The sequence below is a fragment of the Streptomyces sp. NPDC037389 genome, from assembly GCF_040636475.1.
GTDB lineage: Bacteria > Actinomycetota > Actinomycetes > Streptomycetales > Streptomycetaceae > Streptomyces > Streptomyces hesseae.
Map to the genome: position 1 here is coordinate 1 of NZ_JBEZUS010000014.1, position 114,976 is coordinate 114,976.

The following is a 114,976-nucleotide window of genomic DNA, read 5'->3' on the forward strand; positions in this document are numbered from 1 at the left end:
GCCCGGACACCCCCGGGCGCGGGCCGGCGCGCCGCTGCCGCGGTACGGGCCGGGTGCGTCCCGCCACGGGCGAACCGGCCGGATCCACCCGGCGGACGGCTGATCACATCGGCTGCAAAAGACCTCCCCCGCGGCCCCGTCCGGCGCCACCATCGAGACTTCCGGACCGCGGTCCCCGGATCCGCCGCGGGCGATCGGCCGGTCCCGCACCGGGGTGCGGGCCCCGGCCGGAGGGAGGGCGTCGGCGACATGAGGCTCACCAGGACGCGTACGGTCGCGGTGGCGCTCGCCGCCGTGGGGCTGGCCGTCTCGTGCGGCCGCGGCGGCGGCACCGCCGCGACGGGAGGCGGCTCCGGCGGGAGTCCCATCGGCGTCGACCTGCCGCGCTCCGATTCCGACTTCTGGAACTCCTACGCCGCCTACATCAAGTCAGCGGGCGCGGGCGCGAATCTGCTGCCCGTCAGCAACTCCCAGAACGACGTCACCCGGCTGGTCGCCAATGTGCGGGTGTTCCGCGACACCGGCGCGAAGGCCGTCGTCATGGCACCCCAGGACACCGGCGCCGTCGCCGCCGCCCTCAAGGACCTCGCCGCGCGGAAGATCCCCGTCGTCAGCGTCGACACCCGGCCCGACAAGGAGCCGGTCTACATGGTCGTACGCGCCGACAACCGCGCCTACGGCACCGCCGCCTGCCACTTCCTCGGCGAACGGCTGGGCGGCAGGGGGAAGGTCGCCGAACTCCAGGGATCCCTGGACTCCGTCAACGGGCGCGACCGCTCCGAGGCCTTCGCCACCTGCATGAGGAAGAACCACCCCGGCATCAGGGTCTTCGAGCTGCCCACCGACTGGAAGGGCGACGTGGCCTCCGCCAAACTCCAGGGCCTGCTCGCCCAGCACCCCGACCTCAACGGCGTCTACATGCAGGCCGGCGGCGTCTTCCTCCAGCCCACCCTGGCACTCCTCCAGCAGAAGGGCCTGCTGAGACCCGCTGGAAAGCCCGGCCACATCACCATCGTCTCCAACGACGGCATCCCCCAGGAACTGGACGCCATCCGCGAGAAGCGGATCGACGCCACCGTCTCCCAGCCCGCCGACCTGTACGCCCGATACGCCCTGTACTACGCCCGCGCCGCCCTCGCCGGGAAGACCTTCGCCCCCGGCCCCACCGACCACCGCTCGACCATCGTCGCCCTGCCCAACGGCCTGGAGGACCAGCTCCCCGCCCCCCTGGTGACCACGGACAACGTCGACGACAAAACGCTGTGGGGCAACAGCGTCGGCCGATGAGCCCGGGCAACAGCGACACCGCGGCGGACGGGGCACCGGTGGCCGAGGCGATCGGCGTCTCCAAGCGCTACGGGGCCACCGTCGCGCTGCGCGACGTGCACCTCACCGTGCTGCCGGGGGAGTCCCACGCCCTGGTCGGCCGCAACGGCGCGGGCAAGTCCACGCTCGTCTCGCTCCTCACGGGCCTCGCGAAACCCGACGCGGGCACCCTGAGACTCGACGGCCGGGCCGCTCCCGCCTTCGGCGACACCGGTGCCTGGCGCTCCCGCGTGGCCTGCGTCCACCAGCACTCCACCATCCTTCCCGAACTCACCGTCGCCGAGAACCTCTTCCTCAACCGCCAGAGCACCTCGGCCCTGCGCCCCATCCGCTGGAAATACCTGCGCCGACGGGCGGCGGAACTCCTCGGAACATACGGCGTGGACCTCGACCCGGCGTCCCGGGCCGGTGAACTCACCGTCGTCCAGCGGCAGTTCGTGGAGATCGCCCGCGCACTGTCCTTCGGTACCCGGTTCGTCGTCCTGGACGAGCCGACCGCAGCGCTCGACGCCCCGGGCGCGGACCGCCTCTTCACCCGGCTGCGGGACCTGCGAGGGCAGGGCGTGGCGTTCCTGTACATCTCGCACCACCTGCGGGAGGTCCACGACCTGTGCGACCGCGTCACCGTCCTGCGGGACGCCCGCCACGTGCTGACCGCCCCGGTGGCCGGGCTGGGCCGGGACACCCTGGTAGCGGCCATGACCGGGGCACCGGAGGGACGGGCGCCCGCGAGACACGCACCTGCACCGGCCCGGCGAAACGCCCCGGTGCTGTTGTCCGTCGAGGGCCTGACCCTGCCCGGCGCCTGCCACGGGGTGTCCCTCACCGTGCGCGCCGGGGAGGCCGTGGGCCTCGCCGGATCCGCCGTCAGCGGCAACGTCCGGGTCGGGGAGGCCGTCGCGGGCCTCCACCGCTTCCGCGCCGGACGCGTCGAGGTGGCGGGACGGGCCCTGCCCGGCGGCGACGTACCGGGTGCGCTGGCGGCCGGTGTCGGCCTGGTGCCCGAGGACCGGCACCGCCAGGGCCTGGTGCCCGGCCGGGGCGTGGACGAGAACGTCACCCTCACGGCCGGAGCCCGGCTCGGGCCCTTCGGAACGATCCGCCCCGCCCGGGTCCGGGCCCTCGCGGGCCGCCTCATCGAGGACCTCGCCATCGGCACGCCCGCGCCGACCACACCCGTCTCCGCCCTGTCCGGCGGCAATCAGCAGAAGGTCGTCGTCGCCCGGGCGCTCGCCACCGGCCCCCACGTCCTGGTGGCCATCCGGCCGGCCAACGGCGTCGACGTCACCGCGAAGGAGTTCCTGCACGGCAGGATCCGGCGGGCCGTGGCCGACGGCGCCGCCGCCCTGATCGTCTCCGACGAACCGGACGACCTGCGGGCCTGCGACCGGGTCCTGGTCATGCGCGAGGGCCGGATCACCGCCGCCTTCGCCACCGGCTGGAGCGACGAGCAGCTCGTCGCCGCGATGGAGGGCATCAACGGCAGTAAGGAAGGGGAGGAGACGTGACGTCCGACGTCCAGCCGGGGGCGGGGAAGACCGCCCCGACCGGCGCGATACGGCCCCCGGGCCGCCGCACGACCGGCTCCGGGCGGCTGCGGCGGCTGTCCCTGGTGCCGGTACTGCTGATCGCCGGGCTGGCCGGCTTCATCGCCTCGCCCGCCTTCCTGACCTACGACAACCTCATCGGCGTCGCCCAGCAGTCGACCGAACTCGGGCTGCTGGTCCTGGCCCAGGCACTCGTCCTGATCGCCGGGCGCATGGACCTCTCCCTGGAGTCCACCATCGGCGCCGCCCCGGTCGTGGCCCTGTGGCTGGTCCTGCCCGCCGACGGCGGCCGCTTCAGCGGGCTCGGCCTGCTGCCCGGAGCGTTCGCCGTGCCCCTGTGCCTGCTCGCGGGCGCGCTCATCGGCGCGCTGAACGCCGCCCTGATCCTGGGGCTGCGGCTCAACGGCTTCATCGTCACCCTCGGCGCGCTCACCATGCTGCGCGGCCTCCAGATCGCCCTGTCCCGAGGCCGGTCCATCGTCGACCTGCCCGCCTCCTTCACCTACCTCGGCCGCACCGCGTGGCTCGATGTCCCCGCCGCCGTCTGGATCACCGGCCTGCTCTACCTCGCCGGCGGCTGCGCCCTCGGCCGGCTCCGGCACGGCCGGGCCCTGTACGCCATCGGCGGCAACGCCGAGGCCGCGCGCACCGCCGGCATCCGCGTGGACCGCGTCACCGGCGTCGTCCTCGTCCTGGCCGGCCTGCTCGCCGCCTTCGCCGGCGTCCTCTGCACCGGCCACTACGGCTCGGTGTCCGCGAACCAGGGCAGCGGCTGGATCTTTCAGGTCTTCGCCGCCACCGTCATCGGCGGAGTGAGCCTCGACGGCGGCAAGGGCACCCTGTCCGGCGCCCTGACCGGCGTGCTCACCCTTCAGCTCGTCGGCAATGTCATGACCCTCGCGGGCGTCCCCCCGTTGTGGAACCAGTTCCTCAACGGTGTCATCATCATCGTCGCCCTGATCGTCTCCCGCTTCGCCTCGGGCGAGCGCCAGCGGTGAGCACGCGCCGGAGCGTGCGACGGCGTGCCGCCGGTCCGGTGGTGCCATTGACCAACCCCCCGGGGCCCCCTACGTTCGGCATGAGTGCCCGGTCGACGAGGACCGTGCCCGTCGCGCTTCCAGGGGGACACAGTGCACTGGTACGTGGACGTGCTCAAGCGATACGCGACGTTCAGCGGGCGGGCGCGCCGCCCGGAGTTCTGGATGTTCACCCTGATCAACTTCATCATCGGCATCGTGCTGTCCATCGTCGACTCCGCGCTCGGCACGAGCCCCGTCCTCGGGCTCCTCTACAGCCTCGCCGTGCTCCTGCCCGCCCTCGCCGTCAGCGTCCGCAGGCTGCACGACACCGACCGCACCGGCTGGTGGCTGCTGCTCAGCCTGATCCCGTTCGTCGGAACCATCGTCCTGCTGGTGTTCCTGGCCAGTGACAGCAAGCCGCACGACAACGCCTACGGGCCGTACGCCCCCGCCTCCGCCTACTGACCGCCCCCGCCGGGCCCGGCGGTCGCCGGACGAGTGCGGGGCATGCCCCGCACTCGCGGACAATGTCGTTCATGAACGACACCGCCACGGCCACCGCCCTCGAACGCGTCTCCGCACACCGGCACAGGTTCAACGCCCGGTTCGAGACATACTTCGACTCGCTGGCGGACGACCTCGGCACACCGGCGCTGAGCCGCTTCACCCCCCGCTGCCTGGAACTCCTGCGCGACCTCTCCCTGCGCGGCGGGAAACGCCTGCGCGTCGCCCTCCTGTACGAGGCCGCCCGGCTCGTCACCACCGACGACGTGCCCGGCCTCGACGAGGCCGCCCTCAGCGTCGAACTGCTCCAGACCCATGGGCTGATCCACGACGACATCATCGACGACGCCCCCGTCCGCCGCGGCGGCCCGTCGACGTACTACGCCTACCGCGAGGAGTTCCCGCAGCACGAACAGACCGCGCTGGGCCTCGCCGTCCTGGCCGGCGACCTCGCCGCCTTCCTGTCCCTGCGCGTCCTCATGGACGCCGGCATCCCCGCTGAGCCGCGCCTGGCCATGCTGCGGGTGCAGTCGGACGCGGCTGCGGACACGGTCACCGGCCAGATCATCGACCTGGAACGGGACTTCGAGGCACTCCCCAGCGAGGAACTCCTCCACACCGTCACCGACTACAAGACCACCCGCTACTCCATCCTCGCGCCCCTGCGACTGGGCCTCCTGGCCGCGGGCGAGGACCCCGCCCACCACGACGGACGGCTGCGCCGCTACGCCACGCTGGTGGGCATCTACGAGCAGATGCGCGACGACTACCTCGACCTGTTCGGCGACGAGCGCGTCGTCGGCAAGCCCTCGGGCTCCGACCTCCGCTCCGGCCGCCGCAGCTACGCCCTCCGCGCCGTCCTGGCCGCCGCCGTCGACGACGAACGAGCCGTCGTCGAATCCGCGCTGGGCGACCCCCACGGCACGGCCGCGACCGTCGACCGCGTCCGCGAGATCGCCCGGCACCGGGGCGTCGAGGAGAAGCTCCGCGCGGACATGCGCCGCTACGCCGAGGAAGCCTCCGCCGAGGCCGCCTCATGGAGCGCCCACTGGCGCGAGGAGGCCGTGACCTTCTTCGCGCGCCTCCCGCTGTGGAGCGTGGAACGCACACTCTGAACGCGTTACCGGCTCTCCGCCTCGTTCCGCCGCCGCGCCGCCGTCCGGCGGGACCGGTACAGCTCGGCCGCGACCGGCACGAGCGACACTCCGACGATCACGGCGATGGCCGGGAGGAGATAGCGGTCGACGTTCGGGATGGACGAACCGAGCGCGTAGCCGCCCAGCGTCAGCCCCGTCGTCCACACCAGGCCGCCGGCCACCTGCCACACGGCGAAGGTGCGCGCGGGCACCCGCAGGGCGCCCGCCATGGGGTTGAGCACCGTGCGCACCACGGGCACGAAACGGGCCAGCACGATGGCCTTCGCGTACCCGTAGCGCTGGAGGAGGTCCTCCGCCCGCGCCGCCCCCTCACGCAGGCGCGCCGAGCGGCTGCGGGCGAGCAGGGCGCCGCCCGCCTTCCGGCCCAGCAGATAGCCGCACTGCGACCCGGCGAGCGCGCCCACGGCGGCCGAGATCAGCAGCGGCACCAGCGACAGCCGCACGCCCGTGCCCGAGGCTCCCGTGCACAGCAGGCCCGCCGTGAACAGCAGGGAGTCACCGGGCAGGAAGAACCCGATCAGCAGTCCCGTCTCGGCGAACAGCACGATGCCGACCCCGAGCACTCCGAAGGCGGTGAGGAGCGACTGGGCGTCGAGGACGTTGACGGCCAGCGGTGAGGCCGTCACGAGCGAGGAGGGGGACAACGGCACGGGCCCTTTCAGGAGGACGTACGGGCACGGCCGACCGCGGCGCCCCGGCAGATGTCAAGCATGCCGACAAACGCGGTGACTGTCTACCGGGGTGTAGACGATTCCGCCCGCGTCGGTGTGCTCGTTCCCGCGGTCGCGCCTCCGCACCCCCGCGCCCCGCGCCCCCCGCGCCCCGGCCCGGGTCAGACGGGTGTGGCCTCGATGAGCTGGTACCTGATCGGGCGGGGGAGCGGAGTGATGGCGCGGAGGGCGAAACCGGCCGCGCCGCACAGCGCGGAGAAGTCGTCCGCGGTGCGCTCGCGTCCGCCGACGTTCACCATCATGTTGAGGTCGGTGAGATACGGCAGGGGGGAGCCGTCCCCGGGCACGGTGGCCGGCAGGACCGGCTCGACCAGCAGCAGGGCGCCGTCGTCGGGGATGACCGCGCGGATGTGGCGCAGGATGGTCGCGCACCGCTCGTCGTCCCAGTCGTGGATGACGCTCTTGAGCAGGTAGAGGTCGCCGCCCGCCGGGACCGAGGCGAAGAAGTCGCCGGCCTCCAGGGTGACGCGGTCGGTGAGACCGTCGCGGGCGAAGCGGTCGGCGGCCTGCGCGAGGCCCTCTGCGCTGTCGTGGACGACGCCGCGCGGCCCGGGGTGGGCGCGCAGGACGGCGGCGAGGAGGGTCCCGTCACCGCCGCCCACGTCCACGACGGTGCCGAACCGGCCGAAGTCGTAGTGGTGGGGGATGGCGTCGGCGGCCGTCCGGGTGGCCTGGCTCATCGCGGCGTTGAACTCGGCCGAGAGCTCCGGGTGCTTCTTGAGGTGCCCGAAGAAGTCCGTGCCGAAGACGGTGTCGAAGGAGGGCTGTTCCGTCCGTACGCTCTCCTCCAGGAGGTCCCAGCCGCGCAGCAGCGTGGGTTCGGTGAACATCCGGGCCACGGAGAGAAGGGAGCCGGGGGTGCCGGACCGCAGCAGGTCGCCCGCCGGTGTCGTCGTGAAGATGCCCGGCGTCCTCTCGGCGAGCAGCCCCAGGGCCGCCAGCGCGCGCAGCAGCCGGTACATGGCCCGGGGCCGGGTGCCGAGGGCCCCGGCGAGGGAGTCGGCCGTGCGTTCGCCGGCGCCGATGAGGTCGAAGACCCCCAGCCGGGTCGCCGCGCCCATGGTCTGGGCCGCCATCCGGCCGAAGGCCAGCCGCAGCACGATGCCCTGGTGGTCCTCGTCGGCCGCCATGCGCTGTCCGTGGTCGTCCGGCTCGCTCATGCCGCCGCCCCTTCCGTCGTGGTGTGCCCGCCACCCGCCGACTGCTCAGGCATGGCTAAGTCGGTGCTCGTGCCGTGACAATGCCCCTGACCTGGAAGGAGGTTGAGGGTCAGGTGCCTGTGGAGGCGCCGCTCCGGTGGTGCTGGTGCGCGGGGGCGGGCTCGCCGCGGCGGGTGGCGCCGGGAGCGCGGCGGGCGGGGTGGTCGGCGTGACCGGCCGAGGTGAGCTGCCAGGGCACGCTGGTGACCATGACGCCGGGGGTGAACAACAGCCGGCTCTTGAGCCAGAGCGCGGACTGGTTGTGCAGCAGGTGCTCCCACCAGTGCCCCACGACGTACTCGGGGATGAACACCCCGACCACGTCGCGCGGGCTCTCGCGCCGCACGGAGCGGACGTACTCGACGACGGGCCGGGTGATCTCGCGGTACGGGGAGGCGATCACCTTCAGCGGTACGTCGGTGTCGAGCTCCTCCCACTGCCGTTCGAGGGACTTCGTCTCGTCCCGGTCCACCGCGACGGTCAGGGCCTCCAGATGGTCCGGTTTGGAGGCGCGGGCGTAGGCGAGGGCGCGCAGGGTCGGCTTGTGGAGGGTGGAGATCAGGACGATGCCCAGCACCCGGGAAGGGTGGACGAGTTCGGCGCGCGGATCGGCGACGGCGAGCTCGGCGGCGACGGCGTCGTAGTGGCGGCGGATTCCCCGCATCATCACCCACAGCACGATCGCGGCGACGACGGCCAGCCAGGCGCCCTGGGTGAACTTGGTGGCCAGCACGATGACGAGGACGAGCCCGGTGACGACGGCACCGGACGCGTTGATGACCCGGGCCACCTGCCCGCGCCGGCGCCTCACGGGGTCGGTCTCCGTGCGCAGTTCACGGTTCCAGTGCCGGACCATACCGGTCTGGGAGAGGGTGAAGGACGTGAAGACGCCCAGGATGTAGAGGTGGATCAGGCTGGTGACGTCCGCGCGGTAGAACCACAGCAGCAGCCCCGCGGCCAGGGCCAGCGCGATGATGCCGTTGGAGAACGCGAGCCGGTCGCCCCGGTTGTGCAACTGGCGTGGCAGATAACGGTGCTGGGCCAGGATCGATGCCAGCAGCGGGAAGCCGTTGAAGGCGGTGTTCGCGGCCAGGATCAGCACCAGCGCGGTGGCGGCCTGCACGACGTAGAAACCGGCGCTGTTCTCCCCGCCGAACACGGCCGCGGCGAGCTGGGCGATCACGGTGCGCTGTGTGTACGAGCCGCAGCCGCCGGGCAGGCCGGTGAGCCGGCAGGAGTCGTCGGTGATGTGCACCTTGGTGATCAGCGCGAGGGCGGTCACCCCCACGAACATGGCCACCGCGATGATGCCCATGACGCTCATCGTGGTGGCCGCGTTCCTCGACTTGGGCTTGCGGAAGGCCGGTACGCCGTTGGAGATCGCCTCCACGCCGGTCAGGGCCGTACAGCCGCTGGAGAAGGCGCGCAGACACAGCATGACCAGGGCGAAGCCCGCCAGCCCCGCGTCCCGGGGGTCGGCGGTGACTCCGAACCCGGCGCTCTCGGACACCGGAGGACGGCCCACCGTGTAGCGGAACAGCCCGGTGACCACCATGATCAGCACGGCGGTGATGAAGAGGTACGTGGGCGCGGCGAAGGCCTGCCCGGACTCGCGCATCCCCCGCAGGTTCACCCCGGTGAGCAGCGCGACGAACCCGACCGCCATCAGCACCCGGTACTCCGCCAGCTCCGGCACCGCCGAGATGGTGTTGTCGACCCCGGACGCGACGGACACCGCGACCGTCATCACATAGTCGACCAGCAGCGACGCGGCGACCACCAGACCGGCCGCGTCACCGAGGTTCGTCGAGACCACCTCGTAGGAGCCGCCACCGCTCGGATAGGCGTACACCACCTGGCGGTAGGAGAGCACCACCACCGCCATCAGCGCCACCACCGCGGCCGCGATCCACGGCGTGAAGTGCAGATACGCCATGCCGCCGAGGGTGAGGACGAGGAGGATCTCCTGGGTGGCGTAGGCCACGGAGGACAGCGGGTCGGAGGCGAAGATGGGCAGGGCGAGCCGCTTGGGCAGCAGTGTCTCGTGCAGTTCCTCGCTGCGCATGGCCCGGCCGAGCGCCAGCCGCTTGAGGAGCCCCGTCATCTTGACCATGGCGAGAGCCTAAGTCTGTATGACGTTTATATGGCGATAAGGGGCGCTGTGCGGCGTGGCCCATCCTCCGGTGGGGCGGGCGCGGGACCTAGCGGCGGCTGTAGGCCAGGAGCAGCACGACGGCGACCAGCGTCACTATCAGCGTGCTCGCGGAGGGCCATGAACCCGGGTCGGCGCCCTCGATCCTGTCGCCGTCGGGGGCCCCGCCCCCGTGCGCTTCCCTGCGGTGCTGGTCGCGCTCCAGTTCGGCCTGGTGCTTCGTGGAGACCTCGTCCCAGGTGATACCGCATTTATCGCACCGGTACTTGTATACGGACACAGTGCCTCCCCCTTTCCGACGCGCTGCCGCGTCATCGCCGGGAATCCGTGGGGTTCCCGAACCCTAGTGCGGGCTCAGTGGAGCCTGGAAGTCCATCGGGTGGTCTTCGCCCGATCGAGGGAGAACCCGTAACGGGACGGTGGGGGAGGAGAGTCTGAAGCGTCCACGGAGGCTCGCGCGTCGCGCGCGGACGCCGGAATGGCGACAGCGCTGTCGAGGGGCGGCCCGGAGCCGCCCGCCCCGCGGCCCAGGGCCGATTGTCAGTGGTCGGCCCTAGCGTTTCTCCCAGCTGACAGCCGGTCACCGTGACCGGCGGGGAGAGGGGCCGAGCCATGTCCGGAACCAGGACGACCACCTACCTGGAGCTGTCCCAGGCGGGTGGCGGGGCGCACAAGTTCTACGAGGTGACGGTCGACGCGACGAGCGTGACGGTCCGCTACGGACGCATCGGCGCCGCGGGCCAGATCCAGATCTCCACCTTCCCCAGCGCCGAGCGGGCCCGGGCCGCCGCGGCGAAGAAGGTCGGCGAGAAGGTCCGCAAGGGCTACGCCCCCGCCGTGCCCGGCGGCCGCGCCGCCCGCGCGGTGACCCGACGCCAGGTCGCCTCCGCGCCCTCCACCGCCCGGGCCGTGGCGCCGGTGCTGTGGCGGTTCCGCACGGGCGCCCCGGCGTTCGGCATCCACATCGACGAGGACCGCTGCTGGGTCGGCAACCAGAACGGCGACGTCTACACCCTCGGCCACGACGGCGAGGTCCTCGCCCGCTACCGGCTCCCCGACGGCGTCAAGTGCCTCGTCGCGGACGACTTCTGGATCTACGCCGGCTGCGACGACGGCACCGTCTACGACCTCTCGGCCAAGCTGCCCTTCGCCGCCTACCAGATCGCCTCCGACGTCGACATCTTCTGGCTCGACATCCACGAGGGCATCCTCAACGTCGCCGACCGCGACGGCGGGCTGACGGTCATCGACCACGAGGACGAGCACCAGTGGTCGCGCAGGAGCACCGGCTCCCACGCCTGGATGGTCCGCCGCGACGCGCGTGCCGTCTACCACGGCCACAGCGCCGGCGTCACGGCCTACGCCCAGGACGGCGGCGGCGAGCTGTGGCACACCCGCACCACGGGCGCGGTGCTCTTCGGCTGGCAGGAGGACCACGCCGTCTACGCGGGCACCAACCGCACCGTCGTCCAGCGCCTGGCCAAGTCCGACGGCGCCATAGAGGCCACGTACGCCTGCGACTCGGCCGTCTACTCCTGCGCGACCGCCCCGGGCGGCCGCTACGTCTTCGCGGGCGACTCGTCCTCCTCCGTCTACTGCTTCGCCGCGGACGGCACACGACTGTGGAAGCTCGGCACGGGCAGCGGCTCGGCCCTGTCCATGCAGTACCTCGACGAGAAGCTGTACATGGTCACCACCGACGGCTCCTTGGTGTGCGTCGACGCGAGCGAGGCTGCCATCGCGGCCGCCCAGTCCGGTACCGTGCCTACGCCGCTCGACATCAAGTCGGCCGCCGCCCTGCCGACGTACGCGCCCGCCACCACGGTCCGGACCGTGTCGGCGGTGCCCGTCGGCGGCATCGTCGTCGAATGCGTCCAGCAGGGCGGACGGCTGCGCGTCCACGTGGTCTCCGATGGCTACGACCCCACGTGGAACGTCCAGTTCCCGCGAGCCGTACGCTTGCCGGGCGCTCGCTACGTCGTCGAGGCGCTGTCGCCCGCGTCCGGCGGGTTCTACCGGGTCCGGGGCGAGATCAAGCGCATTCTGTGACGGCTTCCGCGACGGCTTCCGTGACGGCCCGATCGCGCCGCCGGAGATGAACCGGGATCCCCGGCCCGGCTCCGCTATCGTGCTCGGCGCGAGCGGAGCGCGCGCCTCCGCCGTGTGTGCACCGCACCGCACCGGGCTCCGGCCGAGGACACCGTATGACGAAGATGCTGCACCGGGCCGCCGAGCGGCTCTTCCCGGACGGCACCAACCGGTACGGCGCCCTGCCCGCCCTCCTCGTCCTGCTGACGGTCGTCAGCGGAATAGTCGACGCCGTGAGCTTCCTCGGACTGGGCCATGTCTTCGTCGCCAATATGACGGGAAACGTCGTCTTCCTCGGCTTCGCCCTGGCCGGTGCCACCGATCTGTCGGCCCGCCACTCCCTGCTGGCCGTCGGCTCCTTCATCGCGGGGGCATGGGTGACCGGGCGTGTGGCCGGCCGGATCGCCTCCCACGGACGGCTGTTCGTCTCCGTCACCGCCGCCCACACCACCCTCGTCGCGGCGGCGCTCGCCGTGGTCCTCACGACCGGTCACCGCGGTGGCGGCGTACAGGCAGCGCTCATCGCACTCCTCGCCTGTGGCATGGGGATGCAGAACGCTGTCGTCCGCAGGATCGCCGTGCCCGACCTGAAGACCACCGTGCTCACCTTCACGATCACCGGCCTCGCCGACGACCCGTTCGGCGCGCCCACGGTACGCCGTCTCGCCTCCCTCGCCGCGATGTTCACGGGAGCCCTGTGCGGCGCCGCCCTGCACCTCGGCCCCGGGCCCGCCGCCGCGCTGGGGGCGGCGGTGGCGGCGCTGGCCGCGGTCACGGTGGCCGCGCTGACCTGACGACCGACCGCTGTGGGCGCCCCGGCGCCCGGGTGCCCGAACGGGCCGCGCATCATGGGTGCGTGCACCCGAGAACAGCAGGTCGTAGCGTATGGACGTGGTCGGCGGTCGCCGCCTCGTGGGCGGGGCTGGTCGTGGAGATATCGCTCGTGGCGACCGTCCTGTTCCTGTGGGGCATCACGCATCTCGCCCCCGACGCCGGCAGCCCCGCGCTCCCCGTTCTCTTCCTGCCGCTCTGGCTGGGCATCCTGGCGGTCCTCTCCGCGATCCTCGCCCCGCTGCTCGTCATGCCCGCCGCCGCCCTGGCGCACCGGGTGGGCACCCGGGGGAGGGGCGGCGACGCCTGGTGGTGGACGCCCGCCGGAGCCGCCGTGGTGGCGGGCGCGGCCGTGGGCGCGACGGCTGTGGCGGCGTGGGCGGGCGCCGGGGCCGTCGGCGCGCCCGAGACCTACGTGTGGTGGTGGCTGGCCGTTACGGCGCTCGTCGTTCCGGCGGCACTGCTGGCCCGCCTCTCCGCGTGCCGTACGGCGCAGGGCCGCCCGGGCGGGCTGGTGCGCCCCGTGCTCGCCAGGGGCTGCGGCGGCGTCGTGGGCTTCTTCGCCCTCGCGGTGGCCGTGATGCTGCTGGTGGACACGGTCGTCAACTGACCCCGGCCGACGGCAAACGATCTTCCGTTTACCCCACCCGGGCGTGCGGGGCCGGTACCCCCGTGGTGCAGGATGAATGATCGCGCCGGGCCGTCTCCGGACCCGGCGCGACCGTGATTTCGGGACAGGCAGGTACAACTTGATGAATCGTTACTCCGGATCTCCATCTCCGGCAGTGGCGTGGGACGCCGTCGCTCCGCTCTCCGGAGCCGAGGGAGGACGTCGATGAACCGGACGCTGACTTTGCACGACGCCATCGTCGCGGGAATCTGGGTGGCCGTCGGCCTCGCCGCGGCCCTCGTCCTGCGGGTGGTCCTGCGCTGGCTCGCCGAGCGGGCCCTGCGGACCAAGTGGGAGGGCGACGACATCATCGTCGACATCCTGCGCACGATCGCCCCGTGGTCCGCGGTGGCGGGCGGCCTGGCCGCGGCGGCCGCGGCCCTTCCGCTGAACCGTCCGGTCGGACACATCGTCAACGAGACCCTGACGACGTCCATCGTCGTGGCCGCGACCCTCACCGCCGCCCGCGTGGTCGGCGGCCTGGTGCGGTCCGTGGCGCAGTCCAGGTCCGGCGTGGCCGGATCGGCCACCATATTCGTCAACATCACGCGGATCGTGGTGATGGCGATGGGCTTCCTCGTCGTCCTCCAGACCCTCGGCATATCCATAGCCCCGCTGCTCACCGCCCTCGGCGTGGGCGGTCTCGCGATCGCCCTCGCGCTGAAGGACACCCTGGCGAACCTGTTCGCGGGCGTGCACATCCTCGTCTCCAAGACCGTCCAGCCCGGTGACTACATCCGGCTCAGCAGCGGTGAGGAGGGCTATGTCGTCGACGTCAACTGGCGCAACACGGTGGTGGAGCAGCTCAACAACAACCGGGTCATCATCCCGAACGCCAAGCTCGCCGGCACCAACATGACCAACTTCACCCGCCCCGAGCAGAAGCTGTCCGTCACCGTCCAGGTGGGCGTCGGCTACGAGAGCGACCTCGAGCACGTCGAGAAGATCACCATCGAGGTCGCCGAGCACGTGATGAAGGAGGTGCCCGGCGCCGTCCCCGACCATGAGCCGGCCGTCCGCTTCCACACCTTCGGCGACTCCCGGATCGGCTTCACGGTGATCCTCGGCGTCGGCGAATTCAGCGACAAGTACCGCATCAAACATGAGTTCATCAAGCGCCTCCACAGGCGCTACCGTGCCGAGGGCATCCGCGTCCCCGCTCCGGAGCGCACCGTCTCCCTGCGCCAGGGCGCGGAGGCCGTGATCCCCCACCCCCGCGCGTCCCTCGACACCGTGGACCTCCCGGGCCCCACGGCCTGAACGATCACATCCCCCGCCCCCCTGAGAGGATGATCCTTTCGTAGTGGGAGAACTGGAGGAAAGACGTGCGCGCCGTGCGGTGGGGGACACGAAACGGCGGCCGGGCCCAGGCCCTTGCCGCCGCGTTGATGCTGGGGGCCACGGCCGGTTGCGGCGGCGGGACGGACGCGCGCGACGCGGACCGTCCCGCCGCCGCGGGAACCGCGAAGCCCGCGGGGAGCGAAGCCCCCGCCGCTCCGGACACGGTCCTCGACGCCCAGGCCCTGCGGCGCGCGCTGCCCGACCTCCAGAGCATGCCGACGGGCTGGCGTGCCGGGCTGGTGCCGCTCACCGTCCGGGACGTACCGGAGGCGGAGCGATGCCGGACGGACGGCGAACAGCAGGAGAACTGCACGCTCCACAGGAGCCGGGGCATGGCGCAGTACCGGCCCCAGGGCGATGCCGGCGTCGTCGACATCGCCCTGACCGCCTACTCCGACCGCCGGACGTCGGAGACCGCCTACCGGAACCTGACCACCTCCCGGTCGCACCAGGGCAGCGCGCTCTCCATGCCCCGCGTCGGCGACGAGAGCGCGGCCTTCGCCCACCCGAGAGCCCCCTACGCCGGGCCGAGCATCACGCTGACGGTACGTGTGGGCACGGCCGTCGCCGGCCTCACCTACCAGGAAGCGGACAGGAACCGGGACAGTTCGCAGGCCCTCCTGTCGGTGGCCCGCATGCAGGCCGAGCGCCTCCTCCGGACCGAGCAGGGCCGGACACCCAACGCTGTCGCCGAGTGACGACGCGGGCCGTCCCCGGTCTCATCGGCGAGCGGCGTCGAGCCATTCCTTGTCGTTCCAGAGGACCGGCATCGCCCCGACGGGATCGAAGCGAATGCCGGGGTCATTGCTGTGCACCAGGCAGACCACCCGGCGCCGGAGCACGGACGCGCGGCGGGCCTGACCGGCGATCAGATCCAGAACGGCGTGGGCGACGTCGGGACAAGCGGCGGCGAACCGGTCGTAGTCGGTGAGGACGAGCACCAGCCCGGCGCCCTCCGGTGAGCCGTCGTACGGGCCGAGGCAGGCCACGTCACCGAGACAGTCGTCGAGTGCGTCGAGGTTGTGGCCGTAGTAGTCGGGAAAGCCCAGAGCGTCCGCGGTGCCGCAGTGCATGTCCTTCTCGGTGGACCAGTCGCCCGCCGTCAGTCGTACGATCCGGTAGCCGTCCCGTTCGAGCCCCGCCGTGGCCTCGTCGAGCAGTCGCCGACGCCAGAACAGCGTGACGAACGTGTTCGCCATGAACGCGATCCCGCCGGGCGGACCGGCCGGCGCCGTGGCCGCGGCGGGCTCCTGCGGTCCGTCGCCCGGCGCGGGCGGTGCCGCGCGCCGGTACTCGTCCAGCAGCCGGAAGAACTCCTCGACCGGTGTCGAGCCGGCGGGGGTCTCGCGCTCGACGGCGGCCGCCCAGCCGAGAGCGCCGACGCCGATGCGCCCGTCGAGCCACTGACTGAACTTCCCGCCGTGCCAGAAGTCGAAGGGCTCGTCGACGGCGTGCACGCCGAGAGCGACCCGGTACCCGACGAGCATCGACTGGAGTGTCCGGAGGGACCCACCGGGCAGCCACATACCGGGCCGCAGACGGACCTGTTCCAGGAAGTCGTGGACGTCGGTGCACTCCTGCCACTGCTTGGCGGCGCTCGGTGAGTCGTTCTCGATCGGCATGGGCCGAGCCTATGCCGAGGCCGGAAACGGTCACCGGAACCACCCGGCAGGTTGCCGGGCCCCGGCCACGCTGAGAACGTCCGTAGATGCAGCATTTCGAGTGAAGGTGGCGCACGTGCCCTTTGGATCGGATGCCTTGTGGCTACGAGTGTGTGCGTCCGTCCGCCTTCACCGCCTTCACCGCTCTCACCGCGCGGAAGAGAGGACTCCACCGTGCCCGTACCCGCCACGATCGACCACCGTGCCCGGTCCTACAGCCTTGCTCACGCCTACTGGCTCGCCCGGGCGTCCGATCTGTCCTACAAGGACGAGGCCACGATCGAGGGACTGGCCCGGCAATGGGGCTTCGATCAAGTGCGGCACCACAAGACGCGGTTCACTCCTCCGTTCCCGCTGGAGGACACCCAGGCGTTCACCATGGCCAGCGATCAGATGATCATCACGGCGTTCCGGGGTACGGAGCCGGCCCAGATCCGCGACTGGCTCTCGGACGCCGGCACTCCGCCCTGGCCGGGGCCCGCGAAGACCGGGTACGTCCACTACGGGTTCGCCCAGGCGCTGGATTCCGTCTTCCCGTCGGTGAAGAAGACGCTGGAGGAGCTCCGGAGCAACGGGCAGACCCTGTGGTTCACCGGGCACAGCCTGGGCGGTGCTCTGGCGATGCTCGCCGGAGCGCGGCTGTATCTGGAGGACCCCCGTCTGCTGGCGGACGGTGTCGTCACCTTCGGTCAGCCCCGGACCTGTGACCGTCTCCTGGCGGCGGCCTGCAACAAGGGCTTCAAACAGCGCCTGTACCGCTTCGTGAACAACAACGACATCGTGCCGCAGCTGCCACCGGAACCGGCTTTCACCCATGTCGACACCCTGCGGTACATCGACTCCGGAGGAAAGATCCATGAGTCGATGTCGTTGCTCGGAGGCCTCACCGACCGGGCCAAGGGCCTGACGGCCGACGCGTTCGCACCCGCGAGCGACGGGATCCGGGACCACCTCATGCGCAATTACCTCGCCGCGCTGGAGAAGAACCTCTCCTGACGGCTCGTCCCCCACCGCAGTCCGTCGCGCAGGGGCATTGTCAGTGGTCGATGCGACGATCTCTCAAGAGGCGTGCGGCGGCTGCCGCGGCCCGTGTGGATCGAGGACGAGGAGCGAGTCGTGCGCATCGTGGTGAGCGAGTTCATCAGCCTGGACGGCGTCGTGCAGGCACCGGGCGGGCCCGAGGAGGACACCGACGGCGGGTTCGCCCACGGCGGCTGGTCGCATCCGTTCTTCGACCCGGAGACGGTGGGCGGCGCCTTCGCGGACGCCCTGACGAAGGCGGAGGCGCTGCTGTTCGGCCGCCGTACGTGGCAGACGATGGCGGCCGCCTGGCCGGAGCGCGCGGGCGACCCGTTCGCCGACCGGATGAACGCCATCCCCAAGCACGTCGTCAGCCACACCCTGCGCGACGACCAGCTCGCCTGGCACAACACCACCCGTATCCCCGGCGACCAGGTGCTCACCCGCATCCGCGAACTCCGCGCGGCCGAAGGTGGCGACCTGCTCGTCATGGGCAGCCCCACCCTCGTCCGGACCCTCCTCCGGGAGAACCTGGTCGACGAACTCCGGCTCATGATCATGCCGGTGCTCCTCGGCGGCGGAAAGACGATCTTCCCTGGCGACGGAGCGCTGCGCGCGCTGGAGCTGGTCTCCACGGTCACCAGCGGCACGGGCGTGCACGTGTGCACCTACCGGCCGGCGGCCGAGAAGTAGAGCCCCCCTCACCGTCCCCGTCGCGGCGTCGCGCGCCTTGCCCGTCCCCGGGCCTGCTGATCATGCTCCAGTGAACGTCACGCACAATGGAGTGGCAGGGGGGCTGTGGCACGAGCGCAATGCCGTGCCGTTCACGGGGACATGGGGACACGGGGAAGTCGGCATGCGGAATTCGCAGGGTGATGCCGCGCTGGTCGCGGCCGTGGCGGTCGTCGGCCTGGTGGTGGTACGGCAGTTGCGCACGCGTCCAGTGCGGCGTGTCGGTTCACTGGTCGCCCCGGTGGTCTTCGGCGTACTGGGCGTCGCGGGCATCGCCTTCGGTGTCGCCTCGGTCGTCAAGGACCATCCCCTGACCGCGCTGCCCGTGGCCCTCCTCGTGGTGAGCCTGGCCGTCGCGGCGGGCTCCGGCGCGATCAGGGCGCGGACCGTGCGGGTCTGGCGCGACCCCGAGGGCGCGGTGCTGCGCAAGGGAACGGCGGCCACCACCGGGCTGTGGCTGGCATCAGTGGGCGCGCACTTCGGGCTGGGCCTGTGGATCGACCACGCCGCCGGGGCCGGGCTGCTGGGGACCGCGTCGCTGTACGCGTATCTGGCGATCGGCCTGGGCACCCAGAACCTCCTGGTGCGCGGGCGCGCCGCCACGCTGTGACCGGTCGTCCCACGCGACCGGAACCGGACGATCCCAGCGTGACCTGGGTGGCCTGTATCGGGTCGTGATGCTTCACAGGCGGACAATTTGTTGCCAGCATCGAAGAAGCGGTTGAGTGTCGTCGCAACGGGGGCGCGACCTGATGAGCTTGATGAGACCTTTGCTGTCCGCTGATCCACGGGTGGTCGGATCGTACCGGCTGGTGGCGCGCCTGGGCAGCGGGGGAATGGGGCAGGTCTTCCTCGGGCGTTCCCGCGGCGGCCGGACGGTCGCGGTGAAGCTGGTACGGCCGGAGCTCGCCGAGGACCCGGTGTTCCGCAGGCGGTTCGCCCAGGAGGTCGACGCCGCCAGCCGTGTCAACGGCTTCTACACCGCGCAAGTGGTGGAGGCGGACACCGACGCCGACCCGCCGTGGCTGGTCACGTCGTACATCCCGGGACCGTCCTTACGGTACGCGGTCGGTCGCTGCGGTCCGCTGCCCGCCGCCACGGTCGCCGTGCTCGGCGCCGGTCTGGCCGAGGGGCTGGGCGCCATCCACGGCTGCGGTGTGGTGCACCGCGACCTCAAGCCCGCGAACGTGATCCTCGCCGACGACGGCCCCCGCGTCATCGACTTCGGGATCGCCCGCGCGCTGGACGCCACCTCGCGCGTCACCCAGACCGGAGTGATCGGCACGCCGTCCTTCATGTCCCCCGAGCAACTCCAGGGCCGCGAGGCCACGATGGCCAGCGACGTGTTCTGCCTCTCCGCCGTGCTGGCCTATGCCGCCACCGGGCACGGCCCGTTCGGTGACGGCCCGACCGCGTCCGTCGTCTACCGTGTCGTCCACGACGAACCCGATCTGATCGGCGTTCCCCCCGAGCTCGCCCCACTGGTCGCGGCGGGACTGGCCAAGGCCCCGGGCAAACGGCCCGGCGTCCGGGAGATCCTGGACCACTGCGCCGCGCACGCCGGTACCACCACGATATGGCTCCCGCCCGCGGTCACCGACCTGATCACCGAACAGGCCGCGCGGACCAGGGCCCTGACCACGGAGGTGGTGGCTCCTCCACCACCGGTGCCCGTCGAACCAGGGCCCCGCAACGCCGCTTCACCCGCCCCGCCCGACGCCGGAGAACGACCGTCGCGAAAGGCCAGAACGGTCAGGGCCCGCTTCGGCGTCGTCTCCGGCTACGACACGCTCTTCATGCCCACGGTCCCCGCCGGCTGGCAGAACGGCCTACGGAATGTGACGGTGGTCCGCCGGCGCAAGAGGGCGGGCGAGGCGGTCGCTCTCGACGACCCCCTGCTCGAGGTGGTCGCGGACCGCGTCGAGTACCTGATCACCTCACCGGTTCGTGGAGTCCTGCGGGCCATGTACCACCGCCCGGGGGAGTCCTTGCGCACCGGTGCCACGATCGCGGTATTCAGGGCCCGCACGGCGCCCTACCCGGCCGTCGCCACGCGGCAGCCGCCGGGGAAGGACGGAAGCGTTGCCGTGGCCTCCGGCTCCCCTCCCCGAGGGCGCACCGTCCGGAGACGCCGTTCCGTGCGCAACGCACTCGTCGGATCCCTGGTCCTCGCCTTCGCGCTCGTCGTCATGGCCCTGTACGTCGCGCGTTCGTGAGGAACGAAAGACCCTTCCCTGCCCACGCGGCGACGACGCCCGCCCCGGTTCGCGGGAGCGGGCGCCGTACACAGGGATCCAGCACGGACCCAGCGGAGTGGAGTCATACGAACGGCGTGATCCGCTCCTCTGCCCCCAGCAGAGCCTTGCCGTAGGTCTCCATGGCCACCGCAGGCGTCGCGACCGCGTGCCGACCGGCGACGTTGGCGTGACACCAGATCCGCTGGAGGGGGTTGACCTCGGCGAAGGAACCGCCGCGCCGTGCACATTGAGAGTGCGTCCGCGTCTCACCGAGCGGCGGCAGCCGACCCGATGTCGACCACCCGCGCCCACGCGGGAGGCACGTCCGGTACGTACCCGGGATCGTCCTCGTCCCACGACCGGTCCGGCCACTGCCGGGGGAAGAGCCCCACCACCGTCCGGCACGGCGGCCGCGTGTCCGGCCAGGCCGTCTGCCCGTCGGTCAGGATCACGACGACATCCGGCCGGGGCCGGGCCCGGAGCGCCGTGGCGAAGCCCGTGCGCAGATCCGTACCCCCACCGCCGATCAGGGGGATGCCCTCGGCACGGCACAGCGGATGCACGGCCCGGGCCGCCGCGTCGCACGACACCACGGTGATCAGGTCACGGCGGCCCCCGACCGCCCGGGAGATCGCCGCGACCTCCAGCAGCGCGCTGCCCAGTTCCGCGTCGCTGACCGACGCGGAGGTGTCGACGACCACGGAGACCCTGGGCGGCCTGTGCCGGAGGCTGGGCAACAGCGCACCAGGCACCCCGGCCGACCGCCGCGACGGCCGGCCGTACGTGTAGTCCTCACCGGCACCGGCGCCGGATACCGCCGAACGGACCGCCGCACCCAGCAACTCCCGCCACGGCTGCGGCGGGTGGAACGCCTCGTCCGCCCACCGTCGCCAGCCCTTCGGAGCGTCCCCGGGCCGGCCCGTGATGCCCTGCGCCACCCGGAACCGGACCGCGTCCCGCTCCTGCTCACTGAGCCCGTGCGCGCCCTCCGGCCCCAGTTCCCACTCCCGTTCCAGCCCGTCGGCACCACTGCCGCAGTCCAGCCACACCAGGCCCTGGGTCCGCGGCCCGAGCCGGAACAGACGCAAGTAGTCCTCCATGAGCTCCCCTTCGGGCAGCCCCAGGGACCTCGGATCGACGGCGCCCTCGGGCCGGGCCAGCCCGTCACCGTACACATCGTCGTTGATCTCGCAGTCCGCGGCGATGTTCATCCGCAGCCGTTCGCCCGGGCCGACGAGCCCGCGCTCCCGCGCGACCCGGTCGCTGCGCCCGTGATGGTCGCGCAGCAGGTGCGACACCTCGTGCACCCATACGCCGGCCAGTTCTTCCACCGGCGTCCGGGCCACGAACACCGGCGAGACGTAGCACCGCCAGTGCCGGTCGACGGCCATCGTCGGCACCCGCCGCGACTCCACGGTGTGCAGGGCGAACAGCGCCGTCGCCAGATACGGCCGGACGCGGGCGGCGTGCAGCCGGGCGGCGAAGAGCTTGCCGAAGTCCAGCGCCCCCGGCGCGTCCGGTGCGATCGGCGTTACCGGTGTCACCGGCATCAACGGCCTCATCGGCCGGCCTTCGCAGCGACCCGGGCCGCCGCTCGGTCCGCTCGCCGGGAGAGCGACACCGCGCCGGCGAGCCGCTCGATCGACGCCGGAACGTCCCAGTCCGGCCGGCGCAGCGAGGCGAGGGTGGTCGCCGGGACGACCACCAGATCCGGGGCTCCGCTCTCCACCGCCCGTACCAGCAGCGTCCACGCCGCGTCCCAGCGGGACTTGTCCGGGTGCCTGCGGACCGCCTCCACCACCCCGTCCAGCACGGCCTGGCGCAGATCCCCGCGCTCGGGCAGAACGGCGGCGGCCGGGTCCGCGAGCAGCGCCTCGGGGTCCGGAAGGTCCATCCGGTCCAGGCTCGCCAGCAACTCCAGCCCCGGGCCGTCCCCCACCGTGCCCCTGACCAGCAGGGACAGCACGTCCCGGGAGGAGCCCGCCGCGGTCGCGAAGGCGATCAGACACAGGGTCATCTCCCAGCTGCGGGGCGACGGCCAGGGACCGCCCCGGCGGGCCTCGCCGCCGGGCAGCCGGTGGACGAGCGTGGGGCGGGCGGCGAGGAGCCCGCAGACCGCACGGCGGGCGAAGTCGACGGCCTCCGGCAGTCGCTCGGGGTCCAGCCGCGGCAGGGTCGCCCGGGGCCACGTCCCGCCGAGGCCGCGCACCACGACCTCGTGGTCGTGGGTCCACTGAAGGTGTACGAACCGGTTGGCCAGTGGCGGGCTCAACTCCCAGCCGTCGGCCGCTGAGGAACGAGGGTTGGCGGCGGCCACGATCCGTACCCCGGGCGGCAGCCGCAGGGAACCGATCCGCCGCTCGAGCACGAGACGGAGGAGGGCGGCCTGCACGGCAGGCGGCGCGGTGGACAGCTCGTCCAGGAACAGCAGCCCCCGGCCGGCGCGTACCAGCCGCACCGCCCAGTCCGGCGGGGCCATGGGGACGCCGTGCTCGGCGGGATCGTCCCCGACGATGGGCAGCCCGGAGAAGTCGGACGGCTCGTGCACACTCGCGATCACCGTGGTCAGCGGCAGGTCCAGGGCCTCGGCGAGCTGTGTCAGGGCGGCGGTCTTGCCGATCCCCGGCTCGCCCCACAGGAGTACCGGCAGGTCGGCGGCGACGGCCAGGGTCAGGGCCTCCAGCTGGATGTCGGGGCGCGGCTCGGTGGTCGCGTCGCGCAGCAGCGCCAGCAGCTCGCCGGCGACGTGGAGTTGGGAGGTGTGGATGGGGGAAGGGGGGTATCCGGGCATGGGTGATCACCTATGGGTCTATGAAGTCATGGAGTCGTGGCGGGTCCGCTGCGAGCGGAGCCGGCGGGGGAACCGTCCCCGGCTCAGCGGGACGTCGCGTGGCGCGGGTGAGAGCGATGGTCGCGAGGGCGGTGCGGGCCCGGGCGGACGCGCCCGGGTCCGGGATCGACGAGGTCCGCCCTGAACAGCCCACGGACGACCCGCCGCGCCGCGGCAGCCTCCAGCTCGTCCCGCAACGCACCGCCGCGCAGCAGCGCGTCGGGGCCGAGCAGGTCTTCGACGACGGCCAGGGCCCCGGCGGTGTCGCCGTGGTCCAGCCGTTCGCGGACGCCGGTGAGGCAGTCCGGGTGACGGTGTGCGTCGTCGATGGCCTGGAGGCAGGGGAGGGGCGTGCCGGTCAGCGCGACGAGCAGTTCCTCCCGGCGGATCTCGGCCGGGTCGTGGTCCAGCGGGGCGAGCACCCCGTCGACCAGGCCGATCCGGTGCCGGGCTCCCCGGCAGTCCACGAAGCGCGGGTGCCCTGCCCGTTCCCGTTCCCGTTCCGGAGCCTTCGACGCCCCGGACGGCGGACGATCCGGTGCCAGCGCGGCAGCGACCAGCGGATGCAACCGGTCGGCCTCGATCGCACCGGCGTGGAGCAGTTCGAGGTCGGGCAGCTCCCACGTGGCCGCGTCGGGCAGGAGCGGTGGCGCGGAGTCACCGCCGCCCATGGGCGGCGCGATCCGCACCGTGGGCGCCGAGGAACCGTCCGAGCCCCCGTCCGTCACCAGCTCCAGGACCGGCCGACGCCCGGACCCGGACCCCAACCGCACGGAGAACGTACGGCTGGGCCGCCCTTCGCCACGCAGCAGAATCGCCGCTTCGGCAGCCCACCGGTCCAGGGCACAGCGCTGTCCGGACGGCACCAATGCCCATACGTCCGGGTCGAACCCGGTGGAGCCGTGGCCGGGCGTACGATCGGCCCCGGCCCGGACCCGCAGTTCACCGGCCCTGCGCGCGTCCCACAGGTGACGGTGAAGGTCGAGACGGAACCGACGGTCAGGACGGGGATGCGGATGGCGGCGGGCGACGGCATCCGTATGGGACCGGGACCCGTCCCACAGCGCGAGGCTGACACGCTGTCCGGCGTCCGCCCAGGCAGGCGGCGTCCGGACGACCAGGTACACCGGGCCGGCGCCGTTACATCCCGCAGTGGTGCCGTACCTGGCCAGCGCGATGGTCAGACCGGGGCGCAGCAGCCCGTCGGGAGCGATCCTCGGCAGGTGCCAGCGCAGTAGGTCCGGGGCCAGGTGCCGGAGATCGGCCCGGACCCGGGCCGCGAGTTCCTGGCCGTGAGCGCGTGCCACGGAACGCGGATCGATATCGACATCGACGTTCGCGGCGGCGCACGCGCCTGCCCAGTCCCCGGCACGACGCCGGACGGTGGCAGTTTCGATCATGGAGGGCGGCACGGCGAACTCGCGCACGCGCAGCCAGAGGGAAAGACGGGAATCCCCGTTCGCGATCCGAGTGAGCATCAGCACTCACCTTGCGCGGACGGGACCCCCATTTCGGAAGAGAAGTGAGTGTTCATCGCCGAGGAGCGTAGCGCGCCTCGCCCCGGACTGCCAGGCGCTTTTCTCCCGGCCTCGCGGACGACGGAATGTCGTCAACCCGCCCTGTGGCGCATGTCACCGGCGTCGGCGCTACGGATCCAGGCTGTGCGATGTCTCATGGTGGGTCAGGTACGTACGCGTGGGAGGGCGGCGATCGGCATGCGGGGTGGGCGTTGAACGAGGGGCGGGAATTCGCGGAGTGCCGGCCGCTGTTGTTCACGATCGCCTACGAGATCCTCGGCAGCGCGGCGGACGCCGAGGACGTCGTACAGGACAGCTATCTCCGGTGGCACGGTGTGGACCAGGAGCATGTCGAGCACCCGCGCGCGTATCTGGCGCGTACGGTCACCAGGCAGGCGCTGAACCATCTGCGCACGACACGGCGCCGGCGGGAGGACTACGTGGGGCCCTGGCTCCCCGAACCGGTCCGCACCGAACCGGACGTGAGCGAGGACGCCGTGCTCGCGGAGTCCGTGTCCATGGCGATGCTGCTGGTGCTGGAGACCCTGAGCCCGGACGAGCGCGCGGTGTTCGTACTCCGCGAGGTGTTCGGCTACTCGCACCGTGAGGTGGCCGACATGGTCGGCAGGACCGAGGCCGCGGCACGTCAGATCGCGCACCGCGCACGCGAGCACGTGCGGTCGAGGCGCAAGCGCTTCCACCACGACGACCGCGCGGCGAGGGAGGTCGTCGGCCGCTTCCTGAGCGCGGCCGGCACGGGCGACGTCGCGGCCCTGATGAGCCTGATGGCGCCGGGCGTCGTCCACGTCTCCGACGGCGGGGGCCGGGTCAGCGCCGCCCGCCGTCCGGTGATGGGACGCGAGAAAGTCGCACGGTTCGTCGCCGGGGTCGCCAGGACGAGCGCGGCCGGGGCCCGGGCCGAGTTCGCGAGTTGCAACGCCCTGCCCGCGTTGCTGCTCAGCCTGGACGACCGGCTCGATCACGTACTGATCTTCGAGATCGAGGACGACCTGATCCAGGGGATGTACGCCGTGCGCAACCCCGACAAACTGGGTGCGGCCGGCGTCCCGCGCCTGCTGGACCGGGGGAGGGGCGGCGAAGCGGCTCGGAAACCGTGACGGAGACCTTCACCGCCCGCCCCGGACGTCACCGGGTGGTGGCCAGTCGCTCACGCCACCAGTCCACCGTCGCCTTCACCTGTTCGGCGACAGGCGTGGCGCGCACGGCGAACGCGGCTTCGTAAGCGCTCGAATCGACGACGAACGGTCGGTCGAACTGATAGCGGATCTCCTTGAGTTCGCGGATCAGCGGCGAGAACACCGACGCGAGACCCAGCACCGCCGGTGACAGCCCGCGCACCGCGACCGGACCCGTGCCCGCCTGATCGGCAAGGCGGCCGACCATCTCCCGGACGGACAGCGCGGGCTCCGTCGGGACGTGCCACGCCCGCCCCCAGGCCCGTTCCTCACCGGCGACCTCGACCAGGGCCGCGGCCACGTCGGGGAGATAGCTCCAGCTGTGCGGGGCGTCCGGATCCCCGAGCGTGGAGACCGCCTTGCCGCGCAACAGCCGTGGCATGACCCGCGCGGCCAGATGCCCGCCATCGGTCGCACCGGGCCCGAAGAAATCCGAGGCCCGCACCTCGACCGCCTTGATACGACCCTGCTCGTGCAGTTTCCGCGCCTGCTCCCAGACGCCGGCACGCACCCGCCCCTTGGGCCCGGTGGCCGCGAGCGGCAGTTCTTCGGTCATGGTGCCGTCCACGGGCCCGTAGCCGTAGAGGTTGCCCAGCATGACCAGGACGGCCCCGGTGTCCTCGGCCGCCGCGCTGAGCGACGAGGCCAGCGGCGGCCAATCACTCGCCCAACGATGGTAGGGCGGCGCGGCACAGCTGTAGATCGCGGCCGCGCCCCGCACGGCCGCACTCAGCCGCTCGCTGTCCGCCGCGTCCAGCGCGACGTGCTCGATACCGGGCTCCCGGCTCCGGCCCGACCTGGTGACGACCCGCACCGAATGGCCCTGCTCGGCCAGCAACCGAGCGGTGGCGGCCCCGGCGGGCCCGAATCCTATGACGACATGAACGCTCACCTGCGCACATTAGCGTGAGTGAGTGCCACGGCCCTGTGACGGACCGTTTTGGCCCACCTCGTACTGGAGCAGACGCGGCGAGACCTCGAAGCCGTGCCGGGAGTACGCCGGGACCGCCCGGTCGCCGGAGTGCACCGTCACCCGCTCCAGGCCCAGCTCACGTGCCCATGCCAGGACCGCCTCGATCAGCTCCCCACCCAGGCCGCGGTCGCGCTCGCCCGGCACCACGTACACACACTGCACGTCCCCCGAAACCCGCGTGAACGCGCCTGGATGCGGCACGCGCCCGGTGATCGCCAACCACGCCATGCCGATGACCGCTTCGCCGCGGACCACCACCACGCATCGGTGCGTGGACTCGTTCTCCCGTGCCCATGCCACGAACCGGGGCACGAACTCGTCGAGCGCGGCGTCGGGAGTTCCGTGCAACTCCCGTACCCAATGCTAGCGAAGCGCGGCGACTGCGGACAACTCCTCAGGCCGGCAGGGGCGGATGGTGGTGTCGTTCATGGCCTCATCCTGGCGCAAGGTGTGCGCAAGGCGTACGCGAGGAACCGGCCTACGGGACAAGAAATCGAACATTCATAATGAAAAGGGTAGTCTCCTTCCGTTTTCTTATGACTGACAAAGGACAGCAAAAGCTGTGAAGACGATCCGGAAGAGCACCATGGCGGTGGCCAGCGCCGCTCTGGTCATGGCCCTGACCGCGTGCGGCGGCAACGACGACACCAAGGCGTCGGACGGCAAGAGCAGCGCCTCCGGCCGCTCCGGCGACGCGGTGGTCGGCAAGAGGACGGACGCCCCCGCCGTGCTGAAGGCCGCGCTCGCGAAGATGGCGCAGCAGAACTCGTACCGGACCGTCGAGACGGCCAGGACCGGCACCGAGCCGGAGTCCCGTGTCGAGATGAGGTTCCGGAACGAACCCGAGGCGACCGAGGTCAAGACGCTCGGGCAGAAGAACACCCCGTCCGGCGGCACCCACATGATTTCCGTGGACGGTGTGTCGTACATGGCCACGAGCGATGTGCCGGGCAAGTCATGGTTCACCATGGACGACCTCGACTCCGGGCCGAAGTCGTCGGCGTCGCCCCAGGAGAAGCCCGGGGAGAAGTCCGGGGAGAAGAAGGAGCCTCCGAAGGAGAACCCCGGGCGACGCGTCCAGGGCTCGATGAAGAAATGGGTCAGCGCGCTGTTGGCCGCCTCCAAGGACCTCCGGCACGTCGGCGCCGAAACGGTGGGCGGCCGTGCCACGGACCACTACCGAGGAACGCTCGTCCTCGCCGACCTGGAGCACTACGAGGGGCCGGTCATGCCGAAGGAGTACCGGGACCTGTATCTGTTGCAGACCAGGAAGTCCGGCATGGAGAAGGCGGAGATCGACGTCTGGGTCGACAAGGACGGGTTCATCGCCAAGGAGGAGGAGAAGGGCAGGACCCCCCAGGGCGACGAGCGGATCACCGAGGAGTTCTCGGACTACGGCGCTGACCCCAGGATCCAGGCGCCCGACCGCAAGGACGTCGCCACGTGGTCGGAGTACGTGGCGTCAGCCGGTAAGAACCGGACGCGCGGCTGAGACGGGCCCGTTGCCGCACCGTCGCGTACGTCTTCGCCACCCATGACTGCACGGGGCCGGCCCGGAACGTTCCGGCGGGGTGGTCCGTCAGCTCGTCAGGGGGCCACAGCGTCCGGATCTGGGCCGCGTCGTGCCGTTGCCGGTCACGGCCTGGCCGTGGTGGTGTGTCACAGGATGCGTACCCCCTTCCGCGCCTGCGGGAGGGCCGGGACGAGATGACAAGGAGCGTGCACACCGTGGACCAGGAGAACGTGAGCGCCACCCTGACGGTCGCCGTGCCCGCCGCGAGGGTGTTCGCGGTGCTGGCGGACCCGGCGGCCCATTCCGCGATCGATGGCACCGGCTGGATCCAGGAAGCTGTCGACCGGGCGCCACTGACCGAGGTGGGGCAGGTTTTCCGGATGGACATGTACCACCCCAACCATCCGAACGGTGACTATCAGGTGGCCAACAAGGTCTCGGTGCTCGCCCCGTCGCCCTCCCCGGCTCGCGGAGTCAGGGGAAGGCCCGGCGGAGCCGGTGTACGCCTTCCTTCAGCTGGGCGGTGCCAGGGGTGTTGACGTAGCTCAGCCGCAGGTGGGGAGCGGGTGGCCCGGCGGCGAAGTAGGGGGCGCCGGAGGTGACCGCCACGCCGTGGCGCAGTGCGCTCGCGGTGATGGCGGACTCGTCGGTCCCGTCGGGCAGTCGGAGCCACAGGTGGTATCCACCGTGGGGTGACCGGCGCGGCACGAGGGCGGGCAGTGCGCTGCTGAGCGCGGTGAGCAGGGTGGTCCGGCGGTCCCGTAGAGCATTCGCGAGGGCCCGCAGGTGGGCGGCCCAGGCGGGGGAGCCGACCAGTTCGAGGGCGGTCTCCTGCAAGGGGCGTGCGACGAAGAAGCTGTCGACGACCTGGACCGCGCGCAGCCGCTCCAGCACCGGGCCGCGAGCGGACAGGGCTCCGATCCGCAGGCTGGGAGAGGTCGCCTTGGTGAGCGAGCGCACGTGGACGACGACGCCGTCCGGATCGTCGGCGGCCAGGGGGAGTGGCAGGGGCGGGGAGTCCGCGTGTGCCAGGCGGCGGGCGAAGTCGTCCTCGATGACGAAGGCGCCCGCCGCCCGGGCGATGTCGAGCACGGCCGCGCGCCGCCGCGGGGCAAGGACGCGGCCGGTGGGGTTCTGGAAGAGCGGCTGGCAGACGAACACCCGGGCCCGGGTGGCCTCGAACGCCTCGGCCAGCAGATCGGTGCGCACACCGTCGGCGTCGACCGGTACCGGGACGGGCCGCAACCCGGCGGCGCGGGCGACGGAGAGCATGCCGGGATAGGTGGGGGACTCGACGAGGACGGGGGAGCCGGGGGCGGCCAGGGCCCGTAGGGCCGTGGTGAGCGCGCTCTGGCCCCCGGCGGTGACCAGGACGTCCGAGGCGTCGAGCGAGCCACCCGGACCGCCGATGTCACGCGCGAACCAGTCCCGTAGCTCGGCCAGGCCCTCCACCGGAGGGCGGGACCAGGTGCCGGGCCTGCGGCCGGCGCGGGCCAGGGCGGCGGCCAGGGCCCGCTCCGGCTGGAGCTCCGTGTGCAGGTAGCCGCCGTTGAGGTCGATCACCTCGGGCGGTGGGGTGGTGAGGGCGGCCAGGACACTCGCGGCACCCGGCCCGTGGCCGCCCGGGGCGACGGCGGTGTGCGGGGGATCCGCGCTCAGGGCCACCTCCTGCCAGGAGACGTCGCCGACGGCCCCCGTGGCACGACGGGCGGTGGCCTTGAACACACCGGCACCGGGCCGGGAGACGACGAGCCCCTCGGCGGCGAGGGTGGCGATCGCCCGGGAGACCGTCACCGGACTGACCTGATACCGCGTCACCAGGACTCGGCTGGAGGGAAGTTTCTCCCCTTCCGAGTAGCGGCTCAGCTCATTCCTTAAAGCACCGGCCAGTTGAGCGACACTGCTACCGTTATTCATGACGGCACAAGATAGCGCTACCCGGCCTTCGGCGATAGCGGTCCGCAGCGGTACTCTCCTGGCCACCCTCGGCGTGGTGCTCTTCTCCTTCAGCTTTCCGGCCACCGTGTGGGCCCTGGACGGTTTCGGTCCATGGACGGCGACCGGTGTGCGGGGGCTGCTGGCGGGCCTGCTCGCCGCAGCCTGCTTGTTCACGGCCAGGGCGCCCGTGCCCGCGCGGCAGCACTGGCCGGGCCTGCTCACGGTGGCCGGTGGCTGCGTCATCGGCTTCCCGCTGCTGACCACGCTCGCCCTGCGGACGTCCACCACCGCGCACTCGGCCGTCGTCATCGGCGTACTGCCGGTGGCCACCGCCACCATCTCGGCCGCGCTGACCGGCCGGCGTCCCTCACGTGCGTTCTGGACGGCGGCAGGCCTCGGTGCCCTCGCCGTGGTCGCCTTCACCCTCCAGCAAAGCCACGGCCTGCCGACCCTGGGCGACGCCTACCTCTTCGGCGCCCTGCTCGTGTGCGCCGCCGGATACGCCCAGGGCGGCCGGCTCGCCTCCCATATGCCCGGGTGGCAGGTCATCGCGTGGGGCCTCGTGGCCGCCCTTCCGGTATCCACCCTGGTCACCAGCCTGTCCCTGTCCTGGGAACCGGTGCACCCGACCGCCAGGGCGGCCGTCGGCATGGCTTACCTCGCCGCGGTATCCCAGTTCGGCGGGTTCGTCGTGTGGTACCGGGGCATGGCCGCCGTCGGGGTGCCCAGGGCGAGCCAGCTCCAACTCGCCCAGCCCCTCATCACGCTCGTGTGGGCGGTCCTCCTGATGGGAGAACAGCTCTCTCCCCTCGCCCCCGTCACCGCTGTGATCGTCCTCGGTTGTATCGCGGCCACCCAGCGCGCCCGAAGCTGACTCCACGGCGTCGGAGGTCGGTCGACCCGGAAAGTCACGGGGCCGGTGTCCCCGTACCGGGAGGCGAAGGTGACCTGGACGGAGCCGGTGCCCTGGTATCCGACGGTGAGGGTGAACGGCCGGTCGGGGCTCGCCCCGCCGGTCACCGCCCCGCTGTCGCCCACCCAGGCGGGGATCCAGACCAGCCCGTCCGGCCCCGGGTACGGGAGTACCTCACCGTCCGCCGGCCCCCGCCCCAGCTCTCGGGCGATGGCCGGCCCGCCGTCGGCGATACCGGTGGCCAGGACCACGGCCGTTGCGGACAGGCGGATACCGGCGCGCTTGAGGCGCGGCTTCGTCATTGCCCTTTTCCCCGCGCTGCGATTTCACTGTCCCTTTGCCATCGAGGCCTCCCGAGCCGACAGTCCGCGCCTCTTCGGTCATGGCCCCACGAGGCCGGTTTTCCGGCCCCAGGTCGGCATTTGACGGCGGAGTGTGCGCCTCTTCCGTCCGATTTCCACCAGTCGTTCACATGATGTAGGTTTTACCTTGCCTTTACTCATGGGGCGGGCCCTTCGGGGTCCTTTGCTTTGGGAGAACTGGAGAACCAGTGAACTGGTATGTGGACGTACTCAAGAAATACGCCGTGTTCAACGGGCGTGCGCGGCGCCAGGAATACTGGATGTTCACCCTGGTGAGCAGCGTCATCAGCATCGTGCTGACCATCCTCGACAACGTGCTCGGAACGGGCTCCGTCCTGGGAACCCTGTACATCGTGGCCGTGTTGGTCCCCAGCCTCGCTGTCACCGTCCGGCGGCTCCACGACACCGACCGTTCGGGGTGGTGGGTACTGATCGGTCTCGTACCGCTCGCGGGCCTGATCGTCCTGCTGGTGTTCACATGCCTCGACTCCACGCCGCGCCACAACGCCCACGGCCCCAGCCCCAAGCACGTTCCGGCGTACTGAGCCTCCGGGGGCCGGCTCGACCCCCTCACCGCTTCGGGCGCCGCGCGCCAGTAACCGCGCGACGGCCGCCGAGTGGGCGTACCGCCTGCTCCCGCTTCCCGGGAGCAGGCGCGCGTCGTTCGGCGAGGAGAAGGAGCCCGGCCCGGTCAGTGACCGGCGGCTTTGACGAGGGCGACGACGGTGCCGATCGCCGCGTCCGCCACCCCGGCCAGCAACGCGACAGCCGTGTTGGCGCCCATGCGGAGCCCCCCGTACCAGCCCCACGCGAACAGCACCCACACACTCACCCCCGCAGCGGTGAGGAGCGCCGTCCGCAGCTCCATCGCCCCCAGGGCGGACAGCGCGATGAGGGTCAGCGGTCCGACAGCCGACAGCAGCAGCGGGCTGGACACGAACAACGTTTCCCGGAGTTGCCGCCCGCCGTCTCCGTCTCCGCCTCCGTGCCCGTGCACGACCCGATGCGCTTGCCCGTCCGCGACGATGGAGGCCAGCCACAGCCCCACCGCCGTGACCCCGGCCGCCACGGCGGCGCCCCTCGGTCCGGCATGCCCGGAATTCGCCAGGCCGACCACCACCGCGATCATGGTGATCGTCGCGTAGAGACGTTCCTTCAGCCTGGACGCGACCAGGACGGCGCGATCCGGAGCCTGCCCGGGCCACGCGGATTCCGGGGCGGATTCCGGTGCCGAGTCGTCCATGGCGCCCACCGTAGGGCGGGGCGTCGACGCCGGACGCCCGCCGTTCCGGGACGTCCCCCGCCCAGCCCAGCGTTGACGCGGCTCACCCGCCACTCGGTGCGAGGACCTCGCCCGCGGCCGCCGGAGAGGCCAGCCGGGCCAGAACCGCGGCCTCCTGGCTGCCTTCCTCCGCGCTGAACACATGCATCTCCAGGCCCGACTCGCCGGGCGCGGCCGGAACGTGCAGCGTCTCGTAGTCCAGGGTGAGCAGGCCCGCCGCCGGATGCCGTAGCCGCTTGCGCCCCCGTGCGCACATGACGACCTCGCCGGTGGACCAGATCCTCCGGAACTCGGCGCTGAGGGAGGACAACTCGGTGATGAGCGCGGTCAGTTCCACGTCGTCGGGGTAGCGCCCGGCGGAGACCCGCAGCTGTCCCACTGCCTCCACCGCCCTGTCCTCCCACTCGGGGAAGAGGGCCCGGGAGGCGGGGTCGAGGAAGAGGTACAGGGCCTCGTTGGGGGCGCGGCGGCCCGGTTCCGCCAGCCCGCCCATGAGGACGGAGCCCAGGTCGTTCCAGGCCACCACGTCGAGGCGATGGTTCGTCACGAAGGCCGGGAGGCTTCCCGCGGCCTCCAGGAGCCGTCGCAGCAGGGGGCTCACACGGACTTTCGGCGCGGGGCCGTGCCCGGAGCCGGCCAGCGTGGCGAGGTGCTTGCGTTCCGCCACGTCGAGGCCGAGCGCCCTGGCGAGCGCGTCGAGCACCTCGGGGGAGGGCTGGGTGGCGCGGCCCTGTTCGAGGCGTACGTAGTAGTCCACGCTGATCCCGGCGAGCTGGGCCAGCTCCTCGCGTCGCAGTCCGCGCACCCGGCGGCGGCCGCCCCCGGTGAGCCCGACGTCCTCGGGTGCGACCCGCCCGCGGCGTGCGCGCAGGAAGTCGCCGAGAGCGTGCCGGGTGTCGCCTGTTCCGTCAATTCCGTCGCGGTGCATGGACCAAGTATGGGCGGCGGCGTGGGTGGTCCTCGCGATACCAGGATCGGCGTTCCGCAGGCTGAAGGGGGTACTGGTCGGCCGGCGGCGCCCGGGAGAACGTTGGCGTCATGCACGAAGCAACGCCTCAGCGGCAGAAGCAGCGACAGCAGCCGAAGAAGGTCCTCGTCGTCAGCGCCCACCCGGAGCCCCGGTCGCTCAACGCCACCCTGACGACCGTCGCGGTCGAGCACCTGCGCGCGGCGGGGCACGAGGTGCGGGTGTCGGACCTGTACGCGATGAAGTGGAAGGCCGGCCTGGACGCCGACGACTACCTCGACCACGTCCCGGACCAGCGGCTGAAGGTACTGGAGGCCGCCGGACAGGCCACACTGGCGGGGCGGCTCTCGCCGGACATCGCGGCGGAGCAGGAGAAGCTGCTGTGGTCGGACGCCGTGATCCTTCAGTTCCCGATGTGGTGGTTCTCGGTCCCGGCGATCCTCAAGGGCTGGATGGACCGCGTGTTCACCAATGAGTTCTGCGACGGCTCCACCGTGCCACCGCCCTACAGCGAGGGCGCCCTGGGCGGCCGCCGGGCCCTCGTGTCGGTGACACTCGGCGCCCGGGAGTCGTCGTTCTCCGACCGGGGCATCCACGGCCCGCTGTCGGACGTCCTCTTCCCCCTCCAGCACGGCCTGTTCTGGTTCACCGGCATATCACCGCTCCAGCCGTTCGCGGTGTACGGGTGCAACGAACTGCCGGACGAGCGCTACGAGGAGGCGAAGCAGGCGTACACGCGGCGGCTCGACGCCCTCTTCACGGACGACCCGGTGCCGTTCCGCACGCTCACGGGCGGCGACTACGGCCGCGACCTGCGCCTCCTGCCCGGGGTGGAGGAACCGGGGAGCGGCGGGCTCCAGCTCCATGTACGTCCGGCGGTGGGCTGAGCGACTGCCCTACGAAGGCGCGCGCACTCGCGGTCTCGGCCGCCCCCCGTGCTCTCCAGGCAACCGCCCGGAGAGCACGGGGCGAACCTGCTCGCCGTCAGTGGGTGTAAAGCCACCAGTAGTAGCGATAGTGGTCGCCCTCCTCGCCCTCACCCTGTCTGACCTGCGGAAACAGGCTGTAGCGAGGCTTCGATTTCCCCTGTGGGGAGTACCTGGGGAGTTTCCGCAGAATCGCTCTGACTCGCGTGTTCCTGCACCTGCACCACCACGCTGACAGTGAAGGTCAGCAGTGAGCCGAGAGCGGCCATTCCTCGGGCTCCAGACTGCGGCATGAAATGCACGTAAGTCCGCAGTGTAAGAGCTGGATCGCTGTGTCCGAGCCAGGCCGCGAGTCGGACGATTGTCTCGCCCGCGTGCAGCACCACAGACGCGAAAGTGTGACGAAGCACATGGAACCCATATTTGCGTGGCATGGCATGCGCCACCCGTACCAGGGGGCGTTTCCCCGGGCGGGGGGTGACCGTCACCTTTGGTGGGGGGATCACCCCGGCCTTCACGAGGGCGGGCTTCCAGTGCTTCTCATTGAACGTGGTGCGGTCAACGGCGAGGCCCGTGACAGTGGTCACCAGAAGCCGTACCGTCACCAGGGGGCGTTCATCCCAGGGCAAAGATGGCCGCTCCGGATCCACCCATGGCAGAGTCACTTCGACTGTCCCGAACTCGGCCACGTGCGCGTCGACGGCCGCAGCAAGCTCAGGCGCACAGGGGGATTGCCGGGTCTTGTTGCGCTTCGGCGGAGCGAACGCGAGCTTTCCACCGAGCTTGACTATCTGCCGTGTCACATTGATGACATCACCGTCGATGTCGTCCGGTGAGAAGCCGAGTGCCTCGCCCTGCCGGAGTCCGGAGCCGGAGCCCAGGGCAACGAGGACGCGGTACCGTCCGGTGAGCGCCGCGCGGACACGCGCCACCGTCTCCGGTGCCCACGCCTCTGCTATGACCGGTGACTTTTTCGGAGGTCGCAGGTCCTCGTCTCGGAAGGGGTTGGCAGGTATGCGCTTGGCCTTGTAGGCGGCCTGCATGATGCTGCTGAAGTGAGCCCATGTCGTATGCAGGGTGCCGACGTCGATGTCCTGCTCAGCCTTCGCCTGCCACGCAAGGATTTCCTCGGGGCCGATCTGGTTCAGCAGCAGGTCCCCGACGTGCGGAAGGATGTGCTTGAAGACCCGGGGGTGCATCGACTCCTTGGTGGTCGGCGCCCGGCGAAAGGTCGGCCACCACTTCTCCTCGACGTACCATCGCAAGGTCACGGCGCCTCTACGCGGATCGTAGAACTCCCCGCGCCGCGTATCGGTCTGCGCCTGGGCGAGCCAGTCTTTCGCGTCTTGGAGCGTCTCGAACGATCGGTCAGCCACGCTCGGGATGCCGGCGACTCGATAGCGCGCCCCTTTACCATAGCGGGCGGTACGCCGTCGCTTCCCTGTGGCGGGGTCCTTTTTCTTGGTAAGCCAGCGATCCTCAATGTATCCGGGCATAGGCACCTGCTTCTGAATCGCGCAAGCTGACTGCGTTGGCCGACCTGCGACGAACGCGATGGAGGGAAACAAGGCCAGCCGTCAACGCAGGTGACAACCCTGCGGACTTGCTGTGAACCTCGTGTATGCAACAACCTACGTTCATCAACACGCGGGACGCAAGGAAGGCTTGAAAAGGTCACGAATGCGTGACGGTATGCGGCGTGTGCAACGTCTTGAAGAGCGCCGCTTGTTGTTCCCTGCATACCCTGACGGAGTCGCGACATTGGACTTCGAGCACAGGTGGCATCAGTCAATGGCCGGTATTTCGAGGGCAGTTCTTACAACGGATGAGGCGGCCACGTATCTGGGGGTAGCGCCGTCGACACTGCGCACCTGGAGGCATCGACGTGTCGGGCCCCCAAGCTTCCGGATGGGGGCAAAAGTGGTTTACCGGCTGGCCGCCTTGGACGCGTACCTCGTGGAGTGCGAGATGGCCGACTCCCGGTCCAATCCGGATCTCGATCCGCGCAACGCGGCCATTCGCCCGCGCCGTGGCCGCTCCGGCTTGCGTCTAGCTGAAGCGGCCTGACGCTAAGATGTGAATCTTCACGAAATTCAGGAGCTTCCATGACTATGAGCGACGGCGTGAGCTGCACGGTAGCCCAGGGACCGAATGGGAATCTCGTGGATATCTACTGCCCGAGCGGGCCCGTGCAAGGCGCCCCGGTCCTTCTCGCCTGGCATGGCTTGGGGCCGGATGAGCGGTACGTACTCCAAGAGGTAGCCACGGAAGCCGCTCGGCAGGGAATGGTGGTCCTCGCGTCGGACTGGCGCTCGGACGCGTCTGACGGTGGCCGTGCGCACCTTCTCGATTCGATCTGCTTCGCCCGTGAGAACGCGGCCTCTCTCGGCGGTGACGTAAATCGTTTTGTGCTTGCAGGATGGTCTGCGGGAGCCGGCGCCGCCGTGAGCGTCGCGCTGCGTCCTGACCTTGTCGACGGGTGGAGGCCAAGTGCCGTGGTGGGTATCGCGGGCCACTATGGCTTGCCCGCGCGTACCTCGGGTGCGGCCCCTATGAGTGATCTGGAAGTCACTGAAGCCGCCCCTGTTCCGGTTCACTTGATCCACGGGACAGGTGACGAAATCCTGGATGCTCGGCATTCGGCCGAGTTCGCCGCTGCTCTGCGGTCTCATGGGTGGCTGGTCGGGCTGGAGCAGGCGGAAACGGATCACGCCGGCATTATCGGGATGGCTTATGACGAGAGCCTGGGCCGGTGTATTCCGGCCCAGGCTCCGCATGCCGTTCGGGGTGGTCAACTCACGGCCCGGATCCTCGTGCTCGCTGCCGGGGGCTCGCCTTCCGTGCCCTAGTGGCGCTTAGCGCCGGCGGTCAGGCCGTGGCCTGCGCCGGGGGCGTTTTGAAGTGGGACGCGATGCGAAGTAGAAGGTGCTGGTCCTCGTCCGTGGTCTGAACAGCCAAGCGGGAGTCCGCGTATTCGGCCCGTGTTTCTGCCACCCGCTTCTGCTTGTGACTGGCCAGGGCCTGGCTGATCTGCTCGGCCGCGACAGCGGCGGCGAGGTCAGGATCCTTCATCCCCTGCTGAAGGCACCGTGCTTCGGCGGCTTCCCGCACGTCCGGGGTCAGGTACGGACGGAGTTCGATCATGCCGTCCCGGATCTCCGTCACCCGCCGGTACAGGGGGAAGCTGATGGGCTTCAGCCGCACGAGGGCGCGGAGGTGTGGTTGTGGAGGGAGCGCCGCGATGGAGGGGGCGGCGCTGTAGAGCGCTTCCCACAAGGGGCCGAGCCGTCGGTACGTGTAGTGGTCGGCGGCCCAGCCGTACACGCCTCTCCCGCGGTCGACCAGCGTGGGGAGGAAGTAGCCGGTGAGGCTGAGGAAGGCCCCTACGTCGCCGCACAGCCACGCCCAGCTCATCCACGTGTCGCCTGTGACGCCGAGAAGGTTCCCGGTGCGAATGACGCTCTGCCCCACCGTGATGGCCGCCCCCAGCATGATGATGAGGAGGCTGGTGGTGACCCACGGGTTGGTGGCCCGTCGTGACTGTTGCCAGCACATCGCGGCCACGTACACCTGGGCGATGGTGTAGGCGCAGATGTAGATGCCCAGGTACGCCTGGTAGGCCAGGGTGCGCACCTGGAAGTGGGCGAAGTCGTCGGGCGGGATCTGGGAGAAGGTGGCGAAGAGGCCCACGATCGCGCTCGCGCCGGCGACGGCGATCAGCTTCGCGCGCTGACGGGCCTTGGCCTGCGGCAGTGCCCAGTGGGCAACGACGCTCGTCTGGAAGACGATGACCAGCATGACGCAGCTCTGCGACAGCGGAACCGCGATGCCGGGCACCCCGAATGCGCTGTCAATGCGGGCCCACACCGGGGGGAAGGAGATGACATAGCTGATGGCTGAGGACAGGAACACCAGGGCCAGCAGCAGCAATGCCGGGTCTTTGCGGCTTCTCCTGAGATCACGCAGAAGGAAGAGGAACCCCAGGGCCCCGATCACGAGACAGATAGGGTGCAGTGCACTCACGAACTAACGACTTTCTTGCGGAGAAGCGTTCTTGCCACTCGGTCCGCTTCCGGGTCATCGGAAGGGCGGGCATGGTTTCTGGTGGACCGGATGTGAGCGTGCAGGTACGAGCCTGTCAGCTCGGCTTCCAGCTCTTCCTGGTCCTCGTATTGGGTACGGCCAAGGACCATCTTGATCAGCTCCGGGTCGAGCAGCGTGAGCAGGCCGCCCACGGTCTCGTCCGGTACTTCCATCGCTCCCTTGTGGCCCATCAGAATGTGAGCGAATTCGTGGGCGATGATGTGATCTTGATGTGCCCTGCTGGTCATCGGGTCGTAGAAGACGTAGTGAGTTCGCTCGGTCGCGACCCACATTCCGCACGGGGCCGACCAGCCGACTTCGGCCGACTGGAGACTTACGGTGCGGCCGGTGCGGCGCTCCACCTCGGGAAGCAGGTCCCGAATGCTGGCCATAGGAGGAAGGTGCAGGCCGCGCACGTAACTCTCACTGGCCCGACTGACGTCCAACATCAAATTACCTTCCCTGGAGCGCCGGACGCTCTTAACGCTGCCTTAACGCCAGGACCCATGCTAACCGTCTGGGTGGTTTGATTCTGCCGCCGGGAGCCCTTCCAGCTCTCTCACTTTCTCGATCATGGAGACGACGACATCCATTCCCTTGGGGGACAGGCCGACAGCGCGAAAGGCCACCTGCTCGACACCCGCCTCCTGCATGCCCTGTAGAAGTTCGAGCTGGGCGCCGAGCCGGCGGGATAGATCATCGTCGAAGAAGTACGCAACGGGGACTTTAAAGAACCCCGCCAGGGCCTCCAAGTGGTGTTTCGTGGGATTGTTGCGCCGGCCGGTCCGGAGCTGCCAGAGGTAGGTGCCCGAAACGGTCGGACCGCCCCTCTTCTTCAGTTCGGCGGCTACCTCGTCCGTGCTGTAGGGACCACGGTCCTTGGGGTGGACGATCTTGAATAGCCGGTCGAGTTTGTCCGCAAGGGACTCACCCGCTGCCGGGGGGCCCGACCCTGCGGGGTACTGCGGCCCCTCCGAGGGCTTGCCTTCGTTTGTCATGGGGAGATCCCTCCTGAAATCCATCTCAGTTGACTATGCCAGAACCCCGGCCTAAATTCAGAACCAAGCGGGGCAACTGAGATGGATGCGCCCGGATGCACCACCAATCGGGCATCCCTGGGCGATCTTGAAGGCCGTGATGGGCGCCTTCGCGGTTCGCCGCGCATCTCGAAGCGGCGCGACTGGCGGGAACACCCGGCAGTGGTGTCCCGGCTGACGCGATTCCTGCCCAGGGGTTTGCAGCCCAGGGCAGGAGTCGCGCGAGAAATCGTCCGACCGCGAGGTTCCTACGCCACGAGCGGCCGGACACTTCAATAGCGACGACGGGCAGTGCATGCCTTGCCGCCGCATACCCACAGGGGCAGGTCAGTGCCTGGCCCTCTGCGAAGGAGAGATTCTGTCACGAGTTCCCCGAGGGCTCACCCCGGCTGATCTGCCGGCAATCGCATGACGCCCTGAGCTGATCTTTGAGTTCCGCCGCCGATGGTGTTCCTTCGGTGCGCAAGATCGATAGGCGCGTCATTTAGCTGACGCAATCCCGCTCGCGAAAAACCGTCCGTCCGCCCCGCGAGGGCCCCCGGCCCGTGGTGGCGTTCGGGCGGACCGGCTGACCGGCCTATCTGACACGTACCCCCTCCCCCCCGCCTCGCCGTTGTCACGGCATGCGCGGTTCTGGGCATGCTCGAAAGCACCACATGTCTCTCCACCTTCCTGATGCGCGCTTCCTCGGCTCCCACATTCCTGGCACGCCGGAGTGGGCGGCCGTGCGGTCCGGTCTGGTCGTCACGGCCACCGAGGCCCCCGTAATCGCTGGCCTGTCGCGCTGGCGCTCCCCGCTGTCCCTCTGGCACGACAAGACCGGAACGCCGGTCGAGGACGCGGCGCCAACAGCCGCTATGCGCCGGGGAATCCGTCTCGAACCTGTCATTGCCGCCCGCTTCGCCGAGGCCCACCCGGAACTTGTCGTCCATGAGACCGGCACATGGGCGAGCCGGGTCCGGGACTGGCAGCGTGCCACCCCGGACCGGATCGTCACGCCGGCCGATGGAGGTCCGACGGCTGTGCTGGAGATCAAGACCAGCAGTGACAGCAGTGAATGGGGGGAGACCGGGACGGACCGCGTGCCCGTCGCCTACCGGGGCCAAGTGATCTGGCAGCTCGACACCCTCGGCCTGGACGTCGCCCACGTCGCCGTCCTGATCGGCGATCAGGACTACCGCGAGTACACGATCACCTGGGACGAGGACGAGGCGAGGTACCTCCGGGAACGCGCCGCCGACTTCCTCGACTGCGTCCGGGCCGGGACCCCGCCCCCCGACGACCACCCGAGCCTGTACCCCACGCTCCGGCGGCTGTCCGGGGCCGTGGAGGGTGCCGTCGTCGGCGTCGAGCAGGAAGCCGAGGCCGCGTGATGGGCACCCTGCACGAATTCCGCGCCGAGCGAAGCGCGAACCGGCTTCTGGACCGCATCCGGTCCGCCGCCGACCGGGAACAGCTCGCCTTGGTCCAGGCGCTCATCCTTGATCACGCTCTGACCGTCCCCGACTTCTCTGCCAACGACTTCCGTGAACGCCTGCCCGCGGACCTTCCCCATGGGCTGCTCGGTGCCGCTGTCCGAGGACTGGCCTCTTCCCGCGCCATCACGAACACGGGCAGGACGGTGCCCTCCACGAGCCCGGACACCCACGGCCACCGCATCGCCGTGTACCGGATCAGCGCCCTGCGCGCCGAGGCGGAAGTCGCGTGACCGCCGCCCGGCCGGTGGGCTCCGCCTGCTGCCTGCCACACCCCTGTTGACCGCCCACGAGGCCAGAGAGGAACCCCCGTGCCCTGGGTCCGCCTGGATGATCATTTCCCCACGCACCGCAAGGTGGCCATGCTGACGGACCGGGCCTTCCGGCTGCACGTCTCCGCCCTGTGCTGGTGCGCGGCGAACTTGACGGACGGACGCATCAGCGACCGCGAACTTCGTCTTGTGGCGCACGTGCGCGGCATGACGGCGACAGCACGGCAGCTCGAAGACGCCGGGCTGTGGGACCGCGTTGAAGACGGTTGGGTGCTGCACGACTTCCACGACTACCAGCCGACCGCCGACCACGTCCGGGCCGAGCGCGAACGCAACGCCGCACGTCAGAGGGCATATCGGCAACGGCGCGCGGCCGACGACGGCACCGTGGCCGCGCCGGGGGAGCGGGTGAGTAACGCCGTTACTCACGGGGTGACTAACGGCGTGAGTAACCCCGTGAGTAACAGTGCCCCGTCCCGTACCCGTCCCGTACCCGTACCCGGTTCTATCCCTGACGGGATAGAACCGTCCCCCCTCCATCCCCCACAAGACGCCCCTGGGGTACCGCCGTTCGCCCGGACGCTCGCTGATCAGCTCGCCGCCGCCGGGTGTCACCTGCAATGGCGGACGGACAGCACGGACCGCCAGGCCCTGCGCCGGCACCTTGAACGAGTCCCCGTCCCCCGCCTGGTCGACGCGGCTCGGCGGGCGTGGAACCCGGCCAACCCACCACGCTCGATCCGCTACCTGATCCGGGTATGGGACGGCACCCCGGACGTCCCCGTCGGCGCACCGGACGCGCCTGTCGTGGCACCGGTCATGGACCGGCGGCAGCAGGCGACTACGGACCTCTTCGACGCCGCCATGGCCCGTGCGCGTGCCCGCATGGCCGCCCAAGACACCGCAGACACCTTGAGAGCCCTTACCGCATGACCCCCGACGAGACCGTGGTCCTGACCCGGTACATCACGGCCCTGTGCCCGCAGCAGAAGATCGACAGTTTCACGCCCGATGCCTGGTACGACGTGCTCGGCCCCTACGACCTGGGTGACGCACGGCAGGCCGCCGCTGTGGTCGCCTCCCGGCAGCCGTTCGTCAGCCCGGCCGAGATCATCGCGGAGATCCGCCGCACTCGCGCGGCACGCATCCGTCACGTCCACGGCCCCGGGCAGTCGCCCGAGGTCCCCGACGCCGACCCGGACGACGTGCCCGCCTACCTCGCGGCCCTTCGCGCCCAGCGCACCCGCGCCGCCGACCCCACCGCCCGCCGTCGCCCCCTGCATGAGCTGATCACCTGCACCGGGCGGCACGTCCCCCAGGAAATCCTGTAGTGGCCACTGACACCCGCCTGACCGCGACGGGCCGCCTGACCGCTGACCCGGTCCTCCGCTTCACCGGCAGCGGCACCCCGGTCGCCTCCTTCACCGTCGCCTGCAACGACCGCCGCAAGAACCCCACGTCCGGCCAGTGGGAGGACGCCGGCACGCTCTGGCTCCGCTGCACCGCGTGGGACCGCCTGGCGGAAGCCGCCGCCGGCCAGCTCGCCAAGGGCGACGCGGTGACCGTCACCGGCCATCTGCGCCCCGACGACCGCGAGCGGGACGGCGCACGCCACGTCAGCGTCCAAGCGCAGCTATCCAGCATCTCCCGCCCCATACGCACCAACAGCCACAGCGGCGCCGCTGACGCCCCCGCGCCCCCGCACTGGGCATCAGATACCCGCCAGGCAGGGCCAGCCCCGCAGGCGGGCGTACAGCCCGTCAGTCGCTCGCCCTTCTGAACCCCGCCCGCGCCACCCCGGAAAGCATCCCGTGCCTCTCCCCATCAAGATCAGCCCGCCGCCCTACGTACCCCACAGCGATGACGCGCGGCTTCCCTGTACCACCGCCCCGGACCTCTTCTTCCCGCCCGACCGGCCAGAGCGCCAGAAAGAGCAACTCGAACGCGCCGCCGCTGCCAAGGCCCTGTGCTTCCGCTGTCCCGTCCGCACCGCCTGCGGCGACTGGGCACGCGAACACCAGGAATTCGGCATCTGGGGCGGCCGTACTGAGGCCGACCACGGCTACCGCCCCACCACCCGACGACTCACCACCCGCCGCACCGACCCCACCGAGGCCGCAGCGTGACCCGCCACACCGCAAGCACTATCACCGACGACGAACTCGACGCCCTGTACGCCCGCCTCGACGCCCGCGAGGCGCACGCCCGGCCCGGCCAGCACTCGGAACCGGCTCAGCGTCCTACGTGCAGCATCTGCACCCGCGACCTCTGGTCCGCCGAGCGCCACCGCTACGCCTGCCGGCCGTGCGAACGGCGGATCCGCGACCACCTCGCACAGCTCCCCGCCCTCGTCCAGGATCTCCACGGTCTCCTGATGCCCGGCGCGCGCACCGACGCGCCGGCGTACCGCACACGTACCTGCGCCGAGCCGCCCGCCCCGATCAACCTCAGCGTGCTCGACACCATCACCGCCGTGACGGTCACCCTCGACAGCTGGCTCCGCGACTGGCATGAGCAACTGGCGTGGGACGCGCCGACGTACCGCAAGGACCCGCTGGGCGAAGCGGCCAGTGCCCTTCGCCTGAATGTGCCGTGGGCCGTCGAACGGCACCCCGCAGTGGCGGAGTTCGCCACCGAGATAGGTGAGGCGCACCGGACCGTGGCCGGACTGCTCGACCCGGCTACGCGCGCCCGCCGTATCGGATACTGCCCCGCGTCTGTCGAGGACGACGAACGGCACTCCTGTGGCGCTGCCCTGCGGTACGTCCCCGGCGCGACCACGGTCACCTGCTCGTGGTGCCGCACGACGTGGGATGCCCTCGACCTGAGTGCCGCCCTCGCCGAGGTTGCTTGACCGGCCGACCCTCACACCACGGGGGCGGGTGCGCTACCGGTCCACAGCGCGGCGCCGAGGCCCAGGTCCACCGGGCGGAGACCATGCGCTTTGGCGTGACGGACAAGGGTGTCGTAGGAGGGGCCCGCACCGTGGATGCGGCCCCCAGCCACGCGGACACCGTCCAGGTCGCACGAGTGGGACTTGCTGAGGCTGCCGAAATCCACCCAGGGAATGAGGGTGTAGCCGTCGGGGTGCCAGACCTCCACTGCCATGGCGTCGTGCCCGTAGGGGCCGATACAGCCGCTCACTAGGGCCTGTCCGAGGGGTTGCGCCACGTTCTCCGCCTCCACACGGATGACGCGCCCCTTCCCCCGTAGTGGTGTCGAGCATTGGCCAGGGGATCGGCCTAGCCTTCCCCTGAGGAGGTCGGGATGGGCAAGAGGACTGGGCAATGCGTCGTGGTCGTCGGAATCACCGTGGGACTGCTGTGCTGTGTGGGGTGCGACGACGACCATGATGGGCCTGCGCCGACCACCTCCTCCACCGGAACGGCGACGCACGCGCCCACCCCGTCCCCCTCGGGGAGCTCCGTACCCTCGGGGAGGTCCGTGCCGCCGCCCCCGGCCCCGCCGGAACCGAGCGGCCCCTCGAAGCCCCCGAACCCCGTGCCCGTGCCAACGCGGCCGACGCCGCCATCACCGTCGTCCACCCCGTAGGCACCATGGGCATCACGCACATTGGAGCGGCCGCTGGCCTCCTCGTCGGTCTGCTGTGCTGCGCCGGCTGCGACAACGACAATAAGACCTGTTCCTCGGCGTCCCCGACGGGCAGCTCGGCGTCCTGTAGCACCCCGGAGCCCGTGAACCCCGTACCGGTCCCCTCACGAGTGGGCACCCCTCCGGGTCCCAACCAGTTGCCAGCCCCAACGCCGTGGCTCACCCAGCCGGGCGCTCCGTCACGGGGCGCCCCGTGACCTCCCCCCGCTCCAACGACCCCGCCGCCCTCGTCAAAGTCGTCGTCGGGCACGCGTCCGTCATCGCCGCGCTCATGTTCTACCTCGGCGCGGTGTATCTCAGCAGCTTCTACGGCTACTTCCACCTCTCACCGTGGAACCTGGGTTTCGGGTTCTCCGAGTTCGTCACCGGGAGCATGAGTCTCCTCACCCTCCCCGTGCTCGTGACCGGCAGCGTCCTCCTGCTCGCCGCCGAGCTCGTGCGGCTGCCCGGCCCTGTGGCCGTCGGTCTGTCCGCCATGCGGGCGGCCGTAGCACGGTGGCATCTACACCTGCTCCTGGTCGTCACCGGCCTGATCCTGATCTTGCTGTGGACGCGTCTCCCTCCCTACTACGGCTGGACCGCCCCTGTCACGCTCGCCGTGGGGCTCCTACTTGGGCACGCTGCCGCGGGCCCGGCGGACGACAAGCGGACTCGCTCCGGGAGCGCACCGCGCCCCGGAGGGGTTCCGCTCCTCGGGGCCGGGCTACTGCTCCTGTGGGCCGCCACCCTGGGTGCCTCGTACCTCGGCGCGCACAACGCCCAGGAGCACGCTCACCACGTGGGGCAGTGGACTGGCGTGGTAGTGCTGAGCGAGCAGCGCCTGAGCCTGAACGGCGTGCACGAGGAGGACCTCGGTGCCGGACGGCGACACCGCTATCGGTACACCGGGCTGCGGCGCCTGGTCGAGGGCCCGGACGCCTACTACGTCGTCCCTATCGGATGGAACGGGGACACCGACCCCCTGTACGTAATCCCGAAGACCGCGGACACCTGGGTCGGTCTCACGCGAGGAAGCTAGGTTCTGTCCGGCGGGTCATGCGTGAAGCCACAGCCGGATCGCGGCCAGGGTGACGGTGCCGTGAACACATGCCCGGGAACGAGTCCTCGCCTCGGTTCGTCACTGACCCGTCAGACGCCCTAAGGCGTGTCCGACGAGTCGCGTGACCGAGCCGTGCTGGTGTCGTTTCAGTCGGCGTGGGGCGAGGGGATTTGTCGGATCGGGAGTGGGCCAGGCTTGAGCCGCACTTGCCCAAGAACACTGGCCGGGGCGGGCGGTGGTCGTGTCACCGCAGAGTGGTCAACGGGATCCTGTTTCGGCAGCGCACCGGCATTCCGTGGCGGGGCCTGCCGACACGGTTCGGGAAGTGGAAGACAGTTCATGACCGGCATCGCAGGTGGTCGGCTGACGGCACGTGGGAGAGGATCCTGCGGGGAGTGCAGGCCGTTGCCGATGCGGAGGGCCGGATCGACTGGTCCATGGTCGGCGTCGATTCCACATCCTGCCGCGCCCATCAGCATGCCGCCGGAGCCCGCCACCGCCCGGTGCGGGTACCAGGCCGGCGCGGGCGGCCTGCCCATCACCGGCCCGACGAGGCGATCGGCCGCTCCCGCGGCGGCCTGCCGACCAAGATTCACTTGGCGAGCGACGGCGGCTGCCGTCCGCTCGCTGTCCTGGTCACCCCCGGTCAGTGGGGTGACGCCCCGCAGATGACCCCGGTCCTGGACCGTATCCGTGTCCCGCGCCCGGCCGGAGGGCATCCGAAGACGCGCCCCGACTACGTCTGCGGCGACAAAGCGTACAGTTCCCGCCGCAACCGTCGCTACCTGCGACGACGGCAGATCCGGCACACGATCCCTGAACGCCGGGACCAGCGGGCCAACCGCCAACGCCGTGGAAGCCGCGGCGGCCGACCCACCGGCTTCGACCAGGCCCGCTACGCCCGCAGGAACGAAGTCGAACGCACCGTCAACGCCCTCAAAGGCTTCCGCGCCGTAGCAACCAGATACGACAAGAGAGCGTATGTCTTCCAGGGCACGGTCACCCTCGCCGCGATCCGACTCTGGCTCCGCTGACGACCTGCCCGACAGTCCCTAGCCTCCAGCTCGCAAGGCGGCGTCGAGGACATCGGTGACAGGTGTCAGAACCCCGCCGAGATCGCCAAGCGACTTCACTTGCGCGAGCAACGCGTCCACACCCGGAAGAGGCGCCGCAGCCGCCATCCCAGCGCCGGACAAGCAAAACACGCTCGTAGCGGCAAACATCACCAGCAAGCGACGGATCAACCTCATGTGGTCTCCTCGACGGTTCGGCCCAGCAACTCCCCTTCGACTACCTCATCAGGAGCCGCACGACTCACGCCGCGCTCCCACACGCCTCCTCCTGGCGCCGTGCGCCTGCACTGTGCCGCGGGCTCGGCAGGCAACTCGCAGAGACCCAACTCACCGGACACGCCTTAGTGCTGACGCCCTCAGGAGACCGTGGGTGTCGCCCTGCCTCCACCGGGGCGCCGATAGCGTCAGCGCGGCCTTCCGCCACTCTTCGGGAAAGTCCGGCGGCATCCAGATGTCGAAACGGCGGGCGATGTCCAGTGTGTCCGTGCGGACTGCCAGGCTCGTGGTCACGGGACCGCTGAAGACCACCGCACGACTAAATTCCGGCTTCTTCTCACTGCCTGTCAGAGGAGTGATGCGGCTGACGGTCTCAGTGACCTCGTAAACACCCTGACCTGGCGGGGAACTTGAATCAGTGATCATGGCCCAAAACGTACGCCCGCTGCCCCTGGCGGGTAAGGCGCTCAGCAAGCCTGACCGCCTTCCCCAGAGGCGTTTGGGGTTTCCCGGAGACCGTGTCACACTCGATTGCAGCGCCCCCCGTATGCCTGCATACCGGGGTAAGTGAACACAAGAAGGCTCCGTTGGCTCCCCCTGCCGGCGGGGCCTTCGGCGTACCGGGACGGAGGCAGACGCACGTGTCCCCGACACCCACACCGATCATTTGCGACACCGTCGCCGCCGGCCAGTACGTCCACGTCACCCCGGGCACCATCCGTCAGTGGATCCGGCGCGGCCACGTCGAACACCACGGATACGACAACGCGGGCCGCGCGCTCGTGGACCTGCGGGAGGTCCGCTCCTACCTCACCAGTCGGGAGCGTTCGACCGCATGACCGATCTGCCCGGATCACCGAAGCGATTACCACCTGACACTGCCCGCCGCCCTTCCGGGGCGGCACGGTCCAGCAGCTCACAGGGAGCCGCCCCGCCGACGGGTGGGGCCAGCCGGTTCGACTCCGGCCCGGACCGCGAGGGGTCCGCACCGCCCATTAGTAACCGGTCCTCGGCCCCGCTGCCGAGGACGAGCCGAACGGGGTTGCAAGCCCGTGCGGACTCCCCACGCCCGCCTGACCCAAGGGAGAGGTGCGCGGCCAATGTGCGGCATTCGCCGAAGTTATGTCGCAGAGATCCGGGTTCGCCCCCTGGGGCGGGCGCCAGCTTCACGTCACCGACATGCCCGGAGGTGACGGCCTCTGCCTTGGCATACCAGTAACCGGGCCGCCCGACTGCCGGCAAACTGGTCGGTGATCCGGGCCCGCATCCTGGCGCGTGACCCGGTGTGCCGCATCTGCGGCGTCCGCTCGTCCACCCAGGTCGACCATGTCAAGGCCATGACTGACGACCACCGCGACCGTGCACTCCAAGGCGTCTGCTACCCCTGCCATGCTCAAAAGAGCGCGGCTGAGGGGGCGGCCGGCAGGGCCAGGAGGCCGGGTCGACGGCACCCGGAGGAGCCCCACCCGGGCCGGACGTCGTCACGGTGAGTGACGTGGTGTGGGTCACCCCCTGGGGGGTGTCCCCTCCCCCCCCGGTCCGGATCCGAGGCGATACGCCTAGCAGCTCCCTGTGTGTACGGGTTTTGGGGTCGCGAGGCCCTTCCTGGACTGCGTTGCCCGTGCATCACGCACCCTGCCGTCACTCGGGGTGGTCTGCCGAGGTCGTGAGGCAACGCGCGGAGCCACCCCGCCCTGGCCAGTGACCCGCCCCGCAAGGGGCGGCCGTGCCGGGAACGGGGTGGCCCCGCTCCCCGTTCTTCCGCTTCTTCTGTGCCTTCGGAGGTGACTTCATGGGAAGCCGTGGTCCTGTTCCGAAGCGGTCGTCCGAGCGGCGCCGCCGTAACAAGGACGACGACGGGCCCGTCCTGGTCCGTGCTCCGTCCGGCTCCGAGCCGGTCATCTGGCCGGAGCCGGACGCGGACTGGCACCCTGTCGCGGCAGACTGGTACGCCTCCCTGGCAGCCTCGGGGCAATCGCGTTTCTACGAGCCGTCCGACGTCGCCGTGGCCCGGTACGTGACCGAGGCCATGAGTAGGAACCTGAGCAACGGCCGTTTCTCCGCACAGCTCTTCGCCGCTGTGTGCTCCGCGATGACGGACCTGTTGACGACGGAGGGCGCGCGCCGGCGGGTGCGGGTCGAGCTGGAACGTGAGAGCGCCGAGGAGACGGTCCCCGCGGGCGTCACCGCGCTGGAGACCTACCGCAAGGCACTGATCGGGTAGCCCGCCCGCTGAGGGGGTGCGCCATGAGCACGCCCCCCGCCGCACCGCTGGCGGAGGAAGAACCGCCCGAGACCGTGACGCCGGTGGCGCTCGGCCCGGCCTGGCAGCGCAACGAGGACGGTTCGTTCGTCGTCCCGGAACGCTCGCTCGGCTGGCACGTGTCGGTGTGGGCGGCGGAGTACCTCCAGCACCCCGACGGCCAGCCCTGGACCTTTACAGGCGAGCAGTTCAGGTTCGTCTTGTGGTTCTACGCGTTGGACGCTGACGGCCGGTTCTTGTACCGAGATGCGGTCCTCCAGCGCCTCAAGGGCTGGGGCAAGGACCCGACTGCCGCCGCGATTTCGGCGATCGAACTCGTGGGCCCGTGCCGCCCCACAGGTCGGACGTTCGCCTCCGGGGAACTGGCCGGTCAGCCTATCGGGCAGCCGCACCCGGCTGCCTGGGTGCAGTGCGCCGCCGTCAGCTTCGATCAGAACCGCAACTTGATGACGCTCTTCCCGTCGCTCTTCACCAAGAAGGCGATTGAGGAATACGGCATCGAGCTGGGCAAGACCATCATCTACGCCCGCAAGGGTGCGGCGCGGATTGAGGCCGTGACGTCGTCCCCGGCCGCCCTCGAAGGCGGACGGACCACGGCCACGATCATGAACGAGACGCACTGGTGGACCCAGTCCACGGGTGGGCACGAGATGGCGGCCGTGATCGAGCGCAACGCGACCAAGTCGGCCGACGGCGCGGCACGTACCTTGGCGATCACCAATGCCTTCGAACCCGGACTCGACAGCGTCGCTGAGCGCACGCGTGAGGCGTGGGAGGACGTCCAGGCGGGCCGCGCGGCGGACACCGGCCTTCTCTACGACAGTCTTGAGGCGCCGCCGGAGGCGAAGCTCACCGCCGAGTGGGCGCCGGCGGTGATCCGGGCGGTGCGCGGTGATGCTGTATGGCTGGACGTGGACCGCATCGTCGCCTCGATCCTCGACGTGCGTAACCCCCCGTCCCGCTCCCGGCGGTTCTGGTACAACCAGATCACGGCGAGCGAGGACGCGTGGATGGCGCCGTATGAGTGGGATGCCTGCGCCCGCCCCGATGTGACCCTTTCCGACGGGGACGAGATCGTGGTGTTTTTCGACGGCAGCACAGCCGATGACGCCACCGCGCTCGCGGCCTGTCGCGTGTCGGACGGACACGTGGTCGCGCTCGGGGTGTGGCAGCGACCGCCCAAGGCCCCGGACGGCTGGACGGTGCCCCGCGGCGACGTCGACGGCACTGTTCGCCAGGTCTTCAACCGCTACCGGGTGCTCGCCTTCTTCGCCGACCCCGGCACCGGCACCGACCCTGATGCTGGCGGGGCCGCCGACCCCGGCCAGGGCGGGGGCGGGGGCGGGCGGTACTGGTCCCGCTACATCGACCAGTGGGCCCAGGACTTCGGCCGTGGCCTTATGGTCCACGCCACCACGGCCGGGCACCGGCGCCATGCCGTCGAGTGGGACATGGGCGACCCCCGCCGCCAGCAACTTTTCACCGAAGCCGTCATTCGCACCCGCGTGGACATCCTGGAACGCGTGCTGACGCACGACGGGCACCGGATCATGCGCACGCACGTCACCAACTCACGCCGCCGTGTGAACCCATGGGGGATCACGATCGGCAAGGAACACCGCGAGAGCCAGCGCAAGATCGACGCGGCGGTGTGCATGGTCGGCGCGCGGATGCTGCGCCGCCTCGTCCTCAACTCCCATAAGTTCGCATCGCGCCGTAAGGCGCGCGGGTCGGGGCGTGTGGTCGTCCTCGGCTGAGCAAGATCGAGGAGACGTACCCGCCCTGTCCACGCCCGTCCTGTCCGCGCTGTCCCTGTCCACGTCCGAGCTGGACACCCTGTCGCGCCTGTCCGCCCTGGTGGCGCAGGACGAGGCGGAGTTCGTCAGGCTCGACGCATACTTCACCGGCCTTTCCCGAGTCGCCAGTTTGGGCATCGCGGTGCCGCCCGCGCTTCAGCGGATCCGCACGGTGACGGGCTGGCCCCGCATCATCGTCGACGCCCTGGACGAGCGCCTGGACATCGACGGGTTGCGCTGCCCGGACGACCCCGCCGTGGACACCGAGCTGACCGCGCTGTGGGCCCACAACGACCTCTCCGAGGAAGCGGGGCTGGCACACCTCGACGCCCTGGTGTACGGCCGTGCCTACCTGGTGGTTGGCGTCGGGGACGATGGTGTCCCGCTGGTGTCGGTGGAAGCGCCGCAGCACATGACCGTCGACTACGACGTGCGTACCCGCACCGTGCGGGCGGCGCTGCGGCAGATCACGGCCGGCGCCCAGCGCACCGCCACCCTCTACCTGCCCGACCAGACAATTGATCTTCAGGGCAACGGAACCGGCTGGTCGGTGCTGGAGCGGCGTCCGCACCGCCTGGGCGCCGTCCCCGTGGTCCGCCTGGCCAACCGCCCCCGCACCAGGGACCGGCGGGGGGCCTCGGAGATCACGCCGGAGGTGCGGGCCCTGACCGACGGCGCATGCCGAACCCTGCTGGGCGGCGAGGTCGCCAGGGAGTTCTTCGGCGCGCCCCAGAGATACATCCTCGGCGCGGCCGAGGGGGCATTTCAAGGTCCGGACGGCTCGCCGCGCGGCGCGTGGGAGACATACACGGGCCGCTACCTGGCGCTGGAGCGCGACGAGGACGGGGCGGTGCCCGAAGTGGGCCAGTTCCCCGCCTACGACCCGGCGGTGTACGGGAAGATCGTGGACATGTACGCCCGGCTCATGGCCGGCGTCGCGGGGGTGCCTGCCCACATGCTCGGCTATACCACCGACAACCCGGCCTCCGCCGAGGCCATTCGGTCGAGCGAGGCGCGGTTGATCAAGAAGGCCGAGCGTCGTCAGCGCAGTTTCGCGGGCGCCTGGTCGCGCGCGATGCGTCTGGCCCTCCAGCTCGACGGCACCCCCACACCGGTGCCACGTGTCGAGATGCTGTGGCGCGATCCGGCGACCCCGACCGTTGCCGCACAAGCGGATGCCACGGTCAAACTCGTGGCGGCCGGCGTGCTCCCGGCCGACTCCGAAGTCACGCTGGAGCGGGCCGGAGTCGACCGCGCGCAACGCGAGCGGATCGCCGCCGAACGCCGCCGCAGTGCCGGCCGCGCCGCCCTCGACCAGCTCGCCGACACCCTCACCCCCGCCAGCGCCGACGGCACCGGCGGGTTCGGGCTGGCGGCGTGAAGATCCTGCGGGCCCTGGCCGATGCTCACCGGCGACGGCAAGAAGCACTCAGCCGCGTCCTCGAAACCGAGTACCGCGCGGCGCGGAAGCGTTACCAGTCCGCGCTGCCGGGCACCGAACGCGAGCGGGCGTGGTCGGCGACCGTCGTGCGCATGATCCACCGCTACGGCGCCGCCTCCGCCGAACTGGCCGCCGACTACTACTCCGACGCCCGCAAGGCCAGTGGCGTGCGAGGCGCCTTCGACGTCCCCGTGGCCGGGCCCCCGCCCGTCGGCCAGATCACCGCCTCGCGCCGCGCCGTGCGCGCCTCAGCCTCCCGGCGCCCCCTGGACGACGAGGACGACGGCAAGGCGGTGGCCCGGTGGGAGGCGGTGCAGACGGAACGAGACCTCGTGCGGGTGCAGCGCCTTGCCGCACAGGCCGGACGGCGAACGATCGAGAAGGCCGCGCGCGCCGACCCGGCCGCGATCGGCTGGCGGCGCGTGGCCACCGCAGGGTGCTGCGCGTTCTGCGCGCTCCTGGCTGTCAATGGCGTCGTCTACAGCGACCGGCGCACAGCGGACCGGCGCGAGGACGGCGAGCCGTATCACGACCGCTGCCACTGCCACGCCGAACCGGCCTTCTATGGAGTACGGTCCGAGCCGCAGCCACAGGTGGAGCAGTGGGAAGAGCTGTACTACGAGGCGTCGCACGGCGTCTACGGATCCGAGAAGCTCACCCGCTTCCGCCGCGCCTTCGACACCAAGTACCGCACCGACCCGACCCCTTGACCGTGACTTCCGCCTGATCTTTCCTGCCCATCGTCCTGGCCCCGCCGTGCTCTCCGGCAGGGCCCCCCTTTTTTGCCCAGAGGTGCCCGCTATGCCATCTATTGAGCCGCTTCATCCGTCTGAGGGCTCCGTCCCGCCGTCCGAGTCTGCGCCGGTGTGGGAGGACCCTGCGGCGGCGCGGACGGAGATCGAACGGCTCTCCGCTGAGCTGGCCGCCCACCTCGCGCGGGTGGCTGAGCTTGAGCCTGCTGCCACCGAGCTGCACCAGCTCCGTGAGGCCGGGAAGTCCGAGGTGCAGAGGCTCGTGGAACGGGCGGAAGCGGCGGAGCGGGCGGCGGAGCAGTCGCGCACCGAGCTGGTGCGTGCTCACGTCGCCCAGACCAAGGGCCTGTCCCCTCGGCAGGCCGTCCGCCTGGTGGGCGCCACCCGTGAAGAGCTCGAAGCCGACGCCGACGACCTCCTGGCCACCTTCGCCCCCACCCCCGGCGCGGCCCTGGCTGGCGAGCCGCTGATGATGCCCGACCCGTCTCAGGGCGCCTCCGCCCAACTCTCGGGCGGGGACCCGGCCCAGACCTTCGCGGCGATCGTCCGCAACACCCTGCACCGCTGACGGACCCTTGCACGACTTGTCCCACCGCACCACTTAAGGATCCAGCGCCATTCCTGTCACCCCGATTAAGTCCACCGCTGTTCCGTCCACCCTGCTGCCCCCGCAGCTCACGGGCCCGATCTTCGACAGGGCGGTGGAGTCGTCGGCGGTGATGCAGCTCGCGCGCCGTGTCCCCCTGTCCATGACCGCCGAGACCGCCATCCCGGTCTCCGGCGACATCCCTCTGGCCGACTGGGTCGACGAAGCGGGCACCAAGCCCCTGGGCGCCTCCTCCATGTCCGTCCGCACCATGCGGGGCAAGAAGGTCGCGGTCCTGATCCCCGTATCGGCCGAAGTCTTCATGAACAACCCCGCCGGCCTTTACGACCAGCTTCAGCGCGACCTTCCCACCGCGCTGGGCCGGGCCTTCGACTACGCGGCCATCCACGGCAAGACCCTCACCGGCTCAAAGGGACCGTTTGAGGACTGCCTTTCCGCCACCCCCAATACCGTGTCCCTCGGTACCACCACGCAGGCCAAGGGCGGCATTTACGCGGATGTGGTCAGCGGCCTGAAGCAGGTGGCCACCGCCGGATACGACACGACCGGCTTCGTCGCGGACCCTCTCCTGAAGCCGGAAATGCTGCTGGCCACGGACACCACCGGTCGGCCGATTTTCGTGCCGGACCCGGCCGGGCAGGGCACCGTCACGCGCGGTTCCCTCATCGGCTACCCGATCGCCTACAACAGAGGCATCGGCGGCCGGCTCAACCGCCAGGCCATCACCACGGACACCGGCCTTCGCGCCGTCGCTGGCGACTTCGACCAGTGCGTGTACGGCGTCGGCATGGACATCACCATCAAGTCCACCGACGTGGGCACGTATGTAGATTCCGACGGCCACATTCATTCCGCATTCCAGGAAAACCTTGTTCTGCTTCTTGCTGAGGCGCATTACGGTTTCGCGATCGGCGACAAGAATGCATTCGCGACTTACACCTCTCCCGTCATCGCCCTCAAGGACACGCCGAAGCAGGGCGACTTCACTAAGGCCGCCTAACGGAATCACCGTCGATTGATATCCCGTCGGTGAGTTCGGTTTCTCTAGCTATCTTTCTTCCCCTGATTTTCGGGACTTAAAACGCCATTCAGGCCTAGCTGATATAGCCCCCTGTCGGGGCCTCGGAAATTCTCTTGGAATTTGACAGCTATTCGGCGATCGGAAAGCAGCTCCACGGTTATAGGGAAGTCCTCGGCGCATTGCCATGGTCCGGTTTCTTTTCGTGCTTTGAGGTACTGTTCTCCGGAGTCGAAGATAGATTTTCCGTAGATCGCCCAACGGCACGCGATCCGCCCCTCCACGGTGAGGGAGCCGGTCAACCTCTCGTCTGAGACGTGCATCTCCAATCGCGTTTTTGCAGACTGATCCGTCCCTGTGTAGCGCGACTCGCCGAGCCAAGATCCATTCAGCCCCGATTCCCTGGTCAGAGCTGCAAGCCATCCGGGGGCATAGTAGGCAAAAGCAAGGAAAGTTCCGGCGGTCAGTGTCAGGGCGGAGATGATCCCCAGGGTTTGGGACAGTTTCTGCCTGACGGCTCCGAGATTTTCATCTCCGTCAGATCCAGAGAGCAGCTCGGAAGTCAAGGTTGCAATCAAAAGGATCGCCAACAAAATGGCCAGGGATATCTTCCCGCCCGGGATGTAGCTGGAAACCCCCTTTGAGAGCAGGCTGCCACTGATGCCAGCCACGATTGTTGCTGCCACAAGGACTACGACAGTCGTGCTTGACTTTGGAGACGGCGACATCTCTCCCCCGTTCAGGAGTACGAGCAACCGCACCACAGTTCGATAGTTACCTGTCTGTGGGTCGCGCGCCTATGAAACACCCAGCGGGAACGGCGTGTAAAGGACGGGTGAGTGATTCCCTGACTTGTAGTTCCGGGGCCTTTCCAGGGCCTCGGGTCGGTTAGCTCGGCCCATGAGCCGTCGTTCCGTCCGGCGATATGGGCACCCAGCCAAAGCGCAGGAGACGGGCTCACTTCTGAGGTAAACGGTGCCGGGCGTCGCCATTGGATGTCGAGCGGCCGCAGACACGTTTTGAGTCAGGGGGTGATCGGTGGCCGTAATTGACCCTGAGCAGCTTGCGCGATTCCTCGGCCAAGAGGTAGAAGAGGTGCGGGCCGTGTTGGTCATCGCGCAGGCTGAGGCGTTGTGCCGGGCGGTGGTGGACCCTCTGCCCGTGGGCGCCGGTGCGGTCGTCCTGTCCATTGCTGCAAGGGCATATGCCAATCCCCAAGGGTTGGCATCCGAAACAGTGGGCCCCTACAGCATTCAGCGACCGGCGGCGCAGGCGGGCTTGTACCTGACGCGCGACGAGCGCCGGTCGCTCAAGCTCATGGCGGGCAGGGGCGGCGCCTTCAGCGTTGATCCCACCCCGGCCGGGGCTGGACCTGTGGCGACCGTTCTCCACGGTGACGTGCGCATCGCTTCTGGCGCCGCCTTTCTCGTCTTCCCGGAGGCCGCGTGAGCGGCTTCCCCTTCGGGGAGACGATCACGGTCCTGCGCGCCAGCACCCCGGGCCGCGACATCTACGGCAACGACCTTCCCTCCTCTGAGGAGCATCCGGTGCGCGGGTGTGTGGTCGCTCCTGTCAGCCCTGGGGGGAGTGAAGAGGTGACCGGCGGGCGGGACACCGTCACCGCATCCCTGAACGTGTACCTCCCCGCGGGGGCCGACGTGCGCCCCACCGATCGCCTCCGGATCCGGGGCCAGGCATTCGACGTGCACGGTGCGCCGGCCGCATACCGGAGTCCGTTCACCGGCCGCCATGTCGGCGTCCACTTGACCGCCCGCCGGGCCACCGGCTGACCCCCGCTCCCGTAGGCGGGTGAAAGGAGGTGTCCGGTGGGCGACGGCGTGAAGGTGCGCGTCTACCGCAAGGGCATCCGCGCGATGCTGAACACGGCCATGGTCGCCACGGCCATGGTCCATGCAGGCGAGGTGATCGCCGCCCGCGCCCGTGCTTCGGCCCCGGTGGAGACCGGCGTCTACCGCGATTCCTTCGAGGTGTGGGGGCAGCGCCGGATGGGCGCGAAGCGGGACCGCGCCGGAGCGGTGGTCATCAACACCGCCCGGCACGCGATGGCCGTGGAGTACGGCACGGCTGGCACCCCCGCCCATCACACCCTGTGGCGGGCCGCAGCGCGGCGCCAGCAGTGACTTGGCCGTGGCCGGACGCCGAAGCCGCCCTGGTGGCGTGGCTGCCCGGCCTCCTCGACGGGGCCCGGGTGTGCACGGATACCCCCGCTGACCTCGAAGCCGCCCTGCCGCTGGTGCGGCTGTACCGAAGCGGTGGCACGGACGACGGCTTCCGCCTCGACGTGGCCACGGTCGAGGTCGATGCCTTCGCCGCTACCCGGGCCGAGGCCGTCCACCTGGCCACCCGCGTCCGGTCCCTGCTCCTGGAGGCCCTGCCCGGCACGACTGCCGTTCCTGCAACTGGCGGGGTGGTGTTCACCGCCTGCTCGACCATCGCGGCGCCGGCCGTGCGGCCGTGGGCGAATTCGGCCGTGGTGCGGGTCGGGGCCACCTACACCGTGCGCCTGCATACCCGCTGAACGCACCCCTTCTCCCCTGTATTTCTGGGCGATTGGCCCATACCCCTGAACTTTCGAAGGAGCAATTTGCTTCAGATCACACGCTCTGCGGACCTGACCATGGTCGGCGCGACCGGCGGTGCCTGGGTCGCCCCGCTCGGTACCCCGAGCCCCACTGGACTGGGAACACCGTCCGCCCCGTGGACCGGGCTCGGCGCTATCTCGGATGACGGCCTGAAATTCGGCATCGATGAAGATCACAAGGATTTCAGCCCGTGGGGTGTGACGTCTGCTTTCCGTACCCAGATCACCAAGAGCGTGCGGACTTTCGGGCTGACGCTGTGGGAGACCAACAATCCGGTCGTCAAGTCCCTTGTTTTCCGCGTTCCTGTGGCGGATCTGGCACCGGATAAGGACGGCATCGCGCGCTTCGCTGAGTCCGCGACCCCCAAGCCGGACCGCCGGTCGTTTTACTTCCTGACCGTCGACGGCGACACGATGGAAGGCTTTTACGTTCCCGCCGGCGAGGTGACCGACCGCTCCGACGTCACGTACAAGAGTGAGGAGCTGGCCGGGTACGACGTCACTATCACTGCCTATCCCGACTCCTCGAACACGACGGTGTATCACGCCTTCACCATGCCCGTTCCCCCCGCCGGAACCGCGACGCCGAAGACGACAGACATCACCCCGCTGAAGCCCGCCGACGCGCTGGTTCAGTCAGATTTCACCCCCGCCGCCTGACATTCCGCCACACCTGAACACCTTTACTTGTAAGGAAGTTGAAGCACCATGTCCGAGACCATGACGGAAACCCCCCTCGATAGCGGCCCGGCCATCGGCGGCGGGGCCGAGCCGACCCAGCAGGGTGCTGTGGCGCCCGGTACCACTGGACAGGAGACCGACGCCGTCGACGGCTACGTGCCCGCTGACCTGGCCGGCCGCACGGTGCGGGTGCTTCCCGCACAGCGTTGGCGCGCCTCCCACCTGCGTGCCCTGAACTCCGGTGACCTCGACGCCTTCGCCGAAGGTGTGCTGTACCCCGGCGACGTGGCCATCTGGTACGAGGTGGACCCGACACAGGACGAGATCGGTGCGTGGGTGCGGGCGGTGGCCGAGGCCGGCGGCGAGGCGCTGGGAAAGTCCTCTGGACGTACCACCTCCTCGCGGAGCACGGCGAGGCGGTAGAAGCGGACCTGCGCCGCTACTACCGCGTGGACGTCCTTGACCTGCACCGTGGCCGCCTGTCCTGGCGGCAGGTGCGGGTGATGGTGGAACACCTGCCGCCAGAGTCAGCCGTCATGACTGCACTGCGCAACGGCGCTCCGGCCGGGGCCCTGGACGAGCAGACCGCCCGCAGTGATCCGGCTACGGGCCGGTGGTCGCAAGCGGACATGCTCCTCGCGCAGCTCATCGACGCCGTCCGTCAGCTGTCCCACTGCTACGTGATGGCGAACACCGACAGCAAGGCCCGCAAGAAGATCACACCGCCGGAGCCCGTGGCTCGCCCCGGCATCCACCGCACCCCTGGCAAACCCCCGCGAGGGCGGATGAGCGGTGCGGCGGCCGAAGCCCTGTGGCAGATCATGCACGGCCCCGCGCCCGTCCAGCAGACGTAGCACTGCGGCCCGCCCCCTGACGGCTGGCCCCCAGAGAGATAAGGGGGCCGCTGGTGGGCACGCTGATCGGCTCGGTCGAGGTCAAGGTCATTCCCAATGTCCGGGGGATCCGGGCCCAGCTCGCCGCCGACCTCGCCCAGCCCTCCCGGCAGGCCGGCGCGGAGGCCGGACGGATCGCCGGGCAGGCGTTCGCGGAGGCGATGCGCGGCCATGCCGACGACGGCGCCCGCATCGGCGCCAACCTCGGCCGGGCGATTGCCTCCGCTCTGTCCCCGGCCATCCGGGACGCGATCCCCAGCGCCGTTCGCGCCGGCGGCCGTGCCGCCCAGGGCAGTGCCACGCGAGCCGGTGAAGAGACGGGCGGTGCCTTCGCCCGCACCGTGCGGGCCCGGCTCGAAGCCGCCTTCCGCACCCTCCCGCGCATCACCGTCGGCGCGGACACGGCGGAGGCGGACGCTGACCTTCAGGCCCTGCGGACGCGCATGGAGGCGCTGGCGGGCAAGACGATCGGCATCGACCTCGACGCCGCCACGGCGCGCGCGGAAGTCGAGGAGATCGAAGCCGAGCTGATACGGCTTGGCGCCGCCCACCCTGACGTCACGGTGCGGGCGGACACCGCCACCGCTCGCGCCCAGCTCGCCGCCGTCCGCGAGGAGATCGACCGGATCACGGCCGTCCAGGGCCGCGTCCGGCTGGAGACGGACGGATCCTTCGGGGCCCGCCTGCGGGCCCAGGTGCAGGCGGCGCAGGCGGCACTTCCCGAGATCAACATCGACGCCGACACCACGCCGGCGCGGGCCGAGCTGGCGACACTGCGCGCGCAGCTCGCCACGCTCGCCCAGGCCCGGGTGGGCATCGACGTCGACGCCGGTACGGCGCTGGCGCAGATCGAGGCGGTACAGGCGCACCTGTCCGTCCTGGCCGCCACCGACGCGGATATCGACGTGCGGGTGGACGCCGCTGCGGCGTCCGCCGCCCTGGCCGCCGTCCGCGCGCAGGCCGATGCCCTCGACGGCAAGGCCATCGACTTCAACGTTCGCCCCGCCCTGATGGGCACCCTCGCCCTCGCCGCCGCGATCACCGGCCTGGCCGCCCTTCCGGCGATTCAGGTCATGGCCGCGCAGGTCGGCGGCCTTGCCGCCGCCACCCTCGCGGCGGCCGTCGGCTTCGGCCTCCTGGCCGCCGTCGCCGCCCCCGCCCTGGGCGGCATCGCACAGGCGCTCCAGGCGAAGAAGGCCGCCGAGGACGCCGCCACCGCCGCGACCGACAACGGCGCCGCTGCCGCCGCCCAGGCAGCCCAGCGCGCCCGGCAGCAGGAAGAAGCCGTCCGCGCCCTGGCGGCAGCACAGCGCCAGGGCGCGGAACAGGTGGAGGCCGCCCGCCGCCAGGTCACCGCCGCCGAGGAGGGGGCGGTCCGGGCCGAGGAGCAGTTGGCCCGTGCGCAGGACGACGCCCGGCGCGCCCAGGAGGCGCTGACCGCTGCCCGCGCGGACGCCGCCCGCCAGCTCGAAGACCTCAACAACCGGCTGGCGGACGCAGCCCTGTCGGAGCGGGCCGCCGTCCTGCGCCTGGCCCAGGCCCGCGAGGACCTGGCCAAGACCACAGTGGACCCTGGCACCACCCAGCTCGACCGCGACCGCGCCCAGCTCGACTTCGACCAGGCCCTCCAGCGCCTCAAGGAACAGCAGCTTGCCCACCGCCGCCTCACCTCCGACGTTCGCGAAGCGAACGCCGCCGGGGTGGAGGGGAGCGAGCAGGTACGGCGGGCGCACGATGCGCTCACCCAGGCCCAGCAGCGCGTCAGCGACCAGACCCGCGCGGTCGCCGACGCCCAGGGGCGGGTGGCCGATGCCGTCCGGGCGGTGGGCGAGGCCCAGCAGCAGGCGGCCGAGCAGATCGCCGCCGCACAACGCCGCGTCGCCGACGCGCAGCGGGAAACCGCTCAGACGGCGACGGCCGCGCAGACGGCCGCGCTGAAGTACCAGAGGGCACTGGATGCCCTCACCCCCTCCGCCCGCGAAACGCTGACGGCGTTCGTGGCGCTGAAGGGCGCCTTCAAGGACTGGTCCCGCGAGCTCCAGCCCGAGGTGATGCCGCTTTTCACCCGCGCCCTCGATGGTGCGCGGGCCTCCCTGCCCAGCTTCACGCCCCTGGTCAAGAGCGCGGCGGCGGGCGCGCGGGAGCTGTGGGACGCCACGTCCCGCGACATGCGGACGCCCTTTTGGCACCGCTTCCGTGACGACCTGACCACCGCTGTCCGCCCGGCGATCCTCGGCGTTGGCACGGCCGCCGGCTACATGACCAAGGGCGTCGCCGGCGCCTTCGACGCCGCCCTCCCGCACACCCAGCGGTTCACCGACTCACTGGTGAACGGGGCGAAAAAATTCGCCGACTGGGGCACCGGCCTGCGCGACAGCCCCGCGTTCGCCGCGTTCCTGGCCCGCATCCGTGAGAACGGGCCAGCGGTCGCCGAGCTGCTGGGCAACATCGGCGCCGCCATCGGCACCGTCGCCACCGCTCTCGCGCCGATATCCCACGTCACGCTGCCCGTCGTCAGCGACCTGGCCCACCTCGTCGCCTCGGTCCCGCCCGGGGTACTGGAGGCAATCGGCGTCGCGCTGATCAGCATCAGCCTTGGCCTACGCGCCGTCGCCCTGGCCGAATGGCTGGTCAACGCTGCGACCGGCGCCCTGGCGGTGCTGATCCAGGCAACGCCGATCGGCTGGACAGCCGACGTGATCGCCCTGGTGATCGCCGCCGTCGTCGCCCTCGGCGTCGGCCTCTACTACGCGTACCAGCGCGTCGGCGCGTTCCGCGACGCGGTCACCGCCTGCTGGGACGCGATCAAGACCGCCACCCTGTTCGTCTGGACGGCCGTCCTCCAGCCCTTCTTCAACTGGCTCGGAACAGCGGGCCAGTTGATATGGGACGGCTACCTCAAGCCCGCCCTTATGTGGCTGGCGGCCTTCATCATGACGGCCGTCGTCCCGGCGGTGATGTGGCTGTGGCTGAACGCCGTCCAGCCCGCGTTCCAGGGCATAGCCCTGGTGGTTGGCGCCGTCTGGAACGGCGTCCTTAAACCCCTTTTTTTGGCCTTCTGGTCATTCATCGCTCAAACACTTGGGCCGGTGGTCGTCGACTTCGGTCAAACCGTCGTCTGGCCCATCTTCCAGTTCATCGGCCAGGTCATCGCCACCGTGTGGGCGTCGGTCATCTGGCCGACCCTCCAAGCATTCTGGAGTTTCACCAAGAACATCCTGGCGCCGGTGATCATGTGGCTGTTCAATGCGACAGTTCGGCCCACGTTCCTGCTCATCGGGGCCGCGATCGAAGCGGCCTGGGACGGCGTCATCCGGCCAGCCGTCACCGCGTTCGTCTGGTTCTTCAAGAACGTCCTCGGGCCCGCCGTCGAGTGGCTGTACTACGACGTGGTCAAGCCTGTGTGGCGGGCTGTGGGCAGCACCATTGAATGGGGCTGGGACAACGGGATCAAGCCCGCCTTTGAGTCGCTGCGTTCCGGGATCGATCTGGTGGGCCGTGCGTTCGCCAACGCCAAGGACGCGATTGCCATCTCGTGGCACAAAATCCAGGACGCCACGAAGGGGCCGGTCAATTTTGTGATCGGCACCGTCTGGAACAACGGCGTGCTGGATATCTGGAACAAGCTCACCGACTGGATTCCCGGAATCGGCGACAAGCTGAAGATGGAGAAACTACCGCTCCTGGAATCCGGCGGCGCTCTGCCAGTACGCCCCGGCGTCTTCAACAAACCCACAGCGATCGTCGGCGAAGGCAATTCCCGCTGGCCGGAATTCGTGATCCCCACCGACCCGAAGTACCGCGCGCGGGCACTGGGACTCCTCCAGGCCGCCGGCACACAGATGCTCGCCCGCGGCGGCGTCATCGGCTCCGCCCTCGACTGGGGCCGCGACGCCGCAGGTAAGGCATGGGACTGGGGCAGCGACAAGGCCACCAAGGCATGGCGCGGCGTCTCCGGCGCGGCCGACATGCTCGCCCACCCCGGCGAAGCCATGGACAAACTCCTGAAACCGGTCATCGGCGACCTCGACGCCATGGACAGCGCCAAATGGTCGCAGATGATCCGCAGCGTTTTCACGACGCCGGTAACGGGCCTCAAGGACACGGTCACGGACTTCGTGAAGGGGTTCTTGTCGGCCGGCGGAAGCCCGCGCATGGGCGGGGACACCGGCGGTTCCGGAGTAACCCAATGGACCCCACAGGTCCTTACCGCCCTGTCCATGCTCGGTCAGCCCGCCTCATGGCTCGACACTGTCCTACGTCGCATGAATGATGAATCGGGCGGAAATCCCGGCATCGTCAACACCTGGGATGTCAACTGGCTGGATGGGACACCAAGTGTCGGACTGATGCAGGTAATTGGGCCGACCTTTGATGCCTATGCGGGGCCATTCCGGAACACGGGACCGTTCCTGTACGGCACCTCAATTGACCCGCTAGCCAACGTATATTCCGGCCTCAACTATGCGATCCACAGATACGGTTCGCTGTCCGCGCTCGACCGTCCCGGAGGATATGACAGTGGCGGATACCTGCCCCCTGGCCTTTCCTTCGTCTACAACGGACTGGGGCGGCCCGAGCCGGTTTTCACGCCCACCCAGTGGGACATGATCGCCAGCGCCAAGGGGCTCAACTCCTCGCCCCCGGCCCAGGGGAGCGGCGACGGCGGGCCGGTGATTCACCTGCACGCGGTGCCCGGGATTCCCACTGAAGAGCAGATTGTGAGCGCGCTGCGTTTCGCTGACGCGCTCTACGCCTGACCCAACCAACCCTTTCGTGCCTCATCGCGCGAAGCAACGCAAGAGGCAAGGGGGTTGGATTATGCCCGTCCTGTCGGAGGTGAATTCCCCGTCGGCGGTAGTCGCTTTCGCCGGCGGGGGCGACAACGGAGTTACGGGCGGCGAGGCGACAGAGGACGCCCCGCCCCGGGTCACTTTGACCACGGCGACCGGGTCGGAATTCCTGCTGACCGGGGACCTGTCGCAACCCGGTGCGTGCATCGCCATCCTTCCGGGACCGACAGGGATGGACGCCCCGCCGTGGCAAGCCACCGTGTCCGAGTACGCCGGCCTCGACGGCGGCCAAGTCGTCAAGGCCCGCGCCGGCGCCCGCCGGATCAACCTGCCCCTGCTGCTGTGGGCAGGCTCGCGGCCCGAACTGCTGACGCTCCGGCGGCACCTGGTCGCCGCCGTCATGGCAGGCCCGGCAACACTGCGGGTCGCCGAAGCCGACGGCTCCGCCCGCACCATCGGCGTGCACTATACGGGCGGCCTTGAGGGAGACGAGAGCAGCGACAACGCGGGCCTGGCCTACGCCCGCTACGGGCTACAGCTCATCGCCCCAGACCCCTACTGGTACGGGCCCCTGCGCACCGCAGTCTTCCGCGTCCGTGGCGGCACCCCGCACTTCCTCTCACGCCCTCCGGCCCCCGGCGGCACCCACGTCGAAGCCCCCGGTGCAGAAGCACAGTTCTTCCCGCTGCGGATCGGCGGCAGCGTGATCGGGGAAAGCGGGGTGCCCATCACCGTCACGTCCGACACCGACGCCTGGCCGGTGTGGCGCATCACCGGCCCCCTGGGCACCCAGGACGCTGGCCAGCCGGCCGTTCCCGTCCACCTGACGAACACGACCACCGGCGCATCCCTGGTCTTCAACCGGGCCGTACCCGCCGGCGTCACCGTCGTCATCGACACCCGCCCCGGGATCAAGGCCGTCTACCAGGAAGCACCCGACGGGAGCCAGGGCGAGAACCTGTGGCCGGCGGTGGGCGGGGCCGCTGCCCTGTGGCCCCTGGTGCCCGGAACCAACTCGGTCGCCGTCACCGCGAACGGGGCCGACGACCGCTCCACGGTCACCCTGACCTACCAGCCACGACACTACGGAGCCTGATGCGGCGCTACCGCGTCGATGTCCGCGACGCCTCCCTACGCCGGATCGGGCAGATCGACGCTTACACCAGTCTTGACGTCATCGTGCGCCACCTCGACGTTGGTACCTGGTCCCTGACCTTGCCCGCCGCCCACCCGCAGGCTCGGCTGCTGACCACCGGACAGGGCGTGATCATCTGGCCCGACACGCTCACCGGAACGGACCCTGAGCAGGGGGCGGAACCGCTGCTGAGCGGGCCGGTGTCGAAGGTCCGGCACGACTGGTCGTCCACCACCGGCACGGACGGCACGCTTACCTTCACCGGCACCTGCGACAACGCCCCCCTGGCCGAACGCCTGGCCTTCCCCGACCCCTCCCGCCCACCCGACACCGGCACCGGGCGCTACGCAACGGACTACTGGGAGCGGCAAGGACCAGCGGCGACTGTCGTGCGCGAACTCATCGCCGTGAACCTTGGCGAGCGGGCGTTGCCCGGCCGCCGCGTCACCGGACTCGACACCACCTCGCCTCCCGGCGAGAGTGTTCCGGGCGGCCGGAGCGCGTCCGCGCGACTCCGGTTCGACACCGTACTGTCCGCCGTACAGACCCTCGCCACCACCGCGGGCCTGTCCGTGCGCATCGTGCAGCCCGACGCCACCGCGCCACGCCTGACCCTGGCGATCACACCAGCACGCGACCGCTCCCGCGAGGTGCGGCTGTCCCGACAGCTCGGCAACCTCTCCACCTACTCCTACGAGCTGTCCGCCCCGAAAGCCACCCGGGCCGTGGTCGCCGCCCAGGGACGCGGGACAGACCGCTTCTTCTGGCAGTGGACCAACCCCGACAGCGAACGCGACTGGAACCGCACCGCCGAGGTGTTCGTGGACCAGCGCGACAGCCCCGTCCCCGCCAAGCTCGACAGCACCGACCCGCAGTTCACCGCGCTCGCCGAAGCCGCTGGCCGCGCCCTGGAACAAGGCGGCCAACAGGCCGAACTCTCCCTGTCACCCATCGACATCCCACAGATGTCCTACGGCCGCCACTACCGCGTCGGCGACACCGTGACCGTCACCACCGTCGGCGGCGTGGACCTCGCCTATCCGGTGCGCGAGGTCCACATCACCGACACCGCCGACGCCTCCACGGTCCAGGCCACGGTGGGCACGGGCGCCGCAACCAAGACCCCCGCCCTGTACGGCCAGGTCCGCCGCCTGTGGCAGGCAGTCCACCAGCTCAACACCCGCTACTGAACAGCCCTCTTGGGAGGAATCCCCGCTTGGCCGAGTACTTCTATCCCTTCGACTCCGGGGCGGGCACCACGGTCACCTCCGCACAGTGGTCGCACATGACCTCGATGTGGCAGACCGACGGGATCCGCGCCCCCCGTACCGGCGAGGCGGACCCCCTGGGCGCCACGGTCACCGGGCAGGACATGACCGTCACCCTCGCCCCCGGCCACGCCACCGTCCAAGGCCACCACTACCACGCCGACACCCCGCAGAACATCGTGATCACCCCGAACACCGGGACGACACCACGGGTGGACCGCATCGCCGTGCGCCTGGACCGCACCGCCCAGCGCATCCAGATCGCCTACCTGACCGGCACACCCGCCGCCAAGCCCCAGCCGCCGGCCCTGGCCCAGGGACAGGACGGCATCGTGGACGTCCCCCTGGTACAGGTCATGGTCACCCCGCAGACGGGGGCCATCAAGACGGCCGACGTCATGGACGAGCGCGTTTTCGCCCTGACACAGGCGGTGTACGCGAACGTCGGCGCGCGCGAGGCGGCAACCGAGATGCCTGTCCCGGGCAAGCTCACCTACCTCCAGGATGAACAGCGGCTCGACCTGCGCACCGAATCCGCATGGGTGCCCCTGTCCCCTGGGCCGTGGAACCCCCTGCCGCTGCCCGGCGACGTGAAGCCGCACGGCGGCTCGCCGAGCTGGCGCATCGTCAACGGTACGGTCGAGCTGTCCGGCAGCGTGGAACGCAAGGACGGAAGGGACTTCAATCCGGCGGACTCCTGGCTCCTGGCCACTCTGCCCACCGAAGCCCGGCCGCATTACCTGCGCAGCTTCATTTGTGCCACCTCCCGAAATGACCGGGCCAACAACTCCATTCGCGTGGATGTGACGTCCGGCAGCGACCCGTACCCCGGTCAGCTACAAGCCATGGTGCTGTCCCCTGTGAAGTGGATTTACCTGGACTCCATCAAATTCGCGGTTGACACCAACCCGATCACTCCCCGCCCCAGCGGATGGGACGAGATGTCAAAAATGGTAGCGGAGGCAGTCAAGGCCGCGTGGGAGGCCGCGCGGCGGGTGGCGGAGGAAGCGGCCCGGAAGGCCGTGGAGGAAGGCCGGGGTGGAGAACCCCCGCCCGGACCGGATACCGGCAAGGACTCACCAGACAAGGAATCTATGCCTGCTGCACGCAGACTCATAAGCATCGCCCGACGCGAAGTCGGATACCACGAAGGCCGCAACTCTGACGGCCACTGGAACAACATCGAGAAATACGCGCCCCAGGTTCCCGGCCTTGAGTGGGCCCAGGGGCAGGCATGGTGTCACGTCTTCGTGAGCTGGGCCTTCCAGGCCGCCGGCATCAAGACCCTCGCCCCCGTCACCGCATCGTGCTCCAGCGGCGTCGAATGGTTCCAGCGCCGTGGCCGGTGGACGGATTACCCGGTCATCGGCGGCGTTGTCTACTACGGCGACGGAGGCGGTGAGCACACCGGAATCTGCATCGCCTACACGGACGACACCATCACCACCGTAGAGGGAAATACCAACGACAACGGCTCCTCCGAGGGAGACGGCGTCTATCTGCGAACCCGACCCCGCAAGAGCGACCGCATTTACGGATACGGCATCCCCGACTTCCCCGAGGGCGTAGTACTCGCCGACGCGGCCCGCCGTGGCCAGAAGGGCGTGGTCTACTTCGGCCAGCAGGCGGACGAGCGAGACATCCCCGCCAACCGGTTTACCACTGGCGGTGGCGAGACCCGCGAGGTGGTCGGCAGCGACTTTGAACCGTTCCCGGGCGAATCGTTTTTCAAGAGTGAGCCGAGCAGCCCGATCATCACTGCCATGGGCCGCCGTCTGGTGGAAGAAGGATGCGGGGCCTACCAGGACGGCCCCGGCCCCCAGTGGACCGACGCCGACCGCGAGTCCGTGCGCCGGTGGCAGCGCAAGCTTGGCGATGCCACCGAATTCTGTGACGGCTGGCCCGGCGCCAAGCAGTGGAACGCGCTGAAGGTCCCGCGGGTCAAGTGAGCACGGCCACCGCCACTCGTCCCACCTACGCTCGCGATGACTCCGGACTGCGGATCGGCTCCCTCTGCTCCGGGTACGGCGGCCTCGACATGGCCGTGCAACACGTGGCCGGCGGGACTCTCGCGTGGGTCGCCGACCCCGACCCCGGTCCCGCACGGATCCTCGCCCACCATCACCCCGACGTACCGAATCTGGGCGACATCACCGGCCTGAACTGGGGTGACGTTGAGCCGGTAGACGGGTTGGTCGGCGGTTACCCCTGCCAGCCGTTCAGCGCCGCCGGCAAGAGGAAGGGAACTGAGGATCCACGACACATCTGGCCGCACATCGCACGCGCCCTTGGCACACTACGACCCCGCTTCGCATTCCTTGAGAATGTCGCAGCTCACACTAATCTGGGCTTCGGCGACGTCCTCGCCGACCTTGCCGCCCTCGGGTGGGATGCGGAATGGGTCTGTGTACGCGCGTCCGACCTGGGCGCCCCGCACCAGCGGAACAGGCTGTTCATCCTCGCCTGGCCTACCGACCCCAGCAGCACGGGACTACAAGGGGGGCGGTCAGAAGGGGCAACTACCCACGGCCATAGCAGTCCTGGCATCCACGCCTGCAACACCAATCCGGCCCGGCGGACGCACACCGCGCTGTCCCACCGCGCAGGCGCTCCTGCCCACACCGTCAGCTTCCGAGGCCACGGGCGCCGGGCACAGCAGCGGCCGGCAGGGCGGTATGAACCTCCGCTCGGCCGTCTCCGCCCTCCACTCCACGCTGCTGCCCACGCCCCGCGCCTCTCCGAACGAGAACAGGGCGACGCGCCGCAGCCCCAGCCAAGAGGCGGGGACGCACGGGAAGAGCCTGGCAGCCGAGGTCTGCTCACTGCTCCCGACACCCCGGGCGACGGACGGTACCAAGGGCAGCCCCCGGCAGAGGGGGAGCAAGGGGGACCTGACTCTTCCCTCGGCGGCCTACGGGATCACCCATGGGGCCCCTACGCCGACGCAGTCGACCAGTGGACACCCATCGTCGGACGCCGAGCCCCCCGAGCAACCGACGCTATGGGACGACTCAGCCCCCTTCTAGTCGAGTGGATGATGGGCCTGCCCCCGGGCCACGTGACCGCCGTCCCCGGCCTCTCCCGCGCCGCCCAGCTCAAGGCACTCGGCAATGGGGTCGTTCCCTTGCAAGCGGTCGTAGCGCTGGGACACCTCCGCGAACGCGCCGCCGCCCGCGGACGCGACCCACTGGCCCTCCCCGCCGCCGACACGTAAGCCCCACGCCCGCCGGGGCGTTCTCGAGAACGCCCCGGCACAACCACCGAAAGGTAAGCCCCACTTGACCGACGCCACCCGGCGCACGATCCGCACCACCGTACAGACCACGATCACCCTCGCCGCACTCCTGCCCGTCATCATCGACGCCTCGGGCATACCCGCCACCCTGCCCTGGGCCGCCGGCGCGCTCGCCGTCACTGCCGGCCTGACCCGGATCATGGCGATCCCCGGCGTCCAGGCCCTCTTCCCGGCCTGGCTCCGAACCCACCCGGCGGGCACTCTCCCCGCCGGCGACCGGGAGGGCAGTGCGTGACCGACTCCCCACCGTCCGACGCAGCGGCCGTCGCCCTGGAACTCGAACGGCTCCGGGGCGCCGTCGAAGCGGGCTTCGCACGCGTCGACGGCGCCCTCGCCCTCCTCGTCCAGCGCAGCGACCAGAGCGACCGCCGACTAGCCGACCTCGGCACCCGGGTCAACGCACTTGAGCGCTCCCGGTGGCCTCTGCCCAGCCTCGCCGTACTCGTCGCCCTCCTCGGCGTCGCCGTATCCCTTTGGCAGGCCACTACGGCCCACTGAACCCTCGCCCCCGCTCCGGCCACAGGCCGGAGCGGGGGCTTACTTGGCGTTATCGGGGCCACGCCGAAGACACGAGCAAGCCCGGAGGCGCCACGCGTACTCTGGTTGTAGAACCGCGTCGTCACGACATCCCCAAAGGGGTACCGGTGAACAGCTTCTTCGAACTCACCACCGGGGACCGCATCAAGCTGTATCGCCAGCGCAAAGGGCTCTCACAGGTTGCGCTTGCTGGCCTGATCGGTCGCTCGGAAGACTGGGTAAGCAAGGTCGAGCGGGGGGTGATCCCTGTCGACAAGCTGTCCGTGCTGCTCGACCTCGCCCGAGTGCTCGACATCCGAGAGCTTGCCGAGTTGACGGGCCGGAACATAGCGTTGACCACCGCCGGCTCACCAGAACACGAGTCCGTACCCGCTATCCGGCATGCCTTGTCTGTGATCTCGTCCCGCCTCGGAGATCACTTGCCTGGCGCGCCCTTGACGCCGGATGAACTGGCACAGCGCGTCGCCGAGGCGTGGCACGCCTATGAACACAACGTCGACCGATACGCCATCGTCGGCCCGCAATTGCCAACGCTTCTCGCGGAAGCGCACTACGCCTCACGCCACGCTCGCGGCGGCGGCGAGGACACGGCCGCGCGGGCTGTGATCAGCCTGTACCACCTCTTGCAGGTCTACCTGCGGCGCGTGGGTGAGCGGACTCTCTCGCGCGTTGCCGCCGATCGCGCGCTACAGCTCGCTGATCAAACCGGTGACCCCGTCCTGCTCGGGGCGTCTGCATGGGGCTTGTGCAGCGTTCTCACCAGCACAGGGGACGTAGCCGAGTCTGCCGACCTCGCCCGCTCGGCGATGGAGATCACCACGCCCGGCGCCGACGCCTCCCCCGAGCTGCTGTCCGTCCATGGCGCATTGCACCTCGCTGCGGCCGTCGCGACCATGCGTGACGGCAGGCCGGCTGCGGCGTGGGACCTACTGCACGCCGCCGACCGCGTCGCCAGTCGCGCCCAGGTCGACCGTAATTGCTGGCGGACCTCGTTCGGGCCGACCAACGTCGCGATGCACGGCGTGCACCTTGCCGCCGAAGAAGGCGACGCCACCGAAGCCCTGCGTCTTGCCGACGACATCAACGACGACAACCCCGTGCTGCCGCTCGAACGTCGCACTCGGTACCTCGTCGAGGTCATGAACGCCAACAGGCTTAAGCAGGACGACTACGCCACGCTGTACATGATTGGCCGCATCAGGAAGACGTCACCCGAAGAGGTCAAGTTCTTCCCGCTCGTTCGCGAGGCGGTGCGCGACCTCCTCAAGCGTGAACGTCCCTCCTACCGGGCCGAGTTGCGCGATCATGCCGCACACGTGGGCGTGCTTGCTGGCTGAGGCTGGCCCCAGAAGAAAGGCACCCCGGAACTTTTTCCGGGGTGCCTTCGCGTGTGCGTCCTACGGTCTGACGTCTGCCGAACTCCCTTAGCGCGACGTTCAGTCGAGGGGATCTATGACCGACAACCGTCAGTCCAAATTACACGTCGAGCGTGTACATGATCAGCCGTTGGGGCGCACTCAGGCGGGCCGTTTCTTCATCCCCTTGCGGATTTTCGCGGGTGATGGCGAGCCCGAAGAGGCACACCTCGTCATGAGCGGCCCGGACACGGAAAACCTTCTCCGCGACCTCGCCCGCCTCTTCGGGGGCACGCTCTCGCTGGGCCCGATCGGGGGCGCCGCGTGACTGCTCAGGCGACGCGTGCCCGTATCGGAGGCGAGCCGTGAACCTCTCCGAAACCACGCTGCCCGCGTTCACGGCGTTGCCGGCCAGCACGCACATGCTGAGCCGGAGGCCGGTGAGCGTCCCGTACATCACCGCATGGAGCGGGGAGACCCGGAGGACGGAGGCGATCGTTCCCAACCGGATGGGGACGGGGATTACGTTCCTGGACGGCGAAACCGTGCAGGACCGCGACGAGCGCGGAGCCTTGTGGGCCAGTCGCGGTCTGGCCCCCGGCCGGGGGGAACCGCTATTCGGCCACGTTCACTCCCAGCGTCAGCGCCGGTGCATGCGCCGACGGCTGTGCCAGGTCTGCGGGGGCCCGGCCGACCACACCAACGACGGCACCCTGTGGCTTCTGGACACTGCGGGCGTCGAAGGGCCTTTCCCCTTGGACGTGGAGCGCACCATGCAGCCCCCCGTGTGCCGCCGGTGCGCGCTCACCGCCCCGTCGCTGTGCCCGGCTCTGCGCCGCAGTCACGCCCTGGTCCGCGTGCGGAAACACACGATCGTCGGGGTGTATGGACACCAATACCGATACTGCCGCACCGCAAGACAGGTGGTCTCCGATGGGGAGGAGTACGTCTACTACGGCGCCCCCGCGCTGCGGTGGACCCTTGCCGGACAGCTCTTCATCCACATGACCGGCATCTCCCGCGTGCCGGATGAAGAGATCGACCGGTGGCGGGAACGGGAAGCGTCGGGTCAACGAGGGGCCGGGCTATGACCTCCACCTCTGTTTCGGCCGAGTCCAGCACCACCGATCTTCCGCCTGTCGGCACCCTCGTTCACGACGGGCGCAGCGGCCGGACCGGCGTACTGATGTACGCCGGCGACTGGCAGGACCCCTACACCTTGCGCACCCACCGTGAGGTCGCGTTCCTCCGCCAGGCCAGGGGCGGGACGGAGTGGATGACCAGTCTCCGGGCCCTCACCCCCGCACCTCTAGACAGCCAGCACCCCGCGTGTGGCGCGTTCTACCAACAGCGCGGACAGAAGAAAGGACAGGGCTCGTGACGAAGGCTGATCGGCCGGACCTGGAGCGGGCATGGCGGCAGGTGATGACCACTCCCCACAGCGCGGGGCCCGGCCCCGGCCCTGTGGTTCCGCCGGAGCCTACTTGCCCCACCTGCCCCCGGATCGACGTCGTCCTCCTCCAGGCCGTCAGGAGCAGGGACACGGCGGCGGAGACGCGTATCGCCCGGGAACGGGCGGCCCACTGGTCGAGTGAGCACCGCACAGTTCAGTGGTGAACCGCATCAGGTCCGCCGGCGGACCTGATGCCATGTTGTGCCCTTTCGGTCACCACAGCATCAGGCCCCGCCGGGCGGACGTGTACCGGTGCGACGAGCACGGCGTGACGCTCGTCCGCAAACGCCCCGTCCCCCTGCACGTCCCCTCACCTGCCGGATCCGAATCCGCCTCTCTTGCACAGTTGCTCGCTCAGGCAGCCGATTGACCGACCTCCATGAAGGGGGAAGCGAAGGTGATCGACCACTTCACCACCTGGGCGTCCTCGCTCGTGTCAGCCGTGGACGCCGACAACCTGAGCCCTGGAGCGTGCTGCCAGGACGCCCGCACCCCGCGCGCCCTGGCCGATGCCCCGGCCGCCGTCCTCGATCACGTCGCCCTGGCGTATGAGGACTTCCACCGGTGCGGGCCCCAGCCGCTGAGCCACCTGCGCTCGGACGCCGTCGCCCACCGGCTGACCGTGCACCAGGACACGGCGAACGTCCTGGTCGCCCGCATGGTCGTTCCCGGAGGCCCGTGGCCGGGACACTACGGCCTCGAAGCCGTGGCCTTCACCGCCGAGCGCGCTGCTATGCCCCGGGCCTTTCCGCCGTGCGACACGCACGGTCAAGTCCTCATGTTCGGGGAGGTTATGGCGGCGTCGAAGGCGTACACCGCCGTCGTCTCCGGCGGTGCCGTCCTCTTCCCCGAACAGCTCGCCGTCACCTCACGGCCCACCAGCCAGTCCTTCGGGGTTGTCTTCCTTGACCGGTTGACCGCGCTCTTCCGTGACCGTGTTCTGCCGCTGATCGACGACCAGCACGAAGGCACGCATGCCTTACGCAAGCTCCGGCGGCTGGCCTTCCTCGCCCACGAATGGGGGCACCGCCAAGGACCCACCGGAGAAATGTCCGTGTCCACCCGGGGGCGGCGCCTGGTCGCTGTCATCGCCGAGCTTCGTGCCGACCTCGAAGCCCTCGCCATGCTGGGGGACTGCCGCGAGCCCTGGGCCCCCTGGGCCGCCGGCGTCCTGGTCGCCGACCGCATCGCCCGGGAAGCGTGGTTGCGCCGCCCGCAGGCGCAGGTGGACGCGATCGCCGCCCGGCACCTCCTCGCCCTCCTCCTCCGCCACCGTGCGGTCTCCCTGTCCGGTAACACCCGCATCGTGCTTCACCTCGACCGAGCCGCCGCCCGGCTCCGGGAAGAACTGGAAGCGGTGAGGCGCGTCGAGAGCGATCTCGGAGCGGGGGAGACGGAGGCGGCGGCCCGCTATCTTGCCGGGTGCGGCTGGGCCATCGCCGACGGCTCCACGTGCTATCGCGAGCTGGAGCAGCCGATCGCCCGGTATCTCGGCTATCAAGCCTCCATGAAGGAGATCGCCCGTGCGTGATCAAGCCATCGAGACGTATCTGACCGACCTTGCGGCCAGGACACCAGCACCGGGCGGTGGCGCCGCAGCGGCCTTGCACGCCGCACAGGCCGCCGCCCTGGTGAGCATGGTCGCCCGCTACAGCACCGGCCCGAAGTACACCGACCACGAGGAGACGATCGCCCGGATCACCGAACAAGCGGACACCTTGCGCAGGCAGGCGCTCCAGCTCGCCGCCGACGACGCCGCCGCGTTCACCGCCGTCACCGACGCCTACCGGCTCCCCAAGGACACCGACGAGGCCAAGGCCGCCCGCTCCGCCGCCATCGCCGACGCCCTCCTTGGTGCCGCCCGCCCGGCTGAGGCCACGATTACCTGCGCGGCCGACACCGTGACCCTGGCCGAGAAGCTGCTGCCCATCGGCAACCGCAACGTCATCACCGACGTGGGCGCCTCAGCCGAAGCAGCGCGAGCCGCAGCGGCGACCGCGCGCCTGAACATCGAGATCAACCTGTCCGGCATCAAGGACACCGACGCCCGAACCGCCCTGCTGCGCTCTGCCGCCTCGGTGGACGCGCTGAGCGAACGTACCGACCACATCACCGCCACCGTGCGCAAGGAGATCACCAGGTGACCGCGAAGCCCCTGTCCGGCAAGGAACTCGCCGCCTCCATCCGCGAGGACGTGACCGCGCGTGCCGCCCGTCTGACCGACGCGGGCACGCCGCCTCGGCTGACGGTGGTCACAGCCACCAAGGATGAGTCCTCGGCCTGGTACGTCTCTTCCATCGCCAAGGCCGCCACGAAGGCCGGCATCACCTGCGACGTCCTCGACTGCGGCCCCGATGCCCCTGCGGACGCCCTGCGGGAGACGCTGCGCAAGCTGTCGGCGGACCCGGCGGTGCACGGCATCATCATGCAGACCCCGCTGCCCGAGGGCATCCGGCTGGACGACGTCGCCGAGGCAATCGGCACCGACAAGGACGTGGACGGCGCCAACCCCTCCTCCCTCGGCCGCCTCGCGGTCGGCCGGCCAGCCTTCGCGCCGGCCACCGCCGAAGCCGTGATCGAACTTCTCGACCACCACCAGATCCCGGTCCCCGCCTCCGATGTGGCCGTCGTCGGCCGGTCCGCTGTCGTCGGCAAACCCCTCGCCCACCTCCTGCTCAACCGCCACGCCACGGTGACCGTGTGCCACTCCCGCACCCGCGACCTCCCGGCCGTCACCGAACGCGCGGACATCCTGGTGGCCGCCGCTGGCCGTGCAGGTCTGATCACCGCAGACCACGTCAGGAAAGGCGCGGTCGTGATCGACGTGGGCACCAACGTCGCCGAGGACGGCAGTCTCGTCGGCGACGTGGCGCCCCAGGCGGCGGAGAAAGCAGCCGCCTTGACCCCCGTACCCGGCGGCGTCGGGCCAGTGACCACAGCCCTTCTCCTGCGGCACACCGTGCAAGCGGCCGAACAGCAGCGCACCTGAGCCCGCCTTTCCCCTCTTTCGGGTGGTCAGGCGGTCATCTCCAAGTACCGGCGCCCTGTCCGCTCGGCCACTCCGAAGTGCTCACCCATCGTCTTGCCGGTGACCGCAAGCCCCTGGCCTTCCAGGGTGGTCTTGGCCGCGCGGATCGTGGCCACGTCCGGCACCGCGCGGCCACGGCCAAGCGGGCGGCGACGGCCACGGTCAGCCGTCTGACCGCCGGCCGTCACGAGGGCAAGGCCCGGAAGCGTGTCCGGCTCGCCGTCACCGGCCATGGCCGTTCCGGCGGCCTCGCCGGACGATCGCGGTGACGGGACACCGGCCGCCGTCCCGGGGCGGCCGGTCACTCCGGCCGGACGGCCATTAACCGCCGCCACGGCCACGACAGGATGACCCGTGGGCACCGTGGCCGCGACCGGCCGAGCGGCCATGACCGCCACGTCCGCCACAGGAGCGGACTCCTCGGCCACGCGTTCCGGCCGGGAGGTCGCTTCGGCCGGGAGGTCACTGGCCGCAGCGGCGGTGACGGCCACAGGTTCCGTCCTGGTCACGGCGGCCGACCGGCGAGCGGCCTTGGCCGCCGCTCGCGGCATGTGCATCAGGTGCGCGACCACCACCGGCGGCGTCGCCGACACGGCGGCCACCAGCCAAGGCGACTCGTGCACGTACCCGGCGGCCATCAGGTGCGCGGTCACCTGGAAGGCGAGCGCCAGCGCGAGGGCCGCGAGCGCGCCGGTCACCGCCGACCGATGCTCGGGCGTTCTCTTCGGCACCTTCCGGGCGATGTAAGCCGCCACGGCCCCGTAGACCGACACGACCACGGGCATGCCCCAGGCCACAGTGGCAGCCCATCCCGCGACCACGGCGAGGTCGTATTCGCCCGGCGCGGACATGGCGAGGGCGCCGGCCAGGACGAGCCACACGTACCAGGGCATCCGGTCTTCGGTCACTGCCCCGCCTCCGCCGCCCGCGCCCGCAGCTCGTCCAGGATCGCCTTTCCCGCGTCATCGCACGTCTCACACAGGAGCTGTCCACCGAGGCGGACGAACGGTCCGGCCGTGTCGCCACAGTCCCAGCACTCCAAAGGGTGGTAGTAGCTCACGCCGCCACCCCTGCCTGGCGGGTGTGCAGCAGCTCGCGGACGGCCGCGCCACCGCGCACGGCGGCATCGATGGCGGCCGCAACACCGGCTTCGGCATCGGACCGGCATGCCAGGCACAGCGTCTCGCCGTCCACCGGCCGGAACAGTCGGGGCTGTACGTGGTCCCCGGTGCACTCCCGCATCTCGCCCACGCGCGGCCCCGCAGTCGCGTGGCGGTCGGCCTCGCGCTGCTCGGCGAACGTCGGCACGGTCGGCATCTTCCGCGTCAGCCGGTTGCGCACCAGCGCACCCGGGCTGTGCACGACCTCGGGCAGGCCTGAGATCAGCGCCTCCCGGAGGTCCGGCATGCCTCCGCCCCGCTGGAACCACTCACCGGCCAGGATCGCCAGTCCTGCCACGTCCCGGCCGGAGAGCCGAAGGCGCGGTTCGGCGTGAGCGATGGCGGCGAGGGCGAGCCCGCCGCGCTCCACCAGCGGCGGCGGCACCATGCACACCGGGCTCTGCTTGCTGGCGGAAGGGTCTTCCCCCTCCCGCTCTGCGGCCGCAGGCGTCTCGTCAGCCATGGCCTCCGGCTCGTCCGCAGGGGCGGGGACGGGGGTGGGAGGGTTGTAGTTGTTCCGGCGAGTCTTCTTAGGGGAACGGCCGACGGCCGGGCGGTTCGGCTCACCGGTGGCCGGAGACTGGACGCTCGGTCGCCCGTCCCGGGCCGCCTCGGCCTCGGTCACCGTCAGCGGCACATTGCTGATCATCTGATCCGTGACCCAACGGCCCCCGTCGGCCTGCCGCCGCCACTCGTGAACGAACCCTTCGGCCACCAGCTCGCGCTTGGCCCGGGTGAACGCCGACTTCCCGATGGAAGCCCGCTGGGCAGTCCGCGACAGCGGTTCCAGCGCCTCTTCCGGCAGGGACAGCGCCCACGTCAGCAGCCGGACCGCGTCCGAGGACAGGCGGGGGTGACGAATGATCTCGTTGGGCACCTGCGAATAGAAGCGCGCAGGCGCGATAGCATGCCTAAGCATCCCGGGGAGCTCCTACTCCTCGTGGTGTAGACCCCCGGGCCGGTGTTGACGCACCTCCGGGGGTCGCTTCGTTTCTGGTACGAAGCAACCTGATGCCCGCACCGTACCACCGAGATCGCCTGTCCCCGAGGGCTTCCCAGAGCATCGAACCGCCCCCGTCGGGCGCTGCCGGCGGGGGCGGTTCGGGGTCCAGGTCGCTGGGGAGTTTCTGGGGAGAATCCGGGGAGCTCGGGGAGAATTTGGGGGGTGCGAGCCAGCAAAATGCGGGACGCTGTGAAACTCCCTGAAACGGGATCTGCCCAGTTCAGAGGCTTCTTTGGAAGCGTTCGCGCAGGTCAGTGGGTGTAAAGCCACCAGTAGTAGCGATATTTTTCTTCGTTATATACCTTCTTGCACTGGTATTCGTGCCAGTTGCCGTGGTCCACACCGTCCTTGCCGGCCTTGCGGCAGGACTGCTCGTCGGAGTACGGGCCGTGCTTGTCCCAGTGTTCCTTCTCCGGGTCGACCGGCTGCTGGCTCGTGGCGCTGCTGGTCGCGCTCGGGGACTCATCCGACGGGGCCGCGACGGCCGCCCCCGCCGTACCGGCCAGCAACAGCACCGCGGTGGCGGCTGCCACCGCCGGTGCGAGGCGGAAGGTCCTCGACTTCATGGGGTTACCTCTTTCCTTGGACATCTGCCCTGATGGTGGGCCCGGAACGCGACCCACCGGAACGGGCGCGCGGGGGCGGGATCCCGAAGGCGACCCGCGCGGGCGGGCTCGAACCTCACGCGGCGTGGGGAAGGGGGCGAGGTTGTCACGCGACGGCTTCCGGCCGGACGCGGAGGCCGGTCCGCTCACTCCGGCGAGCGCACCGGCGACAACTCGGGGGAGCGAACGGTCGTGGTGGTACGACGGCGGGTCAACACCTGGGTGACAGTGCCGTCGTCCTCTTCGATGTCCCGGACGTGAGCGAAACCGATCCTGCCCAGCAGGGTCGGCGAAGCCTGGTTCTGCTCGGCCACGGTGGCGTGCACCTCGGCCAGCCCGAGAGTGTTTGATCTCGGCATGCCCGATCAGGACCCCGTCCCGGCGCACGGCCCAGACGTCGAACAGCTCCCGGGCGTAGACCTTGGTGAAGATCCGCCCGAACAACGCCCGGTTGTCCGTTTCGGAAGCCGGGCCATCGCCCATCCACTGGGACACCCTCGTGTCCTGGAACAGGGCGACGAAGCCCTCTTCGTCTTCCGGTACGTAGGGTTCCAGGAGCAGACGCGCGGTGCGCGGAGTCGGGGTCATGGACGGCGACGGTACGCATACGGGATCGAGCCGGGCAATCCGCTTTCCCGGCCCCGGGACGACGCGCCCGGACAGTACAGAGGCGGTGACGACACCGACACCGACAGCACCGACACCGACAGCACCGACACTGACACCCCGGCCGGGGCGTGCCGGACAATCAGGTCGCCGATTTCCGGGACGAACTGGAAAGATCCAGGCATGGGACGAGCATTCGAAGAGTTGGTGGCGGAGGCCGAAACGGTCCCGGTGGCGGGCTGGGACTTCTCCTGGCTGGACGGCCGGGCCGCCGAGAAGCGCCCGTCATGGGGATATCAGCGCATGATGGGCGAGCGCATGGCGCATGCCGCGGCGGCGCTGGACATCCAGACCGGCGGGGGAGAGGTGCTCGCCGGGGTGCCGAAGCTACCGCCGCTGGTGGTGGCCACGGAGTCCTGGCCGCCGAACGTCGCCAAGGCCGCCCGGCTGCTCCACCCCCTCGGCGCGGCCGTCGTCCATGACGAGGACGAGCCGCCGCTGCCGTTCGCCGACGAGGCATTCGACCTGGTGGTCAGCCGGCACCCGGTGACGGTGTGGTGGGAGGAGATCGCCCGGGTGCTCCGGCCCGAGGGCACGTACTTCTCCCAGCAGGTCGGTCCCGCGAGCGTCTTCGAGCTGGTCGAGTACTTCCTGGGCCCGCAGCCGGAGGAGGTGCGCCGCAAGCGTCACCCCGACGACGCCCGCCGCGCTGCGGAGGCCGCCGGGCTGGAGATCGTCGACGTCCGCGCGGAATCCCTGCGCACCGAGTTCCTCGACGTCGGCGCGGTCGTCTACTTTCTCCGCAAGGTGATCTGGATGGTCCCGGACTTCACTGTCGACCGGTACCGGGACCGCCTGCGCGAGCTGCACGACCGCATCGAGAGCGAGGGCCCGTTCGTGGCCCACACCGCGCGGTTCCTCATCGAGGCCCGCAAGCCCTGCTGACGCCCGGAGCGGGCAGCCACCCGCGATCAGAAAACCCTTGGCGGCCCGGAAAAACCTTGGCGGCCCGGGCGCCCGTACCCCTACAGTGAGCGATGTCCAGGTGCGAAGGCGGGACCTACTTCGACTCATAATCGGGCGGTCGCGGGTTCGAGTCCCGTCGCCGGCACACAGGCCGGCGTAGCTCAGTTGGCAGAGCACCTTGTCGGTTCCGCCGCCTCGATCTCTGGACTCCAGGCTTTCACGCACCTCCCGGTGCGCGGGCCACGGCTACTTCGTTGTGATCGAATCCCATGCCGTGGCCACTTTGAACTCGGGAGGCGTGGCACCGGGGCGTCCGGTGCGCAGGTGACGGTTACTTCCGGGAACAGCGGGCCGCGGGTTCGAATCCCGTCCCAGCTTCGGGCTGGTGTAGCTCAGTCAGGAAGAGCAGCTGTCTTGTACCGTCGCCGACCCTTATGATCTCGGACGCCCTCCCGCCGCGCTTCCCCGGAAGAATTCGGGGGAATTCACATGGCACGTTTCAACACCCGCGCGCCCAACCCGGCCCGCCCGGCCTCGCCCGTGACCACGACCGGGCGCACCCGCACCCACCTCGGCGGCAAGGGGTACGCGCGCGACGACCGCTCCGAGCTGTTCCTGCTCGCGGTCGCCAACTTCGTCTCCCAGCAGACCCATCACGAGAAGAGCACCGATCGCGACGACCGGTTCGCCGCGCTCGTGCGCAAGCTCGCCGTCGAGGACGCCGCGTGGACCGCCGGCCTCCTGGGATGGCTGCGCGGCGACGGCCGGATGCGCACCGCCTCCCTCGTCGGCGCCGCCGAGTACGTCAAGGCCCGGCTCGACGCCGGAGCCACGGACGGCCCCACGAACCGTCAGGTCATCGACTCCGTGCTGCGCCGCGCCGACGAACCCGGCGAGATGCTGGCCTACTGGACCTCCACGTACGGGCGGAACGTACCCAAGCCCGTCAAGCGCGGCATCGGCGACGCCGTGCGACGCCTCTACACCAGCCGCAACCTCCTGAAGTACGACACCGCCTCCAAGGGCTACCGCTTCGGCGACGTCCTCAACCTCGTCCACCCCACGCCCGACCCCGACAAGCCCCGGCAGGGCGAGCTGTTCCGGTACGCGCTCGACCGCCGCCACAACCCGGACGGCGCCCGGCTGCCCGACTCCGACCGCACCCTCACCGCGCACCAGGCGCTGATGGCCGTGCCCGTCGCGGAACGCCGTGCCCTGATCACAGGCCCCGGCGGCGCCGAGCGGCTCGCCGACGCGGGTATGACCTGGGAGGCCCTGGCGGGCTGGCTCCAGGGGCCGATGGACGCGGTGGCGTGGGAGGCCGTCATACCCTCCATGGGCACCATGGCCCTCGTCCGCAACCTGCGGAACTTCGACGAGGCCGGTGTCTCCGACGATGTCGCGCAGCGGGTGGCCGCCCGGATCGCCGACCCGCGGGAGGTCGCCCGGTCGCGGCAGTTCCCCTTCCGGTACCTGGCCGCGTACCAGCACGCCCCCTCGCTGCGCTGGGCCTACCCGCTGGAGCAGGCCCTTGGCCACTCGCTGGCGAACGTGCCGACGCTCCCGGGCCGGACCCTGATCCTGGTCGACCGCTCCGGCTCCATGTGGTCGCCGCTGTCCGACCGGTCGCAGCTCAACCGCGCGGACGCCGCGGCCATCTTCGGGACGGCGGTGGCGATGCGGGCCGCGCACGCCGACCTCGTCGAGTTCGGCACGACCAGCGCGCCCGTGACCCATCGCAAGGGCGAGTCGGTCCTCAAGGTTCTGGAACGCTTCGGCAGCCTGGGCGGTACCGACACCACGGAGGCCGTGCGCCGGCACTACCGCGGCCAGGACCGGGTCCTGATCGTCACCGACGAACAGGCCTCGTACCACTACGCGGGCGACCCGACCGAGCAGGTCCCGGCCCACATCCCGGTCTACACGTGGAACCTCGCCGGTTACCGGTCCGGCCACGGCCCGTCCGGGTCCGCGAACCGGCACACCTTCGGCGGCCTCACCGACGCGGCCTTCCGCATGGTGCCGCTGCTGGAGGACGGCCGCGCCGCCCGCTGGCCCTGGGAGCGGTGAGCACGCGGGCGTCACCGCCCAGGCCCGCGCTCGCGGCGGCGGTGACGCCCGGCACGCATCGGGGCGGACGGCCGCCCGCCCCGGACTCACCAGGGCATCGGGCCCTCGACGTCGAAGTACCCGCCGGTGGGCCCGTCGGGCCCCAGCCGCGCCATGCGGACGATGATCTCGGCACCTTCCTCGACGGTCTGTGTGCCCGCGTGCCGGTTCAGGTCCGTGGCCGTGTAGCCGGGCTCCACCGCGTTCACGCGCATGTCCGGGAAGGCCTTCGCGTACTGCACGGTGATCATGTTGACCGCGACCTTCGAGGCCGGATAGGCGACGCCGGGGTAGCCGAAGCCCGGCGCGTCCGGGTCGGCGGCGCGGGTCAGCGAGGCCAGGCCGCTGCTCACGTTGACCACGACCGGCGCGGCGGACCGCTGGAGCAGCGGCAGGAACGCATGGGTGACACGCACGACGCCGTAGACATTTGTATCGAAGACCCGTCGCATCATCTCCGCGGTGACTTCCGCCGGGCCGGCCACACCCCCGTCCGGCGTCCGCTCCTCGATGCCGGCGTTGTTGATCAGCACGTCCAGCCCGCCGTCGGCCTCGATCGTCTTCGCCGCGGCGGCGACGGAGGCGTCGTCCGTGACGTCCAGGACGACCGTCCGTGCCCCCAGCCGCTCGGCCGCCCGACGGCCACGCTCGGCATCCCGGCTGCCGACGTAGACCGTGTGGCCCGCCGCTACGAGACGGCGGGCGGTCTCGTAGCCGAGCCCCTTGTTCGCTCCGGTGATCAGTGTTGTCGTCATGATCCCAGTCTTCTCCCGGACGGAGCGGTCGGCCAAGAACAGCAGGCCGGTGGATCAGTCGCTTCGACACCGGCGGCCTGCCGGTGGCCGAGGTGGCGCGGCTTGCCGAGGAACGGGCCGAGTGGCTGGTTTCCGGTCCGGACCGTTCTTCTGTTTGTCGTGACGTGATGGGACCGGACACTCTGTCCCCTGTGATGGAGATCAGGGTGCTGCGTCCGGACGACTGGCCGTTGTGGCGGGAGTTGCGGCTCGCCGCGCTCGCGGAGTCGCCGGGCGCGTTCGGTTCGCGGTTGGCCGACTGGCAGGGGGACGGTGACCGGGCGGAGCGCTGGCGTGCGCGGCTGGACCTTCCGGGCTCGATCAACCTCGTCGCCGTTCTCGACGGGCACCCCGTCGGCATGGTCAGCGGTGTCCCCGGCCCGCATGCCGGAACGGTCGAGTTGATCTCCTTGTGGGTTGCCGCCGCCGCGCGGGGCCATGGCGTGGGGGACCGTCTGATGGGGGCGGTGGAGCGGTGGGCGATCGGCCGGGGCGCGGAACGCCTTCGGCTCGCCGTCATGCCCGGCAACGAGCACGCGCTCGCGCTCTACCGCCGTCACGGCCTGCGCGACGCCGGCTCGCTCGGCGCCTTGCCGCCCGACGGCCGCAGGGAACGTGTCATGGTCAAGCACCTGTCCACGGGCTGAGCCGCCGCCCGGGCATCGGACGCGGGGTCAACCGGCCTTCGTACCACGCCATCCGCGACCGGCGAGGCCCGCCCTCCGGCCGCTCCGATAGCATGTTCGATCGCAAGATGATCGCCCTCAACGTCCCTGTTTCGCCAGAAATTATGTCATCCAGCGCGACAAGCAATCTATTTACCCAATATCTAACAAATCGGCCGGACAATTGATATCTATAATAAATCGCAGAATCGCGTCCGCCGCGTGGCGTCAACCACGAGTAATACTGTGGGCCGTGGCGGGTGTGGTGGCCCTTGGATTCCTTGTCGCGCTGGAGATCGCCGCGCGCCACTACGGCATGCCGGGGCCGATCACCAATCAGGCGAAAGAAGTGATACTCGCCCCCAAGTCGGGGCCGCTGTTGTACGCCAGCATGGCGCTGATGATGGTGGTGCTCACCTGGCGGGAACGGCTGATCGCGGCCGGTATCGCCGTCGGCATCGACGTCGTCTTCTTTCTGGTGCGGTGGGTGCTCGACGTCAAGATGATGTTCGGCAACGGCGCGTTGTGGGTGATGCTGGGCTACGCGGTCATCGCCGTCACGCGCCGCACCGGCCGGGAACGCGTCCTGCTGCTGAAGGGCGTCGGGCTGGGCCTGCTGCTGGTCGCCGGCCGCAAGACCGGCGATGCCTGGCTGCTCATCACGTCGAAGACCCGCCCGACGGTGCTCGACCAGTACCTGGCGACCGCGGACCACGCGCTGGGCGACCCCTCGTGGCTGGCGGGCCGGATCGTCAGGGCCGCGGGTCCGATCGGCGACCACGTTCTCGACTACGTCTACATCCAGCTCGCGGTGGCCGCGGTCGTCGTCACGCTGTACCAGCTGCGCAATGTGGCGGCCGAGCGCCGCTTCCCGAGCCACCACCTGGTGCGCACCTTCCTGGTGATCGGCCTCCTCGGCCCGGGCATCTACATGATCTTTCCGGTGGTCGGGCCGATCTTCGCCTACGGTGCCGACGGCGGGCACTGGGCGGTGGCCGACCTGTGGCCGGACGCGCTGCCGACCAATGCGCCGCACCACATGCCGTTCAACGAGATCACCCCACGCAACTGCATGCCCAGCCTCCACACGGCGTGGGCCACGGCGATATTCATTCATTCCCGCAAGGGCCCGCGAATTCTGCGGTTCTTCGGCGCGTTCTGGCTGATCGCCACGCTCGGCGCGACGCTGGGCTTCGGCTACCACTACGGCACGGACATCGTCGCCGGTGTGGTGTTCACGCTCACGATCGAGGCGGCTCTGCGCTCGCTCGAACGAGGCTGGGACCGGTCGGGAATCCAGCTGGCCGCCTACGGTGCGACGGTCTTCGCCGCGCTCCTGGTGTCGTACCGCTATCTGCCGGTGCGGATGGCCGCACATCCGTGGGTGTTCGGACCGCTGATCATTCTGGCGATGGTCTCGGTGATCTACGGCTATGTACGGACCACCAGACTGTGGGAGCCGAAGGCCGCGCCGGTACGACAGCCGGAGCCGCAGCCCGAGCTGGTCTGAGGAGTGTCGCACCGGATGGTGGGCGTGGACGGTCGCTGACGCGGCCCGGCGCCCACCATCACGCGTATATGCCCCCATCCCGTTTGCCTAAAGCCTTTAGGTAGTTGCATAATGGATTCAGCCGAACGGGAGGATGGCTATGGCACGCGCGGGACTGACTACGGAACGCCTGGTCCAGGCGGGAGCGGAACTGGCCGACGAGGTCGGCTTCGACGAGGTGACCGTCTCGGCGCTCGCCAGGCGGTTCGACGTCAAGGTCGCGAGCCTCTACTCGCACCTGAAGAACTCCCAGGACCTCAAGACCAGGATCGCCCTGCTCGCCCTGGAGGAACTCGCCGACCGGGCCGCCGACGCCCTGGCCGGACGGGCCGGCAAGGACGCGCTGACCGCGTTCGCCGACGTCTACCGCGACTACGCCCGTGAGCACCCCGGTCGCTACACCGCGGCCCGGCTCAGGCTGGACCCCGAGACGGCGGCCGCGAGCGCCGGCGTCCGGCACGCACGGATGATGCGGGCGATCCTGCGCGGCTACGACCTGACGGAGCCGGACCAGACCCACGCGGTACGGCTGCTGGGCAGCGTCTTCCACGGCTACGTCAGCCTGGAGGCGAGCGGCGGATTCAGCCACAGCGCCCCCGACTCGCAGGAGTCCTGGTCGTGGACCCTGGACGCCCTCGACGCCCTGCTGCGCTCGCGGCCCACCCCCTGACCACGCCGGCCACGGCCCCGTACGCGACTACGCCGGCCACGGCCCGCTACGCGCCGGAGGCCGCCGCATCGCATGCCGGGCGCGGCACCGTCCTCCCCGGGCAACCCGAAAACGCCGACCGACAGGCTGAGAGCATGCACACCACCGAGCACGACTGGATCACCACGCCCATCACCGCGGACCTCCTCCGCGGCGCCCTCGACCTGGAACACACCACCCACGGCGTGCTGCCGCACCGGCTGCCCGACCGGGCCCGCGCCCAGTGCGACGACGGGCAGCTCGCCATGGCGGAGTCCCAGCCCTCCGGCGTACGCCTGGTCTTCCGGACCCGGGCCACCGCCGTCGAACTCGACACGCTGCCCACCAAGCGCGTCTACGTGGGCGCTCCGCCGCGCCCTGACGGTGTGTACGACCTGCTCGTCGACGGCCGCCTGGCCGGCCGGGCCCATGTGGCCGGCGGGAACACCCTGACCATCGACATGGCCACCGGGACCGCCGAGCACCGGCCCGGCCCGGCCGGCACCGTCCGTTTCACCGGCCTGCCCGACGGCGTCAAGAACGTCGAGATCTGGCTGCCGCACAACGAGACCACCGAACTCGTCGCCCTGCGCACCGACGCCCCTGTCGAGCCCGCGCCGGACCATGGCCGCAGGGTATGGCTGCATCACGGCAGTTCGATCAGCCACGGCTCCGACGCCGCGAGCCCCAGCACCACCTGGCCCGCGCTCGCCGCCTCCCTCGGTGGTGTGGAACTGATCAACCTGGGCCTGGGCGGCAGCGCCCTGCTCGATCCGTTCACCGCCCGCGCCCTGCGCGACACCCCCGCGGACCTGATCAGCCTCAAGCTCGGCATCAACCTGGTCAACGTCGACCTGATGCGTCTGCGCGCCTTCACCCCGGCCGTCCACGGCTTCCTCGACACCATCCGCGAGGGTCACCCCACCACGCCGCTGCTGGTCGTCTCGCCCATCCTGTGCCCCATCCACGAGGACACCCCCGGCCCCAGCGCCCCGGACCTCGCCGCCCTGAGCAGCGGGCAACTGCTCTTCCGGGCCACCGGCGACCCCGCGGAGCGCGCGAGCGGGAAACTGACCCTCACCGTCATCCGCGACGAACTGGCCCGCATCGTGCGGCAGCGGGCGGCCGAGGACCCGAACCTCCACCACCTCGACGGCCGTGACCTCTACGGCGAGGCCGACTCCACCGAGTCGCCCCTGCCCGACCGGCTCCACCCGGACGCCGCCACCCACCGCCTCATCGGCGAACGCTTCGCCGGGCTGGCCTTCACCACCGACGGCCCTTTCGCGGACCACGCCGCCTGACACCGGGCGCGGGGAGGGAGGGAGGGAGGGGGGAATGGCCGAAGTGCACCGCTCCCGTACCGCCTGTCGTATCCCCGGCGGCTACTGTGGCGTTGAGACTCGCATGGAGGACCCCATGAGCGCCCGGCCCGGCGACGCGCCCGCCCCACCGCCTCTCCCGCCGCCTCTTCCATCGCCCGTCCCCGCCCCGGCCGCGGCCGCGCGGCTGCTCGCGAGCATCCGTGCCGACCGTCGTGCCGAGCGATGGGAACCGGCCTTCGAACGGGACTGGGCGAAGGCCCTGGAGGACGCCCGCTACAGCTACAGCCTCACGCCGGTCCACGACGTCGTGCGCGCGTGGCAGGCGCGCTTGGCCGTCACCCCGGCCGTCGACGCGTTCCTCGCCGCCGGCATGGACGACTCCGACGGCGTCGCGTCGGAGGACGCGCTCGGGACCCGCCCGTGAGCGAAGCGGCCTGGCCGGCGCGGCTGTCGCCGAAGGCCCTGGGCGTGCTGAACGCCCTTCCGGAGCACGTGCGCGAGACCCTCCGCGACGTGCTGGACATCGCTTCCCGCGACCCCTGGTCCTTCCCGGCCTTCGACCGCCGGGACCCCGAGGGTGAGGACGTCCGCTCCGCCGCGATCGGGCACCTCACCGTCGTCTACTGGATCAACCGCTCGGCCGCGCGACTGCACGTCATCGACATCGTCTGGCTCGGCTGACGGGCCCCTCGCCCGCGACACCGTCAGAGGAAGTCGAGCACTACGTTGTTGGGGCACAGGTCGCCGTGGCAGACGACGAATTCCTCCTTCGCCGGACGCGTACGGGCCGGCGCCTCCCGCAGCCGCCCGGCCGAGCCGCTCCTCCTCCAGGTCAGCCAGGTCGGCCAGGTCCACCGGGCCGCCCGCGAGGTTCCACTCCGCCTGCGGGACCGTCACGGCCGGTGACTGGCCGAAGGGGCGCTCGGCCGCGGGGAGTTCATGCGGCATCAGGGCCACGTCGGCCATGACCTCGGCGACGTGCCGGCGCCGCTCGCGCGGCCACTCCTCGGCGGCGTCCCGGACGGGCGCGACCTTGGCGTACAGGGCCGAGGGGCCCGACAGGCGGTGGACGACGGCCCCCGGGCCGCCGTCGGTGACCGGGGTCCACTCGTGGCCGGAGGAGCGGTTGCGTAAGCCCACGTTCATGGTCACCATCGTGACCTACCCGGCGGGGCGGCTACGACAACATGCCGTACGGGAAACGCCCGTTCGGGCCGCTCGTACAGGTCCTGTGCCCGAATGGTCTTCAGCCGGGCCGAACGCCCGCTCCAGCTCCCACGGTCCCGTGAACTCGGAGGTCAGCACATTGAACGCAGCCACCCCCTTACGGCTCTTCCGCACCTCCCACAGCAAACCAGCCCCCCGCCGCGCCCGCCGTGGACGCGTCGCGTGGGGCGCCGCCGCACTCATCGTCGTAGGCGCCGCCCTGCCCACGGCGGCCGCGCCGACGGGCGGGGAGAGCACGGACCACGGCCCCCGCAAGGCCAGGAACGTCATCCTGCTCATCGGCGACGGCATGGGCGACCAGGAAGTCACCCTGGCCCGCGACTACACCGTCGGCGCCGGTGGCCGCCTCGCCCTCGACCGCTTCCCCGTGACGGGCAAGTACACCACGTACTCCGTCGACGGCAAGGGCCGCCCCGACTACGTCACCGACTCGGCGGCGAGCGCCAGCGGCTGGTCCACCGGCCGCAAGACCGTCAACGGCCGCGTCTCCAAGACACCGGACACCGACGTCGCCGTGCCCACCGTCCTCGAACTCGCCCGCCGCAAGGGCCTGGCCACCGGATCGGTCACCACCGACGAGCTCACCGGCGCCACCCCCGCCGCGATGGCAGCCCACGTCACCGGACGCGACTGCCAGGGACCGGCCGACATGGCCGGCTGCCCGCGCGACACCATCGGCCGCGGTGGACCCGGCTCGATCGCCGAACAGTCCGTACGGCTGCGCCCGGATGTACTCCTCGGCGGTGGCCGGCAGCGCTTCGACCAGAAGATCACCGAAGGCCCGTACCAGGGGCTGACCGTGACGCGGCAGGCGGAGAAGGAGGGCTACCGCGTCGTCACCGACGCCCGCGGACTGCGGGACGCCGGGCCGGACCGCCCGCTGCTCGGCCTGTTCTCGCCGGATTCGCTCCCGGTGGAGTGGAGCGGCAGGCCCGCGGCCGCCGGCGGCACCCCGCCGCAGCGCTGTGTCAGCAACCCCGCCCGCCCGGCCGGCACCCCGGCCCTGGCGGAGCTGGCCACCAAGGCGATCGGGCTGCTGGAAGCCAAGGCGAAGGCCGGGACCGGGCCGGACAAGGGCTTCTTCCTCCAGGTCGAGGGCGCCTCCATCGACAAGCAGGCCCACGAGGCGGACCCCTGCGGACAGATCGGGGAGACCGCCGCGTTCGACCGCGCCGTCAAGGTGGCCCAGGACTACGCCGCCCGCCACCCGGACACGCTGGTGATCGCCACCGCCGACCACGGCCACAGCACCCAGATCCTCCCCGTCGACACCAACCCGCCCGGGCTGTCGGCCACCCTCGTCACCGACGAGGGCAGCAAGATCAAGGTCGGCTACTCCACCACCGACACCCCCGCGGACGGCCAGGAGCACACCGGCACCCAGGTGGGCATCTCGGCCCGGGGCCCGTACGCGGACCGCGTCCAGGGAGTCACCGACCAGACCGAGCTGTTCACCACCGTCACCACCGCACTCGGACTGCGCTGACCGCGCGTGGACACCGTGGGGTGCCCATCTGTCTCCGGGAGGGCACCCCATCCGCCGCCGGCGCTACGCCGCCCCGGGCAGGTGCCGAGACAGCCGTCGAGCGCTGCCGCGCCCGCCGGCATCGCCAGGCCCCCTGCCGTCAGCCGGTCGCGCCACTCCCGCAGCGTCGCCCGCAGCGGCTCCGGTCCGCCCGCCGCCCGGACCTGCCCCAGCACCCGCGCGATCTGCCCCAACCCGTGCCCGCCCCACCGCGACGGGTGGGCCGGCAGCACGTCGCGCACGTCGGCAACCGTATAGACGCGATAGCCGGTGCGCGGGTCGCGCCGGGGCACGATCAGCCCGGCCCGCTCCCATTCGCGTAAGGTCGCCGGCCGGATGCCGAGCCTGTCCGCCAGCGGCCCGATGAACGTCACACCCGGCTCCACCTTCGGCACCCGCGGCTCCGACGTCCCCCACCCCGACACCCCCGAAGGGCTCCTGTCGCCCCTTCCCCACGCCCGCGCCGTCATCGCCCCCGACCGCCTTACCGCGGCCCTCGACCGGAAGCCGACACCCCGTGCCCCGGCCGACCACACCTACTTCCCCCTCGACCCGGCACTACCGATCGGATCGACGCCATCGTCTTCGTCAAGGAAATCTGAGCGACCTGATGGTGTGACGACACAAGAGAATTCTCGTCTCCCAACGCAGCAGTTGATGCGGTCGGCGAATATCGAGCCCCTGGAAGTGGAGCGGATGCCCACAGCGGAAAAGCGGGCGGCAACTTGAACGTTGCCGCCCGCCGGACCTGCCGCCCCCGCGTCAGCAGTAGAGGTTGCCACCCGGTGCCACGCCGAGGAGCGAGGCGAATCGCTGATAGCTCGACACCCGGCTCTGGACCTGGCCGGGGTTGCCGCCATTGCATTCCAGGGACCCGTTGATGCTGCGGATCGTCTCCCCGAACCCACGGCTGTTGACCATGGCGTCGTGCGGCGTCATGGTGCCGGGGCCGCGCTGGGTGTTCCAGTACCACAGCGCGGTCTTCCAGGAGACGGCCGCGTCGGTCTGGACGAGCGAGGGATTGTTCAGCAGGTTGATGCCGAGGGCGTCACCCGCCGCCTTGTAGTTGAAGTTCCAGCTGAGCTGGAGCGGGCCACGGCCATAGTAGGCGCTCTGGCCGGCCGGGCAGCCATAGGGCTGGCCGCGGTCGCAATAGTGAGGATAGTTGGCGGTGTTCTGCTCGACGACGTAGACCAGCCCGCCGGTCTCGTGGTCGACGTTGGCGAGGAAGGCGGCGGCCTCCTGCTGCCTGACCTCCTTGCTGCCGGTCTTGGCGAAGCCGGGGTACGCGCTCAGCGCGGCGACGAGCCCGTTGTAGGTGTAGAAGGAGTTCCGCCTCGGGAACATCTGGTTGAACTGGCCCTCGCTCACCGGGAAGGCGCCGGGATCGCCGCCTCCCTGACAGGTGTACGGGTCCCAGTACCAGGTGCTGATGAGCGGGTCGTATCCGGGGTTGTCGTGCTCGGCGATGTAGTACCGCCCGTCGGTGTACCGGACGACCGTGCCCGTCGTGTACCACGTGCCCGCGGTCCAGCTCTGCGCGTTGTCGCAGGGACCGGCGGCGCTCGCCGTGGTGACGGGTGCGAGGACTGCCATGCCGACCAGGGCCAGTAAGCCCAGCAACAGGGCCGCGACGCGGTTTCTTCTCACGATGGCTCCTCGTGGGGGGTTTGAGCGAATCGCTGACGGTGAATCAGGACCGCAGTGGACTGCGGGGATCTCTCACCATCGCGAAGTGAATAACCACGCGAGTTTGGCTGTCAACAGCACGCACCGCCACCGGCCTAACTCACCGCATTCACCAATGACTTCAGGACAATTGCGGCGGCCGGGGGTTGCGAGGGCCTTGAGGAGCATGGCATCCATAGGCCGGAAGCCGGGCGCGTGCCGATGAAATGCCGCTGTCCCACGGCTTCGTGCTTCGTGTTTCGTGCTTTGCGCGGCGACGAGCCGCCACCGATGCCTCCCCGGGTGAGAAGTCTGCCCGAATGGCCCTTGAAATCGAGGAGAGATTCATGCGTGACTTCAAGCGTGCGCGCTACGCGGCCACTGTCCTGGCGGCCGCGGCCACCGGTATCGCACTCAGCGCCGGACCGGCGGCGGCGGACGTCCCGATCGGCCGGTCCATGACGGGAAAGATGACCTACTACACCGACAAGGGCTACGGCGCCTGCGGAACGCCCATCGACGCGACCTCCCAGAACCTGGTCGCGGTCTCGGCCGCGTGGTGGACGTCCGGCAACCCGAACAACGACCCGCTCTGCAAGGGCATATCGGTGGAGGTGACCTACAACGGCAAAACCATCAGAGTACCGGTCAAGGACAAGTGCCCCTCGTGCGACCGGAACCACATAGACCTCAGCCAGCCGGTCTTCCAGAAGCTGGCGCCGCTCGACAAGGGCGTAATCAACGGCATCACCTGGAAGTTCGTCCGCTGACCAAGGCGGGCCGGCAGTTCTGACGCCGGCAGTTCTGACGCCGACAGTTCTTGCGTCGACAGTTCTTGCGTCGAGGGGCGGGGAGTCGACACTCCCCGCCCCCACCGGACGTGGGCCGTGGCGGCGCGGTTAGCCTGGCGGCATGGAAGCAATCCTGGTCAGCGCCTGTCTGCGCGGGGTGCCGTGCCGGTTCGACGGGCGGCACAAGGCGTCGCCGGAGATCGAGCAGACCGTGGCCGGCCGTGAGGTCGTCTCCTTCTGCCCGGAGACGGCGGGCGGCCTCGCCACACCGCGTCGCCCCGCGGAACTGGTGGGCGGTGACGGGCACGACGTGCTCGACGGGACGGCGCGGGTCGTCGAGGACACCGGACGCGATGTGACGGCGGAGTTCGTCGAGGGCGCGCGGCGCGCGCTCACGGCGGCGCGCGGCGCGGGCTGCACCGAGGCACTGTTGATGCCGCGCAGCCCCTCGTGCGGACGCGGCGCGGTCTACGACGGGTCGTTCACGGGGGAACTGGTGCCGGGTGACGGGGTGACCTCAGCGCTGCTCGAACGGAACGGGATCGCCGTACGGTCCGCACCAGGAGTGTGAGTCGCGCCCAAGCACCGTCGACCGGGGCATCGCGGCGCCCGTTGCGCCGTTGTCACCGAGAGGCCACCCATGCCCACTCCCGCACGTCACCATCACGACTTGCCGAAAGGTCCGAACCCCTCATGATCATCGTTGCCGGCGAAGCCCTCATCGACCTCGTCCCCACGGGGCCCGCCGACGACGAGCTGCCCGCCCTGCTGCCCCGGCGCGGCGGAGGCCCCTACAACACCGCCGTCGCCCTCGCCCGCCTCGGCTCCCCGGCCGCCTTCTGCTCCCGGCTGTCCACCGACCACTTCGGCGAGGCCCTCCTGCGCGCCCTGACGGCGGACGGCGTGGACACCTCCCTCGTCCAGCGCGGCCCCGAACCCACCACGCTGGCGGTGGCACACATCGGCGACGGCGGCTCGGCCACGTACACCTTCCACGCGGAGGGCACCGCGGACCGCCTCTTCCGGCTCCCCGACGGTCTGCCCGCGGCGGCACGCGCGATCTCCTTCGGCACCTGCTCCCTCGTGCTGGAACCGGGGGCCGGGGCATACGAGGAGCTGATGCGCCGCGCGTCCCGGAACGGCCTGTTCACCGCGCTCGACCCGAACATCCGGCCAGGCCTCATCCCCGACGCCGACGCCTACCGGGCCCGCTTCCACTCCTGGCTGCCCCACACCACCGTGCTCAAGCTCTCGGAGGAGGACGCGGCCTGGCTCGCGGAGTCCACCGACCTCGCGACTGCCGTCGAGGAGTGGGTCGCGTCGGGCCCGTACGCCGTCGTGCTCACCCGGGGCGGCGCCGGCCTGACCGTCCGCACCCGCGACGGCCTGGAACTGTCCGTCCCCGGCACGGAGACGGACGTCGTGGACACGATCGGAGCCGGCGACACCGTCAACGCCGCGCTGCTGCACCGCCTGGACCAGCACGGCGCGCTCACCGGCATGCCCTCCCTGGACGCGGACCAGTGGTACGACGTCCTGGCCTTCGCCGCCCGCGCCGCAGCGCTGACCTGTTCCCGGGCGGGGGCGCGGCCGCCGTACGCCTCCGAACTCGAGGTGGGGGAGAGTCCGGTCGTGCGCTGACCCGCGGCCTATCGCGGCGGCCGGCCCCGGCACGCCGGTCGGCGCCTCGGCGGGATTGTCAGTGCCCCCTGCCATGCTGAGAGCCGATCGTCTCCCGCACGGCCGCCCGGCCCCCGCCGGGCGCACCCACATGCTCCAGCGGCCGAAAGGGCACCCCATGCTGACGTCCACTCATGTCCCCGGCGGGCCGGCCTGGCTCGACCTCGGCACCCCCGACATCGACGCCGCCGTCGCGTTCTACGGCGCGGTCCTCGGCTGGGAGTACGCCTCGGCCGGCCCCGCCGTCGGCTACGGCTTCTTCCGGCTGGGCGGCAGAACCGTCGCCGGCGTCGGACCGCTGACGGAGGAGGGCGCCGGCTCGGCCTGGACGGTGTACTTCCGCACGGAGGACGCCGACGCCACGGCGAAGGCCGTGGAACAGGCGGGCGGCACGGTCCGCATCCCGCCGGGCGACGTCTTCACCGCCGGCCGGATGGCCGGCTTCACCGATCCCGCCGGCGCCGAGTTCGCGGTCTGGCAGGCCGGTGATGTGGAGGGGCTGGACCTGGTCAACGAACCGGGCTCGGTCAGCTGGGCCGAGCTGTACACGACGGACCTGGCGGCGGCGGACACGTTCTACCGCTCCGTCCTGCCCTGGGACACCCGGGACATGCCGGTGGGCGGCGGCCTCGAGTACAAGATCGCCGGGCCGGCGGGTGGCGGGGTGGACGCCGTGCACGGCGGCCTCATGCAGCTGCCGGAGGGGCACCTGGCCGCAGGCGCCCACTCTGAATGGCACCCCTACTTCGAGGTCGCCGACTGCGACGCCGCGGTGGCCGCGGCCACGGAGCACGGCGCCATCGTCCTCATCCCGCCCATGGACGCCCCGGGCATCGGGCGAGTGGCCATGTTCCTCGACCCCTCCGGAGCCCCATTCGCGGTCATCAGGAGCGCCGAGTCCGGTTGACCCTCGGCCCCCGGCCCCGGCCCCGGCGCCCGCGGTGCCGTCAGCGGCCCTCGCCGGGTGGCGTGCCGCAGCTCGGGCCGCCCGGACCGTCGAACTGCACGGAGCTGAAGAAGTCCCGGTAGGCGGGGAAGAAGTTGCCCTTGCCGGTCGGCCCGGCGGACGTGATGGCCGTACAGCCGGTGTAGTTGGCATCGGACCAGAGGTGGATGGTCGAAGAGGTCCGGTTCCAGTCCGATTCGGCCCGGTCGTTCATGCCGAGAGCGGCGAGGTCCGGAGCGTTCCCGCGTAGCTTGATCATGTCGCCGGTGCCGTCGAGGCCCGAGAACATGCAGTAATAGCCGGCAGGGCAACGGTCGTACCCGTCGGCGGCGTGGGCCGTGGAGACCGGCAGCACGGCGGAGGCCATGACGGCCACCGGAACGAGCAGGGCGCGCAAGGGGCTCTTCATGTACGTGTACTCCTTGAGCCGGATTCCGAAGTCGCGTTGACGGGCGGGGGAGGAGGGCACCGCCCGCCGCCCCTGTCACCGACTGCTGTGTCAAGGATCGAGGAACCGGTCCTCAGTGCCAAGAGCCGCGCCTCGCCCTGTCACAGCCTGCCCTCCATGACCTCTCCTGCATCACCTATTCAGCCGGTGACTCGGCGTAGCTACCCCCAGATTAATAATTTTTCGTCACCCGTTTGACTGGTGACGCGATGTGTGCGACAGTCGGTCATCGAAGAGGTCGGTGCACATGAACGCACGGAGTGATTCGTATGATCAGCAGGCGTAACTTCGGCTGGGCCCTGGGGCTGGGCACGAGCGCGGCCGCCGTTTCACTGACCGGCCGGCGGGCCGCGTCCGCCGCCACCCCGAGCGCATCCGCGGCGCGGATCGTTCCTACGGCCGTCTCCGGAGCGCGGACCAGCTTTCCGCAGTTGAAGCAGATCAACGCCGGCTTGCTGAATATCGGCTACGCCGAACTGGGCCCCGCCCACGGTCCCGCGGTCATCTGCCTGCATGGCTGGCCGTACGACATCCACAGCTACGTCGATGTCGCCCCTCTCCTGGCGGAGGAGGGCTACCGGGTGATCGTCCCGTACCTGCGCGGTCACGGTACGACGCGTTTCCTTTCCGGCCGGACGTTCCGGAACGGTCAGCAATCGGCCATCGCCCTCGACCTCATCGCCCTGATGGACGCCCTGAAGATCGAGCGGGCGGTTCTGGCCGGCTTCGACTGGGGATCGCGCACCGCCGACATCGTCGCCGCGCTCCGGCCCGAACGCTGCAAGGCCCTCGTGTCGGTGGGCGGATACCTCGTCATCGACCGTCAGGCGAATCTGAAGCCGCTGGCCCCCAAAGCCGAACACGCCTGGTGGTACCAGTACTACTTCTCCACCGAGCGAGGCCGGCTCGCCATGGAGGACACGACCCTGCGGCACGACCTGACCAGGCTTGTCTGGGACACCGTCTCCCCGACGTGGGAGTTCGACGACGCCACGTTCGAGCGCACCGCTGCGGCATTCGACAACCCCGACTACGCGGCCATCGTCATCCACAACTACCGCTGGCGGCTCGGCCTCGCCGACGGCGAGCGCCGCTACGACGGACTCGAGAAGCGGCTCGCCGCGCGACCGGTCATCGAGGTGCCCACCATCACCCTCGACCCCGAGCGGGATCCCTTCACGGCTCCGGGCGACGGCACCTCGTACCGGGACAGGTTCACCGGCGCGTACGAGCACCGAACCCTGACGGGGATCGGCCACAATCTGCCCCAGGAGGCACCCGCCGCGTTCGTCCAGGCCGTCGTCGACGTGGACCGCTTCTGACGAAGTGTCCGCCCCGGTTGTCTGCTCACCCTCTTGGCAGGTGACTGACGGAAGGCTTCAACCGCCAGTAGACCCTGATCCGCCAGCGACCGAACGGAGTTCGACCATGGAATGCCAGAACACCACGGACAGCGCCGCCGCGGCACGCCGAGCACGATTCGGCAAGCTGCCCGAGCGTATTCGCCATGAGGACATGGTCGAGGAAAGGGTGGCGACGGCGAACGGCTCGACGCGTCACGCCCATGACCCCGAGGGATCGTGGAAGTTCTTCTCCTGCCTCGCCGTGGACCTCGGCCTCTGAGCCGAAGCGGCCGGACCTTGCCCGTGCCGTAGTCACCTGCCAGAATGGTGATGTGAACCTCGACCATGTCTTCGTGTGCGGAAACCCGGCACTCGACTTCGCCGCGACGCTGCGGGCGCGTCGCTCGGTGCGCTTCGAGATGTTCACGACGCCCGACAGGCTGAACGCGTGGTACGTGGAGTCCGGCCTCGTCGACGCGGTCTCTCCCGGCGGGGAGGCCGACGTCGACCAGGCGAGGGCCGTACGGGAAGCCGTCTACCGGCTGGTCACGGCCCGTCGGCTCGGGGAGGAGTGCGACAGGGCGGCGCTGACCGTGGTGAATAACGCGGCGCGCAAGCCGCCCGCCGTACCGCAGCTCACTCCGTCGGGGCGATGGACACAGGCGACGCCGGAAGAAGCCCTCTCCACGGTGGCCCGGCACGCCATCGAGCTCCTGAGCGGGGCGGATGTGCCCCTGCTCAAGGAATGCGGCAACCCCGAGTGCACCCGCACCTACATCGACCGCTCGCGGGGCATGCGCCGCCAGTGGTGCGGGATGGACTCCTGCGGCAACAAGATCAAGGCGGCCGCGTACCGCGCCCGCAAGAAGACCACGCACGCGGCGGCCGGCTAGCCCGGCCCGCGCCGTCGGCCATGACGACGGCCCGAGGCCCGTCAGGCCCGTACCGGCTTCGGGCCCGTACCAGCGCCCGTACCGGCGCGCATGCCGCTGCCGCTCCCATCGGCGCGTCAACTCCTTGATGCCTTCCCGCTGTCCGTGCCTCGCGCGCCGGCAGGCCGACGCCTTGCGCTGCTCCTGGGTTGAGTCATCCGACCTTGTCGTTCAACACCCGACGGGTTCACCCTCGAACTGGCCCGGCGTACCAGCGGCGAGCGCCGGCTGCCCACGGCCGCCGCGAGCAGCGCCCCCGCCGGCCAGGACAGTCGAGTGGTGCGACGGGCCACAGGCACCGCGCTCACCCTTCTGCACGGCTCCAACCTCGGCACCTGTACGGGGATCGCCCGCGATCTGGCCGCGGACGGTGACGAGCACGGGTTCGCCCCGTCGGTGGCACCCCTCAACGACTACGTCGGCGAACTGCGTGCCGCCGAGGGTCCGGTGGTGATCGTGGCCGCCTCCTACAACGGCAGGCCAACCGACGACGCCGCCGAGTTCGTCACGTCGCTGGAGGGACTCGAGCCCGGCTCGCTCGACGGTGTCCGGTACGCCGTGCTCGGCGTCGGCGACCGCACCGGCGACCACCTGGCCGTGCTCCCGGGCAACCCGGACGCCCTCGTACGACGGGTCGCCGACCGGTTCGACCTCGACCTGGACCGTACCGTCCGGCTGCGCGCGCGCGCCGCCGCGGCGGCGACACCCTGCCCGTCGACCGACCGCTGACCGACTTCGTCGAGTTGCAGGACCCCGCCACCCGGGAGCAGGTCGCCGTGCTCGCCGAGCACACCGCCTGCCCGCCCGAGAAGCGACCCCTGGCCGAACTCGCCGCGACGGACCCCGGACACCTTCCGCGAGCGGGTGACGGCCGCCGGACGCGGCGTCCTGGACCTGCTGGAGCGCTATCGCGCCTGCGAGCTGCCCTTCGCGCGCTTCCTGGAGCTGCTGCCGGTCCTTCGCCCGCGCCACTACTCGATCTCCTCGTCCGCCGAGGCCTCGCCCGGTGAGGTGGACCTGATGATGTCGCTGCTCGCCGCGCCCCACAGGAGCGGCGAGGGTGTCTTCCACGGCATCGCCTCGCACTACGTCCAGAGCGTGACGGCGGGGGACACCCTCCAGGCCCGGGTGCTGCCGTGCAGCGAGGCCTTCCGGCTTCCCGAGGACCCGTCCGTGCCGGTCGTCCTGGTCAGCGCGGGCACCGGGCTGGCGCCCTTCCGCGGTGCGGTCCTCGACCGGCTGTACGTCCGGTCGGCCGGAACGCTGCTGTGCTACTTCGGCTGCGACCACCCCGACGTCGACTACCTCCACCGAGAGGAGTTCGAGGCCGCCGAGACGGCCGGGGCGGTGAGCATGCGCCCCACCTTTATGCACATGCCCGAGAACGGCGACCGTTTCGTCCAGGACCGCCTCGCGCGCGAGGGCGAAGAGGTGTGGGCCGCGCTGGAAGCCGGCGGCCGCGTCCATGTCTGCGGCGACGGCCGTCGCATGGCCCCCGCGGTGCGGGAGGCGCTCATGGCGATCCACCGCGAGCACACCGGCGCGTCCGGCGAGGAAGCCGCCACCTGGCTGGTCTCCCTCGCCGAGTCCGGTCACTACGTCGAGGACGTCTGGACCGGCTGAGCGCGGCCGAGTTCTGCCAGCCCGTCAGCCCGCCGGCATCTCCACGAGCTCCAGTCGGCCTCCGGCCAGGGCGATCGTCGCGGAGACCAACGCCCGGAGGCCGATGTCTTCCGAGAGCTCGTCCGGCGCGTAGAGGTGTTGCAGCGTCAGCCCGTCGAACCCGGCGAGGAAGAACCGGGCGATCGTCCCCGCCGGCTGGGCGAGCCCGTACCCGGTCCGCGTCGCCGCCTCGGTCACCAGCCGTGCCGTCACCTCGCCCATCCCCCGGTAGTAGTCCCGGTAGGCCTCGCTCAGGCCGGGGGTGCGCAGGGCGAGCATGCTCAGCTCGGTGAGCAGACGGTAATGGGTCGTCTCCTCCCGCACGGTGCGCCAGGAGGCGTGGGCCAGCGCGACGACCGTCTCCTCGAAACCGGCGCCCTCCGGCGCCGCCCGCTCGATCCGCGCGGTCAGGTCCTCGGTGATCTGCTCCATGACCGCCCGGTACAGGTCCGCCTTCGTGCCGAAGGAGTAATGGACCGTGGCCTGCGCGACGCCGAGCTCGGCGGCGATGGCACGCGTGCTGCCGGCGGCGACGCCCTCCCTGGTCATGAGGTCGATCGCCGCTTTGATCAGCTGAGGGCGGCGCTCGGCCGCGGAAACGTGAGCCATGCGCGCATTGTATCGACCTAGTCGGTCGACTGAGTCGTACGACCAAGTCGCTTCCCCTCACGTGGGCGGGCGGCGGCCGCGGCGCCCAGGACGAAGAGCGCGGCCCCGCAGGCCTGGACGATCGCCAGGCCCATGAACGTCCGCTCGATGCCGGCGGACTCCACGGCGGTGCCTGCCGCCGCCAGGCCCAGGGTGCCGCCGGAGAGCGCGCCGGCCGCGATCACGGTGAGGGTGGAGGAGCGCAGCGCCGCCGGGATGGCGGCGGTGCGCACCGCGACCATCGGGGCGTTCGACACACCGTTCAACAGGCCCACCACGATCAGGAAGGCCGTCAACGCGCCCGGTCCGAGCGGGAGCAGCAGCGCCAGGAAGACGATGCCCTGGCCGGCCCGGCCGAGGACGGCCAGGCGCAGGTTGGACAGCCGGCGCAGGGCGGGCCCCACCAGGAACGTGCCCAGCAGCGCACCGCCGCCGAAGGCGCCCAGCAGCACACCGGACAGGGTCGACGATCCGTGCCGCAGCAGGACGAAGACCGGGATGAGCGCGAACAGGGCCTGCCAGGCGCACTCGCCGAGGATCTGGGCGAGCGTCCAGTGGCCGAGCAGCCGGTTCCGGCGCAGGACGGTCAGGCTGTCGCGCAGCCGGCCGCGGCGCGGCGCCACGGTGAGGGGAAGGTCGCGCGGCAGGCCCCAGCGGAGCAGTACCGCGGAGGCCAGGAAGCTGAGCGCGTCCAGGAACAGTACGGCCGGGGCTCCCATCGCCGCGATGAGCAGTCCGGCGGTCGGCGGTCCGAGGAGGATGGTCAGTCGGGTGGCGCCCTGGAGACGGGCGTTGGCCTTGCTGAGCAGGTTCTCGTCGTCGCCGACGAGGGCGGGCAGGATGGCCTGCTGGCTGGCCACGTAGGGGGCGAAGAACGAACCGACCGCGAACAGCAGCACCATGAAGACCGGCGTGCTGAGGAGTCCGGCCGAGTGCAGCAGCGGCACCAGGGCGATCAGCGGCGCGCGGGCGGTGTCGGCGAGCAGCAGCACCTTCCGGGGGCCCAGCCGTCCCGCGAGCGAGGCGCCCAGCAGGCCGAAGACCGCGACGGCGACCATCTGGGCGGCCATCACCTTGCTCATGGCGGCGGGCGACCCGGTGCTCTGGAGGGCGAACCACGGCAGTGCGACGGCGCTCAGCTGCGAGCCCGTCATCGACAGTACCTCCGCGCACAGCAGGGTCCGGAGCGTGCCCCGGTGGTCGGCCGCGGTCGCCGAGACCGGTGAAGCGGAAGCGGCGGGAGTCGTCGATTCCATGTCGTCCCTTTCGGTTGATGAAGGCGGAACCCGGACCTCCGCGGGCCCGGGCCGCGCCGTCCGAGGAGGTCTCGGGGGCGCGGCCCGGGCCGGGAGGGGCGGTGGTCAGCGGCGGCGCTGGGCCTGCCGAGCGGCGGCGGCGCTGCGGGAGCGGGCCGCCCGGTCGCGCAGGTCGATCCGGGCCCGGGAGCCGTCGGCCCCCACCCGGTCCGCCGGCCGCGGGTGGTCGCCGAGGGCGTCCGCGAGCGTCGCGACCGTCGGGTGTTCGAAGAGCTGCGAGATCGGCAGGTCCCGCTCGAGTACGGCGGTCAGCCGGCTGTGCAGCTTGGCCAGCAGCAGGGAGTTGCCGCCCAGGTCGTAGAAGTTGTCGTGGGCGCCGACCTCGGCCAGGCCCAGTACCTCCGACCACACCCCGGCGATCCGCCGCGCCAGATGGGTGCCGGGCGCGACCCAGTCGGAGCGGGTCGCCAGGTCCTCGCGCCCCGGCCGGGGCAGCGCGGCCTCGTCGACCTTGCCGTTGGGCGTGAGCGGCAGCGCGTCCAGCCAGACCACGGCCTCGGGGACCATGAAGGCGGGCAGCGTGCCACGCAGCCGCCGGAGCAACTCCGTCGCCTCCGGGCGGTCCTGGGCGTTCGGGACCAGGTAGGCGGTGAGCGCCGGAGAGCGCTTCGGGTCCGCCTGGACCCGGGCCAGGGCCACCTCGGGCTCGGCCAGCAGGACGGCCTCGATCTCGCCCGGTTCGATCCGGTAGCCACGGATCTTGACCTGCCGGTCGGCGCGGCCGAGGAACTCCACGGTGCCGTCGGCCAGCCGCCGGCCGAGGTCGCCGGAGCGGTAGACCACTCCGGGTTCGCCGTCCGGCCCGGTGGGGCGGAAGCGTTCGGCGGTGAGTCCGGGCCGGCGCCAGTAGCCCGCGGCGACGAGGGCGCCGCCCAGGCAGATCTCGCCCACCACACCGACCGGGCAACGCCGGCCCCGGGAGTCGAGGATCAGGGCCTCCACTCCGGTGAGCGGCAGGCCGAGCCGGTTCAGCGGGCCCTCCTCGCCGTCGGTGAGCTCGTGGTGGAGCGCGAACACCGTGGTCTCGGTCGGGCCGTAGACGTTGCGCACCTGGTAGGGGAGGCCGGTCGGCGGCCACTGGGTGAAGGCCGCACCGCCCACCAGGAGGTGGCGCAGATGCCGGGGCGCGGGGGCGTCCGTGTTCCACATCGCCTCGGCGAGCGGGGTCATCACCAGGCAGGTGGAGATCCGCCGCGCGTCCAGCCAGCCCGCGAGTTCGGGGGCGATCATCGTGCCCTCCAGCGGGACCAGGCAGCCGCCCGAACCGAGCGCCGACCAGATGTCCCACTGCGAGGCGTCGAAGCCGGGGCTGAGGACCTGGGCGACGCGGTCGTGCGGTCCGAGGCCGAACGACTCCTGGCCCCACAGCACCAGCCGGCCGAGGGCGCCGTGGCGGACGGTGACGCCCTTGGGGCGGCCGGTCGTGCCGGAGGTGTAGATGACGTAGGCCGTGGACTCGGGATCGGGGGCGCGCAGGACCACCGGGGAGGCGGTGGCGCCCATGACGGTGTCCGTGCCGGTGATGCCCGTGTCGGTGACGTCGAGCACCGGACGGCCGGTGGCGGCGAGCCGCTCGAGCACCGCCGGGTCGTCGGTCAGGACGACGCCGGCGTCCAGGTCGTCCAGGATGAAGTCGATCCGGTCGGCGGGATGCCCCGGCTCGATCGGGCAGAACGCGGCCCCGGCCTGCCACGCGGCCAGCATCGCCACGGGCAGTGCGGCGCCCCGGCCGAGCACCAGCGCGACCACGGGATCGGTGGCGCGCAGATGCGGACGGATCCGGTCGGCGAGCGCGGCGGCGCGTTCGGCCAGCCGTCGGTAGTCGAGCGTCCCGCCGGCCGTCTCCACCGCCGGTGCCCCGGGCTGCCGTGCGCACCAGTGCGCCACGAGCTCGGGCACGGTGGTGACGGGCGGAGCGGACGGGCCCCGCTCGGCCGCGCGCAGCGGCGCGAGGTCGGTGCCGGCCAGGTCCAGTTCGCCGATCGGCATGCGCAGCCGGTCCGGCAGCATGTTCATGATCCGGCCGAGGAGCGCGGCGAACTGCGTCACGTCGGCGGGCCGGTAGCGGTCGCCCCGGTAGGTCAGTACACCGCTGAGCTTGCCGCCGTCGACGGTGAGCACCACGGTCAGCCCGAGCTTGCCGATGAACCCGGCGCCCTGCCGGTCGAAGGCGAAGGGCGTCAGTGGACGGCCGGCCAGGGTGGGCGGCCGGTCGCCCGCGGTCTCCAGGCTCAGCTGGACGTCGGCGTACGGGGTGCGTCCCGGCCGGCGCGGCGGGTTGAGGCGGTCGACGATCTCCTCGAAGGGCGCGTCCCGGTGTTCCACGGCGCCCAGCAGCTCGGAGCGCATCGCGTGCAGCAGGTCGAGGACCGTAGCCCCGTCGGCGGGACGCGACCGCAGGACGACCGTGTCCAGGCACGGGCCCAGCAGATCGGCGAACTCCGGCTCGTCGCGGTGGGCGAGCGGCCCGGCGAAGACCACGTCGTCCGTGCCGGTCCAGCGGTGCAGCAGCGTGGCCAGGGCGGCGGCCGCCGTCAGGTACGGGGTGAAGCCGTGCTCCCGCTGCAAGGGACGCCAGCGCTCCAGCAGGCCGTCGGCCAGGGGGATCGTCACGGCGCCGTTGGGGCCGCTCGTCCGGGGCGCGGGGAAGTCCAGGTACGGCGGGGCCCCGGCCAGGTGCCCGGCCCAGTGGGCGAGGTCGGCGGCGCGCTTGTCGCCGTCCCGCCGGGCCTCCTGGGCCGCGACGTAGTCCCGGTACTGGACCCGGCCGCGCGGAGCGGTCACGCCGGGAGCGGCCACGGGGAGCGGCCGGAGCGACTCGCCGCCGGCGGCGACCGGCAGCCCGGGAACTCCGGCCTGCAGCCCGGGACGGCCGGCCGGCAGCCCGAGGCCGTCCAGGGGCAGGTCCAGCAGTTCGGGCAGCCCGGCCAGCAGCCGGCCGAACGCCTCGGCCAGCAGCCGGACGTCCTCGGCGGCGAACCGGTCGCCCCGGTAGGAGAAGGCACCGGAGAGCGTGCCGTCCTGCTCGGAGAGGGTGACGGTGAGCGCGAACTTGGTCTCCTGCTCCCAGAAGGAGTCGAAGAACAGCGGGCGAAGCTCGCCGCCGCCGAGTACGGTGCGACGGCCGCTGAGCAGGTTCATGTTCAGCGCGACGTCCGCGTAGGGCGTCCGGCCCGGCCGTCGCTCCGGCCGCAGCGCCTCCACCAGTTCGTCGAAGGGGGCGCCGCGGTGCTCGAAGGCCTCCAGCACCTCGGACCGCATCGCCCGCACCGTGTCCCGCAGCGTGGCGTCCGCGTCGGGACGCGACCGCAGCACCGTCAGGTCCAGGCAGGGGCCGAGGAGTTCGGCGAAGCGGCCGCGGTCACGGGTGGAGACGGGGACGCCGAAGGTGACGTCCTGGCGGCCGGTCCAGCGGTGGAGCAGGACGGCCAGTGCCGCGGCGGCGGCCATGAACCAGGAAACGCCCTGCTCGGACTGCAACCGGCGCAGCCGCTCCATGGTGTCCGCCGGCAGCGGTATCGCCACCGCGCCGTTCGGCCCGGGCACCGTCGGCTCGGGCAGCCGGGCGTACGCGGGGGCGCCGGCGAGCCGTTCGGCGGCGTGGGCGAGGTCGGCGGCGCGCTTGGCGCCGTCGCGCCCGGCCTCCTGATCGGCCACGAAGTCGCGGTACTGGACGGTGGGCGGCTCGGCCGCCCGGCCCTGGGCGACCGCGTTCCAGGACCGCTCCAGCTCACGCAGCAGCACCGGGACCGACTCGCCGTCGACCACCAGATGGTGGAGGCAGAGCAGCAGGACGCGGTCCGTGCCGCCGGTGTCCGCCAGGGCCACCCGCAGCAGCCGGCCCGAGGCGGGGTCGAAGGGGCGGCGCGCCGCCCGGTCGAGCCAGTCCCGCAGACCGTCGTCGGGCGCGAAGGAGGACCGCAGGTCCAGCGGCTCGACCTCGGGGCTCCACGCCTCGCCGATCAGCTGGTGCAGCCGGTCCCCGTGCTCCACGAAGCGGGTGCGCAGGATCTCCTGGCGCCGGATCAGGTCGTCCAGCGCCCGGCGCAGCAGATGGGCGTCGAGCCCGGCCTCGGCCCGCCAGGCGAGCACCACGTTGTAGCGTGCGTCGTCCGGGGCGGCGCGCTCGGCCAGCCAGATGCGCTCCTGGAAACCGGAGGCGGGCAGCAACCGCCCGGACGGCTCGCCCTCGCCGGCGGGAGCGGCGACCGTTCCCGCGTGGGTGTCGACCAGGTCGGCGAAGTCCTGGAGCCGGGGGCTCTCGAAGAGGGTGCGCAGCGGCAGGGCGGGCCCGAAGTCGCGGGTGACCCGGCCCAGCATCCGTACGGCCAGCAGCGAGTGCCCGCCGAGGGCGAAGAAGGAGTCGTCCGCGCCGACCGAGGGCACGTCCAGGAGTTCGGCCCACAGGGCGGCCAGCGTCCGCGCGGTCGGGGTGCGCGGCTCGCTCGTGCCGGCGTTCTCCAGCGGCACGCCGGCGGCGCGCAGGGCCGTCGTGTCCAGCTTGCCGTTGACGGTCAGCCGGATCTCCGGGACGGTGCGGAACCGGGCCGGGATCATGTACTCGGGCAGCTTGGCGCCCAGGTGGCGGCGCAGCTGGGCCCCGGTCGGCGGCTCGCCGGCGGTCTGGAGATAGGCGACGAGCCGGTCGTCCTCGACCAGTACGGTGGCGTCCGCCACGGCCGGGTGCTCGCGCAGGCAGGACTGGATCTCGCCGAGCTCGATGCGGTAGCCGCGCAGCTGCACCTGGGAGTCGCCGCGGCCGAGGTACTCCAGGGAGCCGTCGGGGCGGTAGCGGGCCAGGTCGCCGCTGCGGAAGAGGGTGCCCCCGCCGAACGGAGCGGTCACGAAGCGCTCCGCCGTCAGCTCCGGGCGCCCCAGGTAGCCCGCGGTGACGCCCTCGCCGCCGACCAGGATCTCGCCGACGGCCCCCACCGGCAGCAGCCGGCCGCCGGTGCGCGGGTCGACCAGGTGGACGGTGGTGGTCGGGATGGGGGTGCCGATCACACTGCGGTCCGCGTCGGCGTCGGCCCGGGTGACGGTGCGGACGGTCACGTGCACGGTGGTCTCGGTGATCCCGTACATGTTGACCAGCCGGACCTGCGGGCGGCGCTCCAGCCAGCCGCCGAGCATCGCGGGCTGGAGCTGCTCCCCACCGAAGATCACATAGCGCAGGTAGTCGAGCGGTGCCGGGGACTCCTCCTCCACCGCGAGCAGCTGCCGGAAGGCGCTGGGCGTCTGGTTGAGCACCGTGACCCGCTCACGCTGGATCAGCTGCCAGAACTGCCGGGCGTCACGGGCCTCTTCCTCGGGAACGATGACCACCCGGCCGCCGTGGGCCAGCCCGCAGAACAGCTCCCACACCGAGAAGTCGAAGGCGTACGAGTGGAACATCGTCCACACGTCGGAGGGGCCGAAGCTGAAGGGGAAACGGTCGTTGACGATCAGCCGGACGGCGTTGCGGTGGCTGACCACGACGCCCTTGGGGCGCCCGGTGGTGCCGGAGGTGTAGATGCAGTACGCGGGGGAGTCGGGGCCGGTGTCGGGCAGCACCGCGCCGCCTGCGCCGGGCGTCGCGGCGAGCTCCTCGGGCGTCACCACGGTGCCCATGAAGCCGAGGCGGCCGGCCGTGTCGTCACCGGCCACCGCGAAGCGGGCGCCGGAATCGGTGAGGATGAACGACTGCCGCTCGGCCGGCACCGCCGGGTCGATCGGCAGGTACGCCGCCCCCGCCAGCAGGACCGCCAGCATTGCCTCGGCCTGGGCCACGCCCCGGGGCAGCAGCAGGGCCACCAGCTCGCCCGGCCGGACCCCGCGCGCCACCAGGCCCCTGGCCAGGAGCTCCGCGCGGGCCTGCAACTCGGCGTAGCCGCGCCGGTCCTGCCCGCAGGACAGCGCCACCGTGTGCGGCCGCCTCCCGGCCTGCTCGCGCACCAGCGCGTGCAGTGTGGTCTGCGGATAGTGCGCCTCGGTGGCGTTCCACACCGCCAGCTGGGTGTGCGCCTCCCGCTCGGTCAGCGGATCGGCCTCGCCGACCGGCCGCCCGGGCTCGGCGAGCAGCTGCTCCAGCAGCCGCGCGTAGTGCTCGGCCATCAGCTGGATCTGCGGCTCGTCGAAGTACAGGCCGTTGAAGACCAGCCGGCCGGCCGGCACGGCGCCGTCGGGGCGCACGAAGAGCGTCAGGTCGTACTTCCCGTAGCCGCTGCCCTCCTCGACGAGCCGTGCCTCGCCGCCGTCGGGCAGGGTGAGGGAGCGAGGCCCGGCGGCGTAGCAGAAGAACACGTCGAACAGGGCGGTCCGGCTCATGTCCTTGCCGGGGTCGAGCAGGGCCACGAGCTCGTCGAAGGGGGCCAGCGGGTGGCTGCGGGCGCGGTCGAGCGCGGTGCCGGTCGCGGCGGCCAGGTCCTCGAACGAGGCCGAGACCGGGGTGTGCAACCTCAGCGGCAGCAGGTTCGCCAGCGGTCCCACGACCGTGCCGGACCCGTCCCGGCGGTTGGTGTCGGCGACGCCGAGAACCATCTCGTCCTGGCCGGAGTACCAGCTCAGCAGCGTGGCGAAGGCGGCGAGCAGCACCTGCTCCTCGCTCAGCCCCCGCTCCCGCGCGAAGCGTTCGAGCGGCAGTGTCGCGGGCAGACGCAGCGGGACGGACTGCTCCCGGTAGACGTGCACCGCCTCGCGGGGGTGCCGCTCGGGCAGGCGCAGCGGGTCGATCTCGCCCCGCAGCTCGTCGGCGCGGGCGGCGAGGTCGAGCTCCTTGCGGTCCTGCGGGAGGGCCTCCAGCCAGTCGCGGTAGCCGGGGCCCGCGGCCGGTGCGGCGTCGGGGGCGGTGAGGATCTGTTCGGCGAGCACGGTCAGCGACACCCGGTCGACCACCGCCTGGTGTCCGGCCAGCGCGAGCCACGCCCCGCCGTCGGCGCCGGGCTGGACCGCCACGCGCAGCAGCGGTCCGGCGGCCAGGTCGAAAGGCTCGGCGGCCCAGGCGCGCAGGGCGGCGGGAACGGTGCCGGTGTGGTCGGCCACCGGCTCGAACCACCGCGGCGTGACGCGGGTGCCGGTGGTGACGCACTGGGCGATCCGGTCGTCGACGAGGACCAGGTTGGTCCGCAGCGCCTCGTGGGCCAGCTCGGCCCGGGCCACCGCCGCGCGCAGCGCCTCGGGCTCGGGCGCCCGGTCGAGCCGTACGTACAGCGGCAGGTTGTGGTAGACGGGCGACCCGTCGTAGACCACACCGCGCTCGAAGTGGTCGATGAAGCCCATCCGGCCCTGGTGGGCGGAGGCCGGGTGGAGCGCCCCGGCGGCGGGCACGCCACCGGTGGCCTCCACGGGAAGACCGTCCCCCGTGGCCGGGCCGGCCGCCGCGTAGCAGTCGGCGAGTTCGCGCAGGAAGACCCCGGCCGACCCGCCGTCCCACACGAGGTGGTGCAGACAGACGAACAGCACCTGGTCGTCCTCGCCCAGCTGGACGAGCGCGGCCGTCAGCAGCCGCCCCGAGGCGGGGTCGAACGCGTGGTGGGCCAGCCGGTTCAGCCGCTCGCGCAGGATCTCCTCGGCGTCGTCCCGGCCGCGCAGGTCGAGGAAGTCCGGCTCCGGCGACCACGGCTCGTCGACGACCTGCCGCAGGCGCCCGTCGTGCTCCACGAAGGAGGTGCGCAGGATCTCGTGCCGGGACACCAGCAGGGCCAGCGCCCGGGAGAGGGCGCCGTGCTCCAGCCCGCCGGGTATGCGCCAGGCGAGCGGCACGTTGTACGCGGCGCTCCCCGGCTCCAGCCGCTCGGCCAGCCAGATCCGCTCCTGGAAGCCGGAGGCGGGGAACGACGACGGCTCCTCGGCCATAGCCTCCTCGACCGGTTCGGGGGTGCGCAGGGCGTCGAGCCGGGCGGCGAGCTCGCCCAGGCGGGGGTGCTCGAAGACGGCGCGGACGGAGACGTCGAGGTCGAGGCGCCGGGTGATGGCGTCGGCGAGTTCGGCGGCGAGCAGGGAGTGCCCGCCGAGTTCGAAGAAGGAGTCCTCGGGGGTGATGCCGTCGATGCCGAGGACGTCCTGCCACAGCTCGATCAGTACGGCGGTGGTGGCGCTGTCCGCCGAAGCCACGTGCTCTGCCACGGCGGTGTCGCCGGAGCCGGCCGCGTCGAGGCCGAAGCGGACCCGGGGCGCCCGGTCGCCGAGCCGCTCGCGCAGCAGGGCGGTCAGCCGCTCGGCGGGCACGTCGGCGCCGGCCGGGTCGAGGGTCAGCCGGGCGGCGAGCTCGGCGTCGCCACCGGTCGGCGTCACCACGGCGTTCCGCACGGCGGGATGGCCTTGCAGCAGGGCGGCCACCTCGCGGGTGTTCACCGGGCCCGCCACCGTCTCGACGCGCTCGCCGAGCGCGCCCACGGGCGCGTGCGGGTCCGCGGCGACGGCGGTCAGCACCTCGGTGTAGTGCGCCGCCATCATCGCCACCAAGGTGGGGCCGCAGGCCCCGGCGGGGTCCTTCCACAGCACATGGGTGCCGCCGGAGTCCTCCCGGACCATGACCGCGAGGGTGTAGTCGGCGCTGCTCTCCATGTCGAGCAGGCTCAGCACACATCCCGCCCCGTCGGGGGCCCCGTCCGGCCGCAGCTCGAACCGCTGCACGTCGACGTCCTGGCGCAGCCCGGCGTGCCAGTACTGGAAGACCGTCTGGTGGCTGCGCGCGTGCGCCTGCCAGCCGGTGAGGCCGACCTCGCGCAGGATCGCGGGCAGCGGCAGGTCGCCGTTTGCCATCGCTGCCTTGACGTCGCCGCGCAGGGCGCGGATCAGATCGGCGTAGCTCTCCGTTCCCCCGACCCGCCGGCGGATGGGCAGGGCGTTGACGAAGTAGCCGACCTTGTCGCGCAGTTCCCCGGCGGAGCGGCCGTGGTACGGGATCGAGGCCAGCAGGTCGTCCTCGCCCGCGAAGCGGCGCAGCAGCGCGAAGTACGCGCCGAGGAGCACGGTGAAGTACGACACGCCGAGTTCCTCGGCCCGCGCCCGCAGGCGCGGCACCAGAGGGGCGGGCACCTCGGTGCTGAGCACGGTGTAGCCGGGTTCGTCCACGGTCGCGGGCAGTTCGAAGCCGGTGCCGTCGCCGAGCGCGGCGCGCCAGTGGGCGCGCCGGTCGTCGCCGGCGGGCGTGTCGGCCAGTTCGCGCGAGCGCCGGGCGAAGGCGGTCAGCGGCCCGATGTGGTCGGCCGGGGCCAGGGGCTGCCCGGCGTAGGCCCGGCGCAGCGCGTCCAGCAGCAGCAGGATCGAGGCGCCGTCGTGGACCAGGTGGTGCGCGGCGATCAGCAGCACGCTCCCCTCGTCGCCGTGCAGCACGTCGACGCGGGCCAGCGGGCCCGTCGTCAGGTCGAACGGGCGCTGCCAGGTGCGCCGTACGGCGCTCACCGGGTCGCCCTCGACGGTGTGCTCGGTCACCGGGATGGGCGGCGCGTCGGCCCAGCTGAGCCGGGGGCCTCCCGGGCCGTCCACGACCCGCGCGCGCAGCTGCGGGTACGCCTCGCCGAGCGCGGCGACGGCCCGGCGCAGCCGCCGCGTGTCGAGCGTGCCCGTGACGCGGTACGGGGTCGGGATGATGTGCGTCCACTGCTGCGGGTCGAGCCGCCAGGAGATCCACATGGCCTCCTGGCCGACCGAGAGCGGGAGCTCGCATACGGTCGCGGGGAGCCCGGGGGTGTCGGTCATGGTCGGTTCCTCGCTCATCGGTTCCTCGTTCATCGGCCGGCCCCGGTGGTGCCGTCGGTGGTCGGGTGGTGGGTGAAGGCGGCGGCCAGCCGGTCGGCGGCGGCAGCGGCGTTGCCCGCGCCCTCCTCGCCTTCCTCCTGCGCGCGCCGGTGGCGCAGCGCGACGAGGCGGGCCCGGGCGGCGGTGCAGTACACGTCGGCCAGGTCCTGGGCCTCCTGGTCGCCCGAGGTGCTGGTGCTCGCGGCCCGCGCCAGGGTGAGCGACATCGTCAGCAGCTCGGTCGCGGTGCGGTTCAGCAGGATCATCAGCCGCTGCTTGACCGCGAGTTCGGCGCGGTCGGGGTGGCGCCGGGTCAGTTCGAGGCAGTCGCGTCCGAAGCGGTGGACCTGCTCCCGGACGAACGCCAGGTGCTCCAGGTTGCGGGCCGACAGCGCGTGGTCGTCCCCGAAGCCGGCCGGCGGGGCCTGCTCCGCAGTGAGGTCGGCCGCGTGGTCGGGCTCGGGGTAGTAGTAGGACAGCAGGGTGCGTGACGCGCTCCAGTGGTCCAGCAGGAAGTCCACCCCGCCGGTGATCCGCAGCCCGCGCACGTCCCGGAAGGCCCGCTCCACGGCGTGCGGGGGCGCCTGCCGGTCCCGCTTGCTCCGCGCGTTCTCGTAACCCTCGCCGCCGAGCATCGACAGCGTCCGCTCCACGACCCGCCAGCCCAGGACCGAGCAGATGTTCTTGGACGCGTTCTGCTCGAACTTGAGGTTGACGTCCGTGCCGTTGTCCTCGCCGAGCAGGCTCCAGCGGGCCGTGCTCTCCAGCGCGAAGACCTCCGCCCGGTTCTCGGCGAGACGGCGCCGGATCTCCTCGTACTCGCCGAGCCCCCGGCCGTCCACCGACCGGCGGGCCGCGAAGTCCCGCGCCCAGGACAGACAGAGCTTCGCGGTGGCCAGCGAAGGAGCGGCGATGATGTACAGCCGCCCCCGGACCACCAGCAGGGAGACCGCCGGGGTCAGCCGCGAGCTGTGCTCCGGGTCGGGCTCGGCGAGCGCCAGCCCGGCCGGGACGCGCACGTCGTCCAGGTCGAGCCCGCCGAAGGGCAGCCCGCGCATCCCCATCAGCTCCTGGGGGCCGGTGCGCCGCACGCCGGGGGTGTCGGCGTCGACGAAGAACAGCCGGTTGCGCTCGGTGCCGTCGGGGCCCTGTACCGAGGCGGTGACGCTGAACAGGCCCCCGGCCGGCGCGTTGACGACCTGGATCTTCCGCCCGTTGAGGAGGTAGGCGGCGCCGTCCTCCACCACGGTCGCCGTCGTGCTGCGCCCCTGGTTGGCGGCGCCCTCCGGCTCGGTGTCGGCGCTGCCGGACAGGCCGCCCGCCAGCACGTGCGCCCTGACCCGGTCGGCCAGCGGACCCGGCGGCAGCACCGGCAGGAAGGCGCCCGCGCCGAGGGCGTTCTCGATGCCCAGCAGCACCGCGACCGGGAAGCACCAGGAGGCGGCCTCCTCGATGACCCGGAAGGTGTTGTACGAGGACAGTCCATGACCGCCCACGTCGGGGCCGGCCTGCATCCTGAGGTAGCCGCGCTCGGCCAGCTCGGCCAGGAAGCCGTCCGGCAGGGCGCCGTCGGCGTCGACCTCGACGGGGTCGATCCGCTCGCGCAGCAGGGCGCCGACGGAGGCCACCGCCGCGTCGCCGCGCTCGCGGTCCTCGGGCCGCTGCTCGGGGAAGGGGTGGATCAGATCCCAGCGGAACCGGCCCTGGTACAGCTCCTCCAGGAAGCTGGGCCGGTCGGGGTCGCTGGCGAGATTGCGGGTGCGTGGAGCCATCACGGTCCTTCAGGCGTACGGGAGATCGGAGATCGGAAGTCGGAGGCCGGGTCAGCGGGCGGGCGCGGGCCGAGGTGTGGGCCCCTGCCACGCGGAGAGCGCCTTGCGGTCGGTCTTGCCGGACGGATTGACCGGCAGCTCGGGCAGGCGCACGAACCGCCCGGGGACCATGTGCGCGGGCAGCGTCCGGCGGGCGTGCGCGGTCAGCCGCTCGGTGCGCTCCCGCTCGCCGTTCTCCCCGTCCGCCGACGAGGCGTCAGATGTGCCGTCAGGCGCGGCGGCTTCGGGCGTGGTGTAGAAGGCGGTGAGCATCGGTTCGCCGATCCGGCTGACCGTCCTGACCACCACCAGCTCCCGGACGCCCGGCGCGTCCTGGAGCCTGGCCTCGACCTCGCCGAGCTCGATCCGGAAGCCGTTGATCTTCACCTGGTCGTCGGCCCGCCCGGCGAAGCAGAACATGCCGTCGGGCAGCAGCCGGGCCAGGTCGCCGCTGCGGTAGTGGCGCCGGGTGCCGCCCCCGGGGACGGGCAGCACCGGGAAGCGTTCGGCGGTCAGCTCGGGCCGGTTCAGATAGCCCAGCGCCACGCCGTCGCCGGCCACCAGGATCTCGCCGGTCCCGCCGGGGCGTACCGGCGCGCCGTCCTCGCCGACGACCCGGAACTCCCAGCCGTCCAGCGGTTCACCGATGTCGAACGCGAACGCGGATCCCTCGGGCGCGTCCTCCGTCCGGTCCAGCTCCTCGTCGGTGAAGAGCCGGTAGGTGACGAACACGGTCGCCTCGGTGATGCCGTAGGTGTTGACGAACCGGGTCGTCCGGCCCGCCGCCGCCCGCCAGGACCGCACGTCCCGGATGTCGACCGACTCGCCGCCGAAGATCACGTACCGCAGGTCCGCCGGCATCGCACCGGTGCGCAGGGCCGCCCGGGTCAGATGGCGGAACACCGAGGGCACCACGTTGAGGACCGTCACGGCCTCGTCGATCAGCAGCCGCAGCGTCGCCTGCGGCGAGGCCGCCGTCACGTGCGGCACCACGACGAGCGTGCCGCCGGTCAGCAACGAGCCCCAGATCTCCCACACCGAGAAGTCGAAGGAGTACGAGTGGAAGAGGGTCCACACATCGCCCTCGCGCAGCTCGTAGCGGCGGGCGCAGGCCCGGACCATGGCCGCCACATTGCGGTGCGGCACCTGCACGCCTTTGGGGCGGCCGGTGGAGCCCGAGGTGTAGATGACATACGCGGGCGCGTCCGGCGTCACCTCGGCCGGGGGAGCGGGCACCGGGGCGACGGGCTGGTCGAGCGCGTCCAGGCGCAGGACCGGCAGCTCCGCGAGTTCGCCGGGAACCTCCTGGTCGGAGACGACCAGGGCGAGCCGGGCGTCCCTGGCGGTGAACAGCAGGCGCTCGGCCGGGTACGAGGGGTCGAGCGGCACGTAGGTGTGCCCGCTCTTGAGCACCGCGAGCATCGCGACGATCACAT

Annotated in this window: 108 protein-coding genes and 6 pseudogenes (1 of these 114 cut by a window edge); 79 read left to right on the forward strand and 35 right to left on the reverse strand. The window is 71.0% G+C overall.

All coding sequences use genetic code 11. From position 1 onward, the window contains the following. Positions 1-249: 249 nt before the first annotated feature. The 5 genes from AB0E98_RS26875 (at position 250) to AB0E98_RS26895 (ending at position 5,511) form a co-directional block, all read left to right on the forward strand. Positions 250-1,287 carry a sugar ABC transporter substrate-binding protein gene (locus tag AB0E98_RS26875; protein WP_361707305.1) on the forward strand — a complete coding sequence of 346 codons (1,038 nt, stop codon included), beginning with the start codon at positions 250-252 and terminating at the stop codon, positions 1,285-1,287. Further along, positions 1,284-2,834: a sugar ABC transporter ATP-binding protein gene (locus tag AB0E98_RS26880; protein ID WP_361707308.1), complete on the forward strand. Its 1,551-nt coding sequence runs from the start codon at positions 1,284-1,286 to the stop codon at positions 2,832-2,834. Before AB0E98_RS26875 ends, AB0E98_RS26880 begins: the two co-directional genes overlap by 4 nt. Before the next feature lie 47 nt (positions 2,835-2,881). Next, positions 2,882-3,871 carry an ABC transporter permease gene (locus AB0E98_RS26885; RefSeq protein ID WP_361707648.1) on the forward strand — a complete coding sequence of 330 codons (990 nt, stop codon included), beginning with the start codon at positions 2,882-2,884 and terminating at the stop codon, positions 3,869-3,871. Positions 3,872-4,003: 132 nt separating this feature from the next. Continuing rightward, positions 4,004-4,357 carry a DUF805 domain-containing protein gene (locus AB0E98_RS26890; protein WP_361707311.1) on the forward strand — a complete coding sequence of 118 codons (354 nt, stop codon included), beginning with the start codon at positions 4,004-4,006 and terminating at the stop codon, positions 4,355-4,357. Positions 4,358-4,428: 71 nt separating this feature from the next. Further along, positions 4,429-5,511, forward strand: coding sequence for a polyprenyl synthetase family protein (locus tag AB0E98_RS26895; RefSeq protein WP_361707314.1), 1,083 nt, complete (start codon positions 4,429-4,431; stop codon positions 5,509-5,511). 5 nt (positions 5,512-5,516) lie between these two features. Here the strand turns inward: AB0E98_RS26895 and AB0E98_RS26900 are convergent, their stop codons facing one another. From AB0E98_RS26900 to AB0E98_RS26915, 4 genes are all read right to left on the reverse strand, one after another. Beyond that, the gene (locus AB0E98_RS26900) at positions 5,517-6,197 is read right to left on the reverse strand and encodes a DedA family protein (protein ID WP_361707650.1); all 681 of its coding nucleotides are present in this window, start codon (positions 6,195-6,197) and stop codon (positions 5,517-5,519) included. A gap of 188 nt (positions 6,198-6,385) precedes the next feature. Further along, positions 6,386-7,444 carry a methyltransferase gene (locus tag AB0E98_RS26905; RefSeq protein WP_361707317.1) on the reverse strand — a complete coding sequence of 353 codons (1,059 nt, stop codon included), beginning with the start codon at positions 7,442-7,444 and terminating at the stop codon, positions 6,386-6,388. Positions 7,445-7,553: 109 nt separating this feature from the next. After that, positions 7,554-9,596 (reverse strand): APC family permease, encoded by a 2,043-nt coding sequence (locus tag AB0E98_RS26910; protein WP_361707319.1) that lies wholly within the window; start codon positions 9,594-9,596, stop codon positions 7,554-7,556. An 88-nt stretch (positions 9,597-9,684) separates the two neighbouring features. Continuing rightward, complete coding sequence (locus tag AB0E98_RS26915) at positions 9,685-9,915, reverse strand: hypothetical protein (protein ID WP_311607765.1); 231 nt, start codon at positions 9,913-9,915, stop codon at positions 9,685-9,687. A gap of 332 nt (positions 9,916-10,247) precedes the next feature. Here AB0E98_RS26915 and AB0E98_RS26920 point away from each other — a divergent pair, with 332 nt between their 5' ends. The 5 genes from AB0E98_RS26920 (at position 10,248) to AB0E98_RS26940 (ending at position 15,263) form a co-directional block, all read left to right on the forward strand. Next, positions 10,248-11,684 (forward strand): WGR domain-containing protein, encoded by a 1,437-nt coding sequence (locus tag AB0E98_RS26920; RefSeq protein WP_361707321.1) that lies wholly within the window; start codon positions 10,248-10,250, stop codon positions 11,682-11,684. Between the two features lie 155 nt (positions 11,685-11,839). Beyond that, on the forward strand, positions 11,840-12,517 hold the full coding sequence (locus AB0E98_RS26925; RefSeq protein WP_361707324.1) for a YoaK family protein: 678 nt from the start codon (positions 11,840-11,842) through the stop codon (positions 12,515-12,517). A gap of 62 nt (positions 12,518-12,579) precedes the next feature. Next, on the forward strand, positions 12,580-13,164 hold the full coding sequence (locus AB0E98_RS26930) for a hypothetical protein (RefSeq protein ID WP_361707326.1): 585 nt from the start codon (positions 12,580-12,582) through the stop codon (positions 13,162-13,164). 225 nt (positions 13,165-13,389) lie between these two features. After that, positions 13,390-14,484 (forward strand): mechanosensitive ion channel family protein, encoded by a 1,095-nt coding sequence (locus AB0E98_RS26935; RefSeq protein ID WP_361707328.1) that lies wholly within the window; start codon positions 13,390-13,392, stop codon positions 14,482-14,484. Positions 14,485-14,549: 65 nt separating this feature from the next. After that, positions 14,550-15,263, forward strand: a complete 714-nt coding sequence (locus AB0E98_RS26940; RefSeq protein WP_361707331.1) for a hypothetical protein — start codon at positions 14,550-14,552, stop codon at positions 15,261-15,263. A 21-nt stretch (positions 15,264-15,284) separates the two neighbouring features. On the opposite strand, the gene AB0E98_RS26945 is transcribed toward AB0E98_RS26940, so the two are convergent. Further along, positions 15,285-16,187 (reverse strand): barstar family protein, encoded by a 903-nt coding sequence (locus AB0E98_RS26945; RefSeq protein ID WP_361707333.1) that lies wholly within the window; start codon positions 16,185-16,187, stop codon positions 15,285-15,287. Positions 16,188-16,400: 213 nt separating this feature from the next. Between AB0E98_RS26945 and AB0E98_RS26950 the strand changes: the two genes are divergently transcribed. The 4 genes from AB0E98_RS26950 (at position 16,401) to AB0E98_RS26965 (ending at position 20,194) form a co-directional block, all read left to right on the forward strand. Further along, positions 16,401-17,222, forward strand: a complete 822-nt coding sequence (locus AB0E98_RS26950) for a lipase family protein (RefSeq protein ID WP_361707336.1) — start codon at positions 16,401-16,403, stop codon at positions 17,220-17,222. Between the two features lie 120 nt (positions 17,223-17,342). Beyond that, entirely contained in the window at positions 17,343-17,939 is a 597-nt protein-coding gene (locus AB0E98_RS26955; protein WP_361707338.1) for a dihydrofolate reductase family protein, read from the forward strand. A gap of 163 nt (positions 17,940-18,102) precedes the next feature. Further along, entirely contained in the window at positions 18,103-18,588 is a 486-nt protein-coding gene (locus AB0E98_RS26960) for a hypothetical protein (protein ID WP_361707340.1), read from the forward strand. A gap of 181 nt (positions 18,589-18,769) precedes the next feature. Continuing rightward, positions 18,770-20,194, forward strand: a complete 1,425-nt coding sequence (locus AB0E98_RS26965; RefSeq protein WP_361707342.1) for a protein kinase — start codon at positions 18,770-18,772, stop codon at positions 20,192-20,194. Positions 20,195-20,481: 287 nt separating this feature from the next. Here AB0E98_RS26965 and AB0E98_RS26970 read toward each other — a convergent pair whose 3' ends face one another. The 3 genes from AB0E98_RS26970 to AB0E98_RS26980 all read right to left on the reverse strand — a co-directional run bounded on the left by AB0E98_RS26970 (position 20,482) and on the right by AB0E98_RS26980 (position 24,523). Further along, complete coding sequence (locus AB0E98_RS26970) at positions 20,482-21,765, reverse strand: VWA-like domain-containing protein (protein ID WP_361707344.1); 1,284 nt, start codon at positions 21,763-21,765, stop codon at positions 20,482-20,484. 8 nt (positions 21,766-21,773) lie between these two features. Next, positions 21,774-23,006 (reverse strand): MoxR family ATPase, encoded by a 1,233-nt coding sequence (locus AB0E98_RS26975; protein ID WP_361707347.1) that lies wholly within the window; start codon positions 23,004-23,006, stop codon positions 21,774-21,776. An 83-nt stretch (positions 23,007-23,089) separates the two neighbouring features. Then, entirely contained in the window at positions 23,090-24,523 is a 1,434-nt protein-coding gene (locus AB0E98_RS26980) for a hypothetical protein (protein WP_361707350.1), read from the reverse strand. Between the two features lie 251 nt (positions 24,524-24,774). Here AB0E98_RS26980 and AB0E98_RS26985 point away from each other — a divergent pair, with 251 nt between their 5' ends. After that, entirely contained in the window at positions 24,775-25,680 is a 906-nt protein-coding gene (locus AB0E98_RS26985) for an RNA polymerase sigma-70 factor (RefSeq protein ID WP_361707353.1), read from the forward strand. Between the two features lie 28 nt (positions 25,681-25,708). On the opposite strand, the gene AB0E98_RS26990 is transcribed toward AB0E98_RS26985, so the two are convergent. Continuing rightward, positions 25,709-26,650, reverse strand: a complete 942-nt coding sequence (locus AB0E98_RS26990) for an NAD-dependent epimerase/dehydratase family protein (RefSeq protein WP_361707356.1) — start codon at positions 26,648-26,650, stop codon at positions 25,709-25,711. 9 nt (positions 26,651-26,659) lie between these two features. Beyond that, the gene (locus AB0E98_RS26995) at positions 26,660-27,079 is read right to left on the reverse strand and encodes a GNAT family N-acetyltransferase (protein ID WP_361707359.1); all 420 of its coding nucleotides are present in this window, start codon (positions 27,077-27,079) and stop codon (positions 26,660-26,662) included. Positions 27,080-27,293: 214 nt separating this feature from the next. On the opposite strand from AB0E98_RS26995, the gene AB0E98_RS27000 reads away from it, so the two are divergent. Together AB0E98_RS27000 and AB0E98_RS27005 are read left to right on the forward strand one after the other, a co-directional pair. Next, the gene (locus AB0E98_RS27000; RefSeq protein ID WP_361707362.1) at positions 27,294-28,223 is read left to right on the forward strand and encodes a hypothetical protein; all 930 of its coding nucleotides are present in this window, start codon (positions 27,294-27,296) and stop codon (positions 28,221-28,223) included. Between the two features lie 236 nt (positions 28,224-28,459). After that, positions 28,460-28,783: a hypothetical protein gene (locus AB0E98_RS27005; protein ID WP_361707365.1), complete on the forward strand. Its 324-nt coding sequence runs from the start codon at positions 28,460-28,462 to the stop codon at positions 28,781-28,783. On the opposite strand, the gene AB0E98_RS27010 is transcribed toward AB0E98_RS27005, so the two are convergent. Further along, positions 28,719-30,161 carry a PLP-dependent aminotransferase family protein gene (locus tag AB0E98_RS27010; RefSeq protein ID WP_361707367.1) on the reverse strand — a complete coding sequence of 481 codons (1,443 nt, stop codon included), beginning with the start codon at positions 30,159-30,161 and terminating at the stop codon, positions 28,719-28,721. The two genes, AB0E98_RS27005 and AB0E98_RS27010, sit on opposite strands and share 65 nt — an antisense overlap. Between AB0E98_RS27010 and AB0E98_RS27015 the strand changes: the two genes are divergently transcribed. Both AB0E98_RS27015 and AB0E98_RS27020 read left to right on the forward strand, forming a co-directional pair. Next, positions 30,160-31,056, forward strand: a complete 897-nt coding sequence (locus tag AB0E98_RS27015) for a DMT family transporter (RefSeq protein WP_361707369.1) — start codon at positions 30,160-30,162, stop codon at positions 31,054-31,056. The two genes, AB0E98_RS27010 and AB0E98_RS27015, sit on opposite strands and share 2 nt — an antisense overlap. Positions 31,057-31,645: 589 nt before the next feature. Then, positions 31,646-32,002 (forward strand): DUF805 domain-containing protein, encoded by a 357-nt coding sequence (locus AB0E98_RS27020; RefSeq protein ID WP_361707371.1) that lies wholly within the window; start codon positions 31,646-31,648, stop codon positions 32,000-32,002. Between the two features lie 146 nt (positions 32,003-32,148). On the opposite strand, the gene AB0E98_RS27025 is transcribed toward AB0E98_RS27020, so the two are convergent. After that, on the reverse strand, positions 32,149-32,700 hold the full coding sequence (locus AB0E98_RS27025) for a hypothetical protein (protein ID WP_361707373.1): 552 nt from the start codon (positions 32,698-32,700) through the stop codon (positions 32,149-32,151). An 82-nt stretch (positions 32,701-32,782) separates the two neighbouring features. Further along, the gene (locus tag AB0E98_RS27030) at positions 32,783-33,667 is read right to left on the reverse strand and encodes a helix-turn-helix transcriptional regulator (protein ID WP_361707375.1); all 885 of its coding nucleotides are present in this window, start codon (positions 33,665-33,667) and stop codon (positions 32,783-32,785) included. Positions 33,668-33,777: 110 nt separating this feature from the next. Between AB0E98_RS27030 and AB0E98_RS27035 the strand changes: the two genes are divergently transcribed. Continuing rightward, the gene (locus tag AB0E98_RS27035; protein ID WP_361707378.1) at positions 33,778-34,593 is read left to right on the forward strand and encodes an NAD(P)H-dependent oxidoreductase; all 816 of its coding nucleotides are present in this window, start codon (positions 33,778-33,780) and stop codon (positions 34,591-34,593) included. Between the two features lie 149 nt (positions 34,594-34,742). Here AB0E98_RS27035 and AB0E98_RS27040 read toward each other — a convergent pair whose 3' ends face one another. Then, complete coding sequence (locus tag AB0E98_RS27040; protein WP_361707381.1) at positions 34,743-36,128, reverse strand: site-specific integrase; 1,386 nt, start codon at positions 36,126-36,128, stop codon at positions 34,743-34,745. Positions 36,129-36,423: 295 nt separating this feature from the next. Here AB0E98_RS27040 and AB0E98_RS27045 point away from each other — a divergent pair, with 295 nt between their 5' ends. Next, positions 36,424-36,699 carry a helix-turn-helix domain-containing protein gene (locus AB0E98_RS27045; RefSeq protein ID WP_361707652.1) on the forward strand — a complete coding sequence of 92 codons (276 nt, stop codon included), beginning with the start codon at positions 36,424-36,426 and terminating at the stop codon, positions 36,697-36,699. 485 nt (positions 36,700-37,184) lie between these two features. After that, a complete protein-coding gene (locus AB0E98_RS27050) occupies positions 37,185-37,481 on the forward strand; it encodes a hypothetical protein (RefSeq protein WP_361707383.1) in 297 nt (98 codons plus the stop codon). A 19-nt stretch (positions 37,482-37,500) separates the two neighbouring features. Here AB0E98_RS27050 and AB0E98_RS27055 read toward each other — a convergent pair whose 3' ends face one another. The 3 genes from AB0E98_RS27055 to AB0E98_RS27065 form a co-directional block, all read right to left on the reverse strand. Continuing rightward, complete coding sequence (locus AB0E98_RS27055; protein WP_361707385.1) at positions 37,501-38,628, reverse strand: MAB_1171c family putative transporter; 1,128 nt, start codon at positions 38,626-38,628, stop codon at positions 37,501-37,503. A gap of 23 nt (positions 38,629-38,651) precedes the next feature. Next, entirely contained in the window at positions 38,652-39,107 is a 456-nt protein-coding gene (locus AB0E98_RS27060) for a hypothetical protein (protein WP_361707388.1), read from the reverse strand. A 117-nt stretch (positions 39,108-39,224) separates the two neighbouring features. After that, entirely contained in the window at positions 39,225-39,713 is a 489-nt protein-coding gene (locus AB0E98_RS27065; RefSeq protein WP_361707390.1) for a helix-turn-helix domain-containing protein, read from the reverse strand. Positions 39,714-40,408: 695 nt separating this feature from the next. Between AB0E98_RS27065 and AB0E98_RS27070 the strand changes: the two genes are divergently transcribed. From AB0E98_RS27070 to AB0E98_RS27100, 7 genes are all read left to right on the forward strand, one after another. Further along, a complete protein-coding gene (locus AB0E98_RS27070; protein ID WP_361707392.1) occupies positions 40,409-41,125 on the forward strand; it encodes a lambda-exonuclease family protein in 717 nt (238 codons plus the stop codon). After that, positions 41,122-41,460: a hypothetical protein gene (locus AB0E98_RS27075; protein ID WP_361707395.1), complete on the forward strand. Its 339-nt coding sequence runs from the start codon at positions 41,122-41,124 to the stop codon at positions 41,458-41,460. Before AB0E98_RS27070 ends, AB0E98_RS27075 begins: the two co-directional genes overlap by 4 nt. A gap of 78 nt (positions 41,461-41,538) precedes the next feature. After that, a complete protein-coding gene (locus tag AB0E98_RS27080) occupies positions 41,539-42,432 on the forward strand; it encodes a hypothetical protein (protein ID WP_361707398.1) in 894 nt (297 codons plus the stop codon). Continuing rightward, positions 42,429-42,830 carry a hypothetical protein gene (locus tag AB0E98_RS27085; protein WP_361707400.1) on the forward strand — a complete coding sequence of 134 codons (402 nt, stop codon included), beginning with the start codon at positions 42,429-42,431 and terminating at the stop codon, positions 42,828-42,830. Before AB0E98_RS27080 ends, AB0E98_RS27085 begins: the two co-directional genes overlap by 4 nt. Then, positions 42,830-43,279: a single-stranded DNA-binding protein gene (gene ssb, locus AB0E98_RS27090; RefSeq protein WP_361707402.1), complete on the forward strand. Its 450-nt coding sequence runs from the start codon at positions 42,830-42,832 to the stop codon at positions 43,277-43,279. Before AB0E98_RS27085 ends, ssb begins: the two co-directional genes overlap by 1 nt. Positions 43,280-43,310: 31 nt before the next feature. Continuing rightward, positions 43,311-43,625 carry a WhiB family transcriptional regulator gene (locus AB0E98_RS27095; protein WP_361707405.1) on the forward strand — a complete coding sequence of 105 codons (315 nt, stop codon included), beginning with the start codon at positions 43,311-43,313 and terminating at the stop codon, positions 43,623-43,625. Next, positions 43,622-44,353: a hypothetical protein gene (locus AB0E98_RS27100; protein WP_361707408.1), complete on the forward strand. Its 732-nt coding sequence runs from the start codon at positions 43,622-43,624 to the stop codon at positions 44,351-44,353. Before AB0E98_RS27095 ends, AB0E98_RS27100 begins: the two co-directional genes overlap by 4 nt. Positions 44,354-44,364: 11 nt before the next feature. Here AB0E98_RS27100 and AB0E98_RS27105 read toward each other — a convergent pair whose 3' ends face one another. Beyond that, positions 44,365-44,670 (reverse strand): hypothetical protein, encoded by a 306-nt coding sequence (locus AB0E98_RS27105; RefSeq protein WP_361707410.1) that lies wholly within the window; start codon positions 44,668-44,670, stop codon positions 44,365-44,367. A gap of 634 nt (positions 44,671-45,304) precedes the next feature. Between AB0E98_RS27105 and AB0E98_RS27110 the strand changes: the two genes are divergently transcribed. Continuing rightward, positions 45,305-46,129 (forward strand): hypothetical protein, encoded by an 825-nt coding sequence (locus tag AB0E98_RS27110; protein WP_361707412.1) that lies wholly within the window; start codon positions 45,305-45,307, stop codon positions 46,127-46,129. A gap of 176 nt (positions 46,130-46,305) precedes the next feature. After that, complete coding sequence (locus AB0E98_RS27115) at positions 46,306-47,184, forward strand: IS5 family transposase (protein WP_361707415.1); 879 nt, start codon at positions 46,306-46,308, stop codon at positions 47,182-47,184. Between the two features lie 18 nt (positions 47,185-47,202). Here AB0E98_RS27115 and AB0E98_RS27120 read toward each other — a convergent pair whose 3' ends face one another. Continuing rightward, positions 47,203-47,400 carry a hypothetical protein gene (locus tag AB0E98_RS27120; protein WP_361707417.1) on the reverse strand — a complete coding sequence of 66 codons (198 nt, stop codon included), beginning with the start codon at positions 47,398-47,400 and terminating at the stop codon, positions 47,203-47,205. 680 nt (positions 47,401-48,080) lie between these two features. On the opposite strand from AB0E98_RS27120, the gene AB0E98_RS27125 reads away from it, so the two are divergent. The 7 genes from AB0E98_RS27125 (at position 48,081) to AB0E98_RS27155 (ending at position 55,298) form a co-directional block, all read left to right on the forward strand. Beyond that, positions 48,081-48,278 carry a hypothetical protein gene (locus tag AB0E98_RS27125; protein ID WP_361707420.1) on the forward strand — a complete coding sequence of 66 codons (198 nt, stop codon included), beginning with the start codon at positions 48,081-48,083 and terminating at the stop codon, positions 48,276-48,278. Between the two features lie 953 nt (positions 48,279-49,231). Next, positions 49,232-49,663 carry a hypothetical protein gene (locus AB0E98_RS27130; RefSeq protein WP_361707423.1) on the forward strand — a complete coding sequence of 144 codons (432 nt, stop codon included), beginning with the start codon at positions 49,232-49,234 and terminating at the stop codon, positions 49,661-49,663. A gap of 23 nt (positions 49,664-49,686) precedes the next feature. Beyond that, positions 49,687-51,459, forward strand: a complete 1,773-nt coding sequence (locus AB0E98_RS27135; RefSeq protein ID WP_361707425.1) for a terminase — start codon at positions 49,687-49,689, stop codon at positions 51,457-51,459. After that, positions 51,440-52,879 carry a phage portal protein gene (locus AB0E98_RS27140; protein WP_361707427.1) on the forward strand — a complete coding sequence of 480 codons (1,440 nt, stop codon included), beginning with the start codon at positions 51,440-51,442 and terminating at the stop codon, positions 52,877-52,879. Before AB0E98_RS27135 ends, AB0E98_RS27140 begins: the two co-directional genes overlap by 20 nt. Next, a complete protein-coding gene (locus AB0E98_RS27145; RefSeq protein WP_361707430.1) occupies positions 52,876-53,649 on the forward strand; it encodes a hypothetical protein in 774 nt (257 codons plus the stop codon). Before AB0E98_RS27140 ends, AB0E98_RS27145 begins: the two co-directional genes overlap by 4 nt. 154 nt (positions 53,650-53,803) lie before the next feature. Then, complete coding sequence (locus tag AB0E98_RS27150; protein WP_361707433.1) at positions 53,804-54,259, forward strand: hypothetical protein; 456 nt, start codon at positions 53,804-53,806, stop codon at positions 54,257-54,259. Between the two features lie 94 nt (positions 54,260-54,353). After that, positions 54,354-55,298 (forward strand): phage major capsid protein, encoded by a 945-nt coding sequence (locus AB0E98_RS27155; protein ID WP_361707654.1) that lies wholly within the window; start codon positions 54,354-54,356, stop codon positions 55,296-55,298. A 44-nt stretch (positions 55,299-55,342) separates the two neighbouring features. Here AB0E98_RS27155 and AB0E98_RS27160 read toward each other — a convergent pair whose 3' ends face one another. Next, the gene (locus tag AB0E98_RS27160; RefSeq protein ID WP_361707435.1) at positions 55,343-56,002 is read right to left on the reverse strand and encodes a hypothetical protein; all 660 of its coding nucleotides are present in this window, start codon (positions 56,000-56,002) and stop codon (positions 55,343-55,345) included. Positions 56,003-56,354: 352 nt separating this feature from the next. Between AB0E98_RS27160 and AB0E98_RS27165 the strand changes: the two genes are divergently transcribed. The 23 genes and pseudogenes from AB0E98_RS27165 (at position 56,355) to AB0E98_RS27275 (ending at position 76,317) form a co-directional block, all read left to right on the forward strand. Further along, the gene (locus AB0E98_RS27165; protein ID WP_361707437.1) at positions 56,355-56,765 is read left to right on the forward strand and encodes a hypothetical protein; all 411 of its coding nucleotides are present in this window, start codon (positions 56,355-56,357) and stop codon (positions 56,763-56,765) included. Then, positions 56,762-57,106, forward strand: coding sequence for a hypothetical protein (locus tag AB0E98_RS27170; RefSeq protein WP_361707439.1), 345 nt, complete (start codon positions 56,762-56,764; stop codon positions 57,104-57,106). Before AB0E98_RS27165 ends, AB0E98_RS27170 begins: the two co-directional genes overlap by 4 nt. A 36-nt stretch (positions 57,107-57,142) precedes the next feature. Next, positions 57,143-57,457 (forward strand): HK97 gp10 family phage protein, encoded by a 315-nt coding sequence (locus tag AB0E98_RS27175; RefSeq protein ID WP_361707441.1) that lies wholly within the window; start codon positions 57,143-57,145, stop codon positions 57,455-57,457. Then, positions 57,454-57,855 (forward strand): hypothetical protein, encoded by a 402-nt coding sequence (locus AB0E98_RS27180; protein ID WP_361707443.1) that lies wholly within the window; start codon positions 57,454-57,456, stop codon positions 57,853-57,855. Before AB0E98_RS27175 ends, AB0E98_RS27180 begins: the two co-directional genes overlap by 4 nt. A 66-nt stretch (positions 57,856-57,921) precedes the next feature. Then, the gene (locus AB0E98_RS27185) at positions 57,922-58,578 is read left to right on the forward strand and encodes a phage tail protein (protein ID WP_361707446.1); all 657 of its coding nucleotides are present in this window, start codon (positions 57,922-57,924) and stop codon (positions 58,576-58,578) included. A 48-nt stretch (positions 58,579-58,626) separates the two neighbouring features. Next, entirely contained in the window at positions 58,627-59,022 is a 396-nt protein-coding gene (locus AB0E98_RS27190) for a hypothetical protein (RefSeq protein WP_361707449.1), read from the forward strand. Between the two features lie 113 nt (positions 59,023-59,135). Beyond that, on the forward strand, positions 59,136-59,453 hold the full coding sequence (locus AB0E98_RS27195; RefSeq protein ID WP_361707452.1) for a hypothetical protein: 318 nt from the start codon (positions 59,136-59,138) through the stop codon (positions 59,451-59,453). A gap of 53 nt (positions 59,454-59,506) precedes the next feature. Continuing rightward, on the forward strand, positions 59,507-64,252 hold the full coding sequence (locus tag AB0E98_RS27200) for a hypothetical protein (RefSeq protein ID WP_361707454.1): 4,746 nt from the start codon (positions 59,507-59,509) through the stop codon (positions 64,250-64,252). Between the two features lie 292 nt (positions 64,253-64,544). Further along, positions 64,545-65,381 carry a hypothetical protein gene (locus tag AB0E98_RS27205; protein ID WP_361707457.1) on the forward strand — a complete coding sequence of 279 codons (837 nt, stop codon included), beginning with the start codon at positions 64,545-64,547 and terminating at the stop codon, positions 65,379-65,381. Beyond that, on the forward strand, positions 65,381-66,610 hold the full coding sequence (locus tag AB0E98_RS27210) for a hypothetical protein (RefSeq protein WP_361707460.1): 1,230 nt from the start codon (positions 65,381-65,383) through the stop codon (positions 66,608-66,610). The genes AB0E98_RS27205 and AB0E98_RS27210 overlap by 1 nt, the downstream gene beginning before the upstream one ends. Before the next feature lie 1,778 nt (positions 66,611-68,388). Next, positions 68,389-68,637 (forward strand): annotated as a pseudogene (locus tag AB0E98_RS27215) (peptidoglycan-binding protein); the annotation flags it as partial. Next, a pseudogene (locus tag AB0E98_RS27220) lies at positions 68,634-69,149 on the forward strand (DNA cytosine methyltransferase); the annotation flags it as partial. The pseudogenes AB0E98_RS27215 and AB0E98_RS27220, both read left to right, overlap by 4 nt. A 573-nt stretch (positions 69,150-69,722) precedes the next feature. Beyond that, positions 69,723-69,902, forward strand: coding sequence for a hypothetical protein (locus tag AB0E98_RS27225; RefSeq protein ID WP_361707677.1), 180 nt, complete (start codon positions 69,723-69,725; stop codon positions 69,900-69,902). A 64-nt stretch (positions 69,903-69,966) separates the two neighbouring features. Next, positions 69,967-70,218 (forward strand): hypothetical protein, encoded by a 252-nt coding sequence (locus AB0E98_RS27230; RefSeq protein WP_361707463.1) that lies wholly within the window; start codon positions 69,967-69,969, stop codon positions 70,216-70,218. Further along, on the forward strand, positions 70,215-70,481 hold the full coding sequence (locus AB0E98_RS27235) for a hypothetical protein (RefSeq protein ID WP_361707466.1): 267 nt from the start codon (positions 70,215-70,217) through the stop codon (positions 70,479-70,481). The genes AB0E98_RS27230 and AB0E98_RS27235 overlap by 4 nt, the downstream gene beginning before the upstream one ends. Before the next feature lie 146 nt (positions 70,482-70,627). Then, entirely contained in the window at positions 70,628-71,857 is a 1,230-nt protein-coding gene (locus AB0E98_RS27240; RefSeq protein ID WP_361707469.1) for a helix-turn-helix transcriptional regulator, read from the forward strand. A 115-nt stretch (positions 71,858-71,972) separates the two neighbouring features. Further along, the gene (locus AB0E98_RS27245) at positions 71,973-72,203 is read left to right on the forward strand and encodes a hypothetical protein (protein WP_361707472.1); all 231 of its coding nucleotides are present in this window, start codon (positions 71,973-71,975) and stop codon (positions 72,201-72,203) included. 37 nt (positions 72,204-72,240) lie between these two features. Continuing rightward, on the forward strand, positions 72,241-72,966 hold the full coding sequence (locus AB0E98_RS27250; RefSeq protein ID WP_361707474.1) for a hypothetical protein: 726 nt from the start codon (positions 72,241-72,243) through the stop codon (positions 72,964-72,966). After that, complete coding sequence (locus AB0E98_RS27255) at positions 72,963-73,256, forward strand: hypothetical protein (RefSeq protein WP_361707477.1); 294 nt, start codon at positions 72,963-72,965, stop codon at positions 73,254-73,256. Before AB0E98_RS27250 ends, AB0E98_RS27255 begins: the two co-directional genes overlap by 4 nt. Further along, positions 73,253-73,492, forward strand: a complete 240-nt coding sequence (locus AB0E98_RS27260; protein ID WP_361707479.1) for a hypothetical protein — start codon at positions 73,253-73,255, stop codon at positions 73,490-73,492. Before AB0E98_RS27255 ends, AB0E98_RS27260 begins: the two co-directional genes overlap by 4 nt. A gap of 215 nt (positions 73,493-73,707) precedes the next feature. Then, positions 73,708-74,859, forward strand: coding sequence for a hypothetical protein (locus AB0E98_RS27265; protein ID WP_361707482.1), 1,152 nt, complete (start codon positions 73,708-73,710; stop codon positions 74,857-74,859). Beyond that, entirely contained in the window at positions 74,852-75,472 is a 621-nt protein-coding gene (locus tag AB0E98_RS27270; RefSeq protein ID WP_361707484.1) for a cyclodeaminase/cyclohydrolase family protein, read from the forward strand. The genes AB0E98_RS27265 and AB0E98_RS27270 overlap by 8 nt, the downstream gene beginning before the upstream one ends. Then, positions 75,469-76,317, forward strand: coding sequence for a bifunctional 5,10-methylenetetrahydrofolate dehydrogenase/5,10-methenyltetrahydrofolate cyclohydrolase (locus AB0E98_RS27275; RefSeq protein ID WP_361707486.1), 849 nt, complete (start codon positions 75,469-75,471; stop codon positions 76,315-76,317). The genes AB0E98_RS27270 and AB0E98_RS27275 overlap by 4 nt, the downstream gene beginning before the upstream one ends. 26 nt (positions 76,318-76,343) lie before the next feature. Here the strand turns inward: AB0E98_RS27275 and AB0E98_RS27280 are convergent, their stop codons facing one another. From AB0E98_RS27280 to AB0E98_RS27300, 5 genes and pseudogenes are all read right to left on the reverse strand, one after another. After that, positions 76,344-77,264: a hypothetical protein gene (locus AB0E98_RS27280; protein ID WP_361707489.1), complete on the reverse strand. Its 921-nt coding sequence runs from the start codon at positions 77,262-77,264 to the stop codon at positions 76,344-76,346. After that, positions 77,261-77,416: a hypothetical protein gene (locus AB0E98_RS27285; protein ID WP_361707492.1), complete on the reverse strand. Its 156-nt coding sequence runs from the start codon at positions 77,414-77,416 to the stop codon at positions 77,261-77,263. The genes AB0E98_RS27280 and AB0E98_RS27285 overlap by 4 nt, the downstream gene beginning before the upstream one ends. Beyond that, positions 77,413-78,393: a hypothetical protein gene (locus AB0E98_RS27290; protein WP_361707495.1), complete on the reverse strand. Its 981-nt coding sequence runs from the start codon at positions 78,391-78,393 to the stop codon at positions 77,413-77,415. Before AB0E98_RS27290 ends, AB0E98_RS27285 begins: the two co-directional genes overlap by 4 nt. Positions 78,394-78,770: 377 nt before the next feature. Further along, the gene (locus AB0E98_RS27295) at positions 78,771-79,085 is read right to left on the reverse strand and encodes a hypothetical protein (RefSeq protein WP_361707497.1); all 315 of its coding nucleotides are present in this window, start codon (positions 79,083-79,085) and stop codon (positions 78,771-78,773) included. A gap of 185 nt (positions 79,086-79,270) precedes the next feature. Then, positions 79,271-79,712 (reverse strand): annotated as a pseudogene (locus AB0E98_RS27300) (GNAT family N-acetyltransferase). A 201-nt stretch (positions 79,713-79,913) separates the two neighbouring features. On the opposite strand from AB0E98_RS27300, the gene AB0E98_RS27305 reads away from it, so the two are divergent. Both AB0E98_RS27305 and AB0E98_RS27310 read left to right on the forward strand, forming a co-directional pair. After that, positions 79,914-80,675 (forward strand): class I SAM-dependent methyltransferase, encoded by a 762-nt coding sequence (locus AB0E98_RS27305; RefSeq protein ID WP_361707500.1) that lies wholly within the window; start codon positions 79,914-79,916, stop codon positions 80,673-80,675. A 510-nt stretch (positions 80,676-81,185) separates the two neighbouring features. Then, complete coding sequence (locus tag AB0E98_RS27310) at positions 81,186-82,766, forward strand: TROVE domain-containing protein (protein ID WP_361707502.1); 1,581 nt, start codon at positions 81,186-81,188, stop codon at positions 82,764-82,766. An 86-nt stretch (positions 82,767-82,852) separates the two neighbouring features. On the opposite strand, the gene AB0E98_RS27315 is transcribed toward AB0E98_RS27310, so the two are convergent. Continuing rightward, the gene (locus tag AB0E98_RS27315) at positions 82,853-83,560 is read right to left on the reverse strand and encodes an SDR family oxidoreductase (RefSeq protein WP_361707504.1); all 708 of its coding nucleotides are present in this window, start codon (positions 83,558-83,560) and stop codon (positions 82,853-82,855) included. Between the two features lie 191 nt (positions 83,561-83,751). Here AB0E98_RS27315 and AB0E98_RS27320 point away from each other — a divergent pair, with 191 nt between their 5' ends. The 6 genes from AB0E98_RS27320 (at position 83,752) to AB0E98_RS27345 (ending at position 88,507) form a co-directional block, all read left to right on the forward strand. Then, positions 83,752-84,246 carry a GNAT family N-acetyltransferase gene (locus AB0E98_RS27320; RefSeq protein WP_361707657.1) on the forward strand — a complete coding sequence of 165 codons (495 nt, stop codon included), beginning with the start codon at positions 83,752-83,754 and terminating at the stop codon, positions 84,244-84,246. Between the two features lie 259 nt (positions 84,247-84,505). Further along, positions 84,506-85,774 (forward strand): phosphatase PAP2 family protein, encoded by a 1,269-nt coding sequence (locus AB0E98_RS27325; protein WP_361707659.1) that lies wholly within the window; start codon positions 84,506-84,508, stop codon positions 85,772-85,774. A 139-nt stretch (positions 85,775-85,913) separates the two neighbouring features. After that, positions 85,914-86,483, forward strand: coding sequence for a TetR/AcrR family transcriptional regulator (locus tag AB0E98_RS27330; RefSeq protein ID WP_361707507.1), 570 nt, complete (start codon positions 85,914-85,916; stop codon positions 86,481-86,483). 134 nt (positions 86,484-86,617) lie between these two features. After that, positions 86,618-87,805 carry a GDSL-type esterase/lipase family protein gene (locus AB0E98_RS27335; RefSeq protein ID WP_361707510.1) on the forward strand — a complete coding sequence of 396 codons (1,188 nt, stop codon included), beginning with the start codon at positions 86,618-86,620 and terminating at the stop codon, positions 87,803-87,805. Positions 87,806-87,920: 115 nt separating this feature from the next. Beyond that, complete coding sequence (locus AB0E98_RS27340) at positions 87,921-88,250, forward strand: DUF6247 family protein (protein WP_361707512.1); 330 nt, start codon at positions 87,921-87,923, stop codon at positions 88,248-88,250. Then, complete coding sequence (locus AB0E98_RS27345; RefSeq protein ID WP_361707514.1) at positions 88,247-88,507, forward strand: hypothetical protein; 261 nt, start codon at positions 88,247-88,249, stop codon at positions 88,505-88,507. Before AB0E98_RS27340 ends, AB0E98_RS27345 begins: the two co-directional genes overlap by 4 nt. A 23-nt stretch (positions 88,508-88,530) precedes the next feature. Here AB0E98_RS27345 and AB0E98_RS27350 read toward each other — a convergent pair. Beyond that, positions 88,531-88,674, reverse strand: a pseudogene (locus AB0E98_RS27350) (phosphotransferase); the annotation flags it as partial. 578 nt (positions 88,675-89,252) lie between these two features. Between AB0E98_RS27350 and AB0E98_RS27355 the strand changes: the two are divergent. Then, complete coding sequence (locus tag AB0E98_RS27355) at positions 89,253-90,539, forward strand: alkaline phosphatase (protein WP_361707662.1); 1,287 nt, start codon at positions 89,253-89,255, stop codon at positions 90,537-90,539. A 95-nt stretch (positions 90,540-90,634) separates the two neighbouring features. Here the strand turns inward: AB0E98_RS27355 and AB0E98_RS27360 are convergent. Beyond that, positions 90,635-90,946: pseudogene (locus tag AB0E98_RS27360) on the reverse strand (MerR family DNA-binding transcriptional regulator); the annotation flags it as partial. Between the two features lie 394 nt (positions 90,947-91,340). Then, the gene (locus AB0E98_RS27365) at positions 91,341-92,174 is read right to left on the reverse strand and encodes a glycoside hydrolase family 19 protein (RefSeq protein ID WP_361707664.1); all 834 of its coding nucleotides are present in this window, start codon (positions 92,172-92,174) and stop codon (positions 91,341-91,343) included. Positions 92,175-92,593: 419 nt separating this feature from the next. On the opposite strand from AB0E98_RS27365, the gene AB0E98_RS27370 reads away from it, so the two are divergent. From AB0E98_RS27370 to AB0E98_RS27385, 4 genes are all read left to right on the forward strand, one after another. After that, positions 92,594-93,016 carry a cysteine/serine endopeptidase inhibitor gene (locus AB0E98_RS27370; RefSeq protein WP_361707517.1) on the forward strand — a complete coding sequence of 141 codons (423 nt, stop codon included), beginning with the start codon at positions 92,594-92,596 and terminating at the stop codon, positions 93,014-93,016. Positions 93,017-93,158: 142 nt separating this feature from the next. Next, the gene (locus tag AB0E98_RS27375; protein WP_361707519.1) at positions 93,159-93,608 is read left to right on the forward strand and encodes a DUF523 domain-containing protein; all 450 of its coding nucleotides are present in this window, start codon (positions 93,159-93,161) and stop codon (positions 93,606-93,608) included. Positions 93,609-93,730: 122 nt separating this feature from the next. Beyond that, positions 93,731-94,678: a carbohydrate kinase gene (locus AB0E98_RS27380; protein WP_361707522.1), complete on the forward strand. Its 948-nt coding sequence runs from the start codon at positions 93,731-93,733 to the stop codon at positions 94,676-94,678. Between the two features lie 157 nt (positions 94,679-94,835). Beyond that, a complete protein-coding gene (locus tag AB0E98_RS27385; protein WP_361707524.1) occupies positions 94,836-95,624 on the forward strand; it encodes a VOC family protein in 789 nt (262 codons plus the stop codon). A 40-nt stretch (positions 95,625-95,664) separates the two neighbouring features. Here the strand turns inward: AB0E98_RS27385 and AB0E98_RS27390 are convergent, their stop codons facing one another. Then, positions 95,665-96,072: a peptidase inhibitor family I36 protein gene (locus tag AB0E98_RS27390; RefSeq protein ID WP_361707527.1), complete on the reverse strand. Its 408-nt coding sequence runs from the start codon at positions 96,070-96,072 to the stop codon at positions 95,665-95,667. A gap of 308 nt (positions 96,073-96,380) precedes the next feature. On the opposite strand from AB0E98_RS27390, the gene AB0E98_RS27395 reads away from it, so the two are divergent. The 5 genes and pseudogenes from AB0E98_RS27395 to AB0E98_RS27415 all read left to right on the forward strand — a co-directional run. Then, positions 96,381-97,433: an alpha/beta hydrolase gene (locus AB0E98_RS27395; RefSeq protein WP_361707529.1), complete on the forward strand. Its 1,053-nt coding sequence runs from the start codon at positions 96,381-96,383 to the stop codon at positions 97,431-97,433. Between the two features lie 106 nt (positions 97,434-97,539). Then, positions 97,540-97,734 (forward strand): hypothetical protein, encoded by a 195-nt coding sequence (locus tag AB0E98_RS27400; protein WP_361707531.1) that lies wholly within the window; start codon positions 97,540-97,542, stop codon positions 97,732-97,734. A gap of 52 nt (positions 97,735-97,786) precedes the next feature. Next, on the forward strand, positions 97,787-98,347 hold the full coding sequence (locus AB0E98_RS27405) for a CGNR zinc finger domain-containing protein (RefSeq protein ID WP_361707534.1): 561 nt from the start codon (positions 97,787-97,789) through the stop codon (positions 98,345-98,347). 318 nt (positions 98,348-98,665) lie between these two features. Then, the gene (locus AB0E98_RS27410) at positions 98,666-99,115 is read left to right on the forward strand and encodes a flavodoxin domain-containing protein (protein WP_361707537.1); all 450 of its coding nucleotides are present in this window, start codon (positions 98,666-98,668) and stop codon (positions 99,113-99,115) included. Between the two features lie 132 nt (positions 99,116-99,247). Next, positions 99,248-100,009, forward strand: a pseudogene (locus AB0E98_RS27415) (reductase); the annotation flags it as partial. Between the two features lie 24 nt (positions 100,010-100,033). Here AB0E98_RS27415 and AB0E98_RS27420 read toward each other — a convergent pair. The 5 genes from AB0E98_RS27420 to AB0E98_RS27440 all read right to left on the reverse strand — a co-directional run. Beyond that, on the reverse strand, positions 100,034-100,657 hold the full coding sequence (locus AB0E98_RS27420; RefSeq protein ID WP_361707539.1) for a TetR/AcrR family transcriptional regulator: 624 nt from the start codon (positions 100,655-100,657) through the stop codon (positions 100,034-100,036). A 17-nt stretch (positions 100,658-100,674) separates the two neighbouring features. Then, positions 100,675-101,952 (reverse strand): MFS transporter, encoded by a 1,278-nt coding sequence (locus AB0E98_RS27425; RefSeq protein ID WP_361707541.1) that lies wholly within the window; start codon positions 101,950-101,952, stop codon positions 100,675-100,677. A gap of 105 nt (positions 101,953-102,057) precedes the next feature. Continuing rightward, positions 102,058-111,690 (reverse strand): amino acid adenylation domain-containing protein, encoded by a 9,633-nt coding sequence (locus AB0E98_RS27430; protein ID WP_361707544.1) that lies wholly within the window; start codon positions 111,688-111,690, stop codon positions 102,058-102,060. A 29-nt stretch (positions 111,691-111,719) separates the two neighbouring features. Further along, complete coding sequence (locus AB0E98_RS27435) at positions 111,720-113,501, reverse strand: acyl-CoA dehydrogenase family protein (protein WP_361707546.1); 1,782 nt, start codon at positions 113,499-113,501, stop codon at positions 111,720-111,722. Positions 113,502-113,552: 51 nt separating this feature from the next. Beyond that, positions 113,553-114,976, reverse strand: the 3' portion of a protein-coding gene (locus AB0E98_RS27440) for an amino acid adenylation domain-containing protein (RefSeq protein ID WP_361707549.1). 310 nt of this gene lie beyond the right edge of the window; 1,424 of the gene's 1,734 nt are visible here — the last part of the coding sequence; its start codon lies off the right edge, out of view — the gene reads right to left on this strand; it ends in the stop codon at positions 113,553-113,555.

Excerpts from the sequence above, each read along its gene's own strand:
- AB0E98_RS26875 (WP_361707305.1), top strand. The coding sequence starts at position 250 with ATGAGGCTCACCAGGACGCGTACGGTCGCGGTGGCGCTCGCCGCCGTG.
- AB0E98_RS26880 (WP_361707308.1), top strand. The coding sequence starts at position 1,284 with ATGAGCCCGGGCAACAGCGACACCGCGGCGGACGGGGCACCGGTGGCC.
- AB0E98_RS26895 (WP_361707314.1), top strand. The coding sequence starts at position 4,429 with ATGAACGACACCGCCACGGCCACCGCCCTCGAACGCGTCTCCGCACAC.
- AB0E98_RS26905 (WP_361707317.1), bottom strand. The coding sequence starts at position 7,444 with ATGAGCGAGCCGGACGACCACGGACAGCGCATGGCGGCCGACGAGGAC.
- AB0E98_RS26910 (WP_361707319.1), bottom strand. The coding sequence starts at position 9,596 with ATGGTCAAGATGACGGGGCTCCTCAAGCGGCTGGCGCTCGGCCGGGCC.
- AB0E98_RS26920 (WP_361707321.1), top strand. The coding sequence starts at position 10,248 with ATGTCCGGAACCAGGACGACCACCTACCTGGAGCTGTCCCAGGCGGGT.
- AB0E98_RS26925 (WP_361707324.1), top strand. The coding sequence starts at position 11,840 with ATGACGAAGATGCTGCACCGGGCCGCCGAGCGGCTCTTCCCGGACGGC.
- AB0E98_RS26935 (WP_361707328.1), top strand. The coding sequence starts at position 13,390 with ATGAACCGGACGCTGACTTTGCACGACGCCATCGTCGCGGGAATCTGG.
- AB0E98_RS26945 (WP_361707333.1), bottom strand. The coding sequence starts at position 16,187 with ATGCCGATCGAGAACGACTCACCGAGCGCCGCCAAGCAGTGGCAGGAG.
- AB0E98_RS26960 (WP_361707340.1), top strand. The coding sequence starts at position 18,103 with ATGCGGAATTCGCAGGGTGATGCCGCGCTGGTCGCGGCCGTGGCGGTC.
- AB0E98_RS26970 (WP_361707344.1), bottom strand. The coding sequence starts at position 21,765 with ATGCCGGTGACACCGGTAACGCCGATCGCACCGGACGCGCCGGGGGCG.
- AB0E98_RS26975 (WP_361707347.1), bottom strand. The coding sequence starts at position 23,006 with ATGCCCGGATACCCCCCTTCCCCCATCCACACCTCCCAACTCCACGTC.
- AB0E98_RS26980 (WP_361707350.1), bottom strand. The coding sequence starts at position 24,523 with ATGCTCACTCGGATCGCGAACGGGGATTCCCGTCTTTCCCTCTGGCTG.
- AB0E98_RS27015 (WP_361707369.1), top strand. The coding sequence starts at position 30,160 with ATGACGGCACAAGATAGCGCTACCCGGCCTTCGGCGATAGCGGTCCGC.
- AB0E98_RS27010 (WP_361707367.1), bottom strand. The coding sequence starts at position 30,161 with ATGAATAACGGTAGCAGTGTCGCTCAACTGGCCGGTGCTTTAAGGAAT.
- AB0E98_RS27025 (WP_361707373.1), bottom strand. The coding sequence starts at position 32,700 with ATGGACGACTCGGCACCGGAATCCGCCCCGGAATCCGCGTGGCCCGGG.
- AB0E98_RS27030 (WP_361707375.1), bottom strand. The coding sequence starts at position 33,667 with ATGCACCGCGACGGAATTGACGGAACAGGCGACACCCGGCACGCTCTC.
- AB0E98_RS27035 (WP_361707378.1), top strand. The coding sequence starts at position 33,778 with ATGCACGAAGCAACGCCTCAGCGGCAGAAGCAGCGACAGCAGCCGAAG.
- AB0E98_RS27040 (WP_361707381.1), bottom strand. The coding sequence starts at position 36,128 with ATGCCCGGATACATTGAGGATCGCTGGCTTACCAAGAAAAAGGACCCC.
- AB0E98_RS27045 (WP_361707652.1), top strand. The coding sequence starts at position 36,424 with ATGGCCGGTATTTCGAGGGCAGTTCTTACAACGGATGAGGCGGCCACG.
- AB0E98_RS27050 (WP_361707383.1), top strand. The coding sequence starts at position 37,185 with ATGAGTGATCTGGAAGTCACTGAAGCCGCCCCTGTTCCGGTTCACTTG.
- AB0E98_RS27060 (WP_361707388.1), bottom strand. The coding sequence starts at position 39,107 with ATGGCCAGCATTCGGGACCTGCTTCCCGAGGTGGAGCGCCGCACCGGC.
- AB0E98_RS27065 (WP_361707390.1), bottom strand. The coding sequence starts at position 39,713 with ATGACAAACGAAGGCAAGCCCTCGGAGGGGCCGCAGTACCCCGCAGGG.
- AB0E98_RS27070 (WP_361707392.1), top strand. The coding sequence starts at position 40,409 with ATGTCTCTCCACCTTCCTGATGCGCGCTTCCTCGGCTCCCACATTCCT.
- AB0E98_RS27085 (WP_361707400.1), top strand. The coding sequence starts at position 42,429 with ATGACCCCCGACGAGACCGTGGTCCTGACCCGGTACATCACGGCCCTG.
- AB0E98_RS27120 (WP_361707417.1), bottom strand. The coding sequence starts at position 47,400 with ATGAGGTTGATCCGTCGCTTGCTGGTGATGTTTGCCGCTACGAGCGTG.
- AB0E98_RS27130 (WP_361707423.1), top strand. The coding sequence starts at position 49,232 with ATGGGAAGCCGTGGTCCTGTTCCGAAGCGGTCGTCCGAGCGGCGCCGC.
- AB0E98_RS27135 (WP_361707425.1), top strand. The coding sequence starts at position 49,687 with ATGAGCACGCCCCCCGCCGCACCGCTGGCGGAGGAAGAACCGCCCGAG.
- AB0E98_RS27190 (WP_361707449.1), top strand. The coding sequence starts at position 58,627 with ATGTCCGAGACCATGACGGAAACCCCCCTCGATAGCGGCCCGGCCATC.
- AB0E98_RS27195 (WP_361707452.1), top strand. The coding sequence starts at position 59,136 with ATGACTGCACTGCGCAACGGCGCTCCGGCCGGGGCCCTGGACGAGCAG.
- AB0E98_RS27210 (WP_361707460.1), top strand. The coding sequence starts at position 65,381 with ATGCGGCGCTACCGCGTCGATGTCCGCGACGCCTCCCTACGCCGGATC.
- AB0E98_RS27225 (WP_361707677.1), top strand. The coding sequence starts at position 69,723 with ATGATGGGCCTGCCCCCGGGCCACGTGACCGCCGTCCCCGGCCTCTCC.
- AB0E98_RS27245 (WP_361707472.1), top strand. The coding sequence starts at position 71,973 with ATGACCGACAACCGTCAGTCCAAATTACACGTCGAGCGTGTACATGAT.
- AB0E98_RS27255 (WP_361707477.1), top strand. The coding sequence starts at position 72,963 with ATGACCTCCACCTCTGTTTCGGCCGAGTCCAGCACCACCGATCTTCCG.
- AB0E98_RS27265 (WP_361707482.1), top strand. The coding sequence starts at position 73,708 with ATGAAGGGGGAAGCGAAGGTGATCGACCACTTCACCACCTGGGCGTCC.
- AB0E98_RS27295 (WP_361707497.1), bottom strand. The coding sequence starts at position 79,085 with ATGAAGTCGAGGACCTTCCGCCTCGCACCGGCGGTGGCAGCCGCCACC.
- AB0E98_RS27305 (WP_361707500.1), top strand. The coding sequence starts at position 79,914 with ATGGGACGAGCATTCGAAGAGTTGGTGGCGGAGGCCGAAACGGTCCCG.
- AB0E98_RS27310 (WP_361707502.1), top strand. The coding sequence starts at position 81,186 with ATGGCACGTTTCAACACCCGCGCGCCCAACCCGGCCCGCCCGGCCTCG.
- AB0E98_RS27315 (WP_361707504.1), bottom strand. The coding sequence starts at position 83,560 with ATGACGACAACACTGATCACCGGAGCGAACAAGGGGCTCGGCTACGAG.
- AB0E98_RS27330 (WP_361707507.1), top strand. The coding sequence starts at position 85,914 with ATGGCACGCGCGGGACTGACTACGGAACGCCTGGTCCAGGCGGGAGCG.
- AB0E98_RS27335 (WP_361707510.1), top strand. The coding sequence starts at position 86,618 with ATGCACACCACCGAGCACGACTGGATCACCACGCCCATCACCGCGGAC.
- AB0E98_RS27340 (WP_361707512.1), top strand. The coding sequence starts at position 87,921 with ATGAGCGCCCGGCCCGGCGACGCGCCCGCCCCACCGCCTCTCCCGCCG.
- AB0E98_RS27365 (WP_361707664.1), bottom strand. The coding sequence starts at position 92,174 with ATGGCAGTCCTCGCACCCGTCACCACGGCGAGCGCCGCCGGTCCCTGC.
- AB0E98_RS27370 (WP_361707517.1), top strand. The coding sequence starts at position 92,594 with ATGCGTGACTTCAAGCGTGCGCGCTACGCGGCCACTGTCCTGGCGGCC.
- AB0E98_RS27375 (WP_361707519.1), top strand. The coding sequence starts at position 93,159 with ATGGAAGCAATCCTGGTCAGCGCCTGTCTGCGCGGGGTGCCGTGCCGG.
- AB0E98_RS27380 (WP_361707522.1), top strand. The coding sequence starts at position 93,731 with ATGATCATCGTTGCCGGCGAAGCCCTCATCGACCTCGTCCCCACGGGG.
- AB0E98_RS27385 (WP_361707524.1), top strand. The coding sequence starts at position 94,836 with ATGCTGACGTCCACTCATGTCCCCGGCGGGCCGGCCTGGCTCGACCTC.
- AB0E98_RS27390 (WP_361707527.1), bottom strand. The coding sequence starts at position 96,072 with ATGAAGAGCCCCTTGCGCGCCCTGCTCGTTCCGGTGGCCGTCATGGCC.
- AB0E98_RS27395 (WP_361707529.1), top strand. The coding sequence starts at position 96,381 with ATGATCAGCAGGCGTAACTTCGGCTGGGCCCTGGGGCTGGGCACGAGC.
- AB0E98_RS27400 (WP_361707531.1), top strand. The coding sequence starts at position 97,540 with ATGGAATGCCAGAACACCACGGACAGCGCCGCCGCGGCACGCCGAGCA.
- AB0E98_RS27420 (WP_361707539.1), bottom strand. The coding sequence starts at position 100,657 with ATGGCTCACGTTTCCGCGGCCGAGCGCCGCCCTCAGCTGATCAAAGCG.
- AB0E98_RS27425 (WP_361707541.1), bottom strand. The coding sequence starts at position 101,952 with ATGGAATCGACGACTCCCGCCGCTTCCGCTTCACCGGTCTCGGCGACC.
- AB0E98_RS27430 (WP_361707544.1), bottom strand. The coding sequence starts at position 111,690 with ATGACCGACACCCCCGGGCTCCCCGCGACCGTATGCGAGCTCCCGCTC.
- AB0E98_RS27435 (WP_361707546.1), bottom strand. The coding sequence starts at position 113,501 with ATGGCTCCACGCACCCGCAATCTCGCCAGCGACCCCGACCGGCCCAGC.